Source organism: Symbioplanes lichenis (assembly GCF_030709675.1).
Classification (GTDB): Bacteria; Actinomycetota; Actinomycetes; order Mycobacteriales; family Micromonosporaceae; genus Actinoplanes; species Actinoplanes lichenis.
On sequence record NZ_JAUZQD010000002.1, the window covers coordinates 570458 to 685800 of the forward strand.

Annotated in this window: 100 protein-coding genes and 2 pseudogenes (2 of these 102 running past the window's edge); 50 read left to right on the forward strand and 52 right to left on the reverse strand. The window is 72.1% G+C overall.

The genetic code is table 11. From position 1 onward, the window contains the following. Positions 1-605: the 5' portion of a phytanoyl-CoA dioxygenase family protein gene (locus RAN62_RS06525; protein ID WP_305783555.1), read on the reverse strand. Its footprint begins 304 nt before the window's first position; only the first 605 of its 909 coding nucleotides appear in the window; it begins with the start codon at positions 603-605; its stop codon lies off the left edge, out of view. A 766-nt stretch (positions 606-1371) separates the two neighbouring features. Between RAN62_RS06525 and RAN62_RS06530 the strand changes: the two genes are divergently transcribed. The 4 genes and pseudogenes from RAN62_RS06530 to RAN62_RS06545 all read left to right on the forward strand — a co-directional run. Next, the gene (locus tag RAN62_RS06530) at positions 1372-1620 is read left to right on the forward strand and encodes a phosphopantetheine-binding protein (protein WP_305783556.1); all 249 of its coding nucleotides are present in this window, start codon (positions 1372-1374) and stop codon (positions 1618-1620) included. A gap of 35 nt (positions 1621-1655) precedes the next feature. Beyond that, a complete protein-coding gene (locus RAN62_RS06535) occupies positions 1656-4814 on the forward strand; it encodes a non-ribosomal peptide synthetase (protein ID WP_305783557.1) in 3159 nt (1052 codons plus the stop codon). Positions 4815-4875: 61 nt separating this feature from the next. Beyond that, entirely contained in the window at positions 4876-6447 is a 1572-nt protein-coding gene (locus RAN62_RS06540; RefSeq protein ID WP_305783558.1) for an AMP-binding protein, read from the forward strand. Positions 6448-6483: 36 nt separating this feature from the next. Continuing rightward, a pseudogene (locus RAN62_RS06545) lies at positions 6484-8460 on the forward strand (condensation domain-containing protein); the annotation flags it as partial. Positions 8461-8694: 234 nt separating this feature from the next. Here RAN62_RS06545 and RAN62_RS06550 read toward each other — a convergent pair. From RAN62_RS06550 to RAN62_RS06560, 3 genes are all read right to left on the reverse strand, one after another. Next, complete coding sequence (locus tag RAN62_RS06550; protein WP_438874471.1) at positions 8695-10113, reverse strand: MFS transporter; 1419 nt, start codon at positions 10111-10113, stop codon at positions 8695-8697. A gap of 75 nt (positions 10114-10188) precedes the next feature. Next, positions 10189-11142 (reverse strand): LeuA family protein, encoded by a 954-nt coding sequence (locus RAN62_RS06555; RefSeq protein ID WP_305783560.1) that lies wholly within the window; start codon positions 11140-11142, stop codon positions 10189-10191. Next, positions 11139-12284: a mandelate racemase/muconate lactonizing enzyme family protein gene (locus RAN62_RS06560; RefSeq protein ID WP_305783561.1), complete on the reverse strand. Its 1146-nt coding sequence runs from the start codon at positions 12282-12284 to the stop codon at positions 11139-11141. The genes RAN62_RS06555 and RAN62_RS06560 overlap by 4 nt, the downstream gene beginning before the upstream one ends. 197 nt (positions 12285-12481) lie before the next feature. Here RAN62_RS06560 and RAN62_RS06565 point away from each other — a divergent pair, with 197 nt between their 5' ends. From RAN62_RS06565 to RAN62_RS06580, 4 genes are all read left to right on the forward strand, one after another. Continuing rightward, a complete protein-coding gene (locus RAN62_RS06565) occupies positions 12482-13549 on the forward strand; it encodes a hypothetical protein (RefSeq protein WP_305783562.1) in 1068 nt (355 codons plus the stop codon). A gap of 378 nt (positions 13550-13927) precedes the next feature. After that, positions 13928-14077 (forward strand): hypothetical protein, encoded by a 150-nt coding sequence (locus RAN62_RS06570; protein WP_305783563.1) that lies wholly within the window; start codon positions 13928-13930, stop codon positions 14075-14077. A gap of 642 nt (positions 14078-14719) precedes the next feature. Beyond that, positions 14720-16876 carry an amino acid adenylation domain-containing protein gene (locus RAN62_RS06575; protein ID WP_305783564.1) on the forward strand — a complete coding sequence of 719 codons (2157 nt, stop codon included), beginning with the start codon at positions 14720-14722 and terminating at the stop codon, positions 16874-16876. 45 nt (positions 16877-16921) lie between these two features. Continuing rightward, positions 16922-18316 (forward strand): condensation domain-containing protein, encoded by a 1395-nt coding sequence (locus RAN62_RS06580; RefSeq protein WP_305783565.1) that lies wholly within the window; start codon positions 16922-16924, stop codon positions 18314-18316. Positions 18317-18422: 106 nt separating this feature from the next. On the opposite strand, the gene RAN62_RS06585 is transcribed toward RAN62_RS06580, so the two are convergent. The 3 genes from RAN62_RS06585 to RAN62_RS06595 are packed head-to-tail and all read right to left on the reverse strand — an operon-like array spanning position 18423 to position 20535. Continuing rightward, a complete protein-coding gene (locus RAN62_RS06585; RefSeq protein ID WP_305783566.1) occupies positions 18423-18857 on the reverse strand; it encodes a hypothetical protein in 435 nt (144 codons plus the stop codon). Then, positions 18854-19501 carry a response regulator gene (locus RAN62_RS06590; RefSeq protein WP_305783567.1) on the reverse strand — a complete coding sequence of 216 codons (648 nt, stop codon included), beginning with the start codon at positions 19499-19501 and terminating at the stop codon, positions 18854-18856. Before RAN62_RS06590 ends, RAN62_RS06585 begins: the two co-directional genes overlap by 4 nt. Continuing rightward, positions 19489-20535 (reverse strand): sensor histidine kinase, encoded by a 1047-nt coding sequence (locus RAN62_RS06595; protein WP_305783568.1) that lies wholly within the window; start codon positions 20533-20535, stop codon positions 19489-19491. The genes RAN62_RS06590 and RAN62_RS06595 overlap by 13 nt, the downstream gene beginning before the upstream one ends. A gap of 114 nt (positions 20536-20649) precedes the next feature. On the opposite strand from RAN62_RS06595, the gene RAN62_RS06600 reads away from it, so the two are divergent. Next, positions 20650-22116, forward strand: a complete 1467-nt coding sequence (locus tag RAN62_RS06600) for a M1 family metallopeptidase (protein ID WP_305783569.1) — start codon at positions 20650-20652, stop codon at positions 22114-22116. On the opposite strand, the gene RAN62_RS06605 is transcribed toward RAN62_RS06600, so the two are convergent. From RAN62_RS06605 to RAN62_RS06640, 8 genes are all read right to left on the reverse strand, one after another. After that, positions 22103-23191, reverse strand: a complete 1089-nt coding sequence (locus RAN62_RS06605) for a M15 family metallopeptidase (RefSeq protein WP_305783570.1) — start codon at positions 23189-23191, stop codon at positions 22103-22105. The two genes, RAN62_RS06600 and RAN62_RS06605, sit on opposite strands and share 14 nt — an antisense overlap. Before the next feature lie 86 nt (positions 23192-23277). After that, positions 23278-23676 (reverse strand): SRPBCC family protein, encoded by a 399-nt coding sequence (locus RAN62_RS06610; RefSeq protein WP_305783571.1) that lies wholly within the window; start codon positions 23674-23676, stop codon positions 23278-23280. A 54-nt stretch (positions 23677-23730) separates the two neighbouring features. Then, a complete protein-coding gene (locus tag RAN62_RS06615; protein ID WP_305783572.1) occupies positions 23731-24897 on the reverse strand; it encodes an alpha/beta hydrolase family protein in 1167 nt (388 codons plus the stop codon). 81 nt (positions 24898-24978) lie between these two features. Then, a complete protein-coding gene (locus RAN62_RS06620; protein ID WP_305783573.1) occupies positions 24979-26055 on the reverse strand; it encodes a hypothetical protein in 1077 nt (358 codons plus the stop codon). Positions 26056-26122: 67 nt separating this feature from the next. Beyond that, on the reverse strand, positions 26123-26917 hold the full coding sequence (locus RAN62_RS06625) for an ABC transporter ATP-binding protein (RefSeq protein ID WP_305783574.1): 795 nt from the start codon (positions 26915-26917) through the stop codon (positions 26123-26125). A 10-nt stretch (positions 26918-26927) separates the two neighbouring features. Then, complete coding sequence (locus RAN62_RS06630; RefSeq protein WP_305783575.1) at positions 26928-27695, reverse strand: ABC transporter permease; 768 nt, start codon at positions 27693-27695, stop codon at positions 26928-26930. After that, positions 27692-28450: an ABC transporter permease gene (locus RAN62_RS06635; protein WP_305783576.1), complete on the reverse strand. Its 759-nt coding sequence runs from the start codon at positions 28448-28450 to the stop codon at positions 27692-27694. Before RAN62_RS06635 ends, RAN62_RS06630 begins: the two co-directional genes overlap by 4 nt. After that, on the reverse strand, positions 28447-29406 hold the full coding sequence (locus RAN62_RS06640; RefSeq protein ID WP_305783577.1) for an ABC transporter substrate-binding protein: 960 nt from the start codon (positions 29404-29406) through the stop codon (positions 28447-28449). Before RAN62_RS06640 ends, RAN62_RS06635 begins: the two co-directional genes overlap by 4 nt. A gap of 116 nt (positions 29407-29522) precedes the next feature. Here RAN62_RS06640 and pcaB point away from each other — a divergent pair, with 116 nt between their 5' ends. Genes pcaB through RAN62_RS06660 form a run of 4 tightly spaced genes read left to right on the forward strand, consistent with a single transcriptional unit; the run spans position 29523 to position 32665 of the window. Further along, complete coding sequence (gene pcaB / locus RAN62_RS06645) at positions 29523-30806, forward strand: 3-carboxy-cis,cis-muconate cycloisomerase (protein WP_305783578.1); 1284 nt, start codon at positions 29523-29525, stop codon at positions 30804-30806. Continuing rightward, positions 30803-31537, forward strand: coding sequence for a 3-oxoadipate enol-lactonase (gene pcaD / locus RAN62_RS06650; RefSeq protein WP_305783579.1), 735 nt, complete (start codon positions 30803-30805; stop codon positions 31535-31537). Before pcaB ends, pcaD begins: the two co-directional genes overlap by 4 nt. Further along, positions 31530-31901, forward strand: coding sequence for a 4-carboxymuconolactone decarboxylase (gene pcaC / locus RAN62_RS06655; protein ID WP_305783580.1), 372 nt, complete (start codon positions 31530-31532; stop codon positions 31899-31901). Before pcaD ends, pcaC begins: the two co-directional genes overlap by 8 nt. Next, positions 31898-32665, forward strand: a complete 768-nt coding sequence (locus RAN62_RS06660) for an IclR family transcriptional regulator domain-containing protein (RefSeq protein ID WP_305783581.1) — start codon at positions 31898-31900, stop codon at positions 32663-32665. Before pcaC ends, RAN62_RS06660 begins: the two co-directional genes overlap by 4 nt. 10 nt (positions 32666-32675) lie before the next feature. Here RAN62_RS06660 and RAN62_RS06665 read toward each other — a convergent pair whose 3' ends face one another. Continuing rightward, entirely contained in the window at positions 32676-32993 is a 318-nt protein-coding gene (locus tag RAN62_RS06665) for a hypothetical protein (RefSeq protein ID WP_305783582.1), read from the reverse strand. A 60-nt stretch (positions 32994-33053) separates the two neighbouring features. On the opposite strand from RAN62_RS06665, the gene RAN62_RS06670 reads away from it, so the two are divergent. After that, positions 33054-33530 (forward strand): GNAT family N-acetyltransferase, encoded by a 477-nt coding sequence (locus tag RAN62_RS06670; RefSeq protein ID WP_305783583.1) that lies wholly within the window; start codon positions 33054-33056, stop codon positions 33528-33530. 161 nt (positions 33531-33691) lie between these two features. Here RAN62_RS06670 and RAN62_RS06675 read toward each other — a convergent pair whose 3' ends face one another. Further along, positions 33692-35122 (reverse strand): MFS transporter, encoded by a 1431-nt coding sequence (locus RAN62_RS06675; protein WP_305783584.1) that lies wholly within the window; start codon positions 35120-35122, stop codon positions 33692-33694. A gap of 63 nt (positions 35123-35185) precedes the next feature. On the opposite strand from RAN62_RS06675, the gene RAN62_RS06680 reads away from it, so the two are divergent. Continuing rightward, entirely contained in the window at positions 35186-35740 is a 555-nt protein-coding gene (locus RAN62_RS06680) for a TetR/AcrR family transcriptional regulator (protein ID WP_305783585.1), read from the forward strand. On the opposite strand, the gene RAN62_RS06685 is transcribed toward RAN62_RS06680, so the two are convergent. From RAN62_RS06685 to RAN62_RS06715, 7 genes are all read right to left on the reverse strand, one after another. After that, positions 35737-36177 (reverse strand): VOC family protein, encoded by a 441-nt coding sequence (locus RAN62_RS06685; RefSeq protein ID WP_305783586.1) that lies wholly within the window; start codon positions 36175-36177, stop codon positions 35737-35739. The genes RAN62_RS06680 and RAN62_RS06685 overlap by 4 nt on opposite strands. Positions 36178-36249: 72 nt before the next feature. Continuing rightward, entirely contained in the window at positions 36250-36684 is a 435-nt protein-coding gene (locus RAN62_RS06690) for a hypothetical protein (RefSeq protein ID WP_305783587.1), read from the reverse strand. Between the two features lie 211 nt (positions 36685-36895). Further along, positions 36896-39064 carry an MMPL family transporter gene (locus tag RAN62_RS06695; protein WP_305783588.1) on the reverse strand — a complete coding sequence of 723 codons (2169 nt, stop codon included), beginning with the start codon at positions 39062-39064 and terminating at the stop codon, positions 36896-36898. 11 nt (positions 39065-39075) lie between these two features. Beyond that, the gene (locus RAN62_RS06700; protein WP_305783589.1) at positions 39076-39642 is read right to left on the reverse strand and encodes a TetR/AcrR family transcriptional regulator; all 567 of its coding nucleotides are present in this window, start codon (positions 39640-39642) and stop codon (positions 39076-39078) included. Between the two features lie 57 nt (positions 39643-39699). Further along, positions 39700-40755 carry a sensor domain-containing diguanylate cyclase gene (locus RAN62_RS06705; RefSeq protein ID WP_305783590.1) on the reverse strand — a complete coding sequence of 352 codons (1056 nt, stop codon included), beginning with the start codon at positions 40753-40755 and terminating at the stop codon, positions 39700-39702. Positions 40756-41055: 300 nt separating this feature from the next. Beyond that, positions 41056-41418: an STAS domain-containing protein gene (locus tag RAN62_RS06710; protein WP_305783591.1), complete on the reverse strand. Its 363-nt coding sequence runs from the start codon at positions 41416-41418 to the stop codon at positions 41056-41058. After that, positions 41415-41720: an STAS domain-containing protein gene (locus tag RAN62_RS06715; RefSeq protein WP_305783592.1), complete on the reverse strand. Its 306-nt coding sequence runs from the start codon at positions 41718-41720 to the stop codon at positions 41415-41417. The genes RAN62_RS06710 and RAN62_RS06715 overlap by 4 nt, the downstream gene beginning before the upstream one ends. A 123-nt stretch (positions 41721-41843) precedes the next feature. On the opposite strand from RAN62_RS06715, the gene RAN62_RS06720 reads away from it, so the two are divergent. Genes RAN62_RS06720 through RAN62_RS06730 form a run of 3 tightly spaced genes read left to right on the forward strand, consistent with a single transcriptional unit; the run spans position 41844 to position 44415 of the window. Next, the gene (locus tag RAN62_RS06720) at positions 41844-42521 is read left to right on the forward strand and encodes a response regulator transcription factor (protein ID WP_305783593.1); all 678 of its coding nucleotides are present in this window, start codon (positions 41844-41846) and stop codon (positions 42519-42521) included. Then, complete coding sequence (locus tag RAN62_RS06725; RefSeq protein ID WP_305783594.1) at positions 42518-43870, forward strand: sensor histidine kinase; 1353 nt, start codon at positions 42518-42520, stop codon at positions 43868-43870. The genes RAN62_RS06720 and RAN62_RS06725 overlap by 4 nt, the downstream gene beginning before the upstream one ends. Continuing rightward, positions 43867-44415, forward strand: a complete 549-nt coding sequence (locus tag RAN62_RS06730; protein ID WP_305783595.1) for a GerMN domain-containing protein — start codon at positions 43867-43869, stop codon at positions 44413-44415. Before RAN62_RS06725 ends, RAN62_RS06730 begins: the two co-directional genes overlap by 4 nt. 4 nt (positions 44416-44419) lie before the next feature. Here the strand turns inward: RAN62_RS06730 and RAN62_RS06735 are convergent, their stop codons facing one another. Continuing rightward, positions 44420-45160: an alpha/beta fold hydrolase gene (locus RAN62_RS06735; protein ID WP_305783596.1), complete on the reverse strand. Its 741-nt coding sequence runs from the start codon at positions 45158-45160 to the stop codon at positions 44420-44422. 133 nt (positions 45161-45293) lie between these two features. Here RAN62_RS06735 and RAN62_RS06740 point away from each other — a divergent pair, with 133 nt between their 5' ends. From RAN62_RS06740 to RAN62_RS06750, 3 genes are all read left to right on the forward strand, one after another. Next, the gene (locus RAN62_RS06740; RefSeq protein ID WP_305783597.1) at positions 45294-45497 is read left to right on the forward strand and encodes a hypothetical protein; all 204 of its coding nucleotides are present in this window, start codon (positions 45294-45296) and stop codon (positions 45495-45497) included. 38 nt (positions 45498-45535) lie between these two features. After that, a complete protein-coding gene (locus tag RAN62_RS06745; protein WP_305783598.1) occupies positions 45536-46858 on the forward strand; it encodes a PA0049 C-terminal domain-containing protein in 1323 nt (440 codons plus the stop codon). A gap of 219 nt (positions 46859-47077) precedes the next feature. Next, positions 47078-47782 carry a SemiSWEET transporter gene (locus RAN62_RS06750; protein ID WP_305783599.1) on the forward strand — a complete coding sequence of 235 codons (705 nt, stop codon included), beginning with the start codon at positions 47078-47080 and terminating at the stop codon, positions 47780-47782. A gap of 12 nt (positions 47783-47794) precedes the next feature. Here the strand turns inward: RAN62_RS06750 and RAN62_RS06755 are convergent, their stop codons facing one another. Next, positions 47795-48757, reverse strand: a complete 963-nt coding sequence (locus RAN62_RS06755; RefSeq protein ID WP_305783600.1) for a hypothetical protein — start codon at positions 48755-48757, stop codon at positions 47795-47797. 141 nt (positions 48758-48898) lie between these two features. Here RAN62_RS06755 and RAN62_RS06760 point away from each other — a divergent pair, with 141 nt between their 5' ends. From RAN62_RS06760 to RAN62_RS06775, 4 genes are all read left to right on the forward strand, one after another. Next, entirely contained in the window at positions 48899-50014 is a 1116-nt protein-coding gene (locus tag RAN62_RS06760; protein WP_305783601.1) for a sugar ABC transporter substrate-binding protein, read from the forward strand. A gap of 133 nt (positions 50015-50147) precedes the next feature. Continuing rightward, entirely contained in the window at positions 50148-52520 is a 2373-nt protein-coding gene (locus RAN62_RS06765; protein ID WP_305783602.1) for a transglycosylase domain-containing protein, read from the forward strand. A gap of 81 nt (positions 52521-52601) precedes the next feature. After that, positions 52602-53543, forward strand: coding sequence for a phosphoglycerate dehydrogenase (locus tag RAN62_RS06770; RefSeq protein ID WP_305783603.1), 942 nt, complete (start codon positions 52602-52604; stop codon positions 53541-53543). Continuing rightward, complete coding sequence (locus tag RAN62_RS06775) at positions 53540-54094, forward strand: MmyB family transcriptional regulator (protein ID WP_305783715.1); 555 nt, start codon at positions 53540-53542, stop codon at positions 54092-54094. Before RAN62_RS06770 ends, RAN62_RS06775 begins: the two co-directional genes overlap by 4 nt. A gap of 241 nt (positions 54095-54335) precedes the next feature. Here the strand turns inward: RAN62_RS06775 and RAN62_RS06780 are convergent, their stop codons facing one another. After that, positions 54336-54698 (reverse strand): nuclear transport factor 2 family protein, encoded by a 363-nt coding sequence (locus RAN62_RS06780; protein ID WP_305783604.1) that lies wholly within the window; start codon positions 54696-54698, stop codon positions 54336-54338. Positions 54699-54790: 92 nt separating this feature from the next. Here RAN62_RS06780 and RAN62_RS06785 point away from each other — a divergent pair, with 92 nt between their 5' ends. Then, a complete protein-coding gene (locus RAN62_RS06785) occupies positions 54791-55969 on the forward strand; it encodes an amidohydrolase family protein (protein WP_305783605.1) in 1179 nt (392 codons plus the stop codon). A 10-nt stretch (positions 55970-55979) separates the two neighbouring features. Here the strand turns inward: RAN62_RS06785 and RAN62_RS06790 are convergent, their stop codons facing one another. Continuing rightward, positions 55980-56780: a CE1 family esterase gene (locus tag RAN62_RS06790; RefSeq protein ID WP_305783606.1), complete on the reverse strand. Its 801-nt coding sequence runs from the start codon at positions 56778-56780 to the stop codon at positions 55980-55982. A gap of 75 nt (positions 56781-56855) precedes the next feature. Between RAN62_RS06790 and RAN62_RS06795 the strand changes: the two genes are divergently transcribed. Further along, a complete protein-coding gene (locus tag RAN62_RS06795; RefSeq protein WP_305783607.1) occupies positions 56856-57521 on the forward strand; it encodes a TetR/AcrR family transcriptional regulator in 666 nt (221 codons plus the stop codon). Here the strand turns inward: RAN62_RS06795 and RAN62_RS06800 are convergent. Both RAN62_RS06800 and RAN62_RS06805 read right to left on the reverse strand, forming a co-directional pair. Beyond that, positions 57430-58551 (reverse strand): acyltransferase family protein, encoded by a 1122-nt coding sequence (locus tag RAN62_RS06800; protein ID WP_305783608.1) that lies wholly within the window; start codon positions 58549-58551, stop codon positions 57430-57432. The genes RAN62_RS06795 and RAN62_RS06800 overlap by 92 nt on opposite strands. Before the next feature lie 47 nt (positions 58552-58598). Next, positions 58599-60830 (reverse strand): putative bifunctional diguanylate cyclase/phosphodiesterase, encoded by a 2232-nt coding sequence (locus RAN62_RS06805; protein ID WP_305783609.1) that lies wholly within the window; start codon positions 60828-60830, stop codon positions 58599-58601. Between the two features lie 108 nt (positions 60831-60938). Here RAN62_RS06805 and RAN62_RS06810 point away from each other — a divergent pair, with 108 nt between their 5' ends. Beyond that, complete coding sequence (locus RAN62_RS06810) at positions 60939-61787, forward strand: SGNH/GDSL hydrolase family protein (protein ID WP_305783610.1); 849 nt, start codon at positions 60939-60941, stop codon at positions 61785-61787. A gap of 86 nt (positions 61788-61873) precedes the next feature. After that, positions 61874-63490, forward strand: a complete 1617-nt coding sequence (locus tag RAN62_RS06815) for a methyl-accepting chemotaxis protein (protein ID WP_305783611.1) — start codon at positions 61874-61876, stop codon at positions 63488-63490. Positions 63491-63553: 63 nt separating this feature from the next. Here RAN62_RS06815 and RAN62_RS06820 read toward each other — a convergent pair whose 3' ends face one another. Both RAN62_RS06820 and RAN62_RS06825 read right to left on the reverse strand, forming a co-directional pair. Then, entirely contained in the window at positions 63554-64456 is a 903-nt protein-coding gene (locus RAN62_RS06820; protein WP_305783612.1) for a tachylectin-related carbohydrate-binding protein, read from the reverse strand. 166 nt (positions 64457-64622) lie between these two features. Then, positions 64623-66452, reverse strand: coding sequence for a diguanylate cyclase domain-containing protein (locus RAN62_RS06825; protein ID WP_305783613.1), 1830 nt, complete (start codon positions 66450-66452; stop codon positions 64623-64625). Positions 66453-66525: 73 nt separating this feature from the next. Here RAN62_RS06825 and RAN62_RS06830 point away from each other — a divergent pair, with 73 nt between their 5' ends. Further along, a complete protein-coding gene (locus tag RAN62_RS06830; RefSeq protein ID WP_305783614.1) occupies positions 66526-67554 on the forward strand; it encodes an LLM class flavin-dependent oxidoreductase in 1029 nt (342 codons plus the stop codon). 273 nt (positions 67555-67827) lie between these two features. Here RAN62_RS06830 and RAN62_RS06835 read toward each other — a convergent pair whose 3' ends face one another. Continuing rightward, positions 67828-69456, reverse strand: coding sequence for a methyl-accepting chemotaxis protein (locus RAN62_RS06835; protein WP_305783615.1), 1629 nt, complete (start codon positions 69454-69456; stop codon positions 67828-67830). A 184-nt stretch (positions 69457-69640) separates the two neighbouring features. On the opposite strand from RAN62_RS06835, the gene RAN62_RS06840 reads away from it, so the two are divergent. Next, positions 69641-71215, forward strand: coding sequence for a GGDEF domain-containing protein (locus RAN62_RS06840; RefSeq protein ID WP_305783616.1), 1575 nt, complete (start codon positions 69641-69643; stop codon positions 71213-71215). Positions 71216-71281: 66 nt separating this feature from the next. Here RAN62_RS06840 and RAN62_RS06845 read toward each other — a convergent pair whose 3' ends face one another. The 3 genes from RAN62_RS06845 to RAN62_RS06855 form a co-directional block, all read right to left on the reverse strand. Next, a complete protein-coding gene (locus tag RAN62_RS06845) occupies positions 71282-71962 on the reverse strand; it encodes a DivIVA domain-containing protein (protein WP_305783617.1) in 681 nt (226 codons plus the stop codon). Positions 71963-72180: 218 nt separating this feature from the next. Continuing rightward, positions 72181-72576 (reverse strand): MerR family transcriptional regulator, encoded by a 396-nt coding sequence (locus tag RAN62_RS06850; protein ID WP_305783618.1) that lies wholly within the window; start codon positions 72574-72576, stop codon positions 72181-72183. Then, on the reverse strand, positions 72576-74039 hold the full coding sequence (locus RAN62_RS06855; RefSeq protein WP_305783716.1) for a SulP family inorganic anion transporter: 1464 nt from the start codon (positions 74037-74039) through the stop codon (positions 72576-72578). Before RAN62_RS06855 ends, RAN62_RS06850 begins: the two co-directional genes overlap by 1 nt. Before the next feature lie 63 nt (positions 74040-74102). Here RAN62_RS06855 and RAN62_RS06860 point away from each other — a divergent pair, with 63 nt between their 5' ends. Continuing rightward, a complete protein-coding gene (locus RAN62_RS06860; protein WP_305783619.1) occupies positions 74103-75344 on the forward strand; it encodes a YibE/F family protein in 1242 nt (413 codons plus the stop codon). A 2-nt stretch (positions 75345-75346) separates the two neighbouring features. On the opposite strand, the gene RAN62_RS06865 is transcribed toward RAN62_RS06860, so the two are convergent. Continuing rightward, a complete protein-coding gene (locus RAN62_RS06865) occupies positions 75347-79780 on the reverse strand; it encodes a caspase, EACC1-associated type (protein WP_305783620.1) in 4434 nt (1477 codons plus the stop codon). Beyond that, complete coding sequence (locus RAN62_RS06870; RefSeq protein ID WP_305783621.1) at positions 79777-80163, reverse strand: effector-associated constant component EACC1; 387 nt, start codon at positions 80161-80163, stop codon at positions 79777-79779. Before RAN62_RS06870 ends, RAN62_RS06865 begins: the two co-directional genes overlap by 4 nt. Positions 80164-80261: 98 nt before the next feature. Between RAN62_RS06870 and RAN62_RS06875 the strand changes: the two genes are divergently transcribed. From RAN62_RS06875 to RAN62_RS06890, 4 genes are read left to right on the forward strand one after another with little or no spacing between them, the layout of a single operon-like run. Beyond that, positions 80262-81863, forward strand: a complete 1602-nt coding sequence (locus tag RAN62_RS06875) for a xylulokinase (RefSeq protein ID WP_305783622.1) — start codon at positions 80262-80264, stop codon at positions 81861-81863. Between the two features lie 46 nt (positions 81864-81909). Continuing rightward, a complete protein-coding gene (locus RAN62_RS06880; protein WP_305783623.1) occupies positions 81910-83361 on the forward strand; it encodes a hypothetical protein in 1452 nt (483 codons plus the stop codon). 9 nt (positions 83362-83370) lie between these two features. Continuing rightward, positions 83371-83706, forward strand: a complete 336-nt coding sequence (locus RAN62_RS06885; RefSeq protein WP_305783624.1) for a PadR family transcriptional regulator — start codon at positions 83371-83373, stop codon at positions 83704-83706. After that, complete coding sequence (locus tag RAN62_RS06890; RefSeq protein ID WP_305783625.1) at positions 83703-85109, forward strand: hypothetical protein; 1407 nt, start codon at positions 83703-83705, stop codon at positions 85107-85109. The genes RAN62_RS06885 and RAN62_RS06890 overlap by 4 nt, the downstream gene beginning before the upstream one ends. A 55-nt stretch (positions 85110-85164) precedes the next feature. On the opposite strand, the gene RAN62_RS06895 is transcribed toward RAN62_RS06890, so the two are convergent. Both RAN62_RS06895 and RAN62_RS06900 read right to left on the reverse strand, forming a co-directional pair. Continuing rightward, a complete protein-coding gene (locus RAN62_RS06895) occupies positions 85165-85866 on the reverse strand; it encodes a hypothetical protein (RefSeq protein WP_305783626.1) in 702 nt (233 codons plus the stop codon). 101 nt (positions 85867-85967) lie between these two features. Then, positions 85968-86423 carry a hypothetical protein gene (locus RAN62_RS06900; protein ID WP_305783627.1) on the reverse strand — a complete coding sequence of 152 codons (456 nt, stop codon included), beginning with the start codon at positions 86421-86423 and terminating at the stop codon, positions 85968-85970. A gap of 232 nt (positions 86424-86655) precedes the next feature. On the opposite strand from RAN62_RS06900, the gene RAN62_RS06905 reads away from it, so the two are divergent. Continuing rightward, positions 86656-88545 (forward strand): hypothetical protein, encoded by a 1890-nt coding sequence (locus tag RAN62_RS06905; protein WP_305783628.1) that lies wholly within the window; start codon positions 86656-86658, stop codon positions 88543-88545. Here the strand turns inward: RAN62_RS06905 and RAN62_RS06910 are convergent. Together RAN62_RS06910 and RAN62_RS06915 are read right to left on the reverse strand one after the other, a co-directional pair. Then, positions 88497-89228: a hypothetical protein gene (locus tag RAN62_RS06910; protein ID WP_305783629.1), complete on the reverse strand. Its 732-nt coding sequence runs from the start codon at positions 89226-89228 to the stop codon at positions 88497-88499. The genes RAN62_RS06905 and RAN62_RS06910 overlap by 49 nt on opposite strands. Before the next feature lie 254 nt (positions 89229-89482). Beyond that, positions 89483-89989 (reverse strand): annotated as a pseudogene (locus tag RAN62_RS06915) (hypothetical protein); the annotation flags it as partial. A 253-nt stretch (positions 89990-90242) separates the two neighbouring features. On the opposite strand from RAN62_RS06915, the gene RAN62_RS06920 reads away from it, so the two are divergent. Continuing rightward, complete coding sequence (locus tag RAN62_RS06920) at positions 90243-91448, forward strand: pectate lyase (RefSeq protein ID WP_305783630.1); 1206 nt, start codon at positions 90243-90245, stop codon at positions 91446-91448. Between the two features lie 100 nt (positions 91449-91548). Then, positions 91549-92061 carry a hypothetical protein gene (locus RAN62_RS06925; protein WP_305783631.1) on the forward strand — a complete coding sequence of 171 codons (513 nt, stop codon included), beginning with the start codon at positions 91549-91551 and terminating at the stop codon, positions 92059-92061. Positions 92062-92110: 49 nt separating this feature from the next. On the opposite strand, the gene RAN62_RS06930 is transcribed toward RAN62_RS06925, so the two are convergent. The 3 genes from RAN62_RS06930 to RAN62_RS06940 are packed head-to-tail and all read right to left on the reverse strand — an operon-like array spanning position 92111 to position 95183. Continuing rightward, complete coding sequence (locus RAN62_RS06930; protein ID WP_305783632.1) at positions 92111-92935, reverse strand: carbohydrate ABC transporter permease; 825 nt, start codon at positions 92933-92935, stop codon at positions 92111-92113. After that, positions 92925-93773 carry a carbohydrate ABC transporter permease gene (locus RAN62_RS06935; protein ID WP_305783633.1) on the reverse strand — a complete coding sequence of 283 codons (849 nt, stop codon included), beginning with the start codon at positions 93771-93773 and terminating at the stop codon, positions 92925-92927. Before RAN62_RS06935 ends, RAN62_RS06930 begins: the two co-directional genes overlap by 11 nt. A 48-nt stretch (positions 93774-93821) precedes the next feature. Next, positions 93822-95183, reverse strand: a complete 1362-nt coding sequence (locus RAN62_RS06940; protein ID WP_305783634.1) for a ricin-type beta-trefoil lectin domain protein — start codon at positions 95181-95183, stop codon at positions 93822-93824. Between the two features lie 155 nt (positions 95184-95338). On the opposite strand from RAN62_RS06940, the gene RAN62_RS06945 reads away from it, so the two are divergent. Continuing rightward, complete coding sequence (locus tag RAN62_RS06945; protein ID WP_305783635.1) at positions 95339-96034, forward strand: GntR family transcriptional regulator; 696 nt, start codon at positions 95339-95341, stop codon at positions 96032-96034. A gap of 3 nt (positions 96035-96037) precedes the next feature. Here the strand turns inward: RAN62_RS06945 and RAN62_RS06950 are convergent, their stop codons facing one another. The 3 genes from RAN62_RS06950 to RAN62_RS06960 form a co-directional block, all read right to left on the reverse strand. After that, positions 96038-96682 (reverse strand): YitT family protein, encoded by a 645-nt coding sequence (locus RAN62_RS06950; protein ID WP_305783636.1) that lies wholly within the window; start codon positions 96680-96682, stop codon positions 96038-96040. A 104-nt stretch (positions 96683-96786) separates the two neighbouring features. After that, positions 96787-99885, reverse strand: coding sequence for a GH92 family glycosyl hydrolase (locus RAN62_RS06955; protein ID WP_305783637.1), 3099 nt, complete (start codon positions 99883-99885; stop codon positions 96787-96789). A gap of 243 nt (positions 99886-100128) precedes the next feature. Further along, positions 100129-101193 carry a hypothetical protein gene (locus tag RAN62_RS06960; protein ID WP_305783638.1) on the reverse strand — a complete coding sequence of 355 codons (1065 nt, stop codon included), beginning with the start codon at positions 101191-101193 and terminating at the stop codon, positions 100129-100131. A gap of 138 nt (positions 101194-101331) precedes the next feature. On the opposite strand from RAN62_RS06960, the gene RAN62_RS06965 reads away from it, so the two are divergent. Beyond that, complete coding sequence (locus tag RAN62_RS06965; protein WP_305783639.1) at positions 101332-102072, forward strand: SDR family NAD(P)-dependent oxidoreductase; 741 nt, start codon at positions 101332-101334, stop codon at positions 102070-102072. On the opposite strand, the gene RAN62_RS06970 is transcribed toward RAN62_RS06965, so the two are convergent. Beyond that, positions 102024-102995 (reverse strand): helix-turn-helix domain-containing protein, encoded by a 972-nt coding sequence (locus RAN62_RS06970; RefSeq protein ID WP_305783640.1) that lies wholly within the window; start codon positions 102993-102995, stop codon positions 102024-102026. The two genes, RAN62_RS06965 and RAN62_RS06970, sit on opposite strands and share 49 nt — an antisense overlap. A 57-nt stretch (positions 102996-103052) precedes the next feature. Here RAN62_RS06970 and RAN62_RS06975 point away from each other — a divergent pair, with 57 nt between their 5' ends. The 3 genes from RAN62_RS06975 (at position 103053) to RAN62_RS06985 (ending at position 107078) form a co-directional block, all read left to right on the forward strand. Beyond that, the gene (locus RAN62_RS06975; protein WP_305783641.1) at positions 103053-104963 is read left to right on the forward strand and encodes an alpha-1,4-glucan--maltose-1-phosphate maltosyltransferase; all 1911 of its coding nucleotides are present in this window, start codon (positions 103053-103055) and stop codon (positions 104961-104963) included. Between the two features lie 96 nt (positions 104964-105059). After that, positions 105060-106586, forward strand: coding sequence for an nSTAND1 domain-containing NTPase (locus RAN62_RS06980; RefSeq protein ID WP_305783642.1), 1527 nt, complete (start codon positions 105060-105062; stop codon positions 106584-106586). Positions 106587-106661: 75 nt separating this feature from the next. Continuing rightward, positions 106662-107078 (forward strand): hypothetical protein, encoded by a 417-nt coding sequence (locus RAN62_RS06985; protein ID WP_305783643.1) that lies wholly within the window; start codon positions 106662-106664, stop codon positions 107076-107078. Between the two features lie 53 nt (positions 107079-107131). On the opposite strand, the gene RAN62_RS06990 is transcribed toward RAN62_RS06985, so the two are convergent. Next, the gene (locus tag RAN62_RS06990; RefSeq protein WP_305783644.1) at positions 107132-108802 is read right to left on the reverse strand and encodes a long-chain-fatty-acid--CoA ligase; all 1671 of its coding nucleotides are present in this window, start codon (positions 108800-108802) and stop codon (positions 107132-107134) included. A gap of 112 nt (positions 108803-108914) precedes the next feature. Between RAN62_RS06990 and RAN62_RS06995 the strand changes: the two genes are divergently transcribed. The 4 genes from RAN62_RS06995 to pyrF all read left to right on the forward strand — a co-directional run bounded on the left by RAN62_RS06995 (position 108915) and on the right by pyrF (position 112255). Beyond that, positions 108915-109421, forward strand: coding sequence for a DUF3455 domain-containing protein (locus RAN62_RS06995; protein WP_305783645.1), 507 nt, complete (start codon positions 108915-108917; stop codon positions 109419-109421). A 64-nt stretch (positions 109422-109485) separates the two neighbouring features. After that, the gene (locus tag RAN62_RS07000; RefSeq protein WP_305783646.1) at positions 109486-110583 is read left to right on the forward strand and encodes a saccharopine dehydrogenase NADP-binding domain-containing protein; all 1098 of its coding nucleotides are present in this window, start codon (positions 109486-109488) and stop codon (positions 110581-110583) included. A gap of 9 nt (positions 110584-110592) precedes the next feature. Continuing rightward, entirely contained in the window at positions 110593-111561 is a 969-nt protein-coding gene (gene pip, locus RAN62_RS07005) for a prolyl aminopeptidase (protein WP_305783647.1), read from the forward strand. Then, positions 111548-112255: an orotidine-5'-phosphate decarboxylase gene (gene pyrF / locus RAN62_RS07010; protein ID WP_305783648.1), complete on the forward strand. Its 708-nt coding sequence runs from the start codon at positions 111548-111550 to the stop codon at positions 112253-112255. The genes pip and pyrF overlap by 14 nt, the downstream gene beginning before the upstream one ends. Positions 112256-112287: 32 nt before the next feature. On the opposite strand, the gene RAN62_RS07015 is transcribed toward pyrF, so the two are convergent. Continuing rightward, positions 112288-113541: a family 2B encapsulin nanocompartment shell protein gene (locus tag RAN62_RS07015; RefSeq protein WP_305783649.1), complete on the reverse strand. Its 1254-nt coding sequence runs from the start codon at positions 113539-113541 to the stop codon at positions 112288-112290. A 120-nt stretch (positions 113542-113661) separates the two neighbouring features. Here RAN62_RS07015 and RAN62_RS07020 point away from each other — a divergent pair, with 120 nt between their 5' ends. After that, complete coding sequence (locus RAN62_RS07020) at positions 113662-114105, forward strand: hypothetical protein (RefSeq protein ID WP_305783650.1); 444 nt, start codon at positions 113662-113664, stop codon at positions 114103-114105. Positions 114106-114202: 97 nt separating this feature from the next. Here the strand turns inward: RAN62_RS07020 and RAN62_RS07025 are convergent, their stop codons facing one another. Continuing rightward, a complete protein-coding gene (locus RAN62_RS07025) occupies positions 114203-115063 on the reverse strand; it encodes a hypothetical protein (RefSeq protein WP_305783651.1) in 861 nt (286 codons plus the stop codon). A gap of 199 nt (positions 115064-115262) precedes the next feature. Here RAN62_RS07025 and RAN62_RS07030 point away from each other — a divergent pair, with 199 nt between their 5' ends. Next, positions 115263-115343 carry the 5' portion of an ATP-dependent Clp protease ATP-binding subunit gene (locus RAN62_RS07030; RefSeq protein WP_305783717.1) on the forward strand. The gene runs 2445 nt beyond the window's last position, so 81 of the gene's 2526 nt are visible here — the first part of the coding sequence; the start codon lies at positions 115263-115265; its stop codon lies off the right edge, out of view.

Consider the following 115343-nt stretch of genomic DNA (forward strand, 5'->3'; position numbering starts at 1 on the left):
GCTGACGTGTTGGCCTCCGAGCAGTGCAGGATGTGGGGGTGGTGGATCGACACATCACCGGGATTCAGCTCGATGTCCACGATCCCGCGCTCCTCGGCCCACCGGTCGACCAGCTGCTGGTCGGCGGACGAATAGAGCATGTTCGGCGTGTCGGTGCGGGACGAGGGTTTGTAGAGCGGGATCTCCTGGCTACCGGGGATGATGCGCAGGCAGCCATTCTCCGTGGTGCTCTCGTCCACAGCCACCCACACCGTCAGCGCCTCCATCGGTGTCAATTTCCAGTAAGCGCCGTCCTGGTGCCACAGGACCGGTTGACCGGTGCGGGGCGGCTTGCAGATGTAGTGAGCCGTGAAACAGGCGATGTCCGGGCCGAGGAAATGTTGCCCGATCCTGGCCAGCCGGGGATCGGTCACCAGCCGGACCCAGAATGCGTCGTTACGTATCAGCGGGTGGTGGAAATGCTCGGGACGCAGGTCGGGGTACTTGCGCGAAAGCCACTCGACGTGACTGCGGGTCTCTTCGAGGAGATCCGGCGGAACGACATTGCGGATGATGGCGAAGCCCTGGGTCGCATAATCCTGTGCAGCTTTTTCCAGTACGTCCACGAAGCTGTTCCTCTCGTGAGTGGTGAACGGCTGATTCGGAAACACGGTGCCGTTCCGCCTGTCTCGGTCCTGACGGGCAGATGTCCACGGGGAAATCATGTGACGGAAAAGTGATCGCCGCTTGCCGAAGCCCCGGGCGCGCCGATGCTCCAGGAAATGCGGCCCAGCGCGCTGTGACGTCCGGCGGTGCCCCACGCGTCCCCGGCCGGAGCCGGTCAGATCCTGTTCAGGTGCTGGTCAGGAGCATCCGCTGCGCACATCTCCCCCGATTCGGCGCGATTCCCGGACGACGTTCCGAAAGCCATTGACAGGTGCCACAAAAATGCCGGCGGGAAGACATCGACCAGGTCGCACCGAATGCGACCACGGCTCCGACGGTAGCGATGATCCGCCGGCCCGGCGATTCGGACTGTGCCGTACACGTCGACGACGGGCCTAGACAGATAGTAAGGAGGACGGTGAGTGTCCGCAAGGGATCGATCCATGTCTTCTCCCGCCGGACTGCCGGAGTGCGCGCCTCAAGGGGTCTCACCAGCAACGAAAGCCTCCGGAACGCACCGACGTTTCCCCGGGTGCACCCGGAGCGACCGACATCGGATTAGAATGATGTCAGCCAATTCGGCTTGTCGCCTTCCGCACCTCGGCCGACACAGGATATGGTCGATTGGCCGATGACCCGCGTCTTATCGCCGGAGCGGGACACCGCGCGGGCCAGAACGCCGCTTCTCGACCCCGCAACTCACAGTGAACAAGAGGATGAATCGCCATGTCGTTCACGTGGGAAGGCCTCGACGAAAGAATTGCCAGGCACGCCGACGGCGCCTTCGACGACTCCACCCTTCTGAACGAGGCTGGGATCGAGTCGTTGACGCTGTTGCGCCTCGCGGTGCAGGTGGCTCCGTCGAACGACACGGAGATCGACGCCTCGCAGCTGGCGGCGATCCGTACCGTCGGTGAGCTCAAGGCATGGCTACGTCAGCTGGCCTCGGCCCCGCCGGCCGATCCCCCGGTCTGACACCGTCCCGTTCCCGCCACACGATGGAGCGCACCATGCCCGACGGGCAACAGCACGTCACTTTTCCGGTCGCTGCTTCCCAGAGGGGTCTGCTGGTGGCGGACCGCTGGCTCCAGCGCCCCGAGGTCTACAACCAGATCGTTCAGTTCGAACTCGCCGCGGGGACGCCGTTCGAACGAGTCAGGTCGGCAATCATCGACCTCGTCTTCTTGCAACCCGCTCTGCGCCAGGTGTTCCGGCTTCAGCCGGACATCACTACCTGGCTCGGCCCACGTCCGAAGCCGGGCGACGTCACCATCATGCGGAACACTGCCGAGCACCCGGACTACGAGCGTGCGACCGCCCTGCTCATCGACGAACTCGCGCGGCAACCCTTCGATCTCACCATCGGGCCGCCGTACCGTTTCGGCTACGTGAGCACCCGTGACGGCAGCGCGGCGAGGATCGTGCTGTGTCTCCACCACGTGGTCTTCGACGGCATGTCGCTCGGTCCTCTCATGCGCGATCTCGAGGAAACGTTGACCGGCCACCGAACGCAGAACGACCTCCACACGCGCGGGGCCGAGCGGGACGCCGCCTACGTACGAGAGCTGTCGGCGCAGGCGGAGGCACGCACGCTGCGGGACCTTCCCGGCCTGCTGGCGGACTGGTCCCGAGAACTACGCCTGGTTCCGCCGCTCGTCCTGGCACCGGGTCCCCATCGACCGGCCGAGCCGAGTCACCGAGGGGCGCGCCGGCCCCTGCGCCTCGATCCGCTGGAGAGTGCGACGTTCGACCGGGCCTGCCGGAGCCTGGCCGTCAGCCCTTACACATTTCTGACCGGAGTCTTCGGCGCGGTGCTCGGGCGGCACGGCGGAGTGTCGACCGTGCTGGTCGGCAGCCCGTTCAACGCGCGACGCACGGTTGGTTCCTACGATCTCTGCGGTTTCTTCGTCAACACCCTCCCGGTCATGGTGGAGATCCCGTGGGCGAGTACCGTCAAGGAGTTTCTCGGTACCTCGGTTCGGAACGCCGTCGACTTCTGCCGCTCCAGGGCCGACATCGCCCTGCAGGACGTGGTCGCTGCGGTCCAGCCCGAGCGCACCGGCGACCGTAACCCGTTGTTCTCATGCCTGCTGGCCATGCAGGACACCGGCGACGACCGGCCGGGCGACGCGGTCACGGGCGTCCACGAGCCGGCCACCGGATGGGCGAAGTTCGACCTGTGGCTGGGCGCCTCCCGGATCGGCGACACGTGGAGCTTCGACCTCGAGTACGACACGTCGCTCGTCTCCGGGGCCACAGCCCGGCAGATCCTCGACTCCTTCCGCGAGGCCCTCGACCGTGCCTGCGACGACGCGTCGCGCACGGTGGCCGATCTGTTCCGCGACGCCGTCCAGCCGCTGCCGCCCGTGCCCTGCCCGCCGGCGGGCCTGGCCGACGGGGCCAGGCTCGTCGACTGGATCGACGCCACCGCCAGGCGCCTTCCCGACGCCACGGCGGTCGAGGAGAAGGACCGCCGGCTGACCTACCGCGAACTCATGGCGGCGACGGAGGACATCGCGGCCGGACTGGCGCAGTCCGGCGTGTCGGCCGGTGACTTCGTGGCCGTCGCCGGTGACCGGCTGAGTGATTCCGTCAGCGCCATTCTCGCCGTGCTCCGATGCGGCGCGACCTTTGTGCCGCTGGATCCGGCCCTGCCCGTCGATCGGCTGGACACCATGGTGCGGATCGCCGGCTGCCGCATCATGATCGGCGCGGGGATCGAGCTGGCGGGGGTCCGGACCATGACGGCGCCGGACCTCGCCGTCCGGGGAAACGGGAAGCCCCGGGTCGGGCGAGACCCCACCCGCGGGCCCGCCTACGTCATGTTCACCTCCGGCTCGACCGGCCGGCCGAAAGGCGTGCTGATGGGCGAGGGCCCGCTGCTGATCCTGGCGGCGTGGCAGCACGCGGCGCTGCGGCAGGACGAGAACACCCGGTATCTCCAGTACGCGCCCCTCTCCTTCGACGTCTCGTACTTGGAGATCTTCCCCGTCCTCGCAGCGGGCGGAGTGGTCGTCGCCCGGGAACCGGCCGACCGCAGGGACTTCCCGGCACTGGTGGAACGTGTCCGTGAGGCGCGGGTCAGTCACCTCTTCCTGCCCACCGCGGCGCTGCGTCCGTTCGTGTTGTCGGCTCTCCGGGCCGGCGTCGCCCTCCCGGAGCTGCGTCACATCTGTGCCGGCGGCGAACAGCTGGTGCTCGACGACGTCGTGCGGAAATTCCTCGCCGAGATGCCGCACTGCGAACTCGTCAACATCTATGGTCCCACGGAGACCCATGCGGTCACCGCTCATCATCTGCCGGCCGGCGAGCACGAGTGGCCGGCTCACGTCCCCATCGGCCGCCCGATGCCAGGTGTCGTCACCTACGTGGTCGACGCCACCGGCCACCTGGCGCCACCCGGGGTTCCCGGTGAGCTGTATCTCGCCGGGAGCTGCCTGTCCGACGGCTATCTGAACGACCCCGAGCGGACCGCCGCCAGTTTCGTGGAGGACCGCTTCGCCGGCGACGGCGGCCGCATGTACCGCACCGGCGACTACGTGATCCGGGACGAGGACGGGGTGTTGGTCTATCTCGGCCGGCTCGACACGCAGGTCAAGATCCGCGGCTACCGGGTCGAACTCGGTGAGATCGAAACGACGGCCACCGGTGTCGACGGCGTACAGGAGGCGGTTGCGGTCGCCCGGCGCACCGACTCCGATGCCGACCTCGTTCTCTTTCTGCGGGCCGCGCCGGGAGCAAACCCGGACCACGACGAAGTGCGCCGGAAACTGGGTGCCTCTCTTCCGGCGTACATGCTGCCGAAGTGGATCTTCAACATCGATCACGTGCCCGTGTCGGGAACCGGCAAGACCGACCGCGTCGTGCTGGCCGGTCTCTCGCACACACTCATCGCCGAGGCGAACACCGCCGCCGCCCCGTCCGCTGCCACCTGTCGTGACGACACCGAGCGGGAACTCGCGGCGCTGTGGGGCGAGATCCTGGGCGTCGACACGATCGATCCCGGCCGGTCGCTCCTGCAGTACGGGGCACATTCACTGAACATCTTCGTCGCCCTCGGGAGGATGGAGAACCGGTACGGGGCTGTCGTCGACGTGGGTGCCTTCTTCAGAGACCCGACTGTTGCCGCTCTCGCCGGCCTCGTCCGTGACCGGTCGGGCACCGTATGACGCGCCGTCCGCCGCCGCCGGGGTGGCACCACCTCGCCGGCCTTCCCGCTGGGATCCTGTCATGACATCACGCAGTCTGTACGGGTGGTTCGCGACATCCCTGGCTTCCCATCCGCACGCGGTGGCACTCGAGATCGGCACCACGGCGCTGACCTACGCCGAGCTGGATCGGGCCGCCGCCTGGATGGCGGAGCGCATCTGTGCGGCCGCGGCCGGTGTCCCGTCGCGAGTCGGCCTGCTGACATCGCGCGGCCTCCCCGGCTATGTCGCCTACGTCGCCGCCCTGCGGCTGGGCGCCACCGTGGTCCCGCTCAACCCGGCCGCACCGCCGATCCGCAATTACGCCATCATCGACGAGGCTGCAGTCGACATCACGGTCGTCGACGCGACCTCCGGAGCCCTGACGGAGGTCCACGAGGGACCGCGGGGTCCACGCCTGCTGGACATGACAGGTTTCGATCTCGCCGAGGTGCCGGCCCGGATGCCCGGACCGAGGACTCCGGGTGTGACCCGTGCCGCCGCCAAGGACCTCGCGTACATCATCTTCACCAGCGGCACGACAGGGAGCCCGAAGGGCGTTCCCATCCGGAACGAGAGCATCTCGGCCTACCTGGAACACGCCATCGACCGCTACGCGCTCGGTCCCGGATGCCGGACGAGCCAGATGTTCGAGATGTCCTTCGATGCTTCGTTGCTCGAGATATTCGGCACCTGGGGATCGGGCGCCACGTTGTGCGTGCCGGAGCCCGCCGACGTCTTCACGCCTGTCCGGTACGCGAACGCCAGGAAGTTGACGCACTGGATGTCGGTTCCGTCGATCATTTCCTTCGCCCGGCAGTTCCGGGCACTCACGCCAGGCAGCATGCCCACCGTGCGCTGTGCGGTCTTCGGTGGGGAGACACTGACCGTCGATCAGGCTGAGGCGTGGTGTGCCGCAGCCCCGAACGCAACCGTCCACAACACGTACGGGCCGACAGAGCTCACCGTCTTCGTCACCGACTACCAGCTCCCCCAGGACCGCTCGAGGTGGCCCCGTTCATCGAACGGGTCGGTCCCGCTCGGGCCGATGTTCCCCGGCGCGGAGTGGATTCTCCTCGACGACGACCAACGGCCGGTGCCATCCGACGGCGAACTCTGCATTCGCGGCGTGCAGCGTTTCGACGGTTATCTGAACGCCGCTCAGAACAGCGGGCGCTTCGTCGCTGTCCGGGCAGTAGATGGTGCTCAGGACGACGGCACAGCCGAGACGGTCGCCGACAGTGCGTACTACCGAACCGGGGACCGGTGCTGCCTGGAAGACGGCGCGCTGATCCATCTCGGGCGTATCGACGACCAGGTCAAGATCCGGGGACACCGGATCGAACTGGGCGAGATCGAGTCGGTGCTGCGCGGGCATCCGGAGGTGGTGGCCGTCGTCGTGGTGGCCGTGACTGCCGACGACGGGGAGATCGAGCTGCACGGCGTGTACACCGGCAAGGAAATTCCGGGCGCCGAGTTCGCCCATCTCCTGAGCGTGCTGCCCGCTTACATGCGTCCGCGGGAAATCCGTCATCGCGAATCGATCCCACTGACCCCCGTCGGCAAGGTGGACCGCAGACATCTCGCCTCGGAGCTCGGCACACCTCTTCGCTGACCCGGCGAGGCCGACCACATCGCAAGGAGCAGCAGGATGACTCCCGATTTCGCCGTGACCGCCCCGACCGCCCAGCAGGAGGCGTTGTGGTGGCTCTGTCAGCGCGCCGAGGACGCCTCGATGTACACCATCACCCGGCGGTTCGCGGCCGGCGCCCCCATCGACGTGGCGGTCCTGCGAATGGCATATCAAGCTCTGGTGGACCGGCACGACGCGCTCCGGATGTCGTTCCACCGCGACGGTGGGACACTGCGACTGCGATTCGTGAAGCATGCTCCGGCGGCCGTCGAGCTGATCGAGTTCGGCGATCCCACGGACGTGTCACCTGACGCCCTCTTCCAGGCCGTGGCGGAGGAGATTCACTATCGGCCGATCCCCCTCGATCACGCTCCGCTGGTGGGTCTGGTCGTCACTCGCGTCGGTGGCCGCGACGAGTTGCTGCTGGCCGGGCATCACGCCGCGGTCGACGGATGGGCCCTCGAGATCCTTCTCGACGAGCTCTCCGTGCTCTACGAGGGCTTCTCGCGGGCCGCTCCGGCCGCGTTCGCCGAAGCCGCCCCACGATTTCAGGACTATGCCGCCGAGCAGGAGGAACGCCGTGCCGCGGGGGGCTGGCCGTCGGAGATCGATTACTGGCGACGCCGCCTGGACGGCGCGGTCGCCACCACCGTCCATCCCGACCACGACCGGCATGCCGGGGCGGGATCGGCCGGAGCCATGGTCACCTTCGCCTTCAGCCCCCGGGCCGTGCGAGGACTCTCGGAGCTGGCACAGGCAACCGCGGGAACCCCTTTCTCGGTCATGCTGGCCGCCTTGATGATCACTCTGGCGCGGGGCGGCGCCGGACCGGACGTCAGTCTGGGCGTCATCACGGCCAACCGGATGAGCCGGTCCGACCAGCATCTGGTCGGTTACCTGGCGAACAACTGTGTGGTGCGGGAGGTTGCCACGGCGTGGGACACGGTCGCGACGATGGTCGAACGGTGCCGGAGCCGGGTGGTGGACATCCTGCGGCATCAGGCGGCGCCGTTCTCCCTGGTCTTCGCGGCACTCACCGAGGAGCTCCGCACAGACTTCGGCGGCACGACCCCAGTGCTGCTGAACTACATCGGCTCCCAGAAGGATGTGAGCCTGGGGGACACGGCCCTGTTCGAACGCCCCAGCCCCAGCCGCACCGCTCGGACGGACCTGGCGCTGACCTACTGGGACAGTGACAGCGCCCTGACGGCCGAGGTGGAGTACAGCACGGTGCGCTTCGAGGAGAGCACGATCCTCACCCTGCTCCAGGACATCGAAACGGTGCTCTGCGCCGCGCCGGTGGATCCGATCGTGTCACTGCCACTGACGACCCGATCCGTACGTCGTCGTCCGCAGCCGACCGGTGCCCCACCCACCGCACAGAGCCTGTCGGAGTCGTCCATGACCGGTCTGGTCGCGACGGTGTGGACCGAGATGCTGGGGTCTCCCCCGGAGAGCGCCGATGACGATTTCTTCGCCGCCGGTGGGCATTCCCTGAACGCCGTGATGTTCGTGGCAGCCCTGGCCGAACGGGCCGACGTCAGCCTCGACCTGCCGGCCTGGCTGGCTGCTCCGACGTACGGCCAGATCGTGGCCCAACTGGTCGGACGGGACCGTTCCGAGCCGGCCACGGCGGCGAGCACCGTGGTGCCGGTCCGGGAGGGCCAGGGGCACCACCTGCATCTGATCGGAGGCGCGGGCGGCACACCGAACGACTTTCGTGAACTCGTCGCGGCACTGCCGTCCGGATGGCGCGTCACCTGGTCGCAGGAGCGAGAGGCGCTCCGCACGGTGCCCACCATGGCCCAGAGGTACCGCCAGGACCTCGACGCCGAAGGACTACGGCCCGACGTCATCTGCGGATGGTCCGTGGGCGGGCTCGTGGGTTACGAGATGGTCCTCCAGTACGACGCTGCGGCTCCCGCCCTCGTGGTGATCGACTCCGCACCGCCCACCGGCGCCGTCACCCACCCGGATGCGCTCCTGCAGGAGCTCCGGGCCTTCGTCGTCATGGTGTGCGCGTCGCTGGGCGGCAGGGCGGCGGACCTGGCCCCTTCCGTCTCCGCTGACAACGTCGAACTGGCCCTGCTCGCGCTCGCCGCCCGGCTGCGGACGGCGGGCCATGACGTGCGGCCCGACGTCCTGTCGCAGCGATGGAACACGTTCCGCCGCCAATGGGCAGCCGGCGCTGCCTATGTCGCCGATGCCCCCGTCACCACGGAGGCCCTCCTAGTCGCGGCCGAACTCGACGACGCCGGCGTGCGGAGCTGGCTGTCCTGGATCAAGCCGGCTCCGAAGGCCGTCCGGGCTGCCACCGACCACTTCGGCGTTCTCCGGGGAGATCACATCCGGCGGGTGGGCGAGGCTTTGACGGACCTCGTTGCCTGAGACCTCCGCACCAGCGGACGAGTCATGAGAACCGTCCCCGGCACCACGCGCGCGCCGGTGATGGTGCCACGCGACGACGGGACCGATGGCGACGGCGGGAAAGAGCATCAGCAGGCCGAGCGCCAGCCATCCCGGTGGCCCCCACACCAGGACCAGGGCGGTCAGGACCATGGGGGCGATCATGCGGCCCAGCTGGGCCCCCATCGCGTAGGTCGCCTGATACTGGCCGGGTGCGTCAGGCGGTGCCATGCCGTAGGACAGTCCCCAGCCCGCGGCCGACTGCCGCAACTCACCGAGGCCGTGCAGAACAACACCGCCGATGATGAGAGCGACCACGAGAGGAGTAGGACCGCGCGACGTCAGGGCGAAGATGGCGCAGGCGCCGGCGACGAGCAGCCCGGACCAGCGCATGGCGCGTACCGCGCCGGCGGTGCCCTCGGTGCCGCGCGACATCCTGACCTGAAGGAGCACCACCATGACGGCGTTGAGAACCATGCAGGCGGCAATCAGCCAGTGCGGGGCCCGGGTGAATTGGACTATCCAGAGCGGAAGGACGATCTGAAGAATCCCTCCGTGCATCGACATCAGCCCGTCCAGCACGACGAACGCCAGGAACGGCTTGTCGCGGAGGGAGGTGAGGCGGGGTTCCGAGGGCTTGTGGGGAATCGGCGCGAGATGCGGCAGACGCAGCGCGATCAGCGCGATGACGACGTAGCTGAGGGCGTTGCCGAGGATGAGGACGCGGTACACCATGGGCGTCCCGACCGCCAATCCGATCCCGCCCAGCGCCGACCCGAGGGTGATACCGACATTCGCCAGCGAACGGAAGATCGCGCGGGTACGAACCCGCTCGTCCCGCGGAACCAGTCCGGCGATCAGGGCTTGCCGCGCACCGCGCTGCGCCGCATCGGCCAGAGCGGTCAACACAGACACGACGAGGAAGCCGACGAAACCCTGCGCGAAGATCATCGCTGCGGAGAAAGAGGCGAGCAACAGGTAGAAGACGGCCTGCAGCAGCCGTGGTCCGCGCCGGTCGGCCAGGTATCCGAACGGTGTGCTGGACAGCAACGAGGCCAGTGCCGAACACGTCAGTGCGACGCCCAGCTCCGTGGCCGACAGTCCCAGCACGACTGTGGCGTACAAGGCGCTGGAAGTGATCCACAGGCCGGAGCCGGTCGTATTGACCAGGGTAATGGTGCCGAGGACCCGGGCGGGTCCGGCCGGCGGTACGAGCTGGCGGAGGAAGGTGCTTACTGGCAAGATTTCAACCCGCGGGTGTGGAAGGACCGGTGACATGTCTTTCCGCGCGGCCGATCGGCCGGCCCGGCGAAGCGATCATGACTGGATCGTGGCGGACCGCCCGAATTCAGCCGGCGGGCGCCAGTTGTAGCATGCCGGCTCCCGGCGCACCGCGACCTGATGCAACCGAGCCGTGTGCGTGAAACTGTGCCGTCCGACCACGGGGCGGCGCAACCCCGGATCGTCGCCCGCAGCCTCGGCGACAGTCTGGCTCAGGTCGTACAGGGTTGCGGGGTCCACCCCGCAGGGGACACCGAGATGGTGCAGGTTCGCCACGAGCATGCACGTATCCACGATGCCGCACCGTTCGCCCAGGCCGTTCACGGAGGACGAGACATGCGTCGCCCCCGATCCGATCGCTTCCAGCGTGTTGGCCAGCGCCAGCCCGCGGTCGTCATGGAAGTGGACTTCGAGATCGACGGGCGGAAGGTCTCGGCGCAAGGCGGAGATGACGCTGCGGACCTCGGCCGGGTCGCAGATTCCCACCGAGTCCGCGAAGCAGACGCGTTCGGCTCCGGCGTCGATGGCCACGAGGTAGGCCTTCAGCATGTCCGGATAGGGCGTCCGGGAAGCGTCCTCGACGGTGTACCGCACCCTCAGACCGAGACTGCGCGCCAGAGCCACAGACGGGCCGATCGTGCTGATGATCTCGGCGGCATCCCGTCGCAGCCGGAAGCGCTGGGAGTATTCGTTGACGCCGAGAAAAATGCCGACCCACGAGGCGCCGGTATCCGCGACCGCCCGTATGTCGGATGCATGCGCCCGCGAGTGGCCCATGACGGAGGTGAACAACCCAGTTCTCACCACGGCTTCGGTGCGGGCGCGTTCGTTCGCCGAGGCGCTGGGGTGACCGATTTCGACGTGCTGCACATTGGCGGCGTGCAGCGCCGCGGCCACGACTACCGAGTTGACCGGATCGAAGGCGGTGCCGGGAGACTGGTTGCCCTCGCGGAGGGTGCAGTCGACGACGATGATGTGGTCCGCGATCATCGGCGGGCGCTCACGACAGCCCGCCGCGAGGAGTACTTGCGCACCTTGTCCTCGTTGACCACGACACCCAGGCCGGGACGATCGGTTCCGATCGTGACGACGCCTTCCTTGAAGGAATAGCAGGCCTCGTCGACGATGTCGTCGACGAAGCGCTCGGCCGGACTGCCGTACCCCGTGGTGGCCAGGACCGGGATGCTGGAGGCGAAGTGGTGCAACGCGGCCGTGCCGATGCCGAAGGGATGCATGCTGCCCGTACTGACCTGCAGGCCGGAACACTCGGCAGCGTGCTGCAGCCGGCGCGAAGCCAGGACCCCGCCGGACTTGAAGGGTTTCAGGCAGATCACGTCGGCGGCGCCGAGGGAGATCACGTGGCGGAGGTCGGTCTCGGAGAACACGCTCTCGTCGGCGATGACGGGAATCTGCACGGCCGCCCTCACCTGAGCCAGCGCCCAGACATCGGCGCCCGGTGTGGGCTGCTCGACGGCAAGGAGCCCATAGTCCTCGAGCGCCCGGATCATCCGTATCGCGTCATTGGCCTGATAGGATCCATTGGGATCGATCTCCAACTCGAACTCCGGACCCAGCGCCTCGCGGACCGCGCGGAAGCAGGCCACATCCATGGCCACGTCCCCGGACCCCTTGAGGGTCAGACGTGCGTATCCTTCGTCGCGCAGATCGCGGGCGCGGGCGGCGACCTGCTGCGGCTCGGCCAGCGGCAAGCTGCGGCTGACACCGTAGGACGCATGGAATTGCCCGCCCAGCTGCACAGCGAGCGAGACGCCGAGGAGCTTGCCCTGCAGGTCCAAGAGCGCGTGGTCCACCGCGGCCTTCGCGAAAAGATGACCGCGAATGACACCGTCCACGGCGGAAAGCGTCACCAACGGTTCCCACGCGGATCGGCCCAGGAGCATCGGGGCCAAATATGATTCCAGCACCGCCGCTATTGTTTCCGGAGCGTCACCCTGAGCGGGATATCCGCTGGAGATGATTCCCGTCTCGCCCCATCCGACTGTTCCATCAGCCGTCTCCACACGAAGGACAACGTGCCTGCCCTTGGGGGTGATGTTCGTAGCAGTGCGGTACGGAACTCGATAAGGAATCTCAACGACAGCAATTTCGACGTGATCGATCGGCGCGCTCACGACGTCCTTTCAGAGGCTCTCGGAGTCTGGAAGGTGTGCTCCAGTACAATTGCGCTCCGTGACCGCAATGACTTCGACTGTACCCGGACTGCGTGTCAAATTTCAACACCACTTGACGGGATTCAATCTTGTTTGACGTCCACAGTGCTCAAACGGTATGCGGGGGGCCGGACCCCATCTCCGTATCGGTTGTCATCATGTCGCATGTCGAGCGCGTCGCGAGTGCGAGCCGAGTGCGGGCGTCACTGTCCGACATGGACGTGCGGGTGGTGACGGGCGGCGACGGCGAGCCCTCGCCGGAACTGGCCCTGCGCACGGCCGCACGGGCCTGGAACAGCATCGCTCCCGGCGCCACCCATCATCTGGTCCTGCAGGACGACGTCCTGCCGTGCGCCAACTTCGCCGCCATGCTGACAACAGCGGTCCGGGCACGCCCGTCCGCCTGCTTCTCACTGTTTGCGGAGTGGGCTTCGCTGAGCGGGCAGTCCGCCCGCCTCGCGGCCATCGCGGGGTGCCCGTGGGCACCCGTGGTCGACGAGTTCATGCCCGCACCCGCAGTGCTCCTCCCGGCGGAGGTGGCACGCGGATTCGCGGATCACCTGGAGGCCGCCCTGGGCGGGCCGGAGCGGCGAGACGCCTTCCTACTGGCGTCCTACCTGGAACAACGCGGCGAGACCCCCTATGTCCTGGTGCCCAATCTGGTCGAGCACGACGTTCCGGTGGTTCCGAGCCTGCTGCCCAACGGCAAAGTCCGCGGTCCCCGGCGGTCGGCGTGCTACGCCGGTCAGCTGCCGGCGCCGGAGACCACCCTCGTCGGCACCCCGGACGAACTCGCCTATCCCGCGCTGTTGCCCTATCACTCCCGGGACGACCTGGTGTCCTTCATGCTGTCCCGCGCCGGCGGAAGGGGCCGGTGGGAGCGAGATCCCGTTTTCCGCTGGGCCCGGGGACGAGGTTGGGACCTGCGCACCCTCCATGCCCTGGCCGACGAGGTACGACCGCGCCGGACGCCGGCCATCGGCGCCGACCTGCGGCGAGAATTCTGGTTGAGCGGCTTCGCCGCTGGGTTCGTTCTGCGTGCACACCTGCCCGACGATGATGACCTCAGCCAGCGCCTGAGGACCGACATGCCCCGCCTGGCCCTGCGGACGATGGCGACGGGCCCGCTGCGCCGCCTGCTGGCTGAGCCGGTTCTCCTGAGCGAAGGCGCGAACATTCTCCCGATCGTCGAGCACGGCCTGCTGCAGGGCTACGCGAACGCGTGACTGTTGCCCATGGTGCGTGACGGTCATCGATGAATGATGCTAGATTGCGCGTGGTGATGATCTGCCACCCCGACACCACCGTATGCTTTCCGTCACTGCGTGCGGTTCTCCGCACCCGGGGAATACGCGGCCTAGCAATGAAATGGATGACTATCGATCTGTTTGTCGAATTATGTGGGCCCCGGGCCGGTTCTTGTGGTTCTCTCTTTATCGCCTCGCCGAGCGGTCATGCGGGGTGGCCGCCAAGAAGGCAACCCGCAAATGGCACAAGAAGGTTGTCAACGTTCCGGTGACGTGCACGGTCGTATCCATTCTTCGCAAGCGATTTGCGCGTCTCGCGGCTCCTCGGTGGTAACCGGTCGAAGGAAAGGTCACCGAATGCCCAGCAGCAACAGACCGCCGTCCTCCCTCCGCGGCGTCGTGGCCGGCCTCCAGAACATCGTGTCCCATGCCGACCACCCTGAGTCCGACAAGGTGCGTTCCCAGCTGGACGAGGCCGACAGCGACGAGAGCCTCGGCCGGCAATGACACCGGCGCAGCCGAGGCGCCGGCCCTCACGACTCTGTCCGTGTCGACGACGGTGATCCACGCACGGAGACCAGCGCCACCCACCTCTGTGGTTCAGAGAGGCTGTGGCGGACCGGCCGATGGACGACCGGACGACTCGGTGTCGTCCCGATCGTCCTCCGCGGACACGATGGGTTCATCTTCGCCGGTGTGGGACGACGACGGGACAGCCGAGTCGGTGAGCCGGCGCCGCGTCAGCATGAAAGTCCACTCCGGACCAAGGAACCAGTCAAGATCATTCAAGACGATTTTCCCGTCTGGACGGTCAGCGTGGCCGACTGCTGAAGTCAGCAAACAGCATTGCCCCCGCCGTGTAAACATCCGCACACACCTCGGCGGCATCACCGCAATGCTGTCCCTGGGCGGCCGGATGCTGCCTCCGATCGATGTCTCAGCATGTCGTGCACCTCGACAGTCCGCGACGATCATGGCGCTCTCCCGCCTGAGACGCCGACGAAACCCCAGGTCGAGACGTTGGTCCCGCCGCTGTCGTCCCTGTGCACTTTGACTGTGGGCAGTCTCCGCGATCACAACAGTGAGAGAGGCATCGCTGTGGATTCACCCCTCCAATTACCGAAAGCCCGTCACGTGTCGGAGCCGCCGGTGACCCGTTCCCAACATTGCCACGAGGTCGCAGAGTCGGCGTGCGAATCCCTGGTCGCTTTGGCGGATCGCACAGGCGTCTCGCCGGCGGCACTCCTGGTGCAGGCCTTCGGCGATGTCTTGTCACTGTGGAGCTCCCGGCCACGCTTCGTCGTGTCCTACCGGGACCTGACGGACCCCGGCTCACGGCCGCAGCCGCTGGTCATCGACTCGGATGTCCGATCACCGTTCCTGTCACGGTCCCGCGACCTCGACCGGCGGATGCACCAGGGCGACGGTCATTCCCGCGCGAGCGCGGAACCTGCGGTTCCCGATGTCCTGATCACCTGGCGGACCGGCAACGCCGATGAGAATTCGGCGGAACGGGAATACCCGGCCTGCGACGCGGACGCCGGCCATGAATCCGGGACCGACACCCGGCCCGGCCTCGAATGTGCTCTCGATGCGGGGGTCAGCGGCCTCACCGTGCTCCTCACCTCCCGTGAGGGTCTGTTCATTCCGCGGCTCGCCGAGGACGTACTGGCGAGCCTCCGGGATGTGCTGACGCAACTCGTCGAGCACAGCGAGGCCAGGGCCAGGCTGCCGCAACGCCAGGAGTACGCCCGGCGGCAGGTCAATGACACCTGCAAAGAGGTACCCGGTGGCCTGCTGCACCACCGGTTCTGGGAAGTGGCACGCCGGGTACCGGAGCGGTCGGCCGTCATCGCCCAAGGCCGAAGCGTGAGTTACGGCCAGCTCCAGGCGGCGTCGTCGGCCCTGGCCGACCGGCTCCAGGGCCTGGACGCGGCCCCGAACACTCTGGTGGCGATCGTTCTTGGCAAAGGCTGGAAGCAGGCCGTGGCGACCATCGGCATTCTCGAGTCCGGCGCGGCGTACGTGCCGGTCGATCCGGATCTCCCGCCGGCACGGTTCCATCACCTTCTCCGCCACGCGGCCGTGTCGATCGCGGTCACCGATCAGGACTCGGCCGCCGGGCTGGAGTGGCCGGACGGCATCGAAGTCGTCGTCTTGGACGAAGGCCTGCCGACCGAGCCGGCCCGCGCGGCGCCGCGACACGTGCAGGACGTCTCCGACCTCGCCTACGTCATCTACACCTCCGGGTCGACCGGTGAGCCGAAGGGCGTGATGATCGATCATCGTGGGGCGACGGGCACGGTGTCGGACGTCAACGACCGGTTCCGGGTCAGTGCGGACGACCGAGTCCTGGCGATGACCCCGCTGAGCTTCGACCTGTCGGTGTACGACCTGTTCGGACCGCTCAGTGTCGGTGGAACCCTGGTGATGCCCGATCCCGGCGCCGACAAAGCGCCCTGGCACTGGGCCGACCTGATCCGTGAGCACAGAGTGACGCTGTGGAACTCGGTCCCCGCGATGATGGAAATGCTGACCGGCTACACGCTCGCGCTCCGGGGCCGGTTGCCCGAGTCGCTGCGGCTCTTGTTACTCAGCGGAGACTGGATCCCGGTCACTCTCCCGAAACGCATCCGGGCGCTGGCGTCACAAGACCTTCAGATCGTCAGTCTCGGAGGTGCGACAGAAGCCTCCATCTGGTCGGTCTTCCACCCCATCGGCGATGTGGACGAAACTCTGCCGAGCATCCCGTACGGCAAGCCACTGACGAACCAATGGTTTGACGTACTGGACTGTCACCTGCGACAGCGCCCGGAATGGGTGGCAGGCGACCTCTATGTCGGCGGTTCCGGGGTAGCGCTGGGGTATTGGCGCGACGAGGAGAAGACCCAGGCCGCGTTCATCGTCCACCCGCATACCGGGCAACGCATGTACCGCCTGGGCGACCTCGCCCGATATCTGCCCGACGGAAATCTCGAGTTCCTGGGCCGCAACGACTTCCAGGTCAAGATCAACGGCTTCCGCGTCGAACTCGGCGAGATCGAGGCGACCCTGCTCGCACACCCGCACGTGACGGCGGCCGTCACTGTCGCGCACGGTGACCCGCAGAACGGGAAACGGCTCGTCGCCTACGTGGTGGCCGCGGCCGGCGGCCTGGTCCAGGACATTCGCGCCTTTCTGACCGGCAAGCTGCCGGCCCACATGGTTCCCGCTGACGTGATCCTGCTGGACGCCCTGCCCTTGACCAGGAACGGCAAAGTTGACCGGCAGGCGCTCCCGCCACCTTCGCGGAGCCGTCAACGGTGAGGAGCACGATCCAGGATCCCGGCGCACAGCGAGAAGGGGAGCACAATGTCGTCAGGTTCGTCGAATTTCGCAATGGAACACCTACCGGTGTCACAGGGCGCCGGCGCCCCGCCGGCACCACTGACATTCGGGCAGCTGTCCGTCTTCCGAGTGATGCAGACCCTCCCGTTCGACCGGTGGCCGGAGACCTACCTGAGCCGCGTGCTGCGACTGCCTCGCGGCCGGCGCGACCAGGAGGTCGTGACCGCTCTCCAGATGGTGGCCAGCCGGCACGAGTCGGTCCGCACGCGCTTCGTCGACGACGTCCGGGGACCCACGCAGGAGGTACTCACCGCCGCGAGCCTCGACATCGTGCGGATCGACGAGCCCGGGTGCTCGGAAACTCACGCCAAGGAACTGACCGGACAGGCCGCAGGCCGGCGCTTCGACTGGGAAGCGGGATCGTGCTGGCGAGCGGTACTCATCTCCGACCTCGGTGAGCCGAAGTTCCTGGGTGTCGTCGTGGACCACATCGTCGCCGACGGCCCCGGCCTGCAGCGAATCGTCGGCGAGATCCGAGCCGTCCTGGGTGTCGGGAACAGCTCGGACGTGGCACTGCTCCGGTCGGAACCACCGCAGCCGCGGGAGCTGGCCGTGACTCAGCGGTCAGCGGCGTGGCGCGCCAGACGCGACGCAGCGGTGCGGCGCGTCGATGATTTGCTGAAAGAGCTCTCGCCCGAGGTCTTCCCGAGTCCGGCCGCACCCCGCGAGGGCAGGATTGCCGCCGTTCTGACGTCGGAACAGAGCCGCCGTGCCCTGATCCGTGCCGCTCACCGGTTGGGCACGTCCCCCCACACCGTCATGTTGTGCCTGTACACCATCGCTGCTCGCGCGCTGTTCGAACGGGATGACCTCGCTCTGACGCTGCAGTCGGGGAACCGGGTTCAACCACGATGGCGTGGCATCGTCAGCTCGATGAACCAGTACTCCGCGCTGCCCGTTGCCCGCGTACCGCTGGAAGCCGGCATCACGGGCGTCGCCGCGGAGGTGAACCGGGCCGCCCTCACCGCCTATTCGCACGGTGCTTACGACCTCGATGTCTTCCGGGAACGCGTTCTGCAGGCGCGAGGAACGGAACCGTCGTTCGACAACTTCTTCAACTTCCAAGGTCACGACCTCGAGCGACATGACACACCTGAGGGCCCGTCCGACCCGTCCCGCACCGTGGTGCGGCAGGTCAGCTCCGCCCGGCAGACCGGGCCCCGGCTCGATCTCAAAGTGGGTGGCCGCGAAGCCCTGACGGTGAAACTCCGGGTCGATCCGGCTCTGCTCGGCCAGGAGCGGCTCGGCCGGCTCCTGATGTGGTTCGACTACGAGCTCCAGCAGCTTGCCGTCAGGGCCGACGTCCGAGCGGAGGCGGTTGTCGAACGGTGTCTCGGAGCGATCGGTGCTCGATCGTAGGACGATCGTCGCCAACGGCGGTTCGGTGTCGATCAGGCCGATGCGGTGACTTCGCTCGGCAGCACCGAGCGCGAACCGCTCGCCACCGTGCTCGTGGCCACCTGGTTCAGCCGCCGTCCGACGCGCGGGTCGTCAGCCGTCCGGTCACGCCGGTGACGGTGATCGGCCCGCCGGCGGACAGGTCCAGGTCGAGACCGTCCGGGACCTCTATCTCGTACGCGACGGAGCAGTTGATCGAAATGGTCACTCCCGTGCGCCGGCTGCACGAGGCGTCCACGATCAGCACGGTGTCCTCCCGGCGGTCGCGGAGCTGCGGGCGGCTCGTGGTCCACTCGGCGTGGTGGTGCACGACGAGCGCCGGCCGGCCGCCGCGTACGGTGATCGGCCCGGCCGGGTTGGAGACCACGAGGCGGGCGACCCCGGCGTGCCGCTCGGCGCCGTCCGCACTCCGCCCGTTGATCATGGTGATGGCCGTCGTGCCGCCGATCAGCAGCACCACCCCGGCGTACAGCGATCCGCCGATTCGCCAGCGCCGGCTCACCGGCCCTCCTCCAAGTAGCGCAGCACGGCCAGCACCCGGCGATGGTCGGCACCGGCCGGGGCCAGGCCGAGCTTGCCGAAGATGCTGGTCACGTGTTTCTCCACGGCGTGCCCGCTGACCCCCAGAGCGTCGGCGATCGCGGCGTTGGAGCGGCCCTCGGCCATGGTGGCGAGCACCTCCGTCTCGCGGGTGGTGAGCCGCCCCAGCGGGCTGACGCGGCGGCGGGCGAGCAGCTGGGCCACCACCTCCGGGTCGAGCGCGGTGCCGCCGCCGGCGACCCGGCGCAGCGCCTCGAGGAACTCCTCGACGTCGGCGACCCGGTCCTTCAACAGGTAGCCGAGCCCACCCGCCGGCCGGGTCAGCAGTTCGACGGCGTAGCGCTCCTCGACGTACTGGGACAGCAGCAGAACAGCGACATCCGGCCACCGCTCCTTGATCACCAGGGCCGCCCGGACGCCCTCGTCGCTGAAATCGGGCGGCAGCCGCACGTCCAGCAACGCGAGGTCGGGCCGCTCCCGTTCGACGGCCAGCAGCGCCTCGGCCGCGCCGGCCACGGCGGCGACCACCTCGATGCCGTCGCCGGTGAGCAGTTCGACCAGCCCGGCTCGCAGCAGCACCGAGTCCTCGGCCATCACGACCCGCACGGCAGCACCACCTCCACCAGAGTCGGCCCGCCGGGCGGGCTCTCGATCCGCAGCCGGCCGTCGACCGAGCCGGCCCGCTGGGCCAGGCCGCGCAGACCCCCGCCGGGCCGGTCGGTCGCGCCGCCCGCACCGTCGTCGAGCACGGTGAGCCGCAGCATGTCCCGCGCGCGGACCACGGCCACCTCGACCCTGGTCGCGCGCGCGTGGCGGGTCACGTTCGTCAGTGCCTCGGCGACCACGAAGTAGGCGATCGCCTCGATCTCCGGCGGGCAGCGCCGGGCCACGTCGACACGCAGGTCCACCGGGTGCGGCTGCCTGGCCACCAGCCCGGAGAGGGCCGCGTCCAGCCCGCGGTCGGTCAGCACGGCCGGGTGCAGTCCGCGGACGAGGTCGCGCAGCTCGGCCAACGCCGCCTTGGCCTGCGCGTGCGCCTCACCGACCGAGTCCCGGGCCGGACCCGCCGGAAGGGCGGCGCGGGTCAGGCCCAGCTTCAGGGCCAGCGCGACCAGGCGCTGCTGGGCGCCGTCGTGCAGGTCACGCTCGATCCGGCGGCGCTCGGCGTCGGCCGCGGCGACCGTGTCCGCCCGGGCCCGGGCCAGCTCCCGCAGGCGGGCGGTCAGCGCCTCGGTGACATCGGGACCGAGGAGACGGCGAGCCAGCACCACATCGAGCCGGGCGAGCCCCCGGGCGGCGAGGGCCGCCGCGGCCGGCACGCCGGCCGCCGCCGGGATCAGCGCGGGCCGCTGGACCGCGGCGACGAGCAGACCGATACCGGCCGACCAGGCCCCCGCCACGACGGCGAAGGCGATCAGGTTGTACGGCAGGGCGATCAGGTGGTACGCGATCTGCTTGCGCGCCGCCGCGCCCTCGTCGACGGTGACGCCGAGCAGGGCGGAGAACCGGGCCCGCTGGGCCGAGCTCCGCCACGCCACGGTCCGTCCCCGCGCCGGGGCCACCAGCACCACGACACCGAGCAGCGCGACCGGGAGCCCGGTCAGCGTGTGCACCGTGGCCCGCCAGACACCGCGCTTCATCGCCGTCGATGGTAAGGCCGTCCCTACCCCGCGGGTAAGGCCCGCCGGGTTCTCCCGCGCCGCCCGCTCCCCCACGCTGGAGCGGTCCTGTCATCGACCTCTCTGGAGCATCCGATGTGGCTCACCACCACGCTGATCACGGCTGTCCTCGCCGCGACCCCCGGCTCGGCCGGGCTGGGCGACCGGCTGTATCCGTTGCTCGGCAACGGCGGATACGACGTGCGGAACTACGAACTGACGCTGTTCCACGCCCGCACGGACCCGAAGCAGACCGTCTCCGGCACCGTCACCCTCACCGCCGTCGCCACCCAGAACCTGTCCCGCCTCGACCTCGACTTCTCCGGCGACGCGGTCGGCGGGGTGTCGGTGGAGGGGCGTCCGGCGGCGTTCACCCGCGACGGCGCCGAGCTGATCGTCACACCCGGGCGCCGGCTGCCGGCCGGGCACCGTTTCACCCTGACAGTCACCGGTTTCACCGCCACGCCGACGGTGCCGGTCCCCGCCTCCGACGAGATGATGGGCTTCCTCACCACGCCCGACGGCACCGTGCTGGCCGGGCAGCCGACCGCCGCGCAGGAGCTGTTCCCGGGCAACAACCATCCCCGGGACAAGGCGACCTGGACGATCGCCCTCACGCATCCGGCCGGCTGGACCGCCACGGCCAGCGGCGTGCGTACCGGCACGCGCACCGAAGGCGGCTACGTCACCGACACCTTCCGCGAGGCGAATCCCATGGCCACCGAGCTGGTGCAGGTGGCGGTCGGCGACTTCGCCGTCCGGGACCGCCGCCCCGCCGGATCCACCCCGATCCGCGACGTGGTGCCCCGTCGTCTGGCCGGGCAGCTGCTGCCCCGCCTCGAGCAGGAGCGCGAACAGCTGACGTGGATGGAGGGCAAGGTCGGCCCGTACCCGTTCGACACCTACGGCTCCCTGGTCGTCGACGCCGAGCTGGGCGGCGGCCTGGAGACCCAGACCTTGTCGCTGTACGACACCGGCCTGTTCACCGAGTCCGATGCCATGGGCGTCAGCCAGCTGATGACCCACGAGGTGGCGCATCAATGGTTCGGCGACAGCGTCTCGCCGTGGTCGTGGGAGGACGTCTGGCTGAACGAGGGACACGCGCACTACTACGAGTTGCTGCACGCGGAGGAGACCGGCACGTTCGGCGTCTACGGTGGCCTGCCCGACCGGGCGGCCTACTTCGCCGCGATCCACCGGATGAGCGACCAGCTGCGCGCCGAGAACGGTCCGGTGGGCGCGCCCCGGGACGGCGACGAGTTCTTCCACGTCTTCAACCCGAACGTCTACCAGGGCGGAGCCTTGGTCCTGTACGCCCTGGAGAAGAAGCTCGGCGCGGCGAGATTCAACCGGCTGGAGCGGGAGTGGGTCACGCAGTACCGCGGCCGGTCGGCCTCGACCCGGGACTTCATCGCCCTGGCGTCCCGTGTCGCCGGGCAGGACCTGACCCGCTTCCTGAACGACTGGCTCTACGGCGAGACCACCCCGCCGCTTCCCGCCGGCCCCACGAAGGCTGGGATCGGCGGGGAGCGGCCGCTCGGCGGCGAGATCAGCCGCCGGTGATGGACCAGTGCCACGCCTCCGACGGCAGGTTCTTGTAGCCGTACTCGGCGGCGTGCGCGGTCAGCCACTTGAAGGCCGGGCTGCCCGACGTCAGGGTGCGGCCGCCCGACGTCATGTCGACGGCGAGGCCGATCTCGTGCAGGGACCGGCCCGGGATCGCGGTCGGCACGCGGCACGAGGAGGCCGGCGCGGTGTAGACGTCCGGGCAGCCGTTGATCTTGCGCAGTTCGATCTGGCGCTGCTTGGTGCGGAAGCCGCCGCCGGACATGACGATGCCGTCCTTGCGGGCGTCGGCGAGCATGCGGCCGAAGGCGAAGGCCACGCTCTTGTGCACGGTGATGCCCTCGACCGTGGTCGCGTCGGCCGTGGAGAAGCTGGCGCGGACCTGGTTGACGACGGCGCTGCTGAGGCCGGCGGCCTGCGCCGTGTACGCGCCGCGCGTGTCCAGGGCGACCAGCCGCTGCTGGTTGGTGCGGACCGCCGTCGCCATGCGCTCGTAGTTCGTGGTGGCGCTGTCGAGGCTCGTTGTGGCCGTGCTCGCGGTGGCCTGCGCGGTCTTGAGGGCCGTGGCCGCCGCGGTCGCCTGGGTGCGGCGGATGATGGTCGCGTTCGCGCGGGCGGTGACGGCTTCCTTGGCGGTGGTCACGGCGGCGGCGTTGCGGGGCCGCTGCTGCGAGACCACGGTGAGCCGGTTGCGCGCGGTGGCCAGGGCCTCGCGGGCGATCGCATACCGGGTACGGGCGGCCGAGTCGTTGGCCACGGCGACCGCGAGCGCGTTCTGGGCGGTCGTGTGCTCGGTGGTGCGGGTCTTCACCTGCGCGGCCCGGGTGGCGAGCGTGGTGCGCTGGGTGGCGAGGGTGCCGGCCAGCTTCACGTACGCGGGGCTGGGGGTGAGGCTCTGCCGCATGAGCGACGCCCATTGCGTGGCGGCCTGGGGCACGGCGGCCTCGGCGGGCGCGACGCCCGTACCGGCGGCGGTCAGGACGGCGGCGAGGCCGGCGACCACGGCGGTGGCGGACCGCCGCACGTGGCCACGGACTCGGTGACTGGTCTGGGATTCCTGTCGTGTCGTCATCCCGGACGAGTCTCGGGACCGCGAGGTGCGGCTCCGGACCGTCCGGGGTGCGAGACGGTTGCCCGCTCAAGATTGGCGCAAGACCCTCAGCTCTCGAGGATCTGTTTGAGCCGCGCCAGGTCGGCGGCCACGGCGGCCCGGTCGGCGGCGAAGTCCTCGTCGCTCATCCCGGGCTGGCGCCGCAGCGTGAAGACGACCTCGCTCCCGGCGTCGAGCGGCAGCACCCGGAACGGGTTGTGGACGCTGTCCCCGGTCGGCAGGTGCACGTCGTGGTCGAGCACCAGGTGTTCGTTGGGCCCCGCGAAGGTCAGGCGCACCCGGGTCCCGTCCGGCGTGACGACGAACCAGTCGTCGCCGACCCGCTCGACGGCGGTGCCGAGCCCGGGCGCCCAGCCGGGGATGTTCGTCGGATCCGACGCGTACGCGTACACGTCGGCGGGGCTGCGATCCACGTACTCGGCGATGTGCAGCGACTCCGTCGGCATACCCGTCATCATGCCAGCAACCGCCCGCACCGGCACGGCGCGGAGGAAACCGGGTCAGCCGGCCCGCGCGATCGGGAACGCCGGCTCGGGCTCGTCGAGGAAGGCACCGTCGCGCCCGCGCAGGAAGCGGTCGAAGAAGCCGGTGACGTACCGGCTCTGGGTGCGCACGGCCAAGGCCGGATCGAGGGTGCCGATGTCGTCGCGTACCGCCTCCGGGTCCAGCCGCAGGGGCCCGGCCAGCTGCGGCAGCAGCACCTCGGCGTCGGTGAAGGACGCGTGCCGCGAGCCGAGCAGGGTGAAGTCGGCCTTCCAGCCGGTGCTGTGCGCCCAGAACGACGCCCACGACGGGCTGTCCGTGATGTTCTCCCCGGCAGGCCCGTCGGAGCCCATCAGCAGGAACGGCCGGTCCAGCCCGCGCTCGGCGACCGGCGCGAGCACGGCGCCCGGCCGCAGCGGGTCGAGCTCCATCAGGCCGTCGAGGTTGACGCCGGCGTCGATGCGCCGGTCGGCCAGCATCGCGGCGGCCGCCGTGTAGCCACCGGCGGAGTGCCCGGCCATGCCGATCGCGGACAGGTCGACACGGCCGTGCAGGCCGGCGGCGGTCACGGCGGGGAGCTGGTCGAGGACGAAGGAGGTGTCGGCGACGCGGGTGGCCATCATCCGCGTCACCCACGGTACGGTCGGCTCGGCCCCTTCCAGCACGACCAGCCGGCCGTCGGGGAACTCCACCTCGGGCGACTCGCCGGTGTTGTCGATCGTCACCACGAGGTAGCCGGCGCTCGCCAGCGCCGAGACCAGCGTGGTGGACCAGGTGCGCGGTTCCCCCAGCCCCGGCGACCACAGCACCACCGGCAGCCGGCCGGCCCGCCGGTCGACCGGGGCGTTCAGCGCGACATCAGTACGGATCCTCGCCCAGTCCACCCGCCCGGCGGGCAGCCCGAGTCCCAGATAGTCGTCGGCGGTGACGGCATCGAAGTGCGCCGCCGCCCGCTCGAGCATGTAGGGCGCCGCCGGCCCGGGCCGCCCGGCCGCCGCGGGATAGAACAGGCTGACCATGAGCTCGCGCCCGCCCCGGTCGTGGTCCACGAGATGCAGCACCGTCGCACCGACCGGCGCGGAACCGCTGGGCCCGGGCAACGAGGGCCGCGACGAAGCAGAAGCCGGCGTCGCACCGAGCAGCGCAACAGTCGCCAGGACGGCGACAACTGTCCGAAGTGTCATCCGGCGACGCTAGAAGCCGGAAGCCGCCCGGCGCGTACTACTGGAGGACCATCTTCGACATGGTCCTCCAGTAGGGTCGCGTCACCCGCCGAAGAGGGCGAACCGCTCCCGGCTCGAGCCGCCGATCGCCGTGAAGGCGCCGCCGGCCGCGACCCACCGGTGGGCCGGGTCGGCGGACAGAGCCTGCACGCCGATGGCGCCGTTCGCGCGCGGGTTCCAGCCGGTCAGCCGGCCCCGGTCGTCGAGGGCGGCGAGCTTGACCCGGGACGCGTAGCCGGCCTTGCAGCCGCGCTGGCTGATGGTGCTGGTGGACTTGCAGGCGCGGTCGAAGTGCCCGCCGACGTAGGTGGTGCGGCCCAGCACGGCGAGCGTGTGCACGTCGCCGTCGAAGAGGTGGGTCCAGCGCACGCGGCCGGCCGGGGTGTAGCCGACGGCCCGTCCGCCGGGGCCGCCCGTGGCGGTGCTCAGCCCGCTCGGCGAGACGGCGAGGTCCATGACGGTGGCCGGGGCGACCGGCCGGAATGCCTTGATCAGCCGGCCGTCGCCGGTGGACACGGCCGCCAGGCGCCGGGCCACCGTGCCGTTGACCTTGTGGAAGTCGCCGCCGAGGTAGAGCCGCGTACGCGTGACGGCCAGCGCCCGCACCCGCGTGTCGGCGGCGGTACGGAAGCCGCGGTCCAGGGCGCCGGACGCGTGGCGGAACGCGACGATGTTGCCGCGGCGGGCGCCGTCGACGGAGCTGAACTGCCCGGCGGCGTACACCCGGCCCTGGCCGATCGCGAGGCTGGTGACGCCGCCGCTGACGCGCGGGGCCCAGCGGGACAGCTTGCCCGAGCTGTCGAAGCGGGCGAGCTTGCTGCGGCGCAGCCCGTTGATCTCGGTGAAGTCGCCGCCGGCGTAGAGGCTGCCGCCGGCGACGGCCAAGGCGCGCACGGTTCCCTTGGCGACGGGGTTCCACGGCAGGACCGCCCCGGTACGCGCGTCAAAGGCGACCAGCCGCTTCCGCACGTACGTCCGGCCGTGCGACTTCACCGACGTGAACGACCCGCCGGCGTAGACCGTGTTGCCGCGGAACGCGATGGCCCACACGGTGGAGTTGAATTCGGGGGCGCCCCGCGAGGCGGCCCGGGCAGGGTTGATGAAGGCGGGCGCGACCACCAGGGCGGGCGTCGCGACAAAAGCAGTGAGTAGCAGTCTGGCTACTTTGAGTAGGCGCACATGATCATCAACGGACCGGCCCCGGAGAAGGTTGCGCGGCGATCTTGGCCGCCTGGATCTGCTCGTACACGTGGGTGCGCAGCGCCGTGAACCGCGGGTCGGCCCGGGTGTGCAGCTGGTTGCGCTTGTCCGGCAGGTCGACGGTCAGCTCGTCCTGGATCACGGTCGGCGACGCGGACAGCATGATCACCCGCTGCCCCAGATAGACAGCCTCGTCGATGTCATGCGTGACGAAGAGAATCGTCACACCCAGCCGCTGCCACAGCGACCGCACGAGGTCCTCGAGATCGGCCCGCGTCTGCGCGTCCACGGCCGCGAACGGCTCGTCCATCAGCAGGATCGACGGCTCGTAGGCCACGGCCCGCGCGATCGCCACCCGCTGCTGCATCCCGCCGGACAACTGCCACGGGTACGCGGTCTCGGTCCCCTCCAGCCCCACAGCTTGCAACGCCTCCCCCACCAAACTGTTCACTCGGCCCCGGGGGAGCTTCTTCTGCCTGAGTGGTAAAGCCACGTTGTCGCGCACCGACATCCACGGGAACAGGCTGCGCCCGTACTCCTGGAAGACGACCGCCATCCCGGCCGGCGGCCCGGCCACCGGGGCCGAGTCCACGCGCACCGTCCCGCCGCTCGGCTCCAGGAGCCCGCCGATGCAGCGCAGCAGCGTGGTCTTCCCGCACCCGGACGGCCCGACCAGGCAGACCAGCTCGCCCGCCCCGACCGTGAACGTCAGCTCCCGCAGGGCTTCCACCTCGCGCCGGTCCGTCCGATAGACCTTGCGCAGTCCGATGACCTCGAGCACGACCGGGACCTCACCCTTTCCGCTGCGCGGACCGCAGCCCGTGGTACCAGCCCAGCGCGGCCCGCTCGGCCAGGCGGAACAACTCGGACAGAGCGAAGCCGAGCAGCCCCAGCAGCAGGATCCCGCTCCACATCTCCGGGATGGCGAAGCTGCGCTGGAACTGCACGACGGTGAAGCCGAGGCCGTTGCTGGCCGCGAACATCTCGCTGATCACCATGAGGATGATCGCGATGGACAGGGCCTGGCGCAGCCCGGTGACGATCTGCGGCGACGCGGCCGGCAGGAGCAGGTGCCGCAGGCGGGCGGCCCCGCTGATCCCGTACGACCGGCTGGTGTCCGACAGCACCGAGTCGACCGCGCGCACGCCCTCCACAGTGTTCAGCAACACTGGCCACACACAGCCGAAGGCGATCACGATGACCTTCATCGAGGTGCCGATGCCGGCGAAGAGCATGATCACGGGTACGAGCACCGGCGGCGGGATCGCCCGGAAGAACTCGAGCACCGGCTCGGCGGCGGCCCGCAGCCGTTTCGACACGCCGATCGCGACACCGATCGTCACTCCGGCCACCGCGGCCAGCGCGTATCCCGCGAGCAGCCGGCCGAGGCTGGGCAACACGTCGGCGCGCAGCCGATCGGGCGTCCACGTGTCCTTGAAGGCGACCAGGATCGTCCGCAGGGGCGGCGCGTAGAAGTTCTCGCTGCTCAACGACGCGGCGAACCAGATCGCGAAGAGCACGGCCGGCAACGACACGACCATCAGCAACCGCCGGATCACAAGGCCACCTCGCCCCGGACCGACTGGTGCCACGCGAGGAAGCGGCGCTCGGCGAGCCGGGCGCCCACGTTGATCAGGACGCCGAGCACGCCCGTGACGACGATCATCGCGTACATGACGGGCACCGCGCCCGAGCTCTGCGCGACCGCGATGACCGCGCCCAGCCCCGGCGAGCCGATCACCAGTTCGGCGGTGACGGCGAGCACCAGGGCGACGGCCGCCGCGAGCCGGATGCCCGTGAAGACGTAGGGCAGCGCGGTGGGCCAGAGCACGTGCCGCACCCGGGCCCACGGGCTGAACCGGAAGCTGCGCGCGGTCTCGTCGGCGACCGGGTCCACGTCGGCCACGCCGTAGAGGACCTGGACGAGCACTTGCCAGAAGGCCGCGTACACGATCAGCAAGAGGGAGGATCCGAGGCCGGTGCCGTACAGCAGGACCGCGAGCGGGATGAGCGCGACCGACGGGATGGGCCGCAGGAACTCGATCGTGGAGGCGGTCCACGCGCGCAGCACGGGGACCGCGCCGACGAGCAGGCCGGCCGCGACGCCCGCGGTGACCGCCACGGCCAGGCCGATCGCCCACGCGACGAGGGTGTCGCCGACGGCGGTCCAGAAGGAGGCGGTGGCGGCCTCGCGGCCCAGCGCGGCGGCGATCCCGCTGGCCGGCGGCAGGTAGTCCGGGCTGACCACGCCGAGCCGGGGCAGCAGCTCGGCCAGGGCCACCAGCGCGGCCAGGCCGGACAGGCGCAGGATCACGGCAGGATCTTCGCGGGGTCGGGGGTGGCGCCGTCGAAGATGCCGTCCTGCACGCCGAGCTTCGCGAGCGTGTCGACCGAGGCGGTGTTGATCTCGGCGGGCCACTTCGGCAGGGTCAGCGCCGCGCGGGCCTTCTCCTCGATCTTCGTGTACGTCCCCAGCACCGCCCGCACCTCGTCGGGGTGCGCGTCCGCGTAGGTCAGCGACTCGGTGATCGCCTCGCCGAACCGCTTGACGAGGTCGGAGTTCTCGCCGGCGAGCTTGGCCGACGTGAAGTACGCGGCCACGGTGAGGTCGGGCGCCGCGTCGACGTAGTTCCAGGCGACGACCCGCCCGCCCGCGCCGGTGATCGCCGACAGGGAGGGCTCGACGGCCCAGGCCGCGTCGACCTGCCCCTGTTCCACGGCGGCGGGCATGGTCGCGAACGGCATCTCGACGAAGCTGATGCCGCTCGGATCACCGCCGGCCTTGCGCACGGATTCGCGTACGGTGGTGTCGCCGATGTTCTTGAGGGTGTTGACCGCGATCTTCTTGCCCGCCAGATCGGCCGGCTTGGTGATCGGGCTGTCCTTGCGCACGGCGACGCCGCCGAAGTCCTTGCCCGCCTCGCCGGTGGAGGCGACGCCGTTGGCCACGATCGTGACCGGCACGTTCTTGGTCTGGGCGACCAGCAGCGAGGTGATGTTGCTGAAGCCGAACTGGAACTGCCCGCTGACCACGCCGGGCACGATGGCCGCACCGCCCTGGCCGCTCTCCATGGTCAGCTCGATCTTGCGACCGGCGAAGAAGCCCTTCTGCTGCCCGAGATAGATCGGCGCGACGTCGACGATCGGAATCACCCCGACCTTGACCTGGTCGATGCCATTCTCGGTGGTGGTGCCGCCGCCGCCCGAGGAGCCGCATCCGGCCCCGGCGGCGAGGGCGAGCGCGGTGAGACCCGCGACGATCCGGCGCATGGACGACCCCCCGGGAGATTTGCCGTTGTGCGGCATACGCACGTAAGTTCTCAGAGAGAACGTAAGGGTGTGGCCTGGGTCACGTCAATGATCGAGATCGATTCCTGGGGGTGCCGGTGGGTTTGTTCGACGGGGTGCTGGCCGCGGGGCCGGTGCGCGCTGCCACCACTGACCGGGCCTACGTGCGCGCCCTGCTCGACGCCGAGTCCGCCCTCGCCCTGGCCGCCGCGGACGCCGGGCTCGCCGATCCGGACCAGGCCCGGGCCGTGGCCGACGCCGGCACCACGCTCGACGTCGACATCGCGGCGCTCGGGCAGGAGGCCGCGCTCACCGGCAACCCGGTCGTGCCACTGATCACGCGGCTGCGCGCGGCCGTGCCCGCCGCCGTCGCGCCGGTCGTGCACCGCGGCGCCACGAGCCAGGACATCGTCGACACGGCCACGATGCTGGTCGCCCACCGCGCGCTCGGGCCGCTGCTCGACGATCTCGCGGCGGTCACCGGACGGGTGGCCGCGCTCGCCGACACCCACCGGACGACGCTGATCGCCGCCCGGACGCTGCTGCAACAGGCGCTGCCGACGACGTTCGGGCTGGTGGCGGCGGGATGGCTGGGCGGGCTCGACACAGCGCGGCGCCGGCTCGGGGAGGTGCGGCGCACCCGGCTCGCCGTGCAGCTGGGCGGGGCGGCGGGCACCCTGGCGGCGTACGAGCGGGAGAAGGCGCCGGCGCTCGTCGGCGCGTACGCGAAGCGCCTGGGTCTCGCCGAGCCGGAGCTGCCGTGGCACACCGAGCGCACCCGCGTCGCGGACCTGGCCACCGCGCTGGGCACGACCGCCGGCGCCGCCGCCAAGGTGGCCAGGGACCTCACCTTGTACGCGCAGACCGAGGTCGGCGAGATCTCCGAAAGCGGCGCGGGCGGCGGCTCGTCGACGCTGCCCCACAAGCGCAACCCGGTGCACGCCATCAGTGCGCTGGCGGCCGCCGCGGACACGCCCGGGCTGGTGGCCACGGTGCTCGCCGCGATGCCGCACGAGTACCAGCGGGCGGCCGGCGCCTGGCAGGCCGAGTGGCTGCCGCTGCGCGACCTGCTCGTGGCGACCGGCTCGGCCGTGCACCGGCTGCGCCAGTCGCTCGACAGCCTCGAGGTGCACACCGGCCGGATGCGCGCCAACCTCGACCTGACCGGCAGCGCGCTGCTGGCCGAGCGGGTCGCCGGCGCGCTGGGCCCCGGCTTCGCCGACGTGGTGCGGGAGGCCACCCGGCGCGGCGACCTGGCCCACGACCCGGCCATCACCGCACGGCTGAGCCCGGCCGAGATCGAGCGGCTGCTCGACCCGGCCGGCTATCTGGGCAGCGCGGACACGCTGATCGACCGGGCGCTGCGGGCGGCGGGCCGATGATCGTCCACCACGAGGTCACCGGGCCCGCGGACGCGCCGCCGCTGCTGCTGATCAACTCGCTCGGGGCGGACCTGCGGATGTGGGACCCGCAGATGCCCGCCCTCGCGGACCGGTTCCGGATCATCCGGTACGACGCCCGCGGTCACGGCCGGTCCCCCGTCCCGCCGGGCCCGTACTCGCTCGCCGACCTGGGCGGGGACGCGATCGCGCTGCTGGACCATCTCGGTGTCGGCCGGGCGCACGTGTGCGGGCTGTCGCTGGGCGGGATGACGGCGATGTGGCTGGCCGCGCATCATCCGTCGCGGGTCGGCCGGCTGGTGCTGTGCTGCACGTCGGCGCTGCTCGGGCCGCCGTCGGCGTGGGCTTCCCGGGCGGCGACGGTTCTCGCCGGCGGCACCGCCGCCGTTGCTGACGCGGTGGTCGATCGGTGGGTAGTTTCCGCGGACAAATCGGACTTACGGGCCATGATCGCGGCGACTGACCCCATTGGTTATGCCGGGGCATGTGCAGCGATCGAGCACATGGATCTGCGCGCGGACATTCCGGGCATTGTGGCGCCGACGCTCGTGATCGCCGGCGCCGACGACCCGGCCACGCCACCCGCCCACGGCGCCGCCATCGCCGCGGCCATCCCCGGCGCCCGGCTCTCGGTCGTGCCCGGCGCCCACCTCGCCACCTGGGAACATCCCGCGATCGTCAACCCCCTGCTGCTGGAGGCCCTCGATGACTGACGCCTACGCCGACGGCATGGCGGTCCGGCGCGACGTGCTCGGCGACGCGCACGTCGACCGGGCGGTCGCCGCCACGACGCCGTTCACGGAGCCGTTCCAGGACTTCATCACCCGCTACGCGTGGGGCGACGTGTGGACGCGGGAGGGACTGGACCGGCGCACGCGCAGTTGCGTCACTCTGGGCGTACTGACCGCTCTGGGGTGTCATGACGAGATCGCCATGCACGTGCGCGCGGCGCTGCGCAACGGCCTGACCCGCGAGGAGATCGCGGAGGTCCTGCTGCACACCGCGGTCTACGCGGGCGTGCCCGCCGCGAACGCGGCCTTCAAGATCGCGCAGGCCACCCTGGACGAGACTCCGTGACCGGCCGCGAGCCGCACTTCGTCCAGTCCCTCGAGCGTGGCCTCGCCGTCATCCGCGCCTTCGACGCCGGCCGCCCCGAACTCACCCTCAGCGACGTCGCCCGCCACTGCGACCTCACCCGCGCCGCCGCCCGCCGCTTCCTGCTCACCCTGACCGACCTCGGCTACGTCCGCACCGACGGCCGGCTGTTCTCGCTGACCCCGCGCGTGCTCGAGCTCGGCTACTCGTTCCTGAGCAGCCTGTCCCTGCCCGAGGTGGCCCAGCCCCACCTCGAGGACCTGGCCGCCCGCGTCCACGAGAGCTCCTCCCTCTCGGTCCTCGACGGCGACGACATCGTGTACGTGGCCCGCGTCCCCACCCGCCGCATCATGACCGTGGCCATCAACGTCGGCACCCGCTTCCCCGCCTACGCCACCTCCATGGGCCGCGTCCTGCTGGCCGCCCACCCCGACGACACGTTCCTGTCCCGCATCAAGCTGGCCCCGCTCACCGCCCGCACTCTCACTCGCGCCGACGACCTCAAGACCGAGCTGCTCCGGGTACGCAACCAGGGCTGGGCCCTCGTCGACCAGGAACTCGAAGAAGGCCTCCGCTCCCTCGCAGCTCCGGTCCGCGACCGCACCGGCATCGTCGTCGCCGCCGTCAACATCTCGGTCCACGCCTCCCGCACGTCCGTCGCCGACATGCGCGAAACCCTCCTCCCCGCCCTCCTCGAAACAGCCGCCGCCATCGAGGCCGACCTCCGCGCCACCACCCGCCCCTGACCGGCCGGCCTCAGCCGCAGGGTCGCGGACCAGCCGGCGCGCAAATGGTGATGGCGACGTCGAAGGTCTTCCGGTACGCGATGCCCCCGGCGCGGTAGCGCACGGTTATGCCCTCGATCCGGCTCGTCGCCCCGGGCACCGGGAACTCGTAGAGGACCTCGACGCTGCTGTCCTCGCTCTGCGGGCGGATCGTGTAGCCGGCGACCCGGTGCCGGACCGGAAGCCGCCAGTCCGTGGGCAAGGGCAGCTGGTAACCGCTGACCGCCCCGGATCTTGTTTGCCGCCCGCCTTTGTGCAGGTCACCGTGGTCCACCGCATGGTCGGACACGCACGCGTCCGCACCGCTCGTCCGGGCTCTGGCCGAGAGCTCTTTGCTAGCGTCGGCGGCATGTCGATCGAGCTGCGCCCCGCCACCACTGACGACGTTCCGGCGCTGGCCGCGCTGTGGCACACCGGCTGGCACGACGGGCACGCCGGGCATGTTCCCGACGAGCTGCTTCCCTTCCGTACGGCGGAATCGTTCGTGCCTCGCACGGCCGAGCGCATCGACCGCGCCACCGTGGCGCTGCACGACGGGGAGCCGGCGGGCTTCACCGTCGTGGACGGCGAGGAGGTCGAGCAGGTCTACGTGGCGGCCGCGCACCGGGGCACCGGGGTCGCCGCCATCCTGCTGAGCGACGCCGAGCAGCGGGTGGCCGCCGCCGGGCACGAGAAGGCCTGGCTCGCCGTGGCGCCGGGCAACGCGCGGGCGCGCCGGTTCTACGAGCGCCAGGGCTGGTCGGACGGCGGCGGCTTCTCCTACACGGCGGAGGCCGGCGCCTCGACGATCGAGGTTCCGGCCCTCCGCTACGTCAAGGCTTTTTAAGGCGGTGTTTCGCGGGGCATGGCGGCCGCCGCCGGGCCCAGCTTCCGCCTCGCGGCGCGGTGCGAAAGGCCCGATACAACACCGGTATCGAACCTTCCGCCCCACTTGCGAGACGAAACCTGGACCTCGCCGGCGACTCGCCCTGACCCACGAAACACCGCCTAGACCTCGACCGGGCTCAGCTCCGGCAGCACCACCGGCGACGGCTCCGCGACGGGCCGGGCGACGGGGATCAGGAGGGCGACCAGGAAGGCCGCCGCGCCCGCCCCGGCCAGCACCAGGAAGGACGTCGTGTAGCCGGACTCCGCGGGCAGGCCGCCGCCACCCGGGTGGGCGGTGACGATGGAGCTGACCAGCGCGGTGCCCAGGGAGGCTCCCACCGTACGGATGTTGGTGTTCATGCCGCTCGCCGCGCCCGTCTGGTGCCGGGGCACCGCCTGGACGATGAGGTTGACCAGCGACGAGTAGACGAGACCCATGCCGACGCCGAAGACGGCGCCCGTGACGGCGATCGTCCAGTAGGCGTCGTGGGCCAGGGCGAAGCCGAGGCACGACAGCGTGGCCAGCCCGGCACCCACGAGCACCTGCGCCTTGCTGCCCAGCCACCGCGACAACGGGCCGCTGGCCGAGCCGGACACGGCCATGGTCACCATCATGGGCAGCATCAGCAGGCCGGCGGTCGTGACGGTGGCCCCGAAGCCGTACCCGCTGCGGGCCGGCACCTGCAGCAGCTGCGGCAGGAAGGCGAAGATCCCGAACATCGCCGCACCGAACAGCAGGGCGACCAGATTGGTGGTCCACACGGCGGGCAGGCGCATCATGCGCATGTCGATCAGCGGGTTGGCCGACCGCAGCTCCGCGACGAGCCAGCCGGCGAGGAGGACCGCGGCGACGCCGAGCAGACCGAGCGTCTTCGCGTCGGCCCAGCCCCAGGTCGAGCCCTTGCTCAGCGGCAGCAGCAGGGCGACGAGCCAGCCCGAGAGCAGCCCGGCGGAAACCCAGTTCAAACGCCCCGGCATCCGTACGGGCGAGGGCGGCACGACGCGCCAGGCGACCGCGGTGACCACGACCACGACGGCCATCGGGATCCAGAACAGCCAGCGCCAGTCGAGCACCCCCACGATCGGGCCCGCGAGCACGATGCCGATGCCACCGCCCGTGGCGATGACCGCCGCCAGCACTCCGACGGCCGAAGCCACGCGCGCGGGCGGGAACTCGTCGCGGATGATGCCGAACGAGACCGGGAAGACCGCGCCGCCCAGGCCTTGGACCACGCGAGCGGCGATGAGTACGCCCACATTCGGCGCGAGGGCCGCCATGGCGCACCCGACGACGATGGCGCCGAGCGCGACGAGCAGAGTCCGGTCCTTGCCTGCCATGTCGGCGACGCGGCCCAGCAACGGCGTGGACACCGACGCGCTGAGCAGCCACGCGGTGAGGACCCAGGTGACCGTACCCGCGTCGGTGTGCAGGTCGTGCTGGATGGTCGGCAGCACGGGCGTGACCAGTGACTGCATCAGCGAGAACGCAGCCGCGGCGGCAGCCAGCACGGTGAAGGTCACGCGCGGCGCCGCCTGATAAAGTCGAGGCATGCCTCCAGATTAGTGGAGGCATGCCTCCGGTTAGCAAGCCCGGAGCCTGTGAGGAGGGTCTCCATGTCCGCGCTCCCGGTCCGCCGCCCCCAGCGCGCCGACGCCCGCCGCAACTTCGACGCCCTGCTGGCCGCGGCCCGCACCGCCTTCGCCGAGCACGGCACCGACGCCTCCCTCGAAGACATCGCCCGCCGCGCCGGCGTGGGCATCGGCACCCTCTACCGCAACTTCCCGGCCCGCCGCGACCTCTTCGAAGCCGTCTACGTCGAAGAGGTCGACCAACTCGCCCGCGTCGCCGCCGACGTCGCCGGCCTCCCCCCGTGGGACGCCCTGGTCACCTGGCTCCACCGCTTCGTCGAGTACGCCGTCACCAAACGAGCCGTCGTCGAGGCCCTCAACCGCGAGTCCGAGATGTTCGCCGCCTGCCGAGCCACCATGTACGAAGCCGGCGAGCCCCTCCTGACCCGAGCCCAGGAAGCCGGCGCCGTCCGCCCCGACGTCCGCATCGACGACCTCCTGCGCATGGTCTCGGGCCTGACCTCCGCCTCCTACATCGACGAAGCCCAGCGCGACCGCGTCCTCGCCCTGGCCCTCGACGGCCTGCGGAAGGCGACCTAACCCACGCAGAACTCGTTGCCCTCGGGATCACGCATAACGACGTGATAGTCCGGACTCTCCGGCGGGTCCTGCCGATGCCGCGACACCACGCCCGCCCCGAGCGCGACCAACTCCGCCACCCGCGCGTCCACGATCTCGGCCCGCCGCGCCACCGGCAGCGTGTCGTCGCGCCCGGTCGGATAGAAGTCGATGTGCAGCCGGTTCTTGCCGGCCTTGCCCTCGGGAACCCGCTGGAACCACAACGGCGGCCGCACCCCGTCCGGATCGAACAACCGGTCCTCGAACGCCGCCCGCTCCCCCACCGCCCGCCGGTAGTGCACACCCCACGTCGTGTCGTCCCCGCCCGGCGGCACCGCCACATATCCCAGCGCGGCGGCCCAGAAGCGCGCAAGCTTCTCCGGCTCGTTCGCGTCGATCGTCAGCTGCCAGAACACCATCCCCGCACCCTAGCCCGGTGAATCGGAAGTCGCGCTCGCCGATGGCGGTGACGGTCCACTCCGCGACGGGTTTCATCGCAGGGCCCGCGTCACCGCGAGCAGATCGTCCTCCGGCAGGCCGCCCGCCCGGCGAACCGCATGGTCGCCGTCGCAGACCCTCGCCTCCCCCTCCGTCGTCCATCGAGGACCTCCCGCGAGCAGTTGCTCCGCGGCCTCCCTGGCGATGTCATAGCCGCACGTGGTGTTGCCGACGCTCAGCAACGCCCGGGCGACGTCCGTGACCGCGTCCGGCGGGAGGTTCGCGTCGCCCGTGGCGGGCAGGAACAGGAGGAGACGCTGGGCGGCGGTTCCCAGGGTGCCCCGGGCGACCAGCCGCTGCAATTCCGGCCAGGACAGCCCCGGCCCGGAGAAGTGTCCCTCCACGCCCGCCACGCTGATGCACCGGCCGCCGCCCGGCAGCACCACGAAGTCGTAGCCTTCCGTGCCGTGGCCGTGCCAGGCGACCATGGCGACGGTGCCGGCTCTCAGGACGGGCCAGGTGCCGGCTTGTTCGAGCTCCTGGTGGAACTGCTCGATCTGATCGGTCAGCCAGGTGTGCTCGCCGTCGCTGAACAGGGCTTCGAGCAGTTCCTCGTCGGCGTCGCCGTACAGGAGGCCGGCCCAGAAAGCGGGCGGGGTGAGGCCGGCCGAGAACGCGGGCGGGGTGAGGCCGTCCGAGTCAGCGGGCGGCCGGAACCGGCGGCTCGGGCGACGCGTCGGGGACCTTGCGCTCCAGGGCCGTGCCTTCCACGTCGAGGACCGGCAGCCAGCTCAGCCAGCGCGGCAGCCACCACGCGGCCCGGCCGATCAGCCCGAGCGCCGCCGGCACCGCGATCATGCGGACGATCAGCGCGTCGAAGAGGATGCCCAGGGCCAGGGCGAAGGCGATCGGCTTGATCGTGTCGTTGCCCTCCGGGACGAAGCCGGCGAAGACCGAGAACATGATGGTGGCCGCGGCGACGACGACCGGGGCGGCCTGGCGGAAGCCCGTGACGATGGCGTCGCGGGGCGAGACGCCGTGGGCGTGGGCCTCGTGCATGCGGGAGACCAGGAAGACCTGGTAGTCCATGGCGAGGCCGAAGAGGATGCCGATGACGATGATCGGCGAGAGGCTGAGCAGCGGGCCGGTGGTCTCGGCGTTGACGACCTGCTGGAGCCAGCCCCACTGGAAGACGGCCGTGGTGGCGCCCAGGGCGGAGCCGATGGTGAGCAGGAAGCCGATGACGCCGACGACCGGGACCAGGATCGAGCGGAAGACCAGGATCAGGAGGACGAGCGCCAGCCCCACGACCAGGATCAGATAGCGCGGCAGCGCGTCCTCGAGCTTCTGGGACACGTCGACGCTGACCGCGGTCTGGCCGGTGACGTAGACGCCGTCCTGGCCCTCGAAGCTGTCGCGCATCGCGTGCACGAGGTCCACCGTGGAGGCGCTGTCCGGCTCGGAGGCCGGGATGACCGTGATGAGCGCGGCGTCGCCCGCCTGGTTCGGTGTCGGCGGCGCGACCAGGGCCACGTCGTCGAGGCCCTGCACCTGCTGCGCCAATGTCGTGGCGCGCGCGGGGGAACCGTCGACCAGCACGAGCAGCGGGCCGCTGAAGCCGGGCCCGAAGTGCCGGGCGATCAGCTCCTGCGCCTTGGCCTGCGTGCTGCCCTCGGCCGGCGGCTGGATGAGCGACGTGCGCATGGAGAAGAACGGGATCGACACGACGGCGAGCACGGCGACGGCCAGCAGCAGGCTCACCACGCGGTGGCGGGTGACCGCGGCGGCCCACCCCTTGTAGAAGCCGCGGCCGTCCGAGACGGAGGCCACAGCGCCGGAGGACCGCAGCTTGCGCGGCAGCGCCCGGCGGCCGATGAACCCCAGGACCGCCGGTACGAGCGTGATCGCGATCAGCACCGCGACGACGATCGTGCACGCGGCGGCGATGCCCATCTCGGTCAGGAACGGCACTCCGGCGACGGCGAGGCCCGCGAGCGCGATGACGACGGTGATGCCGGCCGTGACGACGGCCGAGCCCGCGGTGCCGACGGCGAGGGCGGCGGCGTCCTCCGGCGTACGTCCGTGCAGGAGCTCTTGCCGGTGCCGCGTCACGATGAACAGGGCGTAGTCGATGCCGACGGCGAGGCCGAGCATGACAGCGAGGATCGGGGTGGTCGACTGCAGGTCGACGAAGCCGGTCAGCGTGGTGATGCCGAGGGCGCCGATGCCCACGCCGACGACGGCGGTGAGCAGGTTCATGCCCGCGGTGACCAGCGACCCGTACGTGAGGGCCAGCACGAGCAGCGCCACGACCACGCCGATCGCCTCGGCCGGGCCGCCGATGTCCGCCGCGTTCTCCTGGCTGGCCTCGCCGGTGATCTCGACGGTGAGGCCGGACCTGCCCGCGGCGGCGACCGTGTCGAGCAGCTGGGCCCGCTGGTCGTCGGTGATCTCGGTCGCCACCACCGGGTACGTCACCGTGCTGTACGCCGCGGTCCGGTCCTGCGCCACGGTGGGCGCCTGCGGGTCGAGCGGGTTCGACGCGCTCGCGACGCCCGGCAGCTTGCCCAGCTGCGCGACGAGAGCGGCGACCTTGGCCGCGTTGGCCCGGCCGGTGATCGGTGAGCCGTCCGTGGTGGCCATGACGACCTGGGCGGTCGCGCCGTTGGCGCCGTCGCCGAAGCGCTCGTCGATCAGGTGGAGCGCGGTCGTCGACTCCTGCCCCGGGATGCTGAAGGTGCTGACCGTCTTGCCGGACAGGAAGATCGTGCCCGCCACGGTGGCGAGCAGCACCACGAGCCAGACGGCCGTGACGAGCAACCGGTGCCGGAACGCGCCCAGGCCCAGTCGGTGCAGGAAGGTGGCCACGAGAGGTCCTTTCAGAGCGCCGGGCGCGGGTGCCCGAGCGTGTCGGAGCTGAGCGCGACCAGGTGCTCGCGCACCTGGCCGGCGGGAAGGTCACGCAGGGCGAGGGCGGCGACGGCGAGCGCGCCGAGGGCCCCCACGACCCGGGCGCCGCGGGCCACGTCGGGCAGGTCGGCGGGTACGGAGAACGCCGCGAACAGCACCTCGCCCACCTCGTCGAGCAGCGGCGAGTCACCGGGCTCGGCCGAGCGGCTGAACGCGCTGAGCACCAGGGCGATCATGCCGGGGTGGGCCAGGGCGACGTCGGCCAGCGCGGAGAGCACGGCCCGATCGCGCTCGGGTCCGGGCGGCAGGTCACCGGGACAGGCGGCGACCTCGCGCAGCAAGGCCGTGCAGCGCTCGGAGACCGCCTCCCACAGCGCTTCCTTGCTGGGGAAGCGGTGCAGCAGCCCGGTCTTGGAATAGCCGGCCGCGTCCGCGATGCGCTGCACGGAGGTTTCACGCAGGCCGTGCCGGGCAAACAGCGCAGCGGCCTGGTCGACGATCTCGTCGTCGATCTCCTGCCGGGTGGGGCGACGCATACGGACCAAGTTAGTCCGTCGCGGACCACCTTGGTCCCTGAAAGACCGTAACGGTCCTCACAAATATGACCCCGAGCGCCGCTTCTGGGCGTACATGGCGTGATCGGCCTCGGCGATCAGCGCGGCCACGTCGGCTCCCGGATCGCCCAGCGCCCACCCGACGCTCGCGCCCACCTGACAGACCCCGGCCGCCCCGGCGATCGGCTCGGCGAGGGCCGAGCGCAACCGCTCGGCCGTGGCGGCGATCGGCGTCGCCAATGCGCCTCCGGCCAGCACGGCCACGAACTCGTCGCCCCCGGTGCGCGCGATGACGTCGGCGTCGGGCAGCACACGGCGCAGCCGGTCGGCCACGGCCACCAGCACCTCGTCGCCGGCCTCGTGCCCGTACGCATCATTGATCTTCTTGAAGCCGTCCAGGTCGACCACCAGGACCCCCACCCGCCGGCCCAGCCGCCCGGCCGGCGAGGTCACCTCCGAGCGCGTGCGCAGCAGCGAGCGGTTGGCCAGCCCGGTGAGCGAGTCGTGCGTCGCGGCGTACTCGGCCTCGGCCTGGCTGCGCTCGAGCGCCGAGTGCAGCCGCGCGTGCTGGATGGCGATGGCCGCGTGCTCGGCGAACAGCGCCAGGATCTCCTGCTGCTCCGGCCCCGGGCGGCGCAGGCCCTCGGGCAGGTCGACGCTGAGCACCCCGAGCCACTCCCCCGTCGGCGCCCACAGCGGCGCGAAGAGGCAGTCCTCCGGATGCCACATCTCCGGGTCCTCGCTGGGCGCGATGTCCGGCGTCCAGACATACAGATTTTCCGGTACGCCGACCCGGTGGTCGACGAAGTAGAGCGAGCCCCAGCGCTCGGAGCGGCGGAACAGCTCGCGCCAGTTCTCCGCCGAGCCCCGGCTGCCCAGCAGTTCCTTGCGCAGCTCGTCGCTGCCCGCCACGGCGACGGTGAGGTAGTCGCCGTTCGGCTCGGCCAGGTTGACCGCGGCCAGCCCGAACCCCGCGACCTCGACGATGCCGGCGGCCACGGCGTCGAGCGTGGCGGTGAGGTCGAGGCTCGCGTGCACGCGCTTGGTGACCGCGTGCAGGGTGCGCAACGCCTGCAGGTGGGAATCCGTGCCCACTACCGAGGCTCCCTCCGCCGGCTGACCACTGATCGACTGACCGTAGTGCATCACCTCACGGGTTGTGGCACTCCCCGATCGGCGCGCCCCGCGCCGAAGTGAGCGTTTCTCTCGTCACGAGGACGCGACCCGCCGTCACGCAAATGTCACGCGCCCGGGGGCGCACCGCCATCTGCGGCGCCGATCATGGGTCCGGGCGGCGCTCCGCCAAGTGCCGCCCCGGCTGCGCGCGCGGGTGTCCGGTTCGGACGCCCGCGGGTGCTTCCGGACGCGCGCCGCCCATGACGGCGCGCACCCGGCTCAGGCCGTGGCCACCTGCGAGGTGCGCAGCCAGTCGAGGGCCTCGGCGCAGTCGTCGAAGAGCGGGAAGAGCCCGTCGACGTGCATCGTGTGCAGCACGGTGATCACCACGCGGGACGCGCCGGCCAGGCAGACCGTGCCGTCGTGGCGCCGGGCCGCGCGGTGGGCGCGGACCAGGGCACCCAGGGCGGCGGTGTCCAGCATCGGGACGCCGGCGAGGTCGACCACGAGGTGGGGATGGGCCTCGGCCGCGCGGGCCAGGACCGTCCGCAGCTGACCGGTGACCGCCGCGTCGAGGGACGCGCGGACGCGCACCACGGCGGCCTCGGGGTGTTCCTCCAGCTCCACCTGCGCCGGGCTCATCGGGCCTCCTCCACCTCGAGGACATGGTCGACGCGGGCCAGCCCGAGCACGCGGCGGACCCGGTCCACCGGGGCGCGCAGCAGCAGCCGGCCGTCCGCGCGCAGCATCTGGCGGTGCACGCTCAGCAGCACCCCGATGGCGGCGGCGTCGATGCGGGGGCTGCGGCGCAGGTCGACCACGAGCCGCGCCGGGCGCAGCGCCGCGGCGGCGTCCAGCCGGGCCCGCCAGCGGTCGACGGCCGCGCCGTCGAACGCCTCGGTGACCACGACAGTCGCCTCCCGCACCGGATGTTCCGCTCGCACGACAGCCAGATTCGCCCGGCGGTGTGGCGGAGATCTCGCATCCATGTGACGGTTCTGTGACAAGTAACCGGCACCACCCGCCGGGATTAGGCCGCGCCGCCGGGACCCGGCGACACTGGGCACATGTCAGCCGTACTGGTGATCGAGGACGACGACCGGATCCGCCTGTCCCTGGTGCTCGCGCTGGAGGACGAGGGCTATGCGGCCACGGGCGCCCCGACCGCCGAGGAGGGCCTGGCCGCGCAGCGCCGCAGCCCCGCCGACACGGTGCTGGTCGACCTCATGCTGCCCGGCATCGACGGGTTCGAGTGCATCCGGCAGCTGCGCCGCTCCGACGACGTCCCCATCGTGGTGATCAGCGCCCGCGACGACACCCACGACATCGTGGCGGCGCTCGAGGCCGGCGCCGACGACTATCTGGTCAAGCCCGTCGCGGTCAAGGAGCTGACGGCCCGGCTCCGGGCGCTGCGCCGGCGGGCCCGGGTGGCCCTGGCGGCCGAGGTGCCCGTGCTGGCCTTCGGCGACCTGGAGATCTCACCCGAGGCCGGCGAGGTGCGGCTGCGCGGGGAGCCGGTGGCCGTCACGCGCACGGAGTTCCAGCTGCTGTGCGAGCTGGCCGAGCACCCCGGCCGGGTGCTGTCCCGCCAGCAGCTGCTGCAGCGGGTGTGGGGCTACGACGGCGGCGACGAGCGCCTGGTCGACGTGCACGTGGGCCGGCTACGGCAGAAGATCGAGGACGGCGCCGGTGCCCCGCGACGGCTGGTGACCGTCCGCGGCCTGGGCTACAAGTTGCAGAGATGAAGCGCGCCGGGCTTCGCGTACGCGTCATCGCGGGTTTCGCGGCCGGAGCGCTCGCCCTGAGCGCGACCATGGCGCTGGTGTCGTTCCAGGTGGTGCGCCAGTCGTTGCTCGACGAGCGGGAGCGCACCGCCGTCCGGGCCGCCTACTACGACGCCTCGGTGGTGCGCGCGGGCCTCGGCACGTCCCGTGACCCCGACGTCGTGGCGGTGCTGCGCACGCTCGACACCGGCGAGAACAGACGCGCCCTGCTCCAGCGTGACAACGAGTGGTACGCCCGCCAGGCCGACACGGGCGCGGCGGTGGCCGTACCCCCGGAGTTGCAGCGCCGCGCCGCCGAGGGCGTGCCGTCGGTGCAGCGGGTCCGCGCGGACGGCACGCCGACGCTGGTGGTGGCCGTGCCGCTGTCCGAGTCGGTGGTGTTCTACGAGGTCGACTCGCTGCGGGAGCTCGAGCACACGCTCAGCGTGCTCACCGTGGTGCTGACCCTGGTCGCGGTGAGCACGGCGTTCCTGGGCGCCGGCCTCGGCTGGTACGCCAGCCGCTACGTCCTGCGTCCCCTGCGCCGCGTGGCCGACGCCGCCGAGGAGATCGCCGGGGGCGCCTCGAAGTACCGGCTGGACCCGGCGGCCGAGCCCGACCTGGGCCGGCTCACCACGTCGTTCAACCACATGGTCGACGAGCTGTCCACCCGGCTGGAACGCGACCGCCGCTTCGCCGCCGACGTCAGCCACGAGCTGCGGTCGCCGTTGCAGACCCTGGCCGCCGCGGTCAGCGTGCTCGAGCGCCGCCGCGACCAGCTCGACGACCGTACGGCCACCGCGGCCGGCCTGGTCAGTGCCGAGGTGGCCCGCTTCCAGCAGCTCGTCAACGACCTGCTGGAGCTGTCCCGGGGCGACCGCCCGGCCGAGCGGGTGCCGGTGGACCTGCCCGAGCTGGCGGGTCAGGTGTGCCGCGAGCGGGGCGTCGACCCGGCGATCGTCGACGCGGCCCCCGGCGGCCCGTGGTGCGTCGACCGGCGGCTCGTCGGGCAGCTGCTCGGCAACCTGCTGGACAACGCGCGGGCGTACGGCGGGGGCGCGGTGGCCGTACGGCTGCGGTTGTCGGACGGCGTCGGCACCATCGAGGTCGACGACGAGGGCCCGGGGGTGAGCCCCGAGGACAAGCCGCTCATCTTCGACCGGTTCGTGCGGGGCCGCTCGGCGGGCGCGCGGGCCGACACCGCGGGCACCGGGCTGGGCCTCGCGCTCGTCGCGCAGCACGCGGCGGCGCACGGCGGCACGGCCACCGTGACGGACCGGCCGGGCGGCGGCGCCCGCTTCCGCGTCGACCTGCCAGGATGTACGCCGTGAGGCGCCGCTCGCTCGGAACCCTGGCCCTGGCCCTCGCGGCCGGCGGCTGCGGGGTGCCCCTGGACGACGAGCCGCGCCCGATCGAGACCCCGGGCCGCATCGACGCCTCCGGCAACCCCGTGCCCAACGGGGCCGGGTCCGTGGCGCTGCGGCTCTATTTCGTCCGCGACGGCCGGCTGGTCCGGGTGCCCCGGCGCGTCCCGGCCCCGCTGACCCCGCGCGAGCAGCTCGACGCGCTGCTCGCCGGGCCGACCACCGAGGAGAGCGCCGACGGCCTGACCAGCGCGCTGAGCACGATGACGGTGACCGGCATGACGCTGGCCGACCGGCGCGCCACGATCACCCTCGCCGACCGCGACAACCAGCCGCCCCGCAGCGACGAAGTGCTCGCCTTCGGCCAGATCGTGTGCACGCTGACCAGCCAGACCGAGGTGGGCACCGTGTCGTTCGAGGCCGAGGCCCAGCCCCTGTACGTTCCCCGCGCCGACGGCTCGCTGTCCAACACGCCCCTGACGGTCGCCGACTACAGCGGCCTGCTGGACTGAGCGCTCAGAGCAGGTCGATCAGCAGCTCGGAGACTTCGCCGGGTCGTTCCATCGCGGGCAGGTGCCCGGCCCGGTCCAGCTCCAGATGCCGCCCCTCGGGCAGCCGCGCCGCCAGGTCCACGGCGATGCGCCGGAAGTCCGGCAGGTCGTAGGCCCCCGACACCAGCAGCGCGGGCGCGGTGATCGCGGCCAGATCGACCGCCACCCGTACGGGCGCCACCTCGGGCGCCGCCAGCTGCACCTCGAACGCGTGCCGCTGCATCTCGCGCAGTTTGTCGCGCACCGCCTCGGTGGCCTCCGGCCCCAGCCACGTCCGCACGTTGAGCTCCGTGGCGGCGGCCACGTCCCCGGCCTCGAGCAGCACGTCCTCCTCCGCCCCGAAGGCCCGCAACTCCGGCCCGGGCTCGAAGTCCGCCGTCGCCGTGCACAGCAGGACAAGCCGCCGGACCCTTTGTGGCCAGCGCGCCGCGAGCTCCAGCGCCACCTTGCCGCCGCCCGAGGCCCCGACGACCGCCGCGACGGCCACTCCCCGCTCGTCGAGCAGCCCCACCACGTCGTCGGCGTCGTTCCACGACCGGGAGGGCGCGGGCGTCTCCCCGTACCCCCGGAAGTCGGGCCGGACCACCCGGTGCCCGGCGGCCGCCAGCGCGGGCACCTGCGCGTCCCACATCCGGCGGTCGGCGGCGGTCGAGTGCAGCAGCAGGACGGCAGGACCGTCCCCGGTCACGTCATGGGCGAGCGTCATCCGGTCATCCTGCTCGCACCCGGCCCGCCTGTCGCTTTCATTCCCGCCGGTCGCGAGGAGCTCGAGCGCACCCTGCGCGACGCTGGACGAGCCGGAGCCGAGCGCCGACCGCGCCGGCCGGGACGGAGGACCGATGCGCTCGCGGCGCGGCTGGACGGGTGGGTGGAGCGGCTGGGGCGGGGAGCCGTGGACGGTGCTGTTCGGGTTCCGGCCCACGTGGGAGCTGGTGGCGCGGGAGGTCTTCGGGGCGCCGGCGGCGGAGGTGCCGCGGCTCGCGTACGTGGAGCCGGCCGACCGGACGTTCGGGACGCGCACGCGGTACCGGCCCACGCTATAGTCACTGGCGTCGATGTTGTCGGCGGAGGTGGGTGCCGGGTGCGTGCGTTCGCGATCAGTCTCGTCACGGTGCTCACGGCGGGTGTCGTGAGCCTTCCGCAGGCGGCTGCGGCGAGTCCGGCGGCGTGCTTCGACCGGGCGGCCCCGGTCACGTACGAGGAGGGGCGCATCGACACGCCGGGGACGCGCGTGCCGTATGAGCTGGTCGAGGCGGGCGGGCTCGGGGCGTACCCGGAAATCTTGCGCAAGTCGCTCTGCCTGGCGCCGTCGGTCTCCGCCGCGAAGCGGCTGCTCGCCGCGCAAGGCGCGCTGCTGTGGCGCACCGCCGTCGCGCGGGCGCAGGGCAAGGTGGCGATCGGGACGATCGACCGCTACGACGATCGGCCGCTGTATTGGACGCGGCTGCTCGGCACGCGCGACATCCGGCAGTGGGCGCCACGCTTCGCGGTCGGCGCCGGCGAGCGGGCCGCACTGCTGAGAGCCTATGAGTACGCGGCCCGCGGCATCACCTCGACCACGTTCGGCCCCGGCGTGACGCGGGTGCTGGTCAGTGGCTTCGACCCGTACCAGTTGAACGGGGAGATCCGGCGCTCCAACCCCTCCGGCGCGTCGGCGTTGCAGCTCGACGGGCGGACCTTCCGGGACGGCGGGCGGACGGTTCGCGTGCAGTCGGTGGTCCTCCCGGTCACGTGGAGCGGCTTCGACGCCGGGATCGTGGAGGACGCCTTCGGCCCGCATCTGGTCCGGGGCGCCCGCGAGCGCGCCGACCTGATCATGACCGTCAGCCAGGGCAACCGCGGCGTCATGAACATCGAGCAGTGGGCGGGCGCGTGGCGCGGCGGCAGCGCCGACAACAACAACGAGGGTGAAGCCGAACTGATCCCGCCGGCGCCGGGCTGGCCCCAGCCCCATCCCACCGCCCCGCCCGCCACCCGAACCGGACTGAAGACCATCCCTTCGCTGACTCCCGAGTTCATCGAGACCACGTTGCCGTACCAGGAGATGATCGACGCCGGGACGGGACCGTGGCCGGTGGCGCTCAACCCGCGGGTCTGCGAGTGGGCCGCGGGCACCCGTCCGGCCGGACCGGTGACCTGCACGGACGACGGGCCGTCGGCGGGGGCGCAGGCGCAGTCCGGGGGCGGCGGGAACTACCTGTCGAACGAGAGCATGTACCGGTCGAACCGGCTGCGGCGGGAGCTCGGCGCCACCGACATCCCCGGCGGGCACCTGCACATCTCCGCGCTGGTCTATCCGGCCGACCCGGCCGTGGTGATCGACGACGCGTTCGCCGCGGACCGCGCCGCCACGATCGAGCAGACCGTGGCGCTGGTCAAGGCGGCGGGAGCCACCGTCGGTTAGTCCCGCGGTGCCCGTCCGGTGCAACCAGGGTGCCGTCACGCAGCGTGCCCGCTGACTCCCGTTTCGGCCGGTCCCACGCGAACTTGGTTGCCGGACGGTGATAACCCTCCGTGTTCCGTCTCACTAGTTGATCTTGTCAGATCCGTTCCTGCCCGGGCGAAGGGTCAGGTGGCCGCGAGACATCGCCGGTCGCTTCTGACCCTCGACCGGAAACGGATCATGCACCCCATCGCTCTGCTCGGCTGGTTCGGCGCCGCCCTGTCCATCGCCCTCCCCTGGCCCCAGGTCTGGCGCTCCTGCGTCAAGGGCCGCACCACGGGCCTGTCGGTGGCGGCCTGCTGGATGGGCGTGGCGATGCCCGCGGCGTGGATCACGTACGGGCTGCTGACCGGCGAGACGGTACAGGTCGTCACCAACGTCGTCACGGGCTCGGCGAGCCTGGGCGTGCTCACCGCCGTCATGGTCAAGAACCGCTCCCGTCGTACGCTGCGCAGCGCCGCCGGGGCAGCCGCCATCTTCACCGCCGCCGGGGCCAGCGCCGCCGTCGCCGGGCTCACGCCGGTGACCGGCACCCAGGCCGCCGCCGTCCTCGGCACGATCCTCGCCGTCGCGTCGCTGATCTCCGCCGTCCCGCAGCCGCTGTCCCTGCTGCGCGACCGCACCCAGGACATGAGCGGCCTGTCCCCGCTGCGCTGGCGCCTGGCCGCCGCGGCGTGCGGCTCCTGGATGACCTACGGCCTGTTCACCGGGCAACCCGCCGTGTGGGCCTCGGCGATGGTCGGCCTGACCAGCGCGCTGATCGTCTGCACAGTCCTGCTCGCGGCGACCCGCACCACCCGCCGCACCGCCGCCCCCGCAGTCGTCCCGGCCCGCGGCGTGGTCCGCATGCCTGCCCGCGGCGTCGCCCGCGTCGCCACCGCCTGACGGCCGGCTCTTTCAAGAAAGCGGCCGATCCGCGGGACGGATGCGGACGCGGATCTCCACCGGGGCGCCGGACGCGTCGGTCGCCAGCTCCACCGGGAGCATCCCGTCGTCGGTCGTGGTCATCGCGACGAGCATCGTGGCACCGCCGACGTCGAGGGTCGCCGCCTCGACCGGGGAGGCGCGGACCCGGGACATGAGCTGCCACTGGTGGGAGTGCGGGCGCAGGTCGACGGCGAAGCGGCGGTCGGGGTGGTGCTCGGCGTAGTCCTCCAGGTCGAGGGCGCGGCTCACCGCCTGGTCGAAGGGCAGGTCCAGCCAGCCCTGACCGCCGTCGCCCGGCAGCGCGGCAGCGTCCGGGGCGGCCCGGCTGCCGTCGGGCCCCCGGACCACGAGGTCGGCGCGCCCGTCGAGGGGGTCGTCGTGGACCCAGGCGGACAGCGCGTCCGCGTCGGCGCAGGCCAGACGGGCGTTGTCGACGCCGATCGCCCCGTGCGAGCGGCGGGCGACCGGCGTATGGTCGCTGAGCGTGATGACGATGTCGAGCCATCCGTACTCGGCGGGGGTGGCGGTGACCGGCAGCGGCCGGTCAGGCGGCACCGCGCCGACGGGGACGACCGGGACGCCCATCATGGGGAAGTCCGGCCGGCCGGCGGCGATCGCCCGGCGGGCGCGGTCGCGGTGCGGGATCTGGCGCGGATGGGCCGTCAGCGTCGCGTCCAGGCCGCGCTCGGCGCAGTGGCGCCGGAACATCGCGGCGAAGCCGGGGGCCCAGTGGGCGGGCACGTCGTACAGCGCGAGGCCGGGGCCGCGGTCGAAAGTGCGGGCCGCCGGGACGGCGTCGGGTCCGTGCACCTCGAAGTCCACCGCCCGGCCGCCCGCGCGCTCGCCGGACCACAGGCCGAGGTATCCGCCGTCGAGGAGCACGAGGGTGCCCGAGGGGCAGGTGATCTCGCCGAGCAGCACCTCGTCCGCCATGACCGCTGAGCATAGACAACGAATGTTCTTGATCTTGCCGGGCGAATCGCAACACTTCCGTCACGACGACGATCCGCTGGATCTTTCGCAACGCGGCACTGGTAGCCTTGCCCGCGCTTCAGCCCCCCTCGAGGAGATCACGTGCGCCGCAAACTGGTGAGCCTCGCCGCTGCCGGACTGCTCATCATGAGCACCGTCGCGGCATGTAGCGATGATGACAGCGCCGGCGGCAAAGCCGCCGTGAAGCAGCGGGGCGGTGACGGCACCGGCATGGTCGGCGTCATCCTGCCCGACACGGAGTCCAGCCAGCGCTGGGGCAGCGACGACCCGCGTCTGCTCGAGGCGGCGTTCAAGGCCCAGGACGTCCCCGTGACGATCAAGAACGCCAACGGCAGCGCCGACGAGTTCAAGAGCCTGGCCGACAAGATGATCGCCGACAACGCCACGGTGCTGATCATCGCCAGCCTCGACCCGGAGAGCGGCAAGTACGCCATCGACCGGGCCCACGAGGCCGGCGTGCGGGTCATCGACTACGACCGGCTCACGCTCAACGGCAACGCCGACTACTACGTCAGCTTCAACAACAAGCTGGTCGGGCAGATGCAGGGCGAGGGCCTGGTCAAGTGCCTGACCGCCAAGGGCGTCAAGAGCCCGCGCGTGGCCTACGTCAACGGCTCGCCCTCGGACAACAACGCGACCCAGTTCAAGGAGGGCTACGACGGCGTCCTGTCGAAGAAGTTCGACAGCGGCGCGTACCTCAAGGGTCCCGACCAGTCCGTGGACGGCTGGAAGCCGGAGCTGGCCAAGGCCATCTTCACCGAGATGTGGAACCAGTACCAGAACGACATCAACGGCGTGCTCTCGGCCAACGACGGCATGGCCGCCGCGGTCATCGACGTGCTGCGCGCCCGCGGCATGAACGGCAAGATCCCGGTGACCGGTCAGGACGCCTCGGTCGAGGGCCTGCAGAACATCCTCGCCGGCGACCAGTGCATGACGGTCTACAAGCCGATCAAGAAGGAGGCCGACGCGGCCGCCAAGCTCGCGATCGGCATCTTCAAGGGTGACCAGGTCAAGGCCGACCAGCAGACCAAGGACGTCGAGTCGGGGGCCTACGTCGCCTCGGTGCTGCTGGACCCGATCCGGATCATGAAGAAGGACGTCAAGCTGGTCATCAACGACGGCTTCGCCAAGAAGGACGAGGTCTGCGCGGGCACCTTCGCGAAGTACTGCCCGGCGGCCGGCATCACCAAGTAACACCCAGCGCGCGCACGTCACACCCCGTCCGGCCGGTGCCGGGCGGGGTGTCGCTGTTTCGACGGAGATCACCGGGGTTGCGCGGGGGCGTTATCGTCCGCCGCGAACCCCCGATCCGATTTCCGAGGACCCCATGCGTCTGCCCTCCCGCAAATTTCTCGTCAGCGCCTCGCTGCTGGTGCTCTGCGGCCTGCTCAGCGGCGTGATCGTGGCCGCCGCCGCCTTCCCCGCCGCCGCGCTGTCCGGCCTCGCCGCCAAGGCCGGGAACGAGTCGTTCGACGAGCTGCCCAGCGAGCTCAAGGCCGCGAGCGCCCCGCAGTACAGCCGGCTGCTCGCCGCGGACGGCAAGACCGAGATCACCAAGTTCTTCGACGAGTTCCGCCGGGACGTCGCGGCCAAGGACGTGCCGAAGGTGATGCTCGACGCGATCGTCGCCGCCGAGGACCACAACTTCTACCACCACCACGGCGTCGACCTCAAGGGCGTGGTCCGGGCCGCGGTCAGCAACAGCGGCGGCAACGACCAGCAGGGTGCCTCGACGCTGACGATGCAGTACGTGCGCATGACGCTGACCTACTCGGCGACGACGTGGCAGGGGGTGATCGACGCCACCGCCAAGACCAACCGGCGCAAGATCAACGAGATCAAGTACGCCATGGAGCTCGAGAAGCGGATGAGCAAGCAGGACATCCTCGTCGGCTATCTCAACACCGCGGACTTCGGCAACGGCGCGTTCGGCGTCTTCGCGGCCAGCCAGATCTACTTCGGCAAGCAGCCCAAGCAGCTCACCGTGGCCCAGGCGGCCCAGCTCGCGGGCATCGTGCGCGGCACCTCGGACTACGACCCGACCACCGCCCAGGGCGCGAAGGCGCTGCAGGACCGCCGCGACTGGGTCGTCAAGAACATGCGCGACCTCAACATGATCACCGACGCGCAGCAGGCCGAGGCGGTCAAGGTCAAGGTCAGCACGAAGGTCAAGCGGGCGGGGAACGGCTGCACGGCCGTGCGTACCAACTCGTGGGGCTTCTTCTGCGACTACTTCGTGCGCTGGTGGGACCAGCAGAAGGCCTTCGGCAAGACGACGTACGACCGGCAGCGCGCGCTCAAGGGCGGCGGTTACACGATCGTCGCGTCCATGGACGTCAAGGCCACGGCGGCCGCCCGCGCCAACATCGCGGGCAAGCTGAGCACCTCGCGGGCGGACGCGCTCGTGGTGGCCGCGGTCGAGCCGCGTACCGGCAAGGTGAAGGCGCTGGCCACCAACCGCAAGTACAAGCTCGACGACGGCACCAACAAGCCCTCCCCCGACCCCAGACGGAAGGCGGCCGGCGCGCGCGGCAGCTTCCCGAACACCACCAACCCGCTGATCACCGGCGGCGGGGACATCGTCGGCTACCAGGCCGGCTCGGTGTTCAAGATGTTCACCATGGTCGCGGCGCTGGAGAAGGGCTATCCGCTGCGCTACACGATCAACACGGAGTACCGCTACAAGTCGCCGACCTACCTCGACAGCGGCGCCCCGGCGGAGTGCGGCGGGCACTACTGCCCGGTCAACGCGGGCAAGTCGGAGAAGGGCCCGTACAACATGTGGACGGGCTTCGGCAGCTCGGTCAACACGTACTTCGTGCCGCTGGAGGAGCAGGTCGGCGCGGACAAGGTGGTCAAGGTCGCCCAGCGTTTCGGCGTCAAGTTCCGCGCCCCGGACGACCAGGAGCGGGCCACCAAGTACGCCGACGAGTGGGGCGCCTTCACGCTGGGGGTGTCCGCGTCGACGCCGCTGGACATCGCCAACGCGTACGCGACGCTGGCCGCCGACGGCATGTACTGCGAACCGGTCCCGGTGCAGTCGATCACCAGCCTGGACGGCAAGAAGGTCAATGCCGGCCGGCCGCAGTGCAAGCGCGCCACCTCCGCCGACGTCGCCCGGGCGGCCATCGACGCCGCCCGCTGCCCGGTAGGCGACCAGGCGCAGCTGGGCTCGTGCGGCGGGCACACCACGGCCGGGGCGGCCCGCGGCGGCGTCGGCTATCCGATCTTCGGCAAGACCGGCACCACCGACGGGGACAAGACCGCGTCGCTGGTGCTGAGCACCGCGCAGATGGCGGTGGCCGGCTATCTGGTGAACCCGGACTACCCCAACCACCCGTACCGGATGGACCACAACGTCGTGAACCCGGTGGTCATCGACACCCTGCACGACATCATGAAGGGCAAGAAGCGCACCCAGTTCAAGACCCCGGGCGACGACGACATGGTCCAGGGCGAGCAGGTGTCCATCCCCGGCGTGAAGTGCACCAGCGTCGACGAGGCGACGAGCCGCGTCGAGGACGCCGGCTTCAGCGTCACGACCGCCGCCGACCCGGTGCCCTCGGAGTGCCCCGCCGGTCAGGCCGCCGGCACGGTGCCGTCCGGCTCGACGGTCAAGGGCGGCTTCGTGTCGATCCAGGTCAGCTCGGGGCCGGCGGCGTCGCCGTCCACTCCCCCGTCGGGGCCGCCGGCGCGGTGATCCCGCCGGAGCGCGGCGAGGCGGAAGCCGGGCCCGGTGCGGGCCGTCCTGATCCGCCAGACGTGCTCTAGGGTGCGGGGCATGAAGCTGCTCCTGCCCGACAGCATCGATCTCGACCCCGGCCTGCCCGCCGGGGTCGAGGCGGTCACGTACGCGGTCGCCCGCCCGCTGCCCGAGGCGCACACCGACGCGGAGGCCCTGGTCGTGTGGGGCAACCCGGCGGATCAGCTGGCCGACGCCGCCCGGCGGCTGCGGGGGCTGCGCTGGGTGCAGACGCTCGCGGCGGGACCGGACGCGGTGCTCGCGGCGGGCTTCGCCCCGGAGGTCGTGATCACCGGCGGCACCGGCCTGCACGACGTGACGGTCGCCGAGCACACCCTCGCCCTGGTGCTGGCCTGCGCCCGGCGCCTGCCCCAGCTGACCCGGGCCCAGGTGGGGCACCGGTGGGCGGCGGAATGGGGTGGCATCCAGCCGATCCACGAGCCGGGCAGCTTCCGTACGCTGCGCGGCGCGGAAGTGGTGATCTGGGGCTTCGGCGGCATCGCGGCCACCCTCGCCCCGCATCTGACCGCCCTCGGCGCCCGCGTGACCGGCGTCGCCCGCACCGCCGGCGAGCGCCACGGCTGCCCGGTGGTGACCGCGGGCGACCTGGTGCGCGTCCTGCCCCGGACCGATGTCCTGATCATGATCCTGCCCGCCACCCCGGACACCGGGCGTGCCCTCGACGCCCGCGTCCTCGACCTGCTGCCCCCGCACGCCTGGCTGGTCAACGTGGGCCGCGGCTCGACCGTCGACGAGACCGCCCTGCTGGCCGCGCTGCGCGGGGGCCGCCTGGCCGGGGCGGCGCTGGACGTCGTCGCCACCGAGCCCCTGCCGCCGGACTCGCCCCTGTGGGACGAGCCGAACGTCCTCATCACCCCGCACGCCGCCGGGGGCCGCCCGATCGGCGCCGCCGACCGCATCGCCACCAACCTGACCGCCCTGCTCGCCGGGAAGCCCCTGTCCCCCGTCGTCGCCCGCTGAATTCCCGCCAGTGGAATCCCCGCCAGCCTGGGTGCGCGAGACCTAGGCTCGGGCCCACCCCGGCCCAGGTCGCCGACGACCTGCTCACGGTCGTCGCCCAGAACCGCGCCGCGGAGAATCTCCTGGGCATCTGGGCCGGCCGCCCCGGCTACCAGTCCAACGTCACGTGGCAATGGTTCGCCAACCCGGCCTCCCGCGACAGCAACGACCCGGCCGAGCACGACCGCATCGGCCGCGCCTACGCCGCCGACCTGCGCGCCGGCGTCGCCCACCGCTCCCCGTCCGACCGCTTCGCCCGCGGCCTGGTCGACGACCTGCTCCAGCGCAGCCCCGAGTTCGCCGCCCTGTGGGCCGAGCAGCACGTCGCCGCCCTCGCCTCCGCCCCCAAGCTCATCCGCCACCCGGCCGTCGGCGAGCTCGACCTGCAGTGCGACGTCGTCCTGAGCCCCGCCACCGGCCACCGCCTCGTCCTCTTCCGCCCCCGGCCCGGCTCCGACGCCCACGACCAGCTCGCCTTCCTCGACGTCCTCGGCAACCAGGAGTTCGCCTGACCCTCCCCACCCCGGCCGGCCTCCCGGCGCCCGAGCCCCCACGCTGCGCGCGCCGGCCTTGGGGCGACAGGGCGGCCGGCCTCCCGGCGCCCGAGCCCCGGTGCGACCGGCTGACCAGCCCCGGCGTCCGAAAGCGCCTCCCCCGGCGAGGTCATGAGCCTGCTCGGTCGCACCCGACGGCCGGGCAGCCCGAACCACGCACTCCGCCTCGCTGCCGCCGCGACCGAGGGTGCGGTGGCGCTCAAACGTTGCCGAACGGGCTGAACTGCATCCCGGCGAGTCGCCAGCCGGCGGCCTGCTCGATCCACGTCTGGCTGACCCGGGTGGTCGACGCCATCTCCTGCCCGCGCCAGACGGAGCTGCTGCGCTGCACGTAACGGACGATCGCCGCGCGGTCGTAGCCGGTCACTTCGACGTCGCTGCTGCGCAGGCTGGTGTAGGCGAAGTCGCCGAACTTGCCGAGCCACTGGGCCTTGTCCAGCATGGATCCCTGGTCGCCGATGGATCGGAAGTCGTCGGCCGGCAAGGCTCGCAGGGCGGTGGTGTCGGCGCGGCGCTCGGCCTCGATGAAGGCCTGCTGGAGTTCGTGGACATCGGAGGTCATGAGGAGAGTGTGACTGCCCGCGGTGCTCGCGGGTTCGTCATCGGCCGGGCGCGAGGGCGGCCCGGCGGGCTGATCGGGCGTAGGTTCGGGCGATGAGCGCAACCCTGTATCGCGAGGCCGCCCTCACCGATGCCCGCTCGGACCGGCTGCGGGTCCCGGTCAGTGTGCTGGTCGAGGACGGGCGGATCAGCCGGATCCGGCCGGCCGGGGACGAGGGCGAGCTGCCCCGGGACTGCGAGATCGTCGAGGCCGGCGGGACGACGATCGTGCCCGGGCTGGTCGACGGGCACAACCATGTGACGTTGCCGGGCGGGTCGCACTGGATCGCGGACGGGGAGCGGCCGACCGAGTGGCTGCTGGAGGCGGCCGAGCACAACGGGGAGTTGCTGCACCGGGCGGGCGTGCGGTGGATCCGGGACGTCGGGGCGGTGCGGCGGCGCGACGGGGATCGGGAGCGGGCGCTCAGCCTCGGGGTGCGGGAGCGGTGGCGGGGGCGCCGGGACCGGCCGGTCATCCGGGCTGCGGGCACGTGGCTGACCGCCTCGACGACGTTGCCGCCGGGGCTGGCGGTCGAGGCCGGCGACGCCGACGCGCTGGTCGCGGCCGCGCTCGGGCAGCTCGACGACGGGGCCGATCTGGTCAAGCTCTATCTCGACGGGCCGGACAAGGACGTGGCGCCGTGGACGCCTTCGGAGGTGCGGCGGGTGGTGGACGCGGTGCACGCGCGGGGGGCCACGGTGACGGCGCATGCCACGGGGCTGGCCAACACCGCGGCGGCCGCGGCGGGCAGGGTGGACTGCATCGAGCACGGGTTCGAGCTGGACGCCGACGTCGCCGCCGCGATGGCCGCGCACGGGACGCGGCTGGTGACCACGATGGCCGTACTCAAGTCGTGGTTGTCGTTCGGCACGACCACCACGCTGGAGCGGTTCACGGGCGAGGCGAACCGGACGCGCATCCGGGACCGCCTGGAGCGGGCCAAGGAGAGCGCCCGGCTCGCGCACGCGGCGGGGGTGCGCATGGCCGGGGGTACGGACGCCGGCGGCGGCTCGGTCCGCGCGAACCACCTGCCCTGGGAGGTCGAGACGCTGGTCGAGGCCGGTCTGCAGCCGTGGGAGGCGCTCGCCTGTGTCACGTGGCGCGGCGGCGAGCTGCTCGGCGAGCCGGACGCCGGGGTGCTGCGCGAAGGCGGCCCGGCCGGCTTCTTCCTGGTTCACGGCGACCCGACCGTCGACCCGAGCGCCCTGTGGCGGGTGTGGCGCGTCGCCTGATCGACAACGCTCAGGAAAAAGCGAAGAACGACGCGACCAGGTCGGCCGTACTGATGTCCTGATTGGTCCTGCCCATGACACCCGGCGCCTTGGCCGGTCCCGGGATGGTGTGCCCGCCGCCGTGCACCGTGTAGAGGGTGACCGGCGGGTGCCCGTCCTGCCGGTAGTCGGTGCGCTCGACCGACGTGGCACCGGCGGCGGGCAGGGCCGTGGTGACCGGCGGCGCGGTGATGCCGTTGCGCGCCGCGAAGTGGTCCGCCGTCGCCGGGGCGGACAGGGCCCGGCCGCCGACCTTGAACGCCTTGCGGGCCCACCAGCGGAACTCGCCGCCCTCGTACCTGCTGATGGGGTCCTTGGTCCCGTGGATCAGCAGGACCGGCCGCGGGACCACCGGCGTCTCGGGCCCGAGGAAGTTCGAAGGCGCCGGCATGGTCGCCGCGATCACGGCGCCCCCGGCGATCAGCTCCGGCGCCTCGTGCAGCAGGCGCATCACCATCTGGCCGCCGTTGGAGTAGCCCACCGCATAGACCCGCGAACGGTCGATCTTGTGGCTGCCGGCCAGCGTGTCGATCAGCTCGCGGGTGAACCCGACGTCGTCGATGTTGTCGCGGCGGGCCGGGAAGGAGCTCTCGCGCCGCGCGTCGTTCCAGTTGCCCTTGTGGCCGTCGGGATAGACCACCAGGGCGCCGAGGGCGTCGTAGGCCCGGCCGGTGAACTCCCGGTGCCTGCCCCCGGTCTGCTTGGAGCCGTGGAAGACGATGAGCAGCGGCCCGCCGCCCTCGCCCACGATCTCGTACGTCCTGTCGCGCATGGCGGCTCCTCGAAGGGGATAGGTCATCCGCTTCAAGCTAGCAGAAGCGGATGAGCTATCCGCTAAGCTGTGGGCATGACCACTGCCCCGCTGCGCAAGGACGCCGCCCGCAACTGGCAGCGCATCCTCGAGGTGGGCCGGTGCCTCGTCGACGCCGGGCTGCCGATCCAGCTCAACGAGGTCGCCCGGGCCGCGGAGGTCGGCGTGGCGACGGTCTACCGGCGCTTCCCGACGCCGGAGGCGCTGCTGGAGACGCTGGCCGCGCCCGGGCTGGAGGCGCAGGTCCGGCAGGCCGAGCTGGCCCTGGCCAGCGACGACCCGTGGCTCGCGCTGCGCGACTTCCTGCACGCGGGCCTGGAGGTGCAAGTCACCGATGCCGCCGTGGCGACGGCCCTGGCGGCGGCGGAGCCCGCCCTGCCGTCCACCCGGGAGCTACGGGAGCGGCTCGTCGCGGTCTTCGGGCAGCTGCTCGAGCGGGCGCGGGCGGCCGGCGCGACCGATCCGGCCGTGACGACCGCCGACCTGACCCCGCTGATGTGCGGGGTGGCCTTCGCGGCCCGGGTGCACCCGGCCGCTGACGCCGCCGAGCGGGCCGCGACCGCCCACCGCTATCTCGACGTGCTGCTCGACGGCGTGCGCACCCGGCCGGTCAGCCCGGCAGCGACCGCGACAGCCGGTCGCGCAGCACGCGCCCGAGCGGCCGCTCCACGAAGCGGTGCAGCAGCCACGCCGCCCCGGTGACCGCGGCGACGACGACAGCCAGCACCGCCCAGCGCGGCAGCAGCGGGTGCAGGGCGGCGATCATGGTCCAGCCGATGTACTCGTGCAGCAGATACAGCGGATAGGTCAGCGCGCCCGCCACGGTCAGCCACCGCCAGCGGACACGGTCGAGGCGGCGGGTGGCGATCAGCGCCATCGCGGCGAAGCACAGAGTCACCAGCAGCAGCGCCGGCCAGCCGGCCAAAGGGCGGTCGAGGGTACGCGACACCCGCCCGACCATGGTCGCCACGTGGTGCTGCGCGAGCAGGTAGGACACGCCGGTCAGCCCCCAGAGCAGCGGGTGCCCGCCGCCGCGGTGGATCAGGTAGAGCGCCAGCCCGGCCACGAAGTACGGCGCGTAGTCGGGCATCACGACCACGTCGAGCGCGGGCACATCGGCCTGGTGGGCGACGACCGCGGCGACGAGCCACACCCCGCCGAAGACCGCACCCTTGCGGACGCTCAACCCGCCCGGCCACGCGAGCAGCACCGCGAACAGCAGGTAGAACCGCGCCTCCACCCACAGCGTCCAGTAGACGGCGTCGACCGAGCGGACCCCGAGCGGCTCGTGCAGCATCGTGAGGTTGACCAGCAGCTCGCTCGCCGAGACGGGGTCACGGACCAGCGGCCACAGGGTCAGCACCGCGAAGGTCAGCAGCACCGCCGCCCAGTACGCCGGGAACAGTCGCGTGACCCGCGAGCGCACGAACGCGCCGGGCGTCCGGTCCCACGCGCTCATCGCGATGACGAAACCGCTGATCAGGAAGAACAGCTCCACCCCGAGCCACCCGTACGAGGCGGCGCGCCACAGCCCCGGGAACGCCACGTCGGAGGCGACTCCCCACGGCTTCGCGCTGCCCCGGTCGTACGCGAGGAAGTGGTAGCCGACCACCATGAGCGCCGCGACCAGCCGGAGCCCGTCGAGCACCGCGATGCGTCCGGTCCGCGGGCGCGGCGGCGGCTCGGGCGGGGCGTCGGGGGCGTCGGTGCGTCGCTGGGTGATCAGAACCATGCCTGACACAACCCGGCGGGCGCCCCCGAGGCAACGGGGGCGCCCGGTCAGGCGTGCGCGAGCGTGAGACCGCGGCGCAGCAGCGCGTCGAAGTCGGCGCCGGGGACGGGCCGGCTGAACAGGTAGCCCTGCCCGGCCGGGCAGCCCGCCGTGCGCAGCGCGTACCAGTCGCCGGCGTCCTCGACGCCCTCGGCGACCACGCTCATGCCCAGCGAGCCGGCGAGCCAGAGCACGGCCGAGACGATCGAGGCCTTGCGGGCGTCGGTGGACAGGCCCTCGACGAACGAGCGGTCGAGCTTGAGCACGTCGGCGGGGACGGACTGCAGCCAGGTCAGCGAGCTGTAGCCGGTGCCGAAGTCGTCCAGGGCGATGCGCACGCCGAGGTCCTTGATCGCGTGCAGGCGGGCCGAGAGGTCGCCCGAGTCGGCCAGCACGGCGGTCTCGGTGATCTCCAGGACCAGCCGGCCCGGGTCCAGGCCCGGGGCGCGCGACAGCAGGTCGGCCAGCATCGGGACGAAGCCGGGCTCGGCCAGCTGGCGCGGGCTGACGTTGACCGAGACGTAGCCCAGGCCGTCCCACAGCAGCAGGTGCCGCAGCGCGGAGTTGAGCACGTGCTCGCCGAGCGGGATGACCAGCCCGGTCTCCTCGGCGACGCCGACGAACTGCCCCGGCGCCAGGATGTGGCCCTCGGCGGTGCGCATGCGGACCAGCGCCTCGGCGCCGGTGATGCGCCCGTCGGCGGACACGATCGGCTGGAACCACACGGGCAGCGTGGTGTCGAGGTCGCCGTCGAGGGCCTCGCGCAGGCGGGCCTCGGCGATCAGGCGCTCCTTGATGTCGACGCGCATGTCCTCGCTGAACACGGCGACGCGGTTGCCGCCGGCGCGCTTGGCCGCGTACATGGCGGTGTCGGCGCACAGCACGGCGTCCTCGGCCTGCTCGGGGTCGTGGGCGACGGCCAGGCCGACGCTCACGGTCAGGCGCAGCTGCTGGCTGCCGCCGGCGGACACCGGCTCGGCCAGGCTGAGCGTGAGGGCGTGGGCGACGCGGCGGGCGGCCGCGACCGGGCCGGGCACGGCGACCACGAACTCGTCGCCGCTGAGCCGCGAGACCAGCGCCTCGGCCGGCACGCAGGCGGACAGGCGGCCGGCGAGGGCGCGCAGCACCTCGTCGCCGGCGGCGTGGCCGATGCCGTCGTTGATCGCCTTGAACCGGTCGACGTCGAGGTAGAGGACGCTGACCTGGCCCGTGCGGCGGGTGAGCAGCCGGGTGAAGTCGGCCTCGAAGCCCGAGCGCGACAGCAGCCCGGTGAGCGCGTCGTGACGCACCTGCCGCTGCAGCTCCGCCTCCTGCTCGCGGGTCTGGGTGACGTCGAGGCAGTGCACGAAGATCTGCCGCAGCCGGCCCTCGCGGTCGTACAGGCCGGAGCCGTGGGTCTCCACCCACAGGATCGTGTTGTCGTCGGTGCGCCGGAAGCGGCGGGTCGTGGAGATGGGCTCGCGACGGGCGGCGAGCTGCTCCAGGAACGGGATGTTGGCGTCGTCGAGCGCGGTGAGCGGCAGGTCGGCCAGGCCGAAGCCCGGCGGCAGCCGCAGCGGCAGGCGCAGCCACTGGCGGTAGGCGCGGTTGCAGCGGATCAGCCGGCCGTCCGGGGCGAAGACCGCCGACGGTACGGGCGTCTCGTCGAAGGCCAGGGAGAGCTGGGCCTGGCTGTCGTCGAGGTTCTCCTGCGCGCGCTTCTCCTCGGTCTCGGTCATCTTCCACTGCACGACCTGGAACGCGGCCGCCATGAGCACCGCGGCGCCGTGCAGCACGGCCCACAGCCACGGGTGGGCGGTGGCGGAGTGGTGGTCGTACGTGCGGTCGCTGACGATCGTGCCGAAGACGGCGTGGTGCAGCGTGGTGCCGATCAGGAACACCCCGAACGGCGTCCAGTCGCGGTAGAGCGCCAGCGCGGCGACGGCGATGAAGAAGGTGAAGTGCGCCTCGGTCAGCCCGTGCGACATCGACACGAAGCCGCCGCAGGCCACGGTGAAGCCGAGCGCGACGGCCGTGGAGGACAGCCGGCGCTGCTTCAGCGTGACGGCCAGCACGACGCACGGCAGGATGAGCAGGGTGGTCACGAGCCAGCTGCGGTCCAGGCCGTCCTGGAAGGCCCCGAAGCCGGTGAGGCCGGCCACGCAGGCGGCGAGCAGTTGGGTCAGCAGGCGATGGCGGCGGGACCAGTCCTCGTCCCGCAGACCGCCGCCGGTCGGGAGCCAGTCGCGCCACGCGCTCATCCGGGTCAACACATGCTGCAGATATCGGCTCCCCGGCCTCCGGCCTGAGAAAACCGCTCGCATAGGGTACATGGATAGTTACCGCCCGTGATCATGAGAGGACCACCCGTGCGGCGTTGGCACTTGGCGATCCTGGCCGTCCTCAGCCTGCTGGCCCTGGCCTGCGAGGGCTCCGACGGGGCCGGCGGTCCCGCCCCGGACCCGACGACCACGAAACCCGCGAGCCGCTGGCCGGCCACGACGGTCGCGCTCGGGGACTCGATCACCGCCGGGTACGGCAGCTGCGGCGTCTACGTGGCGTGCAGCCGCAACTCGTGGAGCGCCGGCGGCTCGGACGACGTCGACAGCCACTACCGGCGGATCCGCGCGCGCTTCTCGAAGGCGAAGGCCCGCAACCTGGCCGTGCCCGGGGCCGAGGCGGCCGATCTGCGCGCGCAGGCCGCCAACGCCGTGGACGCCCGGGCCGATTACGTGACGATCCTCATCGGCGCCAACGACGCGTGCGCGCCCGGCACCGGCACGATGACCCCCGTCAAGACCTTCCGCACCCGCGTCGACGCCGCCCTCGACCGGCTCAAGGACGGGCTGCCCCGGGCGCGCGTGCTGGTGGTGAGCATCCCGGACCTCTACCGTCTGTGGGAGCTGGGCCACTCGTCGCCGGCCGCGGTGGCCGCCTGGGACCGGGGCATCTGCCCCTCGATGCTCGCCCGTCCCACCAGCACCGCCGCGGCCGACGAGCGGCGCCGGGACGCCGTGCGCGAGCGGATCGAGGACTACAACACGCAGCTGTCGCGCGCGTGCGACGCGTACGGGAACCGCTGCCGGACCGACGGCGGCGCCGCGCACCGCGTCCGCTTCTCCCTGGACCTGGTGAACAAGGTCGACTACTTCCACCCGAACCTCGCCGGGCAGAACAAGTTGGCGGACGTCACATGGCCGGGCCGCATCACGTGGTGAGCGTTTCCTTGAGTCGTCAATAAAGTTGCCGACTGTGCAGGCAACCGGCTGATCTTTGATGAGCCCCCGTCTGCGAGGTAACCGCCATGTCTGCACGCGCATCGCACCGCACCGGCAACCCGGTGACGCGATGGTTCGACGACCGATCCGTAGCCACCAAGGTCTTCACCGCCGTCGGGACCGTGGCCGTCGCCGCCGTCGCGGCCGGCGCGATGGCCGTCTCCGGGCTGTCGACGGTCTACCGCAGCGGCGCGGACATCGAGAGCGGCAACATGAAGCCGTCCCTGCTGCTGGCCGCCCTGCGCGCCGACGCGCTCACCGCCCGCATCGACGTGCGCGAGGTCGCGCTCTCGAGCGACAAGGACGCCGCGCAGACCAAGCTCGACGAGGCCGACGCCGCGGTCGAGGCCGCCATTGCCGCTTACGCCCCGGAAGCCGCCGACCCGGCCGCCGTCGCGCAGTTCCAGCAGCTCTACCGCCAGTACCAGCAGGTGCGCGACTCCTCGCAGATCGCCGCCGCCCGCGCCGGCGACTACGACACCTTCGAGCAGGTCGCCACCGACCAGGCCAACCCCATCATGAACAAGGCCATGGCGGCGCTCGACCAGGCCTCGGCCGCGGAGACCGCCGAGGCCGCCGCCAAGGTCGCCTCGTCGAAGCACGAGTACGAGACCACGCGTACGCAGCTCATCCTGGTCCTCGGCATCGGCGTGCTGCTCGGCCTGCTCGTCGGCTGGTACACCGTGCGCCGCATCATCGGCCCGCTGCGCCGCGTCGGTGACGTGCTGCTCGGGATGGCCGGCGGCGACCTGACCCGCACCGCCGCGACCGGCACCCACGACGAGATCGGCCGCATGGCCACCGCCCTGGACCAGGCCACCGCCGGCGTCCGCGAGACCGTGGCCGCCGTCGCGAGCACCGCGGGCACCGTGGCCGGCTCCGCCACCTCGCTCGCCGAGACCAGCACCACCGTCGCCGCCACCGCCGGGACGACCTCGTCGCGCTCGCAGACCGTCGCCGACGCCGCCAACGAGATCTCCGCCAACGTCCACGGCGTGGTCGCCGGGGCCGAGCAGATGTCCGCCTCCATCCGCGAGATCGCCCAGTCCGCCGCCCAGGCCGCCGAGGTCGCCGCCGCCGCCGTGTCCGCCGCCTCGACCGCCTCCATGACGGTCCAGCAGCTCGACGCGTCCAGCACCGAGATCGGCAACGTGCTCAACCTCATCACCTCGATCGCCGGCCAGACCAACCTGCTCGCCCTCAACGCCACCATCGAGGCCGCCCGGGCCGGCGAGGCGGGCAAGGGCTTCGCCGTCGTCGCCTCCGAGGTCAAGGATCTCGCCCAGGAGACCGCCAAGGCCACCGAGGACATCGCCGCCCGCGTCGACGCCATCCAGGCCGACGCCCGCGCCGCCGCCCTGTCGATCGAGGAGATCAGCTCGGTCATCGAGCGCATCAACGACTTCCAGACCACCATCGCCACCGCGGTCGAGGAACAGACCGCCGTCACCGGCGAGATCAGCCGCAACGTCGCCCACGCCGCCTCCGGCACCGACCAGATCGCCGCCACCATCGCCGGCGTCGCCGAGGCCTCGGCCGCCACCAGCACCGGCATGGACCGCACCCGCGGCGCCACCGCCGACCTGGCCCAGGCCGCCGCCGGCCTCCAGACCCTGGTCGCCCGCTTCCGCTACGAGAACTGACCCCCTCCCCGTCGAACGCCCCGGCCCTCCCCCGGCCGGGGCGTTCGCGTGTTCCCGTGCTCGCTACCAGCCGTTGCCGATCTTGGTGCCGGAGCGGGGGTCCCAGTCGGCCGACTTGCCGTCCGGGTCGCTCTCGCCGTGGCCGGTGTAGCGGAACCAGCGCAGGTCCAGGTTCTCGTCGACGGCGAAGATGACGTAGCCGCCACGGCCGTCGCCACCGCCGAAGATGTGGCCGAAGCGGTGCCAGCCGCTGCTGATGACGTTGCCGGAGTTGGCGTCCCAGTTGAGCCCGGTCGCGCCGGGGTCGCTCTCGCCCGTGCCGCGGTAGCGGTACCAGCGCAGGTCGCCCTGGTCGGTGACCAGCAGGATGATGTCCGAGATCGCGGCCATCGCCCGGTGCCCGGCCGACCAGCCCTGGCCGATGACGTTGCTCGAGTTCGGGTGCCAGCCGAGCCCGGTCGCCTGCGGGTCCGCCTCGCCGGCGCCGGTGTAGCGGTACCAGTGCAGTGCCCCGTCCTGCCCGACCGCATAGATCGCGCTGTTGTTCGGGCGGTTGGTGCGGCCCTCGTACGGCTTCGCGCACAGGAACCGGAACCCGTTCCAGCCGATGCCGATGATGTTCTGCGAGTTCGGCGCCCAGCCGATCCCGGTGGCCTGCGGATCGTGCTCGCCGCGGCCGCCGTACTCGTAGTAGCGGAGCTCACCGTTCGGCTCCACCGCGAGCAGCACCCCGTCGCCGCGCGCCAGCAGGTGCAGCATCTGGTTCCAGCCGATGCCGATGGTGTTGCCGGAGTTCGGGTCCCAGTCCCCCGAGTTCTGCGGCCCGCCCGAACCGTTGTAGCGGTACCACAGCAGCGGCCCCTGGGGTTTGATGCCGTAGATCACGCCGACCAGCGGCAGCCCGCTGTCCACCGGGGTGGTGCCGTTGCCGCCGTAGGTCAGGATGGAGAAGTTGACGTCCGCCATGGTGGGCCTCCCGTCCCCGCGGCGCTCCGCCGGTTGCAGAACGCACGCGTCCATAGGCTGGGACCCACGGTAAGCAGCCGCCGGCGCAGCCGGGCATCACCCGAGCGGCTCGGCCGGCATCCCGCATCCGCCGACCTGGGTCCCACCCAGCATCCGCCGATGGGGCTCAGAGCCCGGCGCGCTCGTGCTTCACCCGGTACATGGCCGCGTCCGCGTCGCGCAGCAGCGCGTCCGGGTCGCTCGCCGGCCCGGTGGCCACCCCGATGCTCGCGCCCACCGCCAGCAGCACGCCGGAGATCTCCACCGGCATCGTCATCACCTGGGCGAACCCGGCGGCCAGCGCCGCGGCCCGCTCGGCGCCGCCGTCGCGCAGCAGCACCGCGAACTCGTCGCCGCCCAGCCGCACGGCCAGGTCGTCCGGCCCCAGCGGCACCCGCAGCAGCCCGGCCACCCGGACCAGCAGCTCGTCGCCGGTGTGGTGGCCGTGCCGGTCGTTGACCTGCTTGAAGCCGTCCAGGTCCAGCACCAGCACCGCCACCTCGGCCGCCCCGGCCAGCTGCAGCCGGTCGGCCAGCAGGGTGCGGTTGGCCAGCCCGGTCAGCTGATCGTGCGTGGCCTCGTGCCGCAACTGGTCCTGCAACAGCCGCGCCTCCGTCACGTCACGGGCGTTCCAGACCACGCCGCGGACGCTGCGGTTGGCGGTGAGGTCGGCGCCCACAAAATCCAGCCACCGGTACGTGCCGTTGTCGTGACGCACGCGCACCTGCGCACTGGCATCGGCTCCCGGGGCGGCCGCCAGCGCCGAGCGCAGCGCCCGGAAGTCGGCGTAGTCGTCGGGGTGGATGCGATGGTCCAGGCCGGAGCCCTCGAGACCGGCGCCCAGCACGCGGTCGGCGGCCGGGCTCGCGTACCGGATGAAGTCGCCGGCCGCGACGACCAGGGTGACGTCCGACGCGTGCTGGACCAGCGAGCGGAACCATTCCTTCTGCTCGTGCAGCTCGGCGAGGCTCCGGTCGAGGCTGTGCAGCAGCCGGTCGTTGTCGGTGAAGGCGACCAGCTGCCGGGCCAGCACCACGGCGGTGATGACGATGACACCCACCGCGACACCCCACGTGCGCAGGTCCGCGTCGGCCTTGGGCAGGGCGGCCAGCAACAGCACCTCGGCCGCCAGGACCGCAAGATAGGGGGTACGGGCGTAGCGCGCCCGCCGCTCCACGGTGCGCCCGACCCCTCGCGCCCGGATGCGCACCTCCTGCATGCGCAGGCTCGCCGGCACCAGGATGCACGGCAGCACCTGCAGCAGCACGGCGACCCGATGATCGGACGCCGAGCTGAACACCAGCCCGAGCGACGTGCCCAGGGCGGTCAGCGCCACCCCGACGCTGCCGACCACCCCGGCCGACAGGTTGAACGGCGCCGGATCGCTGTAGACGAGCTTGAGCACCCCGAAGACGACGACCAGCATGACGGCCGTGCTCGCCGCGGCCAGCCAGCGGTCACCGACCCCGCCGTCGCTCAACTGCGGGGCCAGCGAGAAGTACCACAGAAAGACCGCCACACCCACGAGTACGGTCACCGCGTCGAGGCTCAGCCGCAGCCGCTCCCGACCGGCGGCGCCCAGCGGATGACGCAGCATCGTGACGACCATGACCGACATGCCGGTGGCGACCAGGCCGGTCTGGATGACGCTGACGTCCGTACGGCCGGGGTCGAGCAGGACCAGCACGGCCTGCAACCCGTCGCCGGAAGCACACAGCACCATCGTGACCTGCACCGCGCGCCAGAAGCGCAACGAGAACCGCTGCCCGCTGCTGAGCCGCGCCAGCCGCCGCCCGAACCACAGCATCACCAGGTCGAGCCCGGTCTGCACGACCCACGAGGACGCCACCGGCCCCGGACCGGCCAGGAACCACGGCACGCAGGCGGCGGCGAGGGCGAGCAGTCCGAGCAGCCAGGGATCGCGCAGATACGAATACCTGCCGGTGTGCTGCCCCATGAAGCTCCTGTTCCTCGCGTCCCTTGGCCATCGGCTCCGGAGCGCCGGACATGAGCGATCTAGGATCATGCCTATGAGTGACGTGCAGTTCGGCCTGGACACCTTCGGTGACGTGACGGCAGGCCCGGACGGTGAGCCCCTCCCTTACGCCAAGGTCATCCGCAACGTCGTCGAGCAGGCCGTCCTCGCCGACGAAATCGGCATCGACGCCTTCGGCCTCGGCGAGCACCACCGCGACGACTACGCGGTGTCCTCCCCCGAGGTCGTACTCGCCGCAATCGCCGCCCGCACCCGCACCATCAAACTGGGCACGGCGGTCACCGTCCTGAGCTCCGACGACCCGGTCCGCGTCTACGAACGCTTCGCCACCCTCGCCGCAGTGTCGAACGGCCGCGCCGAGATCACCCTGGGCCGGGGCTCCTTCACCGAGTCCTTCCCCCTCTTCGGCTACGACCTGGCCGACTACGACCAGCTCTTCGCCGAAAAAGCCGACCTCATGGCCGACCTCCTCACGGAAGAACCGGTCACCTGGCAAGGCACGGTCCGCCCACCCCTGACCAACCAGCAGGTCTACCCGAAGACCGAAGCCGGCCGCATCCCCACCTGGATCGGCGTGGGCGGCAGCCCCGAATCGGTCGTCCGCGCCGCCCAGTACGGCTTCCCCCTGGTCCTGGCCATCATCGGCGGCGAGCCGGCCCGCTTCGCCCCCTACGTCGACCTCTACCACCGAGCCCTCAAGGAGTTCGGCAAGGACCCGCTCCCGGTCGCCGTCCACGTCCCCGGCTTCATCGCCCCCACCGACGACGAAGCAGTCGAAACCCTCTGGCCCCACGCCCGCAAGTCACTGACCCGCATCGGCCGCGAACGAGGCTGGCCACCCCTCACCCGCGACCGCTTCGAAGCCGACATCACCGAAGGCGCCTGGCACGTAGGCTCCCCCGCCACCGTCGCCGCCAAGATCGCCAAAACCGTCAAAGCCCTGAACATCCAACGCTTCGACCTCAAATACAGCCACGGCACCCTCCCCCACGAAAACCTCATGACCGCCATCCACCTCTACGGCACCGAGGTAATCCCCCGAGTCAAGGAACTCCTCGCCTGAACCCCATCCCGTCCACCGTCGACCCACCCGCAGGTTTGCGGGCCGGCGCCGGGGCCGCCACTAATCCCTAAGCGCAAGAAAGTCGCCCAAGGCTGGCGGCCCCGGCGCCGGTCTGCAAGGCTTGGCGGGGGTCGATGGTGGCCGGGATGGGTGGGGGGTTACCCCATCCCAGAAACCAGAGCGCCCCCGCCGGAGGCCGCCCTTCAAGCCCCAAAAGCCGAAACCCCGCCAGCTGCTCACAAGGCAGCCAACGGGGTCCCGGGGTTTTCCTTCTTAGACGCGGAACGTCCCGACCAGACTCTGCAACTCAGTAGACATGCGCGCGAGCTCCGAAGCCGCCCGCTGAGTATCCGCCACACTCTCCGTGGTCAACCGAGTCGCCGTAGCCAACGTGTCAATCCCCGAAGCGATCTGGTTGACCCCACCAGCAGCTTCCGTCACGCCCCGGTTCATCTCCCCAGTCGTGGCCGTCTGCTCCTCAACCGCAGCCGCAATCGTCGTCTGGTAATCGCTGATCCGCGCGATGATGTCGCTGATCTCCCCGATAGCCGTAATCGCCGTACCAGTATCATTCTGAATCGCGGTGACCCGGGCACTGATGTCCTCAGTAGCCTTGGCCGTCTCCTGCGCCAGATCCTTGACCTCCGACGCCACCACCGCGAACCCCTTACCCATCTCCCCGGCCCGAGCCGCCTCGATGGTCGCGTTCAACGCCAGCAGATTCGTCTGCTCAGCAATCGCCGTGATCAGCTTGATGACATTACCGATCTCCGCCGACGACGTCCCCAGCTGCGTCACCGTCTCGTTGGCGGTCCCGGCCATGGTCACCGCGGACCCCGCCACCTCCGCCGCCTGATTGGCGTTCTGCGCGATCTCCCGGATCGACGCACCCATCTCCTCAGCGCCGGCCGACACCGTGTCGACATTCCGGGCCACCTCATCCGCGGCCCGCGCCACGGTCTGCGCCTGAACATCCGACCGCTGCGCACTGTCCGCGATCTGGGTGCTCGTCGCCGACAACTCCTCCGCGGCCGCCGCCAGCGACTGCGACGCGAGACCCAGCGTCTGCACCGTCTGCCGCATCGTCGCCACAGTCCCGTTGACCTGCTGCGCCATCACGCCGACCTCGTCGCGGCTGGACACGGTGACCGTACCCGTCAGATCACCGTCGGCCATGCGCGCCAGCACGCCGCTGACGTCGCGCAGCGGCCGGGTGATCCGGCGCACGGTCACGAACGCGATCAGACCGGCGACCACGAACCCGACGGCCAGGCAGATCAGCATCAGCGTGACACTGCCGCTGTACGCACTGCTGTTGGCGGCGTCGGCGTCCTTGGCACTCTGCGCCTCGAACTTGGTGAGCACACCGAAGTCGTTGATGATCTCCCCGGCGAGCGGCGAGACGCTGGAGTTCCAGACCTTCGCGTACGCCGCGCCGTCGTCGCCCAGGGCCACCGGCTTGACCTGCTCGTCGCGGATCTGGGCGAACTTGGTGAGGTTGGCCTGGATCCGGGCGACCGGCTCCTCCTGCGCCGGGTCCAAACCCAGCGCCGCGTAGTCGGCGATGCCCTTGGCGACCTGCTCGTGATAGGTCACCGCCGAGTCGTAGGTCTTCTGGCTCTCCGCCTCGGTCGAGTCGATATTGGCCTTCTCGAGCTGGATCAGCTCGTAGTCGAACGCCGACAGGGTCTCGGCGAGGGCTTGCGCCGGAACCAGGTTCTGCGAGTAGATCGCCGACCCGTTGGCCTTGATCGTGCTCATGCCCGCCACGCCCGTGCCGGCAACGAGGCCCCCGGCCAGCAGCGCCGCGCCGACCGCCACGCTGATCTTCACACCTACCCGCAGATTGCCGAACCAGCCGGCCTTGCCGCCGCCCGTCTGCCCCTCCGCCGACTGCGCCATCGCGATGCATGTCCTCTCGTCATGGGCGCCACCTGCCGAGGAGGAGCGCTGATCTCCTGATTCGGCAGCCGCCTCCCCGGCCGTAGCGTCACGGCAGTTGCATCCCGGGAGCGTCACCTTCTCTGTAGCGTCCTAGGAGGCTAGCCTGACTCATCCCGGGCGGCCGGCTGCCGAAGAGGCGGTCGTGGAGCGTCGCCTGGTCCCCGCGCTGCGGACCCTGCTGCTCGGGTTCGGCGTGGCCTTTCTCCTGCGCCATGTCCCCGGCGTCGGTCCGCTGCTGCCGAGCTGGCTGTCGCCGCTGGCCACGATCGGCGTCTACGTCGTCACGACCACCATGGTCCTGCTGCGCGCCGCGGTGGTCGCCGAGCATCGGGCCGCGTGGGGACTCATCGGGTGCGGGCTCTGCTCGTACACCGTGGGCATGGTCTGGTCCTGGCACATGACCGCGGGCGGAGGCACGCTGCCCTTCCCCTCGGTGTGCGACGTGGCGTGGCTGTCGTTCTATCCGCTGGCGTACGCGGGGATCCTCATGTTCCTGCGGCGCCAGGCACCGGCGCGGCGCACTCTGCTCGACGGCGCGATCGCGGGCCTCGGCGGCGCGGCCGTCTTCTCGGCCGTCGTCGTCGACGCGCTGGTCGGCACGTCGGGCGCGAGCGGGCTCGGCCAGTACGTCGCCCTGGCCTATCCGCTGGGCGACTCGCTGCTGGTCGGCACGCTGCTGGCCCGGATGATCGTCGGCCGCTGGATCGGGGCGCCCAGCGTGCTCGTGATGGCGGGGCTGGGCACGTTCATCGCGGCGGACACCGGCTACGTGACGCTCGGCACGATGGACGGCTACCAGCCGGGCGGGCTCGTCGACCTGCTCTACCTGGCCGGGCTGAGCCTGGTCGGGCTGGCCGCCTGGCAGAGCGCCCGGGTCGGCCCCGAGACCGCCGAGCGCAACCGGCTCGGCGTGTCGACCTGGTTCGCCTTCGGCGCGCTCGCCGTCACGCTCGTCGCCACCCGGGTGCCGCTGTCCAACGCCACCGTGACCCTGGCCGGCCTGACTTTGGTCGCCGTGGTGCTGCGGGTGATGGTCTCGTTCCGGGACCTGGCGGCGCTCGGGCAGGCGCTGCACGACGAGGCCCGCCACGACGCGCTGACCGGGCTGGTCAACCGGCGCGGCGTCCTGGAACGGGTCGCCGCGCTGCTGGCGGTCCCGCGGCCGGCCCCGCTCGCGCTGCTGCTGCTCGACCTGGACAAGTTCAAGGACGTCAACGACACGTACGGGCACCAGGCAGGCGACCGTCTCCTCGAGCTCGCCGCGGCGCGCCTGGCCTCGGTCACGCGCGCGGGTGACGTGCTGGGCCGGCTGGGCGGGGACGAGTTCGTGCTGGCATTGTCGGGTGACCACGTGGGCGAGCGGATGACGACGGGGCTGGCGAGCCGGATCCGGGCGGCGCTGCGCGAGCCGTTCGACCTGGGGCACGGCGTCGTGGTGCGCATCGACGTGAGCGTGGGGATCGCGGTGCGCGGGGCCGGGGAGGACGAGATCTCGCTGTTCCGGCGGGCCGACATCGCCATGTACGAGGCCAAGCGCGCGGGTGGCGGCCACGCCGTGCACCGGGACCGGCCCGGGTCGCCCGCGTCGAGTGGCGCGAACGGTCCCGCGACGCCGGGCGGCGCCGCGACGCCCGAGCCCGGCGGTGGCACGACATCCGGGGCCGGCGCCGGGGCTGAGTCGGGGGCGGATACAGCACCGGCCGGCTCCCGGCCCTGAGCGGGGCGGGAACCGGCCGGATCGCCGGTGGGGCCGGCCGGGCCCGGGTGAGCGCGGCCGGACCGGTCAGGGCTTGTTCGCGACGCTGTTGAGCTCCTCCAGCTGCTGGCCGAGGTGCTCCTTGAGGGCGCCCTGGTAGCCCTGGGCGAGCTGGCCCAGCCGGTCGATCTCGTCGAGCGCCGCGGCCCGCTTGGCCTGGAGGCTGTTGATGGCCTCGGAGTGGTTGCGGCGGGCCTCGCTCTCGACGTTGTCGGCCTTGAGCAGGGCGTCGCCGGTGATCTCCTCGGCCTTGGTGCGGGCCTCGCCCAGGATGGCGTCGGACTCGCGCTGCGCGTCGCGCATGTGCTCGTCGGCGGTGCGCTGGGCCATCATGAGCACCGGGGAGGTGCGCTCGTCGTCGCCGGCCGGCCGCGCGGGCGCGGACTGGACGCTGGAACGGGCCTCCTCGAGCTGGGCCTGCATGGAGCGGGCCCGGTCCTCGGCGCGGGCGCGGGCCTCGCGCAGCCGGTCGAGCTGGGCGGCGAGGTCGGCGAACTCCGAGTTGATGACCATGGTCGACGCGGGCGACGCCGTGCCCGGGCTGCGCTGGACCTGGTCCTGGAGGGCGTTGTTCTCTTCGAGGAGGCGGATGAGCTCTTGTTCGACCTCGTCCAGGAAGGCGTCGACCTCCTCCTCGTCGTATCCACGCTTGCCCATCGGCGGCCTCTTGAAGGCAATGTTGTGGACGTCAGCTGGAGTGAGCGACATCGTGCTCCTTAAATGATGTCGACAGCGGTCGGGGAATCCGAATCTTACGCAACGCTCCGGCGACCGCGACACGGGTCTGATCACGAGAGCGCACGAAGACACCGTAATCGGCCCGCGCACCCCTGTCACATTCGCTGATTTGCACCTTTCGCCCCGGCAATCACGCGCACCGTGACTGCCCGAAAGCGCAGCGTTGGGGTGTCGGGCGTCACTGTCTGCTATGACCGATCTCGCGCTTCCCCGCCGTACCGGAGGATGTGCTCTCGCATCTCGAGCGCGAAACCCTCGGCCATGTCGAGCTGCGCCCGCAACCGCGCCACCCGCTCCCGCGCCGCCTCGTGGAAGGCCGCCAGCCGCCCCTGCAGCCCCGCCCGCTCCTCCCCCGTCGCCGTCGCGAGCGCGTCGAGCACGTCGAGCAGGTCGCGCATCTCCTCGAGGGTGAAGCCGAGCGGTTTCATCCGCTTGACGACCCGCAGCCGGTCGACGTCGGCCTCGGTGTAGAGCCGGAACCCGCCCTCGCTGCGCGCCGACGGCACGACCAGCCCGGCCTCCTCGTAGTGGCGGATCGTCCGGATGCTGAGTCCCGTCCGCTCGGCCGCCTCCCCGATCTGCATCAATGCCCCGCCCCCAGCTTGCCGGCCAGGTTCTCGTGGAAGCGGGCGCTGTCCTCGTTGAGGCCGGTGATCTCCACCTGCTTGCCGCGCGACGCGTACTCGGTCGTGATGGCGTCCAGCGCCGCGACCGACGACGCGTCCCAGATGTGCGCGGCGCTCAGGTCGATGACCACCCGGCCGGGGTCACCCGCGTAGTCGAACTGGTGGACCAGGTCGTTGCTGGACGCGAAGAACAGCTCCCCGTGGACGCGGTAGACCTTCTCGCCGCCGGAGGACGCGCTGGTCACCTGGGCGAAGTGGGCGACCCGGCGGGCGAAGACCACCATCGCGGCCAGCACGCCGAGGACGACCCCGACGGCCAGGTTGTGGGTGGCGAGCGTGCCGGCGACGGTCACGAGCATGACGATGATCTCGCCGGCCGGCATCCGGCGCAGCGTGGCGGGCGCGACGCTGTGCCAGTCGAAGGTGCCCACGGAGACGACGATCATCACGGCGACCAGGGCGGCCATCGGGATCACGGCCACCACGTCGCCGAGCACCACGACCAGGATCAGCAGGAAGACGCCGGCCAGGAACGTCGACAGCCGGGTCCGCGCCCCCGACGTCTTCACGTTGATCATCGTCTGCCCGATCATCGCGCAGCCGCCCATGCCGCCGAAGAGGCCGGTCACGATGTTCGCGACCCCCTGACCCCACGACTCACGGGTCTTGTCGGAGCGCGTGTCGGTGATGTCGTCGACGAGCTTGGCGGTCATGAGCGACTCCATCAGCCCGACCAGGGCCACCCCCAGCGCGTACGGGGCGATGGTCCGCAGGGTGTCGAAGCTGAACGGCACGTCGGGCAGGCCGGGCACGGGCAGGCTGTCCGGCAGCTTCCCCTCGTCCCCGACCGTGGGGACGGTCACATGCGCGACGGCCGTGAAGACGGTCAGCACCACGATGGCGACCAGCGGCGCGGGCACCACGCTCGTCCAGCGCGGCAGCAGCCAGATGATCGCCAGTGCCACCGCCACGAGCGGATAGACCAGCCACGGCACGCCCACCAGATGCGGCACCTGCGCCGTGAAGATGAGAATGGCGAGCGCGTTGACGAACCCGACCATGACGCTGCGCGGGATGAACCGCATGAGCTTCGCCACGCCCACCACCGCGAGCACGACCTGGAAGACGCCCCCGAGCACCACTGCGGCGATCAGATGGCCGAGCCCGTGCGAGGCCACCAGCGGCGCCACCACGAGCGCCACGGCCCCGGTCGCCGCACTGATCATGGCCGGCCGGCCCCCGGTGAAGGCGATCGTCACCGCCATCGTGAAGGACGCGAAAAGCCCGACCTTGGGATCCACCCCGGCCAGGATCGAGAACGAGATCGCCTCGGGGATGAGAGCAAGAGCAACGACAAGACCCGCGAGCACCTCGGTACGCAACACCCGGGGTGAAGCGAGCCAGGCCGGACGAGAAGACATGATCACCGCCGAACTCTACCCTCACGTAAGAGGAGGGCGGCCCGGCTGGCTATCCTTGGCGGCTTGAGCCACGGACATCACCACCACCACGCATCGGCCGGCCTGCCCTGGGCGCGGCGTCTCACTGTGTTGCTGCTGGCCGTGGTCGGGCTGGTCACGGTGGCCGGGATGGCGCTGCTCCGGCCCCGGGACACGCCGGATGTCGAGTCCACGCCGTCGACGCGGGTGCTGGGGGCGGTGGTGTCGGTGACTTCGACGGCGTGCCCGGCGGAGGCGCCGGCGGGGACGGCGTGCGGGTCGGTGACGGTACGTCTCGACGACGGCGCGCAGGTCGAGGCGGAGATTCCGAACGGGCCGGGGGCGCCGGTCGTCAAGCCCGGCGACAAGGTCACGCTGCTCGTGCTCGACGACGGGGCGGGCGGGCCCAAGACGTACTCGATCGCGGACTTTCAGCGGGGCACCTCGCTGTGGGTCCTCGGGGCGGTGTTCGCGCTCGCGGTCGTCGCCTTCGGGCGGTGGCGCGGGCTGACGGCGCTGCTCGGGCTGGGCATCACGTTCGCGGTGCTGCTGCTCTTCATCGTCCCGGCGATCCTGGACGGGCGCTCCCCGGTGCTGGTCGCCGTGGTCGGCGCGGCGTTCATCATGCTGACGGTGCTCTATCTGACACACGGGCTGACGGCCACCACGACTGTTGCCGTGGCGGGCACGCTCGCCAGCCTGACCCTGACCGCGGGGCTGTCGGCGCTGGCGATCGCCTTCACCCACCTGTCGGGCATCGGCGACGAGACGGCCACGTACCTCAACATCACCGAGGGCGACGTCAACATGCGCGGCCTGTTGCTTGCGGGCATCGTCATCGGTTCCCTCGGTGTGCTCGACGACGTCACGGTCACCCAGTCGGCCACCGTCAGCGAGCTCGCCCTGGCCAATCCGGCGTACGGCTTCCGCCGCCTCTACGGCGCCGCCACGCGCATCGGCCGGGCCCACATCGCCTCGGTGATCAACACCATCGTCCTGGCCTACGCGGGCGCGTCGCTGCCGCTGATGCTGCTGTTCCGCACGAGCGGCACCCCGGCCAATGAGCTGCTGACCGGCGAGATGATCGCCCAGGAGCTGGTCCGCAGCGCGGTCGGCACGATCGGCCTGATCGCCGCGGTCCCGATCACCACCGCGCTGGCCGCGTTCCTTGCCGCCCGTACGCCCGCGGTGTCCCCCGCGCCGCCTGCCATGGAGCTCCCGGTGGCCGGCCGCCGCCCGCCCGACGGCGACCCCTGGCAGTCCTTCTACGAGCGCGGCAGCCGCTGACGTCAGCGGCAGGGCGGGTCGTAGGGCAGGTCGCCGACGTACGCCCGCCACTGGTCGCGGGTGAGCGGGTCACCGCCGAGCCGGCACATCGTCGCGACGACGTCGGCCGGGACCGCGGGCCACAGATCGAGCCGGTCGGAATATTTCATGGCGAGGAACCGGCCGTCGCGGCTGAACGCCAGGGCGCCCATGCCGTAGAGATCCAGCAGCGCGATCGTCGTCCGCGGGCGGGGTGCACCGGGGTCCCGGATGTCCCAGAGGTCGACCTGGCTGTTGTCCAGGATGCCGGCGACGGCCAGGGTGGTGCCGTCGGGGCTGAGGGCGAGGCGCCGGTTGCCCGCGGGGGCCCGGGAGAGCACCTGCACCGGCTCGCCGGCCACGCCCGAGCCGTCCAGCTCGAAGACGCGGAGCACCGCGCCGTCGTCGCCGACCACCAGATGCCGGCCGTCCGGCGTGAACTCGCCGGCCGGCAGCGACGTGCCCGCCGGGAAGGTCCACGACCGCAACGGCCGGGGGCGGGCGGGATCGGTGAGGTCGTGGACCAGCAAGGTACGCGAGGTCAGCACCGTCAGGACCCGGCCGGCCGGGCCGAAGGACAGATCCGACGCCTCTCCCGCGACCCGGCTCACGAGCCGCGGCCGCGCGGGATCGGCGATGTCGAACACCTTGACGTCGCGCTCGGCGGGCCCCGGCCCGTACCCGGTGTCGGCGACGGCGAGCAGCCGCCCGTCGGCCGAGAACGAAACCTCGGCCGCGCCGTGGCCGAGGCCGGTGATCGTGGCCACCGGCGGACCGTCCGGGCGGGCCGTGGCGAGCAGCAGCAGCCTGGGCTTCTTGTCCTCGATCCGGGCGGCGGCCAGGAGCGTCCCGTCCCGGCTGAAGGCCAGGCCACTGGCGGCTTCCTGACCGATCCAGCCGTCGGTGGCGCCCACGGTGGGGACCGAGGCGATGAGCGCGGGCCGCCGCGGGTCGGCGATGTCGTAGATCCTCGAGCCGTCGCGCCCGCTGCCCACGGCCATCAGGGGACGTCCCGCCGGGCTGAACCGGACGCGCTCGACGAAGCCGCCGGGCTGCTCGGTCAGTGACACGAAGGCCCCCGGCCACACGGGGTTCGTCACGTCGCTGACCAGGACGCCCATCGTGCCGGCCACCAGGACCCGCGCGCTGCCGCCCGGCCCGGGCCACGGCAGGATCGCCCCGAGCTGGGTGTCCGCCTCGCCCGGTCCGGGGGCGCGCCGCGCGCGCAGCAGCGGCGCCCGGCCTGCCGCGCCGAGCGCGACGGTCCACCCGGTGACGCCCGTGTACGGGCAGGTGGTGAACAGTCCCTCGGCCACCGCCAGCACCGCGTTGACGTGCTTGCACTCGTCGCGCGGGTCGACCTGGTACAGCGGCCGGGGCGCGCGCGGGTCCGTCACGTCGTAGGCGAACGGCAGCTCGTTCGGTGCCGCGCCGGCGACGGTGGCGGACGGGCTCGCCTTCACGGTCGCCAGCCGGCGGCCGGAGGAGTCGAAGGCCACGCGGTGCTGGACGACCCGGACCGCGGCGTCCGGACGGCTCGTCGAGGAGACGACCCGGGCCAGCGCCACGGACCGGGCCGGATCGGTCAGGTCCCAGAGGCGGGTCGTGCCGTCCGTGGCGATGCTCGCCAGCCGGGGCGCCACGGGGCTGAACACGACGGAGTCGACCCGGCCGCCGTGGCCGGTCAGGGCGGGCCGCGCCCGTACGCCGGAGGGGTCGGTCGTGTCCCAGACGTGGATCCGCCCGCCGGTGCCGGCGCCCGCCAGCAACCGCCCGTCGGCGGAGAAGGCGAGCGTGGTGATGCTGCGTTCGCCGGACGCCAGGGTGGTCAGCGCGACGGGGTGGCGGGGGTCACGGACGTCCCAGAGCCGGATCTCGGGGCGCGGCTGCTCGAGCAGGACCGGGTCGGCCGAGGCCGGGAAGGGTCCTTCGCCGGTGAGCGGCCCGTTCGCCGCGGCCAGCAGGGTGCCGTCGGGTGAGAGGGCGACCGGGCCGGTGAACAGCGGTTGCAGCCGGGACAGTTCAGCTCCGGCGACCGGGTCCCAGAGCACCACCGCCTGCCCGACCGCCAGGGCCAGGACCCGGCCGGCGCGGTCGCGGGCCAGGTCGAAGACCTTCTCCCCGGCGTCGAACTGCGCGGGGAGGCCGGGGCTGGCGAGCACGGCCTCCGCCGCCTCCTCGGGCGCGAACCCGTACGCCACCAGGGCGAGCTGGCGGGCCAGGCCCGGCTGCCGGTCGCGCAGGCTCTCCGCGTCGGCCGAGAGGGCACGGGCCAGGGCCCGGTTGCGCTCGGCCACCGCCGTGAGCTGGGCCGTGAAGGCGATGGCCGCGCCCCCGCCCGCGAGCACCAGCAGCACCGCGAGCGCGGCGGTGACGGCCCGCCGGATCCTGGTCGCCCGGGTGGCCAGCCGCTCCGACGCGGCCAGGAAGTCGCGGGCGACCGGCGGGACGCCGCCGTGCTCGCGGGCGCCGGCCCGGGCCTCGGCCAGCCGGCTGCCCCGGTAGGTGAGGGCCGGGTCGCGGCCGGCCCGCTGCCAGGCGACGGCATCGGCGCCGAGCCGCTGGGCGGTGCGCAGCCGGGCACGGTCCTCGTCGAGCCAGGTTCGCAGCAGCGGCCAGCCGTGCAGCAGCGCCTCGTGCGCGAACCGGACGGTGTGCCGGTCCTGCGTGATGAGGCGGGCCGCGGTGAAGCTCTCGAGCGCGGCGACACCGGCGGCCTCGTCGGGCAGGTCCTGCAGGAGCTCGGCGCGCGCGGCCGGGCGTACGGTGTCGGGGTCGCCGTCACCGACCCGGACGAGGCGGGGCAACATCCGGCGCAACGCCACGCGCGCGGGCGGGTCGAGCCCGGCGTAGGTCTCCCCGGCGGTGGTGGCGACGGCCTGCGCGACTCCGCCGGCCGCCCGGTAACCGGCCACGGTGAGCAGGTCGCCGCGACGCCGGTCCCAGGTGGCCCAGAGCGCGTGCGACAGCAGCGGCAGGGCGGCACCGCCCGCCGGATCGGCGCCGGGGGCGAAGGCTCCCAGCTCGTGCAGCATGACGTCGGCCAGGCCGGCCTCGAGCCGCACCCCGCCGGCCCGGGCCGGTTCCTCGATCGCGGCCCGCAGCTGGGCCGGGGCCATGGGCCGCAGCAGGAACGGGTGCTCCTGCAACGACCGGTGCAGCTCGCTGTGCTCCGCGGCGCGCGGGTAGAAGTCGTCGCGCAGACCGAGCACGACCAGATGCTCCCCGGCCAGGCCGGTCAGCCGGGCCAGGAAGGCGTCCCGTTCGGCGGGCGGGCTCAGCGTGAAGACCTGCTCCAGCTGGTCGGCCACGATCACGACGGGTCCGGCCGCCGGATCCGTCGCGCCGAGCCGGTCCTCGAGCCGGGCGGCGGGACGGTCGCCCGGAGTCAGGGTCAGGACCGGCCAGCGGGCGGAACCCTCGAGGCCGGGCACCTCGGTGCCGCGGTGCAGCGCCGCCAGCAGACCGGCGTGCAGCAGCGACGTCTTGCCCGCGCCCGAGGGGCCCAGGACGGTCAGCGGGACGCCCGCCCGGCGCGCCCGGGCCGCCGCGGCGAGGAGGTCGCCGACGGCTCGCTCGCGCCCGAAGAACAAGCCGGCGTCCGCGGTGCCGAAGGAGGCGAGCCCGAGATAGGGACTCGCGCCGGGACTGGGCGGCTCGGTGCTGTCCGGCGCCGGCGGCCGCGCGGCCGGGTTGGCCGCCAGGACGAGATCACCGGCGTTGTCACCGCTGACGACCCGCGGCTGCGGTGCGCCCCGGGCGAGCAGCCGGCGCGCCAGCCGGTCGTACACGACGGCGAGCGTGAGCTGCGGCGGGGCGAGCCGGTCACCGTCACGCAGCAGCGCCACCAGCTCCCCGGTGAAGGTCGTCAGCTCGGCGCCCTCGGGCGCCTCGGCGAGGTTCTCGGCGGAGGCGAGGACGTACGCCCCGTGCACCGGCCTCGGCGTGAACCCCGGCCCCGCCTCCCGGGGAGCCTCCGGGGCGCGGGCCCGCCCGGAGTAGCAGCAGTCGAGGACCAGGACCACCGTGGCGGCGGCACAGCCGGCCACCGCCTGGCGGATCGCCTCGTACGGCAGGGCCTGGAACCCGCTCATCCCGGCCTGCAACCGGTCGGTACGGCTGGCGGCCAGGTGCAGCTCGTCGTCGGTGTCGAGCAGCCCGTGCCCGGCGAAGTAGAGGAACAGCACCGACTCGGCGGACGCCGCGGCGGTGGCGACGGCCCGGGCCATGTCGACGGCCTCGGGCGGATCGAGGAGCAGGGTCACGTTCTCCGGCGCCATCCCGCACACACCGACCAGGACGTCACGGACGGCCCGCGCGCTGCGGGCCGCCGACGGCACCGGGGAGAGCAGCGGCCCGGCGTGGGTCGCGGTGCCGATGACGAGCGCCCGCGCGCCGGGGCCCGCCAGCCCGGTCACGGCGTCCGGTCCTCCGCGGCCTCCGCCTCGACCGCCCGGGCGAGGGCGGCGATCTCGGCCCGCAGCCCGGCGGCGTCGAGGCCCTTGACGCGCTGGGCGGTGAGCTCGAAGGAGCTGCCGTCGGCGCGCTCGACCCGGACGCTCAGGTCGGCGCGCTCGTGGCGCAACCAGGACACCAGACCGGTGACCAGCGCGGCGGCGACCCCGCCGGGGCCGAGGGCGACGAGCACGGCGTCGAGCACCGGGCCGAGGGTGCCGGGGGCGGGCGGCAGCTCGCGATCGGTGACGCGGCCCCGCAGCGCCGGCTCGGCCCGCAGCCGGCTCCGCAGGTGCCGCAGCGCTTCCGGGCCGCCTTGGCCAACGACTGTGATCGATACGCGCACAGCCGAACCGTAACCGATGCGGGCCCCCGGCGCCGACCGGCCGGCAAGATCACCCGGGCCCGGGCCGCCGGCGCCCGGGGATGAGGTAGAACATTCCCATGACTGACACGGATGCGCTGCGTACGGCGATCGAGCAGGGGCGGACCGCGCTCGGGATCGAGCTGGGGTCGACCCGGATCAAGGCCGTGCTGACCGGGCCGGATCACGCGGCGATCGCGACCGGCAGCCACGACTGGGAGAACCAGTTCGTGGACCGGACGTGGACGTATTCGCTGGAGGCGGTCTGGTCGGGGCTGCAGGCCTGCTTCGCGGCGCTGGCCGAGGACGTGCGCCGGCAGTACGGCGCGGAGCTGCGTACCGTCGGCGCCCTGGGGGTGTCGGCCATGATGCACGGCTACCTGGCCTTCGACGCGGACGGTGAGCTGCTGACGCCCTTCCGCACGTGGCGCAACACGAACACCGGCGCGGCGACCGAGGAGCTCAGTGCGGCGTTCGGGTTCAACATTCCGCACCGGTGGAGCATCGCGCACCTCTACCAGGCCGTGCTGGACGGCGAGGAGCACCTGGGGCGGCTGGCGCATTTCACGACCCTGGCCGGGTACGTGCACTGGCAGCTGACCGGCCGGCAGGTGCTCGGGGTCGGTGACGCCAGCGGCATGTTCCCGATCGACGTCAGCACCGGCGGCTACGACCAGCGGATGCTGAGCCGGGCGGACGAGCTGATCGCGGCCAAGGGGCGGAAGCTTTCCGTGGCGGCGCTGCTTCCGGACGTACTCAAGGCCGGCGAGCCCGCGGGCACGCTGAGCGCGAGTGGCGCGAAGCTGCTCGACCCCAGCGGTGGCCTGCAGCCGGGCGCGGTGCTCTGCCCGCCCGAGGGTGACGCGGGTACGGGCATGGTGGCGACCAACTCCGTCGCGCGGCGCACGGGCAACGTGAGCGCCGGCACGTCGATCTTCGCGATGGTGGTGCTGGACGGCGGGCTGAGCCGGGTGCACCCGGAGATCGACCTGGTCACCACGCCCGCGGGCGACCTCGTGGCGATGGTGCACTGCAACAACGGCGCGAGCGAGCTGAACTCGTGGGCCGGGCTGTTCGGCGAGTTCGTCCGGGCGCTCGGCGTCGAGGCGGACAGCAACCGCGTCTTCGAGACGCTCTTCCGCTCGGCGCTGAGCGGGGCCCCCGACGGTGGCGGCCTGATGGCGTTCAACTATCTGTCCGGCGAGCCGATCACCGGGCTGCACGAGGGCCGGCCGCTGTTCCTGCGCGAGCCGGGCAGCTCGCTGACGCTGGCGAGCTTCATGCGCACCCAGCTGTACGCGGCCCTGGCCACCCTGCGCATCGGCATGGACATTTTGCTGAAGCAGGAGTCGGTGCAGTTGGACCGGATGTTCGCGCACGGCGGGCTGTTCAAGACCGAGGGCGTCGCCCAGAACCTGCTCGCCGCGGCCATCGACACGCCCGTGTCGGTCGGCGACCTGGCCGCGGAGGGCGGCGCGTGGGGCATCGCCGTGCTGGCGGGCTTCGTGACCGGGCGCACCGAGGGGCAGAGCCTCGACGACTTCCTGGACACCGTGGTCTTCGCGGACGCGCGGCTGGACACGGCGGAGCCGGACCCGGCCGACGTGGCCGGCTTCGAGGCGTTCATGCAGCGCTACGTGGCCGCCCTGCCGGTCGAGCGGGCGGCGGTCGAGCACAGCTGACCCGGGCGTTTGACCCCATAGTCAGATCATCTCTATATTGGCTCGCATGACGAGCGATCCCGGCCGGGCGTACCGGCGTGTCCTGCGGGCCTATCCGCCGGGCCCGCGCCGGGAGGAGCTGCTGGTCACCCTCCTGGACGCGGGCCGGCGCCGGCCGAGCGCGCGCGAGATCGTCAACCTGTCGCGGCACGGCCTGCGGGCCCGGCTGGGCTATCCGCGCAGCCGCGTCATCGTGCTGCTGTCGCTGCTCGTCGCGCTGTTCGGGGCGATTCCGGGCGCGGCGGCGGGGCACCGGCTGGGCTGGGAGTTCGCGCCGGAGCTGCCCACGGGCGCGGCCGCCGACGCGATCAAGGCGACCGTGTTCCCGGGGCTGCCGGTCTGGGGCGGCGGCGACACCGACGTGATCGTGACCCAGAGCGACGGCGAGGGCATCGAGTACGGCTTCGCGACGTACTGGATCAACCACACCGGCGCGGCCACCCGCGACGTCACCGGCTACACGGCCGGGGTCCGTGACCGCCTCGCGGCCGCCGGCTGGCAGGTGCGGCAGGACGACGAGCTGCTGACCGCGCGCCGGGGCGAGCTGATCCTCGGCTTCCAGGACCGGGTCTTCCCCGGCGCCCCGGAGTACGACTCGGACGGCGGCGCCTCGTTCACGCTGCGCCGCGCCGAGCCGCCGGGGCTGACGAGATTCGCGTGGGCCGGCGCCGGGCTCGGGGCCGTGCTCACCTGGCTGCTGGTCGCGTTCGTGTGCCGCCGCCTCGACGCCGTCCACCTGCACGGCGGGTTCCTGACCGCCGTCACCGGGCTGGCGATCCTGTGCTTCCTGCCGTCGGTGGACGTGACGCCGGTGCCGGACCCGCCGGGGCTGACGCCGTGGTGGGCGGGCATGACCGGGCCCGGGATCACCGAGGCGCCCCGGGTGTTCGCCGAGTTCCTGGCCGGCTCGCTGATCCTGGCCGCCCTCGTGGCCGGGCCGGGGCGCGACCTGGGACGCCGGCTGGTGCCCCTGATCGACCGGATCACGCTCGACCGGATCCTGCGGCGCCCCCGCGTCGTCTATTCCGCCCTGGTCGCCGTGCCCGTGCTGCTGGTGGTGGCCCTGACCGTGCCCATGCCGTGGTCCGGGGCGCCGCTGGCCTTCCCCGCGTGCCGCCCGCCGGCCGGTCCCCCGCCCGCCGCGCCGGAGAGCGAGGTGCGCGACAGCCGGCAGGTCCGGGTGTACGTGTCGCCGGGCTCGACGGCCGACGAACGCAACCTGATCACCGCCGCGATGCGCCGCAGCAACGCCGGGCTGCCCGGCGACCTGGTCTGGGATCCCGGCGACGGCCGGTTCGTGTCCGCCTACTGCGGCAACGGGACCCTGATGCCCGACGCGGTCGCCGGGCTGCCCTATTTCTTCGGCTTCGAGCTGGGCGTGGCCACCGACTATCCCGCCCTGTTCGACGAAGTCCACGGCTTGGCGGGCGTCGTCGCCGTCCAGCGCATCCCCGAGTAAAGGACGCCCATGCGAGAGCCCACCTTCTGGATCCTGACATCGCTCGCGACCGAGGCCCGCCACGGCTACGGCGTGATTCAGGAAGCCGCGCGCCTGTCGGACGGCAAGGTCACACTCCAGGCCGGCACGCTGTACGCGGCCCTGGACCGGCTGGTCGCCGAGGGGCTGGTCGAGCCGGACCGCGAGGAGACCGTCGACGGGCGGACCCGGCGCTACTACCGGCTGACCGACTTCGGGGCGCGCGCGCTCGACGCCGAGGCCGAGCGGCTGCGGGCCAGTGCCGAGGCGGCCGCGGCGCAGTTGCGTACCCGCAAGCGGTTCGCCCTCGGGGAAGCCTTCTCGTGAGTCGCCTCGCCGCCCGCTACCGGCTGCTGGTCCGCGTGTACCCGCCCGGGCCGCGCCGCGACGAGCTGCTCGGCACGTTGCTCGACTGCGCGCCGCCGGAGCGCCGGTGGCCCCGGCCCGGCGAGGCCCTCGGGCTGGTGGTGCGCGGGCTGCGGGCCCGGCTCGGGCGGCCGGTGTCCTCGTTCATCGTCCTGCTGGCCGTGCTCGCCACGCTGACCGGGGCCGTGGCCGGGGCGAGCGCCGGCTCGTGGCTCGGCTGGCAGGCGCCGCCCCCGCTGCCGTCCGGCGACCGCGCCGACGAGCTCGGGCAGACCGTCTTCCCGGGCCTGACCGTCTGGGGCGGCGGTGACGCGAAGGCGTTCGTCCGCACCGGCGACGGCGAGGGCCTGCAGTACGGCTTCGCCGACTACTGGGTGGAGCACACCGACGCGACGCGGGCGGTCGAGGCGTACACGGTGGCCGCCCGCGACCGCCTGACCGCCGCCGGCTGGGACGTCGACGCCCGGAGCGGCGGCGCGTTCGTGGCGACCAGGGACGGCCTCGTCCTGTCCTACTGGAACGACGTGTGGACGGGCCGGCCCTGGTACGACTCCGACGGCTCGGCCGGCTTCGAGCTCTCCCGCGCGGCGCCGTGGTGGATCAACGCGCTCACCCTGACCGGCGCCCTGCTCGGCGCGCTGGCCGGCTGGCTGCTCACCGGCTGGGCGAGCCGCCGCACCGAGGACCGCCCGGTCGTCGCCCGCACGGCCGGGGTCTTCGCCCTCTTCGGCCTGAGCCTGACGGCGCCGCTGCTGCTGTTCAGCTTCGGCTGGTCGCCGGCGGCGCCCGGGCGCCCCTGGACCGAGACGCTGCACCTCGGCCTGCAGTGGGTGCCCCGGTGGGCCCCGATCCCGGTGACCTGGCTCGCGCCGCTCGCGCTGGTCGTCGCCGGTTTCGCCCGCCCGCGTCGCCGCACCTGGGTCGCCGCGGGCGCCGTGCTCGTGGCGCTCACCTCGGCGGTCGCCGTGCTCGGGACCCGGCAGGACCCGGTGGCCGCGGCGGCCCCGTGCACGCTGCGCCCCGCCGAGCCGCCGGCCGAGCAGCCCGCCGCCGCCACCCGCCTGAGCACCGTGGCCCGCGTCTTCGTCCGTCAGGACACCCCCGCCGAGCAACGCAACCTCATCACCGCGGCGATCGGCCGGGTCCCCGCCACCCGCGCCTACAACTTCGAGTACGACCCGACGTCGGCCGCCTACCGCGACGCCTACTGCGCCGGGGCGCCCCTGCCCGCCGGCGTGGGCCCGACCCTGCCCTACTTCTTCGACATCGACCTCTCGAGCCCCGGCGCCGTGCCCGGCCTCACCGCCGAAGTCGCCCCCATGACCGGCGTCGTCGCCGTCCGCCACGGCCTCCCCCGCGAGTAGGGACCGGCAGCACTCGCGCGCCCTCACCATCCCCAGGGGCATTCCCGGCGGGCGGTCAGACCTCCGGGACGAGGACGTGGCGGAAGCTCGGGGGCTCGCCGGTGCGGGCGGGGTTGAGCTTCTTCACCACATCCGGGGTGGTGCCGTTCTGGTGGGCGATCTGCTCCCAGGTCTCGGCGGCGTCCGGGTGGTCGTCGTGCCAGGCCCCCGCCACCAGGTGGGTGCGGTAGCCCTGGATGGACAACGGCTCGATCGGCAGGAAGTCAGCCGGCGGCAGCTTCTCCAGCTGCGGATTCTCCACCGCGAGCTCCGCCTGGGAGCAGCCGGTGACCCTGAGCAGGTCCTCCAGCGGATATTCCTCCGGCGCCCGCATCCAGGTGCCGCCCGCCGGCAGGGGCTTCATCGGCGTGCCGCTCTGATAGAGGTTCAGGAACTCGAGGTGACCTTGGAAGAAGGCGGCCTTGACGCCGTTGTCGCCGATCAGCGCAACCACCTGCCGCACCCGCTCGACATGGCCGGCGTAGTCCCCCGGCGCCTGGTAGTCCTTGATGGTCCCGTTGTGCTTCCACGAGGGCAGGTCGGCGCCCTCGATCTGATGCTGCAGCGCCAGCATGTCCTGCCCGTCGGCGTCCATCGCGGCCAGCTTCGTGATGACCTGCAGAGTCAGGTACTCGCAGAAACCCTCGCGGACGACTGTGCTCTTGCCGGTCGCCAGGGAGAGGCACGGATGCTCGAGCGTGTGCAGGTACTCGTGCACCAGCTTGGTGAAGACTTCCCACTTGCGGACGCGGACGGCACGTCCGTCCTCGGGGTCGCCGTTCTTCCAGCCGTCGATCCAGGTGGGCAGGAAGATGCGGCCTATTTCGCGGCTTCGTTCGCGGAGATCGGGACTTCGGCCAGTATGCGCGCGTTCCCGTCGGTGAGGTCGAACAGATTGACACCGGGGGTGAACGGAGTGAGCGCTCGCACGGCCTTGTGCCCGTCGGTCAGGGCCGCCCCGGCCGTCCACTCCCCGAACTGGTCGTCGACGGCCTTCTTCGCGGCCAGCCCGGCCCCGGCCAGGCGGTCCAGGCCGATGGTGCCGGCGCGCTCCTTCCAGGCATGGGTCGCCAGATCTCTGGTCAGCCGGTCGCCGAGCGCGGACAGCAGACCGCCGGCCAGCGTCTTGCGCTCGACGGGATTGTTGATGTCCTTCCACGGGTTCTGCGGCGCGGTCGCGGGTGGGGCGCCTGGCCGGGAAAGTTCGAGCTTCTCGCTGATCGTCGTCGCTTCGGTGGCGTCGGGCAGATGGGTGTCGGATCGCTGATGGGGCATGCGCTGCACCTCCGTGCTGGTTTGTTACCCGTTGCTGAATCAGCTCCGGAGGCGGTGATGCGGCGCGACGGCTACCCGACAGGCGTGACCCGGCGTCGTCGTCGCGGTCGCACCGCCGCCGGCGTCCGGCCATGCGCAGGAAGTCCGAATTGGCAGCGGGGTCCGGCGGGCGCCTGTCCATGACTCCACTCCGTGGGGTCGCGACGATCGGCGGCCGGTCCATGGGGGTTCGATGGCCGAGACACGTGATGCCGGGCGACCCGGCCGGCGCGAGAGCACGCTGAGCGCAAGCCTGCCCGGACATCGGGCCGCCTTCGCCACCCGGCTGCGCGAGCTGCGACGCGAATGCGGGCAGCCCTCGTACCGCAGGCTGAGCGAGCTGGCCCACTGCAGTTTCGCCGCACTCTCCGCGGCGGCAGCCGGGCGGCGCTTCCCCACCTGGGAGATGACCCGCGGCTATGTGACCGCGTGTCTGCGGCACGCCGGGCGCGAGGCTGACATCGCGACCGCGCTGCCTAAGTGGCGCCGGCTCTGGGAGGACTTCGAGGTACGGGAGAAGGCGCACCGCCTGGAACCGTCCCCGCCGCCCGTGGTGTCTCCTGCGCCGGGACGGCTGCGCCTGCGCCTGCGGTCCGCCGTGGCCGGTGCTGTGCTGCTGAGCCTGCTGGTGACCATGGCCGCCGCCACCGCGGTGCCGGGCCGGCCCGCGCCGATGAGCGGCCTGTTCAACATCGTCGTGGCGCCGTTCGAGGGGTTCCCGCCCGGCGCCGGGGGCCTCGAGCGGACCCTGACCGGCGAGCTGGAGCGTTGGGCCCGCGGCGACGCCGCCGTCCAGACCCGCGGTCCGGCCGGAGTGGATCACGTGCCGGGCGGCGACGCGGACGACCGCGACCGTGCCCTGACCCGGCTCGCCGGGCTGCACCACGCCGACGTCGTGGTGACCGGCCGGCTCTCCGCGGGCCGGCCGCAGGAAGACCGCGACGCGGCCGAGAACCGGACCGTGACGATCGACATCGTGCTGACCGACCGGGTCTTCGCCGAGACGCCCGAACTCGCCGGCCGCCACGAGCTGACGCTGACCGAGCCCGCCGACGTGCTGCGGGGCAACATCGAGGTCAGCCGGGCGCTGGCGACGGATGCCGTCCGGTTCGTGCAGGCCATCGTGGCGTTCGTGCGCGGGCTGGGACGGTACGCGCTGGACCGCTACGCCGCCGCCGAGCAGGACTTCCGCCAGGCCGACACCGCGTTGAGCGGCCTGGCCGCCCATGCCGCCACGCCCGTCCCGGTCGTCCTGCTGATGCTGGGCAACGCCGTGGGCCGCACCGGGCGGTTCGCGGAGGCGGCGGACATTTTCCGGCGCGCGCTCGACCATGATCCCGGCTACACGCGCGCCGCGGTCGGCTTGGCCGACGCCGTGCGGGCCGGGGTGCCCTGTGACCGGAACGCTGACCTGGCCCCGCTGCGGTCGGCGCTGGCCCATTACGCCGAAGCGCTGCCGCGAGCGCGGACTCCGCTGCTGACGATGAAGATCCGGCTCGGGCTGGGCCTGTCCTACCAGTGCCTGAGCCTGAGCGGTGCCGCGCACTGGGCGCAGGCCGACGAGCACTTCGCTGCCGTGCTGAGCCTGCACCGCGCCGGCCGGATGAGTGGCGAAGCCGGCCGGCAGGCGGCGCGGCTCGCCGCGGAGGCCCGCGCCGCGCAGGCGCTGACCGCTTGGCGATCAGGTGACCTGCGGGAGGCCGCGGCCTCCTATGAGGCCGCACTGGCCTTGCTGAGCACGGTCGGGGTCACGCGACCCACGATCCGGGACCGCGAGCGGCTCTTCCGGAAGAACCTCGACGACGTACGCGGGCCGGGGCCCGCGCGGTCGCCGGCGGTTCCCCGGACCCGGCCGGCCTCTCCGCCCCCGCGGGAGAGGCCGGCGCCCGGGAACGTGCCCTCGCAGCCCCCCACCTTCGTCGGGGGAACGCCGGCGCCGCCGGGCGGCCCCGCGCCCGGACCCGTGACCACGGGCCCCGCGGCTCCGCTGCCCGGGACGACGGGGGCCGGGCCCGAGGACCAGGCCCCCGCCGATCAGAACGAGCCGTCGGGCGGCGCTTCGCCGACCAGCACGCCCCAGTAGTCCAGGCGTGCGCGGGAGTTCTCCGCCACGATCGAGTTGCCGTCGTTCCACAGCTCGATCAGCCCGTTGCGGGCCTGCAGGCACAGGTTGGCGAAGTCCTCGGGATCCCGCACCCACCGGCGGTGGACCAGGTCGCCGACGAAGATCGCCGCTTTGTCCCGCACCTGGACGAGATACAGCATCCGCTCGTCCGCGGCCCACAAGGCGTCCACCAGGAGCTGGGCGTCGTGGACCTCCCGCGCGTACGCGTCCGGCACCGCCGAGACCTGCACCTTCTGGCAGATGGCGCCGATGTCACCCCGCTCCCACGCCCCCTGCGGATACTTGCGGATCATCGCGTTCAGGAAGGCGTTGGTGGCGTACACCGGATCGGTGAGCTGGGCGGGCGTGCCCCAGCCCATCGACGGCCGCTGCTGGAAGAGGCCCAGGCTGTCGTGGTCGACCGCCCGGGTGATGTTGCGCAGGGCGCTCTCGGTGATCGCGGTGGTCACGGCGATCACCGCCGCCCGGGGCGACAGGCCCCGGGCCTGGACGGTGGCCGTGATCACCCGCGCGCAGCAGACATGGCCGCCCTGGACGTCGCGGCCCAGCCGGGGCCCGTTCATCGCCGGACGCACCCGGTCGGCGACAGCGCGGTCCGCGGCGCTGGGGCCCGCGGCCGAGCAGGGCTTGTGCTCGACCATGATCAGAAGGTGTCGGCCGGTGGCGCTTCGCCGACGAGCACGCCCCAGTCGTTCAGGCGCTCCCGGCTGGGCACGGCGAAGACACTGTTGCCGTTGTCCCAGAGCCGGATCAGGCCGTTCTTCGCCTGCAACAGCAGATTGCCGTGGTCCTCCGGGTCCCGCACCCAGCGGCGGCTGATCATGTCGCCGACGAAGATGGCCGCCTTGTCCTTGACCTGCACCAGATACATCATCGTGTCGTCCCCCGTCTCTGCTTGGTCTCGTGATTCGCCGCGGAGCACGCTCAGCAGTGCCCGCTTGTTGTCCATGCTCTCCACCTGGTTGCGGTTCTCGCTGAGGTGGATGTGCCACAGGTGCGACTTGTTCGAGGTGGCCGCTTCGTTCTCCCGGAAGTCCCAGCCCTCGACGTCGGTGTCGCTGTCGGCCTGCCCGAAGAACTCCCGCCAGCCGTCGAGCCGGTGGTCCTCGGGGTCGCGGCCGGCGGCCAGCAACCGCGAGGAGTACTTCGCGATCGTGGCGTAGCGGCCCGCCTGGGCGTCCGGGAACGTCCAGTCGTACGCCGCGGCCTTGTCCGGCGGGCCGCCCTGGTCCACGGCGTCGCGTACGGAGTAGTTGTCCGGCTTGTTCCGTGCCCGGGTGTTGTGGTAGCCCGGCTTGTCGTCGTAGATCCCGCCGTTCAGGGTGCCCGGCTGCAGCGCTTGCAGCTGCTGCATCAGCCACCAGGACGCGTCGGTGATCAGCGCCGGGTTCGGATTAGCTGCCATGCGGTGTCCCCTCGTGAGAGCGAATGTCTGCCACCGGTCTAGCAACGCCCCGGCCGGCCGCACCACAGCCGCATCCGACGACCACCCAATCGCCGATGTACGCGCAGGTCAGCGCATTGTCCACCGGTGCCCCGCACACATCGCGAACGACCGGGACTGCAAACTCCTGCAACTCCTTGTCACCACATCGACGTGTATCTATCGTCAAGCGGTAAGCGCTTTCCCCAGGCAGAACGGGATGGGACACCGGATGAGACGATCAACCGCACTACGGTGGGTAGCCGCCGGAGCCACCGCGGTCACCAGCGCCGCGCTGCTGGCGCTGGCGCAGCCGGATGCCCTCGCGGCCGCCGGCAACCTCAGCATCGGCGCCGGCGCCGACGGCTCCAGCAAGGCCAGCGGCACCAGCTACGGCAACGTCATCGACGGCAGCACCGGCAGCTACTGGTCGCCGAACGGCTCGACCGGTTACGTCTCGGTCAAGTGGAGCAGCGCCACCACGGTGTCCTCGGCCGTCATCGTCGCGGCCTCGGGTGGCGGCTCGATCAACTCGTGGCGGCTGCTCAACGCCGACACGAGCGGCGTCCTGGCCAGCGGCAGCGGCAGCCCGGGCAGCACGATCACCTTCGCGTCGACCGCGCTGAAGAAGATCACGTTCGAGATCAGCAGCGCGTCGAGCGCGCCGCGGATCGCCGAGTTCGAGACGTACGCCGACGGCGGCTCGACCACGCCCACCACCCCGCCGGCCAGCCCGACCACTCCGCCCCCGAGCGGCGGCACGCCGACCGGGGCCTGGCCGAGCTCGGCCGGCTCGGCGTCGGTCTCCGGCACGATCAAGGTGTCGGGCACGTTCGACGGCGGCATGAAGACGTACTGCTGCATCGGCGACGGCTCGCAGAGCGAGTCGCAGGATCCGATGTTCTCCATCGCCAACGGCGGCACCCTGCAGAACGTCATCATCGGCTCCCCCGCCGGCGACGGCGTGCACTGCGAGGGCACCTGCACGATCCGCAACGTGTGGTGGAACGACATCGGCGAGGACGCGGCGACCTTCAAGGGCACCGGCGGCGGCACCAGCTATGTCATCGGCGGCGGCGCGCGCAACGGCAGCGACAAGACGTTCCAGCACAACGGCAACGGCACCGTCAACATCTCCGGCTTCTACCTGAGCGGCTCGGGCAAGCTGTACCGCGCCTGCGGCAACTGCAGCAGCTCGTACCAGCGCAACGTCTCGATCGACAACGTGCTGCTCAACGACATCGACATGGTGGCCGGCATCAACAGCAACTGGGGCGACATCGCGACGATCCGGCGTGTCACCCTCACCAACAGCTCCAGCGCCGTGGTCTGCGGCAAGTACAAGGGCGTTCCGAAGGGGAGCGAGCCCAGCTACCTCGGCGAGGGCTGGAACGACAGCAACTGCAAGGTCAGCCAGAGCGACGTCACCCGCCGGTAGGACGCAAGCGGGCCGGCCGTCCCAGGCCGGCCCGCGACGGCGGCGGTTAGGGTAGGGTGCCGGGGCGCCCAGCCACGCCACAGACCGGGAGACAGCACTCATGAAGAAGCCCCTCGGAGTCGCGCTCCTCGTCGCCGGCATCGTGACTGTCGCGTCGCTCAACTCGGTCGGTGTCGCGTCCGCGGATCAGCAGGCCGCCCCCGCCCCGGCCGCGCCCCGCCCGGTCGCGGCGGTGACCACGCCGGCCCCGGCGCCGATCAAGGCCGGCGACCCGTCGCTCACCTACGCGCAGGACGGCCGCGTCGTCACCGTCACCCGGAAGTCCGAGCGGGTGGCCACCGTGACGCTCGCCTCGACCGAGTGGTCCGCCCACGCCGCCCAGGCCGTCCTCAAGGTCGCGGCCACCCGCCCGCTGATCGTCGACCCGGCCCTGTTCACTCTGTACGACGCCCAGGGCTGGGAGAACCAGGCCGAGCAGACCAAGCCCGTCCGCTTCGAGGCCGGTACCACCTCGTACACGCTCACCTTCACCGGCACCCCGGCGCGCCCCGAGGCCCTGGGCTGGGTCGCGCAGCCGGACAAGGACGCCGTCGCCGTGTGGGAGCGCGGCTGACGACGGTCCCGGCCGGGGAACGACGGGTGGCCTCGGGTGGCTGATGCCGTCAGCCTTTCAGTCCGGTGTGGGCGAGGCCCTCGATGAACTGCCGCTGGGCGATCACGAAGACGATCAGGACCGGGATCGCCGTCATGGAGGCCGCGGACAGCTGCACGTTCCACAGCTGACCCTGATAGGCGTCGGTGAACTGGGTGAGGGCCTGCGGCAGCGTGTACTTGCTCCGGGTGGAGAGGTAGACGACCGGTTCCAGGTACAGGTTCCAGCTGTGCAGGAACGTGAAGATGGCCACGGCGCCCAGGGCGGGGCGGGCCAGGGGCAGGGCGATCCGGCGGAAGATCGCGGGCCGGCCGAGACCGTCCACGCGGGCGGCCTCCTCCAGCTCCCCGGGCAGGGTGAGGAAGAACTGCCGCATGATGAAGGTCGCCAGCACGCTCGGCGGGCCGAGCATGGGGACCAGGATCAGCGGCCAGTGGGTGTCGACCAGGCCGAGGCGGTTGAAGATGCGGAAGAACGGAACGATGGTGACCTCGCTGGGGATCAGCAGCCCGGTCAGCACGACCAGGAAGAGGACGTTCTGGCCGCGGAAGCGGATCCGGGCGAAGGCATAGCCGGCCATGGCGGCCACCACCAGCGTGCCGAGGGTCACGACCACGGCGATGTACGCGCTGTTCCAGTACTGCTGGGCGAACGGCTGCATCGTGAACACCTGACGCCACGGCTCGAGGCTCCACGAGGAGGGCACCAGGGACGAGGAGAAGATCTCGGCGTTCGGCTTGAACGAGCTCGTGATCATCCACCAGGTCGGGAACACGAACGGGACGCAGAGGAGGAGCAGGATTCCGTACAGGAAGACCTTGGTCCTAGTGCTCATGGAAGACCCACCTTCTGCGCATCTGCCACTGCAGCACGGTCAGCGCCAGCACGATGACGAACAGCAGGACCGACAGCGTGGCGCCGTAGCCGAAGGAGTGGAACTGGAACGCCTGCTGGTACAGGTAGTAGACGAGGACCGTGGTCGAGGTGCCGGGGCCGCCCTGCGTGAGGACGCTGATCCGGGCGAAGACCTGCAGGGAGCCGGCCACCGTGATGATCGACGTGAGCAGGATCGTGGGGCTGATCAACGGCAGCGTGATGCGGCGGAAGATCGTCCACAGGCCGGCGCCGTCGGTGCGGGCGGCCTCGGCCAGCTCCTGCGGCACGCCCTGCAGCGCGGCGAGGAAGAGCACCATGTTCAGGCCCACGTTCTTGAAGACCTGCACCACGACGACCGCGGCCATCGCAATGCCGCCGGAGCGCAGCCAGTTGGGGCCGTCCACGCCGATCGCGCCGAGCAGGCCGTTGATGCCGCCGTTGTCCTGCAGCAGGAAGCCCCACACGATGGTCCAGGCGAGCAGGGACACCACGACCGGGGAGAAGAAGAGCACCCGGAAGACGGTGGTGCCGCGCAGCTTCTGATTGAGCAGGACGGCGAGCAGCAGCGCCAGGGCCAGGTTGAGCACCATCAGGCCGAGCGAGAAGAGGGCCGTCGCGCCCAGGACGGCGGGCACGTCCGGGTCCTCGGCGAGCCGGCGGTAGTTGTCCGCGCCCACGAAGGTGAACGTGTCGGCGAGGACGTTCCACTCGTGCAGGCTGTACCAGACGACCAGCACCAGCGGCAGGAACACGAACGCGAGCGCGCCGAGCAGGGCGGGCGTGACGAAGACGTACACGGTCAGCTGGTCGCGCCGCCCGGCCCGGCGCGCGGCACGGGCGTCCGATCAGAGCTTGCCCCAGATCTGGTTGGCGGAGCCGGCACAGTCCCACAGCTGCAGGCGGGCGCCGTTGCTGCCGTTCCAGTCCTTGATGTCGACGCACCGGCCGGAGGACACGTTCTGCAGGGTCCGGGCGGCCGTCAGGGTGAAACGCTGCACCGCGTTGCCGTTGCAGTCGGCCAGCTGGATCGGCGTGCCGCTGGCCAGGGCGCCGCCGGCCGGGTCCATGCACTTGCCCATCGCGCGCAGGGTGCCGTCGGACGCGAACGACCACTTCTGCGCGTCGCTGCCGTTGCAGTCCCAGGTCTGCAGCAGGGAGCCGGCCGTCGGCCGGGCGTCGGGGATGTCGATGCAGCGGCCGCTGAAGTTCGACTGCAGCATCGTCGCGCCGGTGGCCGGCGGCGTGGTGCCGGGCGGCGTGGTGGGCTGCGTGCCCGGGTCGCAGTCGTTGGCGGCGGTCACGTTGTCGGCGAACGTGGTGCCCGCCGACCGGTAACTGTTGATCGCCGAGGTCGCCTGCGCCGGGCTCAGCACCTGCTTCTTGGCGTGATAGACGTAGTCGATCGACTGCAGATAGGTGCTCGTGCCGCCGGTGTGCCCGGCCAGGTCGATGAACCACTGGTTGAAGTCGATCGACATGTTCTGCCGGGGATAGACCTTGCCCGAGTGGTCCCCGACCAGCGCCCCGTCGATGTAGTACTTGACGTGCCCGCCCGCGACGGTCGCCATCACGTCGTGCCAGCCGTTGATGCTGCGCTGCTGCTGGCTGTGCTGGTTGTCGGCATACCAGGGATCCGCCACGTACGTGTACCAGGTCGTCTGGTAGTTGACCGGCCCCGCGTCACCCCAGCCGCCGTTCGGCAGATACTCGGAGAAGTCCATCTCGGAGTAGTTCGGGTCGCGCGGCGCGGCCAGCGGGGAGATCGTGTAGAAGGTCTGGTTGACGTGGTCGCCGTCGGCCCCGCTGGCCGGCGCGTCGGCGAACTTGATCCGGGCCAGGTAGGTGCCCTCGAAGAAGCGGCGGTTGCTCTGCGAGAACTCGGCGTGCGAGGTCCCGCCGGCGGTGCCGTTGGTGACCGCCTTGAGCTGGGCGACCTTCTGCCCGTCGACGGTCGGGAAGGAGACGTTGTCGGCGAGCCAGCCGGCCCCGGCGACGCCCGGGCCGCCGGCGTTGGTGCGGATGCTCCAGCCGCGCTGACCCAGCGCCGCGTCGGTGCGCGACGCGTAGGTGAAGTCGTCGAAGAGCACGCCACAGCTGGTCGCGGCGCTGCTGGAGGAGGCGGTGACGAGGCCGGCGGCGGCCAGGGCCGCGGCCGTGACGGACAGGACCGCGCCTATGGCGATCTTGCGACGGGGGGACAGACCCATGGGGGTGGGCTCCTTGTCGTGAAGGGACCCGGCGAGTCTGGGGATGGACCGGCCGGGAACGGATCGACCGGTAACTGACCACTGGTATAGATGCCGGTCGCACGAGTACGGTCGTCCATACCACTGGTCTACGTCAATACCTGGAGAGGAACGCTGTGCGGCGTGCCGAGGTGCGGGAGAAGCTTCGTGAGCTGATCGACGCCCGCGCGCCCGGCGAGCCGATGCCCTCGGAGCGCTCCCTCAGCGAGGACCTCGGCGTCTCCCGGCCGACCGTCCGGGCCGCCATCGAGGAGCTGACCCGCGACGGCCTGCTCGTCCGTCAGCACGGGCGCGGCACCTTCACGAGCCCCCGCAAGATCTCCCAGGAGGTGCCCGGGCCGGTCTTCCCGCCGGCCGAGGGCGACTGGCACAGCGAGGTGCTCGACTTCGGCGTCGAGTCGGCGGGCGCCCGGCTCGGCCGGCGGCTGCAGATCTCCCCCGGCGACGACGTCGTGCACGTGGTCCGGCGGCGGATCGTCGACGGCGAGCCCATGGCGCTGGAGAACATCCGGCTGCCCGCCGCTCTGGTGCCCGGCATCACCGCCGGGGACTTCTGCGCGGGGTCGCTCTATCGCCGGCTGCGCGAGCATTTCGGGGTGGATCCGGCCGAGGCGACGCAGACCACCGAGCCGACGGTCACCGATGCGAGCGAGTCCCGGCTGCTCGGCGTGCCGCCTTTCTCCCCCGCCCTGCTCTTCGAGCGCACCACCCGTGACCGTACGGGCCGGGTCGTCGAGTTCACGCGCTCGGTCTACCGCGGCGACCGTTACCGCATCACCAGCCACCTGCGTCTGGGGCCGGAGTCAGGCTGATCCTCACATGGCCGCGGGATAGCGTCCGGGCCGGTGGTTGACCACGAGGACCAGGTTGAGCACGGCCACCCCCGCCGCCGACAGCAGGACGGCGGAGAAGGGGATCACAAACGCGGAGGCGATCACCACGGTCACGTCGAGGGCCAGCAGCACATAGCCCATCCGCCAGCCGAAGCGGTCGTGACACACCAGCGCGAGCACGTTGAAGCCGCCGAGGCTGCTGTGGTGCCGCAGGATGATCAGCAGGCCGATCCCGGCGGCGAGGTTGCCGAGCAGCGCGGCATAGACGGGGTTGACGTCGTCGAGCGGCAGCAGCGCCGGCTGGATCAGCGAGAAGCCGGCGAGCAGCAGGATCGACAGCACCGAGCTGAGCACGAAGCGCGGGCCCCGGCGCCGCCACGCCAGCACCGCGAAGGGCACGTTGACCAGCGCGAAGATCAGCCCGAACGGCCCCGAGGTGAGCTGGGCCAGCAGCAGCACCAGCCCGGCCGTCCCGCCGGTCACCGCGCCCGCCGACTTGACCAGGTAGAGGCCGACGGCCGTGATCAAAGTGCCCATGGCGAGAGCCAGCAGGTTTTCCGCGGCACTGTGCCGGACCGCCGGGGCGGCCGGCGCCCGCTCAGCGACGGGTGCGGACGAGGTGATCATGGGGGCAGCCTGCAAGATCGACTAACGGTTGCGCAACCGGGGCGGCAAAGACTGAGCATTCCGTACGGAATACAGCCCTTGCCGCCGCAAATTGTCCAGCGAAACTAGCCGCGCACCTCCACCTCATAGATCCGGGCCGCGCCGGTGCCGTTCTGGGCCGGGGTCACGACGGCGACCCGCACGTAGCGGGCGTCCGCGTTCACCGTCGACGTCGTCGTGTCGGCGGTGCTGGCCCGGACCTGGGCGCGCGTGGTCCACGTGGCGCCGTCGGCCGAGGTCTGGACGTCGAAGTCCCGGGTGTTCCACGCCGGGTTCTCGCCGCCCGCCCCGGCGTGCCGGACCACCACCGAGCCGATGTGCTGGGTGGCGCCCAGATCCGCCTGCAGCCACTTGGTGCCGCCCTGCGAGCACCACTTGTCGTTCCAGCCGCCCAGCCAGCTGCCGTTGAAGGCCCGGTCCGGGCCCTCGGCGGCCCCGCAGGACGAGTCGGCAGTCGCCGGGCGGCGCAGGGCCAGGTCGGCCGGGGCGCTGCTGCTGCCGTACACCTCCAGCTCGTAGACGCGGGCGGTGCCGCTGCCGTCCGCCGCGGGCTGGCTCGCCTCGAAGCGGACGTAGCGGGCGGTGCGCGCGGGGATCGGCAGGTAGCTGCGGCTGGCCTTGGCCCCGGTCACCGTGACCGCGGTGCTCCAGGTCGTGCCGTCGGTGCTGGTGGCGATCGTGTACGCGCCGGTGTTCCAGCCGGTCGGCTCGCCGCCGAGCCCGGCGTGCTTGACGACGAACGAGCTCACCGTCCGCGCGGAGCCGAGATCCACCTGCAGCTGCGGGGGTGTGGCGGCGGAGCAGAACTTGCTGTTGCCCGCGATCGCGCCGTCGACCGCCTTCGCCGGCGCCTCCGTGGCGGCGCAGGACGCGCTGCCGCTGACAGTGCGGCCCAGGGCGAGGTTCGCCCCGAGATCCGGCTCGGCCGGCGGCGGGGTGCGGCCGTCGGTGAAGCTGGGCGGGACGTCACCGGTGCCGGTTCCCCAGGCGGACGGGCTGCTTCCCATCGTGTACGCGATGGTCGCGCCACCGGCGATGTCGGCGTACCGGAAATAGTTGTGGGTCGTGGCCGTGCCGCCCACCGACAGCGACTGGACATAGCGGTTGGTGGCGCTGCCGCCGGTGACCGTGATGGCGCCGCTGGGGCGCTGGATCACGACGCTCGGGAAGACGCCGCCGTGCACGGCCAGGGTGTCCGCGCCCGGGGTGACCGGATAGAAGCCCAGCGCCGACCAGACGTACCAGGCGGAGGTCGCGCCGAGGTCGTCGTTGCCGGGCAGTCCCCCGGCGCCGGTGGTGAACGACTCGGCCATCACCCGGCGCACGGCGTCACTGGCCCCGGCGGGCTTGCGGGCGAAGTTGTACGTCCACGGCACGTTGTGCTCCGGCTCGTTGCCGATGTAGAAGTACGGCCGCGACAGCCCGCCGTTGAGCTCGGTGAAGTGGTGATCGAGGCGCTGCACGGCCGTGGCCGGCCCGCCCATCAAGGTGATCAGGGAGCCCAGGTTGTGCGGCACCATCCAGGAGTACTGGGCGGCGTTGCCTTCCACGTACGGGCTCTCCTGCGCCGGATTGAACGGGTTCGACCAGGCCCCGCCGCCGTCGCGGGTGTGGATGTACGACGACTCGCCGTTGAACAGGCTGCGCCAGTACTGCGAGCGGGCGCTGTACGTGGCGTACGCCCCGGTGTCGCCCAGTGACCGGGCGAACTGGGCGATGGCGAAGTCGCTGGACGCGTACTCCAGGGTCTCGGAGGGGTTGCCGGGGATGAACTGGTTGGCGTCGTACGTGGCCTGATTGCCGCGCAGCACGTAGCCCTGCGTGCTGCCGCCGGTCGCGCTCTTCTTCATCAGGGCCAGGGCGGCGGCGGTGTCGAAGCCGCGGACGCCGAACGCGTACGCGCTGCCCACGACGATCGGTCCCGGGTCGCCGGGCATGACGAAGTCCTCGATGCTCTGCTGCGACCACTTCGGCAGCAGACCGCCCTGCTGGCCGTCGAGCACCATGGACTTGACGATGTCGGTCATCACGTCCGGGGCGATCAGCGCGACCAGCGACGCCCACGAGCGGTAGATGTCCCAGCCCGAGTAGTTCTGGTAGACGGGATGGGAGGCGGTGTGCACGGCCCCGTCGAAGCCGCGGTACTCGCCGTTGGTGTCGCTGGCCACGTTCGGGTTCTGCAGCACGTGGTAGAGGGCGGTGTAGAACTTCTGCAGCTCCTGGGTGCTGCCGCCGCTGACCTGCACGCGGTTCAGCGCGCTGTTCCACGCGGCGTCGGCATTCGCCCGTACGGCCGGGAAGGCCGCCGCCTCGGCTGTCGCGTTGTTCTGCGCGTTGGCCACGCTGACGAACGAGACGCCGACGGTCGCGTTGACCACGGCGTTCGAGGTGGTGTCGAAGGTGACGTAGGCGCCGGCCTGGTTGCCGCTCGCCGTCGTCGACCCGGCCGTCAGGGTGCCGCCGTTGAAGGTGCCGACCCCGGTGGGCGTCCGGTCGAAGAGGATCGAGTAGTAGACCTTGTACGTGCGGCCGCCGCAGAAGCCGCCGGCCGTGTGCTCGCCCCAGACCCGGTTCCCGCTGATGGTGACGTTGCCGGCGCGGTCACCGGTGGCGGAGCGGCTGGCGTTGACGAGCACGCGGGCGCTGGTGGTGGCCGGGTAGGTCAGGCGCAGCGCCCCGGTGCGCGTCGTGGCGCTCAGCTCGGCGTCGATGCCGTACTTGTCGAGCCGGTTCTTGTAGTAGCCGGCCTGGGCCACCTCGTTGCTCTTGGTGTAACCGGAGGCGTAGCTGGTCCACGAGCTGCCGGGCGACGCCCCGAGCGCGCCGGTGACCGGCAGGATCGGCAGGTCCTCGTTGTTCGGGCAGCCGGCGCCGTTGAAGTGGGTGAGGCTGAACGACTCGATGGTCCGGTCGCGGTCGCGATAGCCGGAGGGCGACGCGGTCGGCGTGTCCGGGCTGAACTGCAGCATCCCGAACGGCACGGTGGCACCGGGGAAGGTGCTGCCACCGGCGCCGCCGCCGACCGGGTTGGGCGAGTTGCTGTCGTCGGTGCCGACCAGGGGATTGACGTACTGGGTGAGGGAAAGGTCCGCGGCCCGGGCGGCCTGCGGAACAGAGAGTGCTGCGGCGGCGGCGAGGGCCGCCGCGGCGAGGGTACGGAGCATGGGGGGGTGCCGTCCCTTCTTCGGTGACGGTGACAACGTTGTCCCCCCGCATAGGCAGATGTCAATATGCGACCGGTTCAGGCGACACAGACGCGGTCCCGGCCGACGCGCTTGGCGTCGTAGAGGGCGGCATCGGCCCGCGCGATCAGCTCGTCCGACGTCTCGTCGCCGTCCCAGGTCGCGACGCCCGCGGAGAAGGTCTCGCCCTCCGGGGTGCGGGCGCCCGTTCCCGAAGACCGGGGCTCACTCCAGCGCGGTGTCGTAGTACCGCAGGCCGTGGTACGGCGGGAACTCCTCGATCGGCCACGACGTGTAACCGGTGGCGGCCTCCGGCAGCTCGACCGAGCCGGCGCCGTAGTTCAGGGCCATGGCGAGGGTGTCGTTCCACTTCTGCGGCGGGCACGGGCTCATCTGGTCGCAGATCTTCGCTGCCGTGGCGGTCTGGAAGCCGATCGGGCCGCCCTTGCCCGCCATGTAGGCGTACAGGCTGAGGTAGTCGGCGGGCCGGTCGGGGTCGAGCGAGTTGTTGCCCAGCACGCACCGGGCGCCGAGCACCGTGCGGCAGTGGTCGATCATCGCCCGGGTGAAGGCGGGGTCCACCGAGGCGGTCCAGGGCGCGTCGCCGGCCGCCTCGGTGATCCGCTGGTAGGGGTTGAAGGCCAGGTAGGAGCGGGTGCGGGTCCAGACCGCGTGGGCGGCGATCTCGTCGCGGTGGCACTGCTCGTCGGCGGCGGCGGTGTAACCGGCGGCCTTCAGCGCCGCCCGGTTGCGGGCGAGCTGCCCGGTCTGGCGGATGTAGGGCTCGGCGAACTCCGTGGTGCAGCGCGAGACGACGACCTCGCGCAGCAGCTCACTGTTCTGGTCGTAGAGCCCGGCCAGCCGCTCCTGCAGGTTCGCGTACGCCTGCCCGAACTCCGGGGACCAGAACGCCCCGATCGTGCCCACCGGCCCGCCGGTCGGCTCGGTGTACCAGGGCAGCGCCGCCCCGTTGCCGCCGAGCGTCTTGGCCCAGCCCGGCGCGTCGATCCCGGCCGTCACCCGCAGCCGGACCGGCCGCCCGGAGGCCAGCGCCGTGTCGATCGCCGTGGTGGTCAGCGCCCCGCCGTGGTTGGTCCCGGCCTCGCGCGTGGGCTGCAGCTGCGCCCACGTCACCCTGACGACGAAGGCGTCGACCACCTCCGCGTACGCCGCCGGGGCGGGCCCGTTGCGGTCGAGCAGGCCCCGCACGGGGTCCTTGAGCGCCTCCGAGGGCGCCGCCGCACCGATCGTGACCAGTGCCGTCAGGCTGGCGAGCAGCTCTCCGAACATGTGCACCCCCGTGTCCGCCGGAGACCCGACCCTACCGCGCCGGACGCTCCACAGTGGCCCCTGTTCGTGCGCGGCAGCGCAACCGGTGTGCGCCGCGGCGAAAGACTCCCCGGGTCGCGGGCGGAAGAGTGAACCGCCATGAGCGACAACATTCTCTCCGGCAAGATCGCCCTGGTCACCGGGGGCAGCCGGGGCATCGGGGCCGCGACCGCCCGCCGGCTGGCCCGCCTCGGCGCCGACGTGGTCATCACCTATCGCCAGGAGGCCGAGAAGGCCGCCGCCGTGCTCGGCGACCTGCGCGCGGCGGGCGCCAAGGCGGAGGCGCTGCGGGCTGACCAGGCCGACCGCGACCAGGTGACGGCCATGGTGGACGAGGTGGCCCGGCAGTTCGGCCGCATCGACATCCTCGTCAACAGCGCCGCGGTGTTCCGGGCGGGCGAGCTGGCCGCCGGCGACCGCGACGCGCAGGCCGCGGTCAACGTCACCGGGCTGGCCGACACCACGTACGCGGCCCTGCCGCACCTGAGCGACGGCGGGCGCATCATCAACTTGTCGTCCGCCCTGGGCACCCGGGCCGGCACCCCGGGGGTGGCCGACTATGCGGCGACCAAGGCGGCCGTGGGCGCGTACACCCGGGCCTGGGCCCATGATCTGGCCCCGCGCCGGATCACTGTCAACGTCGTCGAGTGCGGCCTGGTCGACACCGACATGGCCGCGCCGCCCGACTCCGAGCTGGGCCGGATCTTCGTGTCGATGATCCCGCTGCGCCGGTACGCGAGCGCGGACGAGATCGGCGCGGCCGTCGCGTTCCTGGCCGGGCCCGACGCCGGCTACATCACCGGCTCGACCTTGCGCGTGGACGGGGGCGCGGTGGCCTGACGATCGTGGCGCGTCTGGCTCGGGGTGACGCCGAACTCACGGCGGTAGGCGGTGGTGAACGCGGCGTGGCCGGCGAACCCGGACTCGTACGCGATCCGGGAGATGGACCGGTCGTCCCATCCCGGCGCCGCCAGCCGCGACCGGGCCAGGCGCAGCCGTTCCGAGCGGATCAGGTCGCGGGCGGTCGTGCCCGCGGCCTGCAGCACGTCCTGCAGGTAGCGCACAGACCAGCCGAGCGCCCGGGCGATGCCGGCGATGCTCAGGCCCGGGTCGGCGGCGTGCCGGCGCACGTACCGCCGCACCTGCGCCTCCACCTCGCGGCGCCGGGCGCCGGGCGCCGAGTCCGTGGCCCCGTCGGCGGCCAGGCAGACCAGGTCGAGCAGCTGGTCGCAGGCGATGTCGAAGGTCGTCGCCGACAGGTGCGCGCGCTCCTGCTGCAGGGTGAGCACCGACTGGCGGATCAGCCGGCCCAGCCCCGCCGTGCCGTCGAGCACCGGCGGATCGCGCAGGACGGCGGGGTTGCGGCGGCGGACCTCCTCCCCCGGCACGAGCAGCGCGACCGACAGGAAGTCCTCGGCGTGCGAGAACCGCACCGGCCGGTCGACGTCGCACAGGGCCAGGGCGCCCGGCGCGATCACCCCGGCGGCGCCGGCCTGCTCGACGTGGGCGGTCCCGGCGGTCGGCACCAGCAGCTCGACCGTGTCGCGCGGGTCGGTGCGGATGTGGCGGGGCTGCCGGACGAACTCCTCGCGTACGTTGCCGCACAGCGCGACGCCGTACGAGCGGGACTGCTGCCACTCCAGCCGGCCCGCCCACGGTCCCGCCTCGGTCAGGTTGACCACGCTCGCCCCGTGCAGTCCGATGAACGCCTCGCGCCAGGCGTCCGCCGTGGGCGTGGCGTCCGGCTCGCTGCAGTGATACATGCGCGGCACGATAGCGCGACCGGGCGAGACCGCCCGTTGTGGCTTAGCGTCGAGGGCATGACACCGATCGGCCGGATCGCTGTGCTGGACGTGGCGCCCGTCGTGGACGGGGGCGCAAGACCCGCGAAGTCCGTGGTGGGCGAGGAGTTCGAGGTCACCGCGACGGTGTTCCGGGAGGGGCACGAGGCCGTCGGGGCCACCGTGGTGTGCACCGATCCCGACGGCCACGAGTCGGCGGTGCCGATGGTGCGGGTCAACGCGGGGCTCGACGCGTGGTCCGCGACCGTCTGCGCCGATCGGGCGGGGCGGTGGTCCTACCGGGTGGAGGGCTGGTCCGACCCGTACGGCACGTGGCACCACGACGCCGTCGTCAAGATCGGCGCCGGGGTCGACGTGGAGCTGATGCTGACCGAGGGCGCGCTGGTGCTCGACCGGGCCGGGCTGACCGAGGCGGCGGCGGCGATGCGGAACACCGGCGCGTCGCCCGAGGCCCGGCTGAGCGCGGGGACGTCGGCCGCCGTCCGGGCCGGGCTGGCGGCGCGGCCGTTGCGGGACTTCGTGACGGCCTCCGCCGAGGTGCCGTGGCTGGTCGAGCGGGAGCGGGCGCTCTACGGGGCCTGGTACGAGCTGTTCCCGCGCTCCGAGGGGGCGTACTTCGACGCCGAGGCCGGGCGCTGGGTCAGCGGCACGTTCGCCACGGCGGCCGACCGGCTGCCCGCCGTCGCCGCGATGGGCTTCGACGTCGTCTACCTCACGCCGATCCACCCGATCGGGCGGGTCAACCGCAAGGGACGCAACAACGCGCTCGTATCCCGGCCCGGGGACCCGGGATCCCCGTACGCCATCGGCTCGGACGAGGGCGGGCACGACAGTATCCATCCCGACCTCGGGACCTTCGGCGACTTCGACGCCTTCGTGGCGCGGGCGCGGGAGCTCGGGCTGGAGGTGGCGCTGGACCTGGCGCTGAACTGCGCACCGGATCATCCGTGGGTGACGGCACATCCGGAGTGGTTCACGACGCGGGCCGACGGCAGCATCGCGTACGCGGAGAATCCCCCGAAGAAGTACCAGGACATCTATCCGCTGAACTTCGACAACGACCCCGAGGGGTTGTACGCCGAGATCCTGCGCGTGGTCCGGCTGTGGATCGGCCACGGCGTGACGATCTTCCGGGTCGACAATCCGCACACCAAGCCGCTGTGGCTGTGGGAGCGGCTGATCCGCGACTGCGGCCCGGAGGTCATCTGGCTGGCGGAGGCGTTCACCCGGCCCCCGATGATGCACACCCTGGCGAAGGTCGGCTTCCAGCAGTCGTACACCTACTACGCCTGGCGGCACACCAAGACCGAGCTGGAGGGATACTGTTCGGCGCTGGCGGGATCCGATGCGGCGTACATGCGACCCAGCTTCTGGCCCACCACCCACGACATCCTGACGCCCTTCCTGCAGCACGGCGGCCCGGCGGCGTGGAAGCTGCGGGCCGCGCTGGCCGCGACCCTGGTGCCCACGTACGGCATCTACGCCGGCTACGAGTTCCGCGAGCACGTCGCGCGCCCCGGGGCCGAGGAACAGATCGACAACGAGAAGTACGAATACCGCCCGCGCGACTGGTCCGCCGAGTCCCTCGCCCCCTACCTCGCCCGCCTCAACGAGATCCGCCGCGCCCACCCCGCCCTGCACCGCCTGCGCAACCTGCGCTTCCACGCCGCCGACGACGAGCACATCCTCGTCTTCTCCAAGACCCGCCGCGTCTACGACCGCGACGACACCATCGTGGTCGTCGCCAACCTGTTCCCGGACGTCACCCGTGAGACGTGGATCCATCTCGACCTGCCGGGCCCGTTCGTCGCGCACGACCTGATCACAGGCGAGCACTGGAACTGGTCCGAGCACAACTGGGTCCGGCTCGGCCCCGACACCGAACCGGTCCACATCGTCGCCGTCACCACCCCGTCCCTCGACCGATAGACCGTCGCGCCGCTGGCAGGAACCCGACTGCACGGGAGCGACCGGCCCGCGATGCTGGCTTCAAGACGAAGGCCGGCTGCGGAGCGGAGTGAGGGGATGCCCCGTCCGGAACGCGCGCTCGATCCTGCCGCCGGTCCGGCGCAGCGGCTCGCCGCGGAACTGCGCGACCTGCGCCGGGCTGCGGGCACCATCGGCTACCGGCACCTGGCCGCCCGGGCCGGCTACTCGGCGGCGACGCTCGCCGGCGCCGCCGGCGGCCGGAGCCTGCCGAGCTTGCCGGTCACCCTGGCGTTCGTCCGGGCGTGCGGTGGTGATCCGGCTGCCTGGGAGCACCGGTGGCGGGAGGCGTCGGCCGCGCAGGCGGCGATGCGCGGCGGCGGGCCGTGGCAGGCACCGGTTCAGCGGCCGCCCTGGCCGGGACCGGCCGGGTACGGCGTGGACGACACGGACCGCTTCCTCGGACGGCGGCGGATGCTGGCGCACGTGCTGGAGACGCTGGGCCAGCACCGGGTCGTCGCGGTGCACGGCGCTTCCGGCTCGGGCAAGTCCTCGCTGTTGCGGGCCGGTCTGATCCCGGCGTGGCGCCGCCGGGGCTCGCCGGCCTCGCTGATCACTCCGGGCGCCGGGGCCGCGCGGGCGTTGCGGGCGGCACTCGAGCGGGCCTCCGACGCCGGCCTGCTGGTCGTCGATCAGTTCGAGGAGTTCTTCGACGGCCCTCCGGGCGGATGTGCCTTTCTCGCCGACCTGACGACCGCGGCGGAGCGCGCGGACCCGCGACTGCGGGTGGTGATCGGGGTCCGCACCGACTTCTTCGTCCGGTGCACGGATCACCCGGCGCCGGTTCGGCTGCTCGCCGATGCCGCCGGTGTCCCTGTCGGCCCGCCGGCGGCGGATGAGCTGCGGGAGATCGTCGCGGAGCCGGCCCGGCGCGCGGGTCTGAGCGTGGAGCGAGCGCTGACGACCAGGATCGCCGCCGACGCCGACGGGCAACCCGGAGCTCTGCCGCTGCTCGGCACCGCCCTGCTGGCGGCCTGGCAGCACCGCCGGGGGGACATCTTGACGCTGTCCGGGTACGAGGCCGCGGGCGGGATGCGCCGGGTGATCACGGACGCGGCGGAGTCCGTCCACCGGGACTCGAGCGAGCGCGGCCGGGAGACAGCCCGGCAGGTCCTCGTCCGGCTGGTCACCTTCGGCGACGGCGTGCCGGACACCAGGCGCCTGGTCCGGCCCGCCGAGTGGGCCGGGCTCGACGCCGGTCCGGTGCTCGCCGAGCTGGCCCGGGCGCGGGTGATCGTCCTGGGCGCGGGCACGGCCGAGCTGGCGCACGAGGGGCTGATCCGGGCGTGGCCCCGGCTGGCGGCCTGGTTGCACACCGGTCGTGCGGAGTTGCGGCTGCATCGGCGGCTCACCGAGGCCGCGGAGATCTGGCGCTCGTACGGCCGCGACAGCGGTGCCCTCTACCGAGGCGCGCCCCTGGCCGACTGGGACGGGCGCGGCCTGCGGCAGCTCAACACCCAGGAACGCGAGTTCCTGACCGCGAGCCGCCGGCAACGGACAGCGGACCGGCCAGGGGCCCGCCGGCGCCGCAGCTCGCAGGTTGTCTACCGCGTCCGGGGCTGTTGACAACGCGGCAACCGGATTTGCTGGGGACCGGCACCCGGGCTTCCGGGTGCGTCCGGACTCGAGAACGGGGACATCATGAAGGCACTCAGGATCCTCGCGGCCACAGCGGCCGTCCTGGCCGCTCTCCTCGCGGCGCAGCCCGCCACGGCGGCACCGGCCCGCGCGGACACGACGCCGGGGGTGCTCGCCCAGGTGGCTTGCCGGGTGAATAACGAGTACACATGCGTGACGGCGAATCTCACGCTCGGGCCCACCGGGAACTACCACATCGCCACCCAGGGCATCACCTGGCGGAACTGGGACGTGATCGAGACGTCGTTCGTGGTGGTCAGGTACATGGACGTGCCCGGCAACCCGCAGCGGTACCGCGAATACCAGTACTACGGCGACGAGCACGACATCTGGCAGAACGGCGGGGCGTACCGCGTCTACCGGGCCGAGCTGCACTGCCCGTGGAAGTGCCCGGGCGCCGTGCTCTACTTCGACAACTGACGGCCGCCGGTCCCCGCACCGGACATCCGAGGTGAGGGGGCCGGCACCGGCCGTCACAGCAGCGAGTCGCGGACCTCGCGGCGCAGGATCTTGCCGATCTGGCTGCGGGGCAGGTCGTCGGCGAGTTCGACGCGGCGGGGGGCCTTGTATCCGGAGAGGCGCTCGCGGGCCCACGCCTGCACCGCGGCGGGATCCACCGAGGCGCCGTCGGCCGGGACGACGACGGCGACAACCTCTTCTCCCGTACGGTCGGAGGGCAGCCCCACCACGGCCACGTCCCCCACGTCAGGGTGCTGCCGCAGCACGTCCTCGACCTCCGACGGGTACACGTTGAACCCGCCGGTCAGGATCATCTCCTTCATCCGGTCGACGATGGTCAGATAGCCGTCCTCGTCCTGCACCGCCACGTCGCCGGTGCGGATCCAGCCGCCGGGCAGCAGCACGGCGTCGGTCTCCTCGGGCATGTTCCAGTAGCCGGAGAAGACCTGCGGGCCGCGCACGAGCAGCTCGCCCGGCTCGCCGAGCGGCATGTCGGCCGACGGATCCTCGCGGTCGGCGATGCGGACCCAGGTCGACGGGTACGGGATCCCGATCGAGCCGATCCGGCGCCCCGGCGAGATCGGGTTGCCGATCGTGATCGGGGACGTCTCGGTCATGCCGTAGCCCTCGATCAGCAGGCCGCCGGTGAGCGACTCCCACGCCTCGACCGTGCCGGGCCGCAGGGGCATCGCGCCGCTGATGGCGTACCGGGCGGTGGTCAGGTCCACGCCGCGCTCGCGGGCGGCGGCGGCCAGCCGGTCGTACATCGGCGGCACGCCCGGGAAGAACGTCGGCGGGTGCCGCTTCACCGCGTCGAGCACCATGTCCGGGTCGAAGCGCGGCAGGAGCACGATCGTCGCCCCGATGCGCACGGCCGTGGTCAGGCACAGCGTCAGCCCGTACGCGTGGAAGAGCGGGAGCACCGCGTAGAACGTCTCGCCGCCCTCGCGCAGCCCGGGCACCCAGACCCGGCTCTGCTCGGCGTTCGCGGCGAGATTGCGGTGGGTCAGGATCGCGCCCTTGGGCGTGCCGCTGGTGCCGCCGGTGTACTGCAGCAGCGCCACGTCCTCGACGCCGGGTCCCGCGACCGAGTCGTCCAGCGGCGCCGTCGAGAGAAGCTCTTCCCAGCGCAGGGCGCCGGGCGGAACCGGTCCGCGCATCTCGGCGCGCATCTTGCGGGCGGGCGGGAGCGGCAGTTTGAGGGCGAGCCGCTTGAGCGGCGGCAGCGCGGCCGTCAGGTCCACGGCGATCAGCGTCTCGACCTGCGTCTTGAGGGCGGCGACGGTGCCGGCGACCTTCTCCCAGCAGATCGCGACCTTGGCGCCGTGATCGGCGAGCTGGTGGGCGAGCTCCTCGGCGGTGTAGAGCGGGTTGTGCTCGACGGCGATCGCCCCGAGCCGCAGGACGGCGTAGAACGCGACGACGTGCTGCGGGCAGTTCGGCAGGATCAGCGCGACCCGGTCACCGGGGCGCACCCCGGCGTCGTGCAGGGCCCGGGCGGCCCGCGCGACCTGGTCACCCAGCTGGGCGTACGTGGTCCGCGCGCCCAGGAAGTCCAGCGCGACCCGGTCCGGGAAGCGGGCGACCGCGCCGTCGAGGTTCGCGGTCAGCGGCTGTTCCGGCTCGGCGATGTCCGCCGGCACCCCCTCGGGATAGGCCGCCAGCCACCGTCGCTCGTCCGCCATGCACTCTCCTCCGTCGCGCTCCCCCGCAGGCTATCGCGCCCTTTCAGGAAGGCTTCGGTGCCCGTGCGGTCCCGCGGTGATCGGCGGCGCCCGGGCCCGCGTAGTACCGGGCATGTCTTCCCTGAAGCGCAAGATCGCCGTCGCCGGCGCCGCCGTGGTCGCGGTCGCCGCCTCGGCCGTCACCTACCAGGCCTCCGCCGCCGAGAGCTCGCCGCTGCAGCCGCCCGCCGGCCTGAAGATCCTCGGCCAGTTCGTCGTCGGCTCGGGCACGCAGACCTACACCTGCACCGGCGGCACGTTCACCGGCTCGTCGGTGCCCGAGGCGCAGCTGTTCGACGGCGCCAACCGCAAGATCCACCACTTCGGCGGGCCGAGCTGGCAGTCGGAGTCCGACGGCTCCCTGATCACCGCGTCGCCGATCGCGAACTCGCCGGTGCCCGGTGCCATCCCGGAGCTGCTGCTGGAGGTCAAGACCCACTCCGGGCAGGGGATCCTCAGCGGGGTCACCCACATCCAGCGCATGAACACCTTCGGCGGCGTGGCCCCGGCCACCGCCTGCACCGACGGCGAGAAGACCAGCGTCAAGTACAACGCCAACTACATCTTCTGGGGCAACTGACCCGGCCGCCCGTCCGATGACACGCAATGTCGTCACCGTGCTAGCGTCGCGGTGACGACATCGCGTGTCGTCACGACGGGAGGCGGGCATGATCTACATCCTCGGCGCCACGGGCCGCATCGGGCGCGCCGTGGCCACTCAGCTGGCCGGACAGGATCCCGTCCTGGCCGGACAGGATCTGGTTCTCGCCGGGCGGGATCCCGATCGGCTCGCAGCAGTCGCCGCCGCGCTGCCCGGCCCCGCGCGCACCCTCGTGGTGGCCGATCACGCCGCCGCCGCGCGCGAGATCCGCCGGGCGCGGCCCACGGTCGTGGTCAACACCCTCGGCGGGTACGCCCGGACGGCCGCCACGATCGCGCGGGCCTGCCTGCCGGGCGGTCACTACGTGGACCTGGCCAACGACATCGTCGCCCTGCCGGCGCTGCTGGACCTGCACGCCGAGGCGGCCGCCGCGGGCAGCACGCTCGTCACGGGCGCCGGCTTCGGGGTGCTCGCCACGGAAGCCCTCGTGGTGCGGCTCGGGGCGGGCCGGGACACCCCGGCGGCGGTCGAGGTGGACGCGCTGGGCTCGGTGGCCGTGGCGGCGGGCGCCCTGGGATCCGCGTTCGCCGAGACGAGCGTCGACGTGCTGGCCACCGGCGGGCGGCGCTACCGCGACGGGCACCTGGCGACGGAACGGCTCGCGGCGACCGTACGACGGCTGAGCCTGCCCGACGGCACCAGCGCGAGCACCGCGTCCATGCCGGTGGGTGAGCTGATCGCCGCCCGGCTCGCCACCGGAGCGCCCTCGGTGGTGGCCACCAGCGGACTGGCCCCCACCGCCCCGGTCGTCCGGGCGCTGCTGCCGGCCGCGAGCGCGCTGATGCGGATCCCGGCGCTCCGGCGTTTCACCGTGCGGCGGCTCGCGGGGATCCCGATCAAGGCGGCACCGCGCCCGCGGCAGCACTCGTGGGGGCACGCCGTGCTGCGGTGGTCCGACGGGAGCTCGGCCGAGGGCTGGTTGCGTACGGACGATGCCATGGATTTCACCGCCGCCGTGGCCGCGGCCGTGGCCGCCCGGCTCGCATCCGGAAACACTCCCCCGGGATCCTGGACGCCGGCCCGCGCTTTCGGCCCGGACATCGCCACGGACGCCGGAGCCGTGTTCCTCCCGCGCCCTTAAAGTGGCCGGATGCGTGATCTCTATCCGGAGCTGGCCCCGCGGGTCACCGGCATGCTGGACGTCGGCGACGGGCAGTCGATCTACTGGGAGGAGAGCGGCAACCCCGGCGGCAAGCCGGTCGTCTTCCTGCACGGCGGCCCGGGCGCCGGCACCTCGCCGCGGCACCGCCGCCTCTTCGACCCCGAGCGCTACCGCATCGTGCTCTTCGACCAGCGCATGTGCGGGCGCAGCCGGCCGCATGCGAGCGACCCACACGCCGACCTGAGCGCCAACACGACCTGGCACCTGGTCGCCGACATCGAACGCCTGCGCACCATGCTGGGCGTCGAGCGCTGGCAGGTGTTCGGCGGCTCGTGGGGTTCGGGGCTCGCCCTCGCGTACGCGGAGACCCACCCGGAGCGGGTCACCGAGCTGGTCCTGCGGGGCATCTTCACGCTGCGCAAGAGCGAGCTCGACTGGTTCTACGAGGGCCCGGCCGCGAACCTGCTGCCCGACGCGTGGGAGCACTACGCGGCGGCCGTCCCGGCCGGGGGCAGCTACATCGAGGCGTACGCGAAGCTCCTCGCCGACCCGGACCCGGCCGTGCACCAGCCCGCCGCGATCGCCTGGACCACCTGGGAGAACCGGGCCATCACCCTCACGCCGCGCCAGGACCTGCTCGACAAGGCCGCCGACCCGCACTACGCGACGGCGTTCGCCCGCATCGAGAACCACTTCTTCCGCCACGGCGGCTGGTTCACCGACGGGCAGCTCATCGCGGACGCCCCGAGGCTGGCCGGCATCCCCACCGTCATCGTCCAGGGCCGCCACGACCTGTGCACGCCGGCCGTCACCGCGTGGGACCTGCACCGTGCCCTGCCCGCGGCCGAGTTCCACCTGATCGAGGACGCGGGCCACGTCTTCGACGAGCCGGGCATCCTCGACGCCCTGATCACGGCGACCGACCGCTTCGCAGGGGCGGCCGATGGACGCCATTGAGCGCATCATCGTCGCGCTCGACTTCGCGTCCGCGGCGGAGGCGGAGGCGGCCGTCGACCGCATCGGGCCTGCCGGGCGGGCGTACAAGATCGGGCTCGAGCTGCTGACCAGCGCGGGACCGGGGCCGGCGGCCCGGCTGGCGGCCGCGGGCCACCTGGTCTTCCTGGACCTCAAGCTGTTCGAGATCCCCAGCTCGGTGGCCGGCGCGGTGCGGGCCGCCGGACGGCTCGGGGCGGGCATGGTCACGGTGCACGCGAGTGGCGGGCCGGGCATCATGCGGGCCGCGGTCGACGCCGCGGCGGAGTTCCCCGGGCTGCGGGTGCTCGCGCTGACCGTGGTCACCAGCATGACCGCGGGCGACCTGGCCGAGCTGGGCATCGCGGCCACGCCCGCCGAGCAGACGGTGCGGCTGGCCCGTCTGGCCCGGCGCGCGGGGTGCCACGGGCTGGTCGCCTCTCCGCAGGACGCCGGGACGCTGCGGCAGGAGGTCGGGCCCGGGCCGCTCATCGTCGTGCCGGGTGTGACCGTCCCCGGCACGACCGCACCCGCGCCCGACCACGCCCGCCCGGGCGATGCCGCGGCCGCGGTCCGGGCGGGCGCCAGCCACGTGATCGTCGGACGCCCGGTGACCCGGGCGCCGGATCCGGCTGGAGTGCTGCGCCGCCTCGCCGCCTCGATGAACAGCCCTCGATGAGCGGCCCTCGATAGACGGCCCTCGGTGAACGGTCAGTGGCTCAGCTCGACGTGGCCCAGGACGCCGAGGGCGTCGGGGGCCAGGAGGGCTGCGGAGTAGTAGGCGCTGACCAGGTAGGAGACGCTGTCGGGGGTGCTGGCCATGGGGCGGACGCTCAGGCCGTACTGGTGCTCGCCCTCGACGCCGGTCTGGTGCAGGCCGATGACCCCCTGGCGCTCCTCGCCCGTACGCAGGGCCAGGATCGAGGTCGTGTGGGTGTCGCTGATCGGGATCTTGCCGCAGGGCAGGATCGGCACGCCGCGCCAGGAGGCGGCGGGGTGGCCGTCGAGGACGATCGGGGCCGGGCGTACGCCGCGTTTGGTGCACTCGCGCCCGAAGGCGGCGATGGCCTTGGGGTGGGCGAGCAGGAAGTCGGTCTCCTCGCGCAGGGCGAGCAGGTCGTCGAGGTCGTCCGGGGTGGGCGGGCCGGAACGAGTGTAGACGCGGTGCCGCAGGTCGGCGTTGTGCAGCAGCCCGAAGCGGCGGTCATTGATCAGCTCGTCCTCCTGGCGCTCGCGCAGCGTCTCGACGACCACCTGTAGTTGCTGCGGAAAGCGCTCGCCGGCCTCGGCGCGGGGCACACGCATCAGCGACTGGGCGACGCTGAGCTCATAGTCGCGCGGGGTGTTCTCGAAGCCGACGAACGGCACCGTCTCCTGCTGCGTCTTGCGGGAGCGGGCGCGGAAGCGTTCCATCGCCGAGAACAAGGACTGGCTGCGCTGCACCATCGCGTAGAACACCGGCCGCGGCAGGGCCAGGATCGTCACCGCCGTGCGGGCCGTCGCCGTGTAGCCCCACGTCTGGCAGCACTCGGTCAGCGTCGTGGCGCCGAAGTGCTCGCCCGTGGAGAGCACCGCGTCCGTGCCGGTGGTCGTCACCTGCCCGCTCGCGATGACGTACAGGTGGTCGGCCTTGGTGCCGGATGCGGCGATGATCTCGCCGGGCCGGTACTCGCGCTGCTCGAAGCGGGCGGCGACCGCGCGCAGCGTCTCGTCGTGCTCGACGAAACCCAGCATCGGGATCTGGCGCAGCGAGACCGGCAGCAGGGCGACGACGCTGCCGGTGTTGGTCACGGCGAGGCGGCCGGCGGCGGGCTGGTGGGTGGTGCGGCGCTGGACGCGGTACGTGCCCCCGAGCGCCGGCGTCCACGGCAGCTTGCGCAGCAGCCACCGCGACGTCGTCTCCGGGACCGGCGCGAAGGCGGCCGCGCCGGACTGCTGGTCGGCCTCGCTTGCTGGACTCGCCACGACTGGCCCCGTTCTCAAGATCCGGTTGTTCCGGATGTTGTATCGCGCCCGCCGCGTATTTTGTCGCTTATTTGATCGTTTCGGGGACTTCGTGGCGTAAACGTTTCTACGCTCGGTTTCATGACAATCACCCGGAAGGCGCTGGTCGCCGACAGCCTGCCCGGCGGGATCCCCTCCCCCGCGGCGCCCCTGATCACCGGGACGCTGAGCCGGCTCGGCCTGCGGCCCGTGCGGGTGCCGGTGGCCGACGACCCCGGCTTCCTGTCGGTGACCGAGCCGGTCGTGCTCGCCGTGAAGTGCACCGACGAGGTCGCGGCGGTGCGCGCCATCGAGGCCTGGTGCCGGGTGGCGGGCCCGCGGGAGATCACCACGGACGTCACCGACTGCGACTACGTGCTCGACCTCGCGGACATCACGAGCGCCGAGGACGTACGCCCGGAGTGGCTCGCCGGCGTCCGCCGGCTGGGCCTGGTCCCGGACGCCCCGGCCGCCGTGGTCGACGAGATCGTGCGCGCCCTGCGCAGCCTGAGCACCGCGACCCGCCCCGCGCTCGCGCCCGCCTGAGCCCGTCCGCCCCGCGCTCGCTTGAGCCCGCCTGCCACGTGCGGCCGCCCGAGCCCTTCCGGCCCCCACGCAAGCGACCGGCGTGAGCTGACGGGCTTTACGCCACCGGCTCCGGCGACGACGACAGGTCTTCCATCGGGATCACGTGCACGCCGGGCTCGTCGGCGAAGCGGACCTCGTACCCGGTGGGCGGGCCGTCCTGCCCCCAGCGCACGCCGACCACCGTGCCGGGCCGCTCCCGCACCTGGATCTCCGCGCCCGGCGGCAGGCAGTCGTACGCCTCCACCAGCAGCGCGTCGAGCACGTGACGCGCGCCCTCGCGTGAGCCGCGCAGGCTGGTCGAGCGCAGCTCGCGGGCGAGGGCGATCGCGGCGTCGCGGGCGGGCCGCTCGGCGCTCGTCTCCCCCACCGTCAGCGCGGCCTCCACGCGCGCCCACAGCCGCCACGGGTCCTCGTCGAGCAGCAGCCGGGCGGCGCGGTCGAGCGCGACGCACGTGATGTCGACCGCCGCCTCCTCGCCCAGCTCGGCCACCCACGCCAGCTCCTCGGCCGGCGGCAGCAGCTCCGGCGTCTCGTGCGCGACGACCGCGTAGAGCATCGCCAGCACCGTCGCCCGGCCCTCGCCCTGGTAGAGCGCGCCGAGCCCGGCCGGCAGCCGCAGCGGCGGGAAGCGCAGCGCCAAGTGCTCGCCGCGGCCCAGCGGCAGGTCGGCGGCGAGCTGCGTGTCGCGCACCCGGGAGTGAAAAGTGCGGTGTTCGCGTTCAGCGAACATCCAGGCCCGGTGCTCGTCGTCGCCGATCGGGAAGAGCGGCACCCGGCGCGCCTCGCGCACGGGCGTCTGGCCCGCGAGCAGGCGCGCAGCAACGGAATAGGCCACGCCGAGGCGGGCCGCGAGCGCCCGGACGCGTCGCTTGCGGGCGCGATCGGGCACGGATCGGTGGCGCTGAGTTCCGGTCATCGTGATCCTCCCGCCCTCATCCTAGGTCGAGATCGTTGTAGCCTGGTCATCGCAGCCGCGCCTGCACGAGCGTAGCGAGGCCACCCACGCGGGCCTCGCCAGACGCCAAGAGGCTCTGACTCAGCGCACCCCGTTCCGCACGATGCCGTGCGTCTGACAGGCGGGGCGCGTGGGGCTCTGCCGCGAGGACGTGAGAGCTGTGTTCGAGCGCTTCACCGACCGAGCCCGTCGGGTTGTCGTCCTGGCCCAGGAAGAGGCCCGGATGCTCAACCACAACTAC

Excerpts from the sequence above, each read along its gene's own strand:
- RAN62_RS06530 (WP_305783556.1), top strand. The coding sequence starts at position 1,372 with ATGTCGTTCACGTGGGAAGGCCTCGACGAAAGAATTGCCAGGCACGCC.
- RAN62_RS06535 (WP_305783557.1), top strand. The coding sequence starts at position 1,656 with ATGCCCGACGGGCAACAGCACGTCACTTTTCCGGTCGCTGCTTCCCAG.
- RAN62_RS06540 (WP_305783558.1), top strand. The coding sequence starts at position 4,876 with ATGACATCACGCAGTCTGTACGGGTGGTTCGCGACATCCCTGGCTTCC.
- RAN62_RS06555 (WP_305783560.1), bottom strand. The coding sequence starts at position 11,142 with ATGATCGCGGACCACATCATCGTCGTCGACTGCACCCTCCGCGAGGGC.
- RAN62_RS06565 (WP_305783562.1), top strand. The coding sequence starts at position 12,482 with ATGTCGCATGTCGAGCGCGTCGCGAGTGCGAGCCGAGTGCGGGCGTCA.
- RAN62_RS06570 (WP_305783563.1), top strand. The coding sequence starts at position 13,928 with ATGCCCAGCAGCAACAGACCGCCGTCCTCCCTCCGCGGCGTCGTGGCC.
- RAN62_RS06580 (WP_305783565.1), top strand. The coding sequence starts at position 16,922 with ATGTCGTCAGGTTCGTCGAATTTCGCAATGGAACACCTACCGGTGTCA.
- RAN62_RS06595 (WP_305783568.1), bottom strand. The coding sequence starts at position 20,535 with ATGAAGCGCGGTGTCTGGCGGGCCACGGTGCACACGCTGACCGGGCTC.
- RAN62_RS06600 (WP_305783569.1), top strand. The coding sequence starts at position 20,650 with ATGTGGCTCACCACCACGCTGATCACGGCTGTCCTCGCCGCGACCCCC.
- RAN62_RS06605 (WP_305783570.1), bottom strand. The coding sequence starts at position 23,191 with ATGACGACACGACAGGAATCCCAGACCAGTCACCGAGTCCGTGGCCAC.
- RAN62_RS06610 (WP_305783571.1), bottom strand. The coding sequence starts at position 23,676 with ATGCCGACGGAGTCGCTGCACATCGCCGAGTACGTGGATCGCAGCCCC.
- RAN62_RS06615 (WP_305783572.1), bottom strand. The coding sequence starts at position 24,897 with ATGACACTTCGGACAGTTGTCGCCGTCCTGGCGACTGTTGCGCTGCTC.
- RAN62_RS06640 (WP_305783577.1), bottom strand. The coding sequence starts at position 29,406 with ATGCGCCGGATCGTCGCGGGTCTCACCGCGCTCGCCCTCGCCGCCGGG.
- pcaD (WP_305783579.1), top strand. The coding sequence starts at position 30,803 with ATGATCGTCCACCACGAGGTCACCGGGCCCGCGGACGCGCCGCCGCTG.
- pcaC (WP_305783580.1), top strand. The coding sequence starts at position 31,530 with ATGACTGACGCCTACGCCGACGGCATGGCGGTCCGGCGCGACGTGCTC.
- RAN62_RS06670 (WP_305783583.1), top strand. The coding sequence starts at position 33,054 with ATGTCGATCGAGCTGCGCCCCGCCACCACTGACGACGTTCCGGCGCTG.
- RAN62_RS06675 (WP_305783584.1), bottom strand. The coding sequence starts at position 35,122 with ATGCCTCGACTTTATCAGGCGGCGCCGCGCGTGACCTTCACCGTGCTG.
- RAN62_RS06680 (WP_305783585.1), top strand. The coding sequence starts at position 35,186 with ATGTCCGCGCTCCCGGTCCGCCGCCCCCAGCGCGCCGACGCCCGCCGC.
- RAN62_RS06685 (WP_305783586.1), bottom strand. The coding sequence starts at position 36,177 with ATGGTGTTCTGGCAGCTGACGATCGACGCGAACGAGCCGGAGAAGCTT.
- RAN62_RS06690 (WP_305783587.1), bottom strand. The coding sequence starts at position 36,684 with ATGGTCGCCTGGCACGGCCACGGCACGGAAGGCTACGACTTCGTGGTG.
- RAN62_RS06700 (WP_305783589.1), bottom strand. The coding sequence starts at position 39,642 with ATGCGTCGCCCCACCCGGCAGGAGATCGACGACGAGATCGTCGACCAG.
- RAN62_RS06710 (WP_305783591.1), bottom strand. The coding sequence starts at position 41,418 with ATGAGCCCGGCGCAGGTGGAGCTGGAGGAACACCCCGAGGCCGCCGTG.
- RAN62_RS06720 (WP_305783593.1), top strand. The coding sequence starts at position 41,844 with ATGTCAGCCGTACTGGTGATCGAGGACGACGACCGGATCCGCCTGTCC.
- RAN62_RS06725 (WP_305783594.1), top strand. The coding sequence starts at position 42,518 with ATGAAGCGCGCCGGGCTTCGCGTACGCGTCATCGCGGGTTTCGCGGCC.
- RAN62_RS06735 (WP_305783596.1), bottom strand. The coding sequence starts at position 45,160 with ATGACGCTCGCCCATGACGTGACCGGGGACGGTCCTGCCGTCCTGCTG.
- RAN62_RS06740 (WP_305783597.1), top strand. The coding sequence starts at position 45,294 with ATGCGCTCGCGGCGCGGCTGGACGGGTGGGTGGAGCGGCTGGGGCGGG.
- RAN62_RS06750 (WP_305783599.1), top strand. The coding sequence starts at position 47,078 with ATGCACCCCATCGCTCTGCTCGGCTGGTTCGGCGCCGCCCTGTCCATC.
- RAN62_RS06755 (WP_305783600.1), bottom strand. The coding sequence starts at position 48,757 with ATGGCGGACGAGGTGCTGCTCGGCGAGATCACCTGCCCCTCGGGCACC.
- RAN62_RS06765 (WP_305783602.1), top strand. The coding sequence starts at position 50,148 with ATGCGTCTGCCCTCCCGCAAATTTCTCGTCAGCGCCTCGCTGCTGGTG.
- RAN62_RS06770 (WP_305783603.1), top strand. The coding sequence starts at position 52,602 with ATGAAGCTGCTCCTGCCCGACAGCATCGATCTCGACCCCGGCCTGCCC.
- RAN62_RS06780 (WP_305783604.1), bottom strand. The coding sequence starts at position 54,698 with ATGACCTCCGATGTCCACGAACTCCAGCAGGCCTTCATCGAGGCCGAG.
- RAN62_RS06785 (WP_305783605.1), top strand. The coding sequence starts at position 54,791 with ATGAGCGCAACCCTGTATCGCGAGGCCGCCCTCACCGATGCCCGCTCG.
- RAN62_RS06790 (WP_305783606.1), bottom strand. The coding sequence starts at position 56,780 with ATGCGCGACAGGACGTACGAGATCGTGGGCGAGGGCGGCGGGCCGCTG.
- RAN62_RS06795 (WP_305783607.1), top strand. The coding sequence starts at position 56,856 with ATGACCACTGCCCCGCTGCGCAAGGACGCCGCCCGCAACTGGCAGCGC.
- RAN62_RS06800 (WP_305783608.1), bottom strand. The coding sequence starts at position 58,551 with ATGGTTCTGATCACCCAGCGACGCACCGACGCCCCCGACGCCCCGCCC.
- RAN62_RS06805 (WP_305783609.1), bottom strand. The coding sequence starts at position 60,830 with ATGAGCGCGTGGCGCGACTGGCTCCCGACCGGCGGCGGTCTGCGGGAC.
- RAN62_RS06815 (WP_305783611.1), top strand. The coding sequence starts at position 61,874 with ATGTCTGCACGCGCATCGCACCGCACCGGCAACCCGGTGACGCGATGG.
- RAN62_RS06820 (WP_305783612.1), bottom strand. The coding sequence starts at position 64,456 with ATGGCGGACGTCAACTTCTCCATCCTGACCTACGGCGGCAACGGCACC.
- RAN62_RS06825 (WP_305783613.1), bottom strand. The coding sequence starts at position 66,452 with ATGGGGCAGCACACCGGCAGGTATTCGTATCTGCGCGATCCCTGGCTG.
- RAN62_RS06830 (WP_305783614.1), top strand. The coding sequence starts at position 66,526 with ATGAGTGACGTGCAGTTCGGCCTGGACACCTTCGGTGACGTGACGGCA.
- RAN62_RS06835 (WP_305783615.1), bottom strand. The coding sequence starts at position 69,456 with ATGGCGCAGTCGGCGGAGGGGCAGACGGGCGGCGGCAAGGCCGGCTGG.
- RAN62_RS06845 (WP_305783617.1), bottom strand. The coding sequence starts at position 71,962 with ATGTCGCTCACTCCAGCTGACGTCCACAACATTGCCTTCAAGAGGCCG.
- RAN62_RS06850 (WP_305783618.1), bottom strand. The coding sequence starts at position 72,576 with ATGCAGATCGGGGAGGCGGCCGAGCGGACGGGACTCAGCATCCGGACG.
- RAN62_RS06855 (WP_305783716.1), bottom strand. The coding sequence starts at position 74,039 with ATGTCTTCTCGTCCGGCCTGGCTCGCTTCACCCCGGGTGTTGCGTACC.
- RAN62_RS06875 (WP_305783622.1), top strand. The coding sequence starts at position 80,262 with ATGACTGACACGGATGCGCTGCGTACGGCGATCGAGCAGGGGCGGACC.
- RAN62_RS06880 (WP_305783623.1), top strand. The coding sequence starts at position 81,910 with ATGACGAGCGATCCCGGCCGGGCGTACCGGCGTGTCCTGCGGGCCTAT.
- RAN62_RS06885 (WP_305783624.1), top strand. The coding sequence starts at position 83,371 with ATGCGAGAGCCCACCTTCTGGATCCTGACATCGCTCGCGACCGAGGCC.
- RAN62_RS06900 (WP_305783627.1), bottom strand. The coding sequence starts at position 86,423 with ATGCCCCATCAGCGATCCGACACCCATCTGCCCGACGCCACCGAAGCG.
- RAN62_RS06905 (WP_305783628.1), top strand. The coding sequence starts at position 86,656 with ATGGCCGAGACACGTGATGCCGGGCGACCCGGCCGGCGCGAGAGCACG.
- RAN62_RS06910 (WP_305783629.1), bottom strand. The coding sequence starts at position 89,228 with ATGGTCGAGCACAAGCCCTGCTCGGCCGCGGGCCCCAGCGCCGCGGAC.
- RAN62_RS06920 (WP_305783630.1), top strand. The coding sequence starts at position 90,243 with ATGAGACGATCAACCGCACTACGGTGGGTAGCCGCCGGAGCCACCGCG.
- RAN62_RS06925 (WP_305783631.1), top strand. The coding sequence starts at position 91,549 with ATGAAGAAGCCCCTCGGAGTCGCGCTCCTCGTCGCCGGCATCGTGACT.
- RAN62_RS06930 (WP_305783632.1), bottom strand. The coding sequence starts at position 92,935 with ATGAGCACTAGGACCAAGGTCTTCCTGTACGGAATCCTGCTCCTCCTC.
- RAN62_RS06940 (WP_305783634.1), bottom strand. The coding sequence starts at position 95,183 with ATGGGTCTGTCCCCCCGTCGCAAGATCGCCATAGGCGCGGTCCTGTCC.
- RAN62_RS06950 (WP_305783636.1), bottom strand. The coding sequence starts at position 96,682 with ATGATCACCTCGTCCGCACCCGTCGCTGAGCGGGCGCCGGCCGCCCCG.
- RAN62_RS06955 (WP_305783637.1), bottom strand. The coding sequence starts at position 99,885 with ATGCTCCGTACCCTCGCCGCGGCGGCCCTCGCCGCCGCCGCAGCACTC.
- RAN62_RS06960 (WP_305783638.1), bottom strand. The coding sequence starts at position 101,193 with ATGTTCGGAGAGCTGCTCGCCAGCCTGACGGCACTGGTCACGATCGGT.
- RAN62_RS06965 (WP_305783639.1), top strand. The coding sequence starts at position 101,332 with ATGAGCGACAACATTCTCTCCGGCAAGATCGCCCTGGTCACCGGGGGC.
- RAN62_RS06970 (WP_305783640.1), bottom strand. The coding sequence starts at position 102,995 with ATGTATCACTGCAGCGAGCCGGACGCCACGCCCACGGCGGACGCCTGG.
- RAN62_RS06975 (WP_305783641.1), top strand. The coding sequence starts at position 103,053 with ATGACACCGATCGGCCGGATCGCTGTGCTGGACGTGGCGCCCGTCGTG.
- RAN62_RS06980 (WP_305783642.1), top strand. The coding sequence starts at position 105,060 with ATGCCCCGTCCGGAACGCGCGCTCGATCCTGCCGCCGGTCCGGCGCAG.
- RAN62_RS06985 (WP_305783643.1), top strand. The coding sequence starts at position 106,662 with ATGAAGGCACTCAGGATCCTCGCGGCCACAGCGGCCGTCCTGGCCGCT.
- RAN62_RS06990 (WP_305783644.1), bottom strand. The coding sequence starts at position 108,802 with ATGGCGGACGAGCGACGGTGGCTGGCGGCCTATCCCGAGGGGGTGCCG.
- RAN62_RS06995 (WP_305783645.1), top strand. The coding sequence starts at position 108,915 with ATGTCTTCCCTGAAGCGCAAGATCGCCGTCGCCGGCGCCGCCGTGGTC.
- pip (WP_305783647.1), top strand. The coding sequence starts at position 110,593 with ATGCGTGATCTCTATCCGGAGCTGGCCCCGCGGGTCACCGGCATGCTG.
- pyrF (WP_305783648.1), top strand. The coding sequence starts at position 111,548 with ATGGACGCCATTGAGCGCATCATCGTCGCGCTCGACTTCGCGTCCGCG.
- RAN62_RS07020 (WP_305783650.1), top strand. The coding sequence starts at position 113,662 with ATGACAATCACCCGGAAGGCGCTGGTCGCCGACAGCCTGCCCGGCGGG.
- RAN62_RS07025 (WP_305783651.1), bottom strand. The coding sequence starts at position 115,063 with ATGACCGGAACTCAGCGCCACCGATCCGTGCCCGATCGCGCCCGCAAG.